At 58.3% G+C, this 94,180-nt stretch carries 102 protein-coding genes and 1 pseudogene (1 of these 103 cut by a window edge); 57 read left to right on the top strand and 46 right to left on the bottom strand.

Annotated elements, in window-relative coordinates; translation table 11 throughout:
• Positions 1-437: 437 nt before the first annotated feature.
• Together AC6I7J_RS22300 and AC6I7J_RS22295 are read left to right on the top strand one after the other, a co-directional pair.
• On the top strand, positions 438-1,814 hold the full coding sequence (locus tag AC6I7J_RS22300) for an aldehyde dehydrogenase family protein (protein ID WP_498007362.1): 1,377 nt from the start codon (positions 438-440) through the stop codon (positions 1,812-1,814).
• Positions 1,815-1,867: 53 nt separating this feature from the next.
• Positions 1,868-2,452: a nucleotidyltransferase family protein gene (locus AC6I7J_RS22295; RefSeq protein WP_241798127.1), complete on the top strand. Its 585-nt coding sequence runs from the start codon at positions 1,868-1,870 to the stop codon at positions 2,450-2,452.
• A 21-nt stretch (positions 2,453-2,473) separates the two neighbouring features.
• On the opposite strand, the gene AC6I7J_RS22290 is transcribed toward AC6I7J_RS22295, so the two are convergent.
• From AC6I7J_RS22290 to AC6I7J_RS22275, 4 genes are all read right to left on the bottom strand, one after another.
• Positions 2,474-6,043, bottom strand: a complete 3,570-nt coding sequence (locus tag AC6I7J_RS22290) for a molybdopterin cofactor-binding domain-containing protein (RefSeq protein WP_498007480.1) — start codon at positions 6,041-6,043, stop codon at positions 2,474-2,476.
• Positions 6,037-6,564, bottom strand: a complete 528-nt coding sequence (locus AC6I7J_RS22285) for a (2Fe-2S)-binding protein (RefSeq protein WP_370586261.1) — start codon at positions 6,562-6,564, stop codon at positions 6,037-6,039. Before AC6I7J_RS22285 ends, AC6I7J_RS22290 begins: the two co-directional genes overlap by 7 nt.
• A 43-nt stretch (positions 6,565-6,607) precedes the next feature.
• Entirely contained in the window at positions 6,608-7,069 is a 462-nt protein-coding gene (locus AC6I7J_RS22280; RefSeq protein WP_021508807.1) for a MarR family winged helix-turn-helix transcriptional regulator, read from the bottom strand.
• A gap of 78 nt (positions 7,070-7,147) precedes the next feature.
• Positions 7,148-8,200, bottom strand: a complete 1,053-nt coding sequence (locus AC6I7J_RS22275) for a 2,5-dihydroxypyridine 5,6-dioxygenase (protein WP_125311089.1) — start codon at positions 8,198-8,200, stop codon at positions 7,148-7,150.
• 322 nt (positions 8,201-8,522) lie between these two features.
• Here AC6I7J_RS22275 and AC6I7J_RS22270 point away from each other — a divergent pair, with 322 nt between their 5' ends.
• The 8 genes from AC6I7J_RS22270 to AC6I7J_RS22235 all read left to right on the top strand — a co-directional run bounded on the left by AC6I7J_RS22270 (position 8,523) and on the right by AC6I7J_RS22235 (position 17,088).
• Entirely contained in the window at positions 8,523-9,671 is a 1,149-nt protein-coding gene (locus tag AC6I7J_RS22270; RefSeq protein WP_058758938.1) for an FAD-dependent monooxygenase, read from the top strand.
• Positions 9,668-10,489 carry an alpha/beta fold hydrolase gene (locus AC6I7J_RS22265; RefSeq protein ID WP_021508810.1) on the top strand — a complete coding sequence of 274 codons (822 nt, stop codon included), beginning with the start codon at positions 9,668-9,670 and terminating at the stop codon, positions 10,487-10,489. Before AC6I7J_RS22270 ends, AC6I7J_RS22265 begins: the two co-directional genes overlap by 4 nt.
• The gene (locus tag AC6I7J_RS22260; RefSeq protein ID WP_338671246.1) at positions 10,486-11,238 is read left to right on the top strand and encodes a maleate cis-trans isomerase family protein; all 753 of its coding nucleotides are present in this window, start codon (positions 10,486-10,488) and stop codon (positions 11,236-11,238) included. The genes AC6I7J_RS22265 and AC6I7J_RS22260 overlap by 4 nt, the downstream gene beginning before the upstream one ends.
• 9 nt (positions 11,239-11,247) lie before the next feature.
• A complete protein-coding gene (locus tag AC6I7J_RS22255) occupies positions 11,248-11,886 on the top strand; it encodes an isochorismatase family protein (protein ID WP_215481112.1) in 639 nt (212 codons plus the stop codon).
• A gap of 108 nt (positions 11,887-11,994) precedes the next feature.
• A complete protein-coding gene (locus AC6I7J_RS22250; RefSeq protein ID WP_021508813.1) occupies positions 11,995-13,305 on the top strand; it encodes an MFS transporter in 1,311 nt (436 codons plus the stop codon).
• Between the two features lie 501 nt (positions 13,306-13,806).
• Positions 13,807-15,081: a nucleoside permease gene (locus tag AC6I7J_RS22245; RefSeq protein ID WP_498007361.1), complete on the top strand. Its 1,275-nt coding sequence runs from the start codon at positions 13,807-13,809 to the stop codon at positions 15,079-15,081.
• A gap of 17 nt (positions 15,082-15,098) precedes the next feature.
• Positions 15,099-16,121, top strand: a complete 1,023-nt coding sequence (locus AC6I7J_RS22240; RefSeq protein ID WP_199188989.1) for an ADP-ribosylglycohydrolase family protein — start codon at positions 15,099-15,101, stop codon at positions 16,119-16,121.
• Positions 16,108-17,088 carry a PfkB family carbohydrate kinase gene (locus AC6I7J_RS22235; RefSeq protein WP_498007360.1) on the top strand — a complete coding sequence of 327 codons (981 nt, stop codon included), beginning with the start codon at positions 16,108-16,110 and terminating at the stop codon, positions 17,086-17,088. The genes AC6I7J_RS22240 and AC6I7J_RS22235 overlap by 14 nt, the downstream gene beginning before the upstream one ends.
• On the opposite strand, the gene AC6I7J_RS22230 is transcribed toward AC6I7J_RS22235, so the two are convergent.
• Positions 17,075-17,815, bottom strand: coding sequence for a GntR family transcriptional regulator (locus tag AC6I7J_RS22230; RefSeq protein ID WP_222986936.1), 741 nt, complete (start codon positions 17,813-17,815; stop codon positions 17,075-17,077). The two genes, AC6I7J_RS22235 and AC6I7J_RS22230, sit on opposite strands and share 14 nt — an antisense overlap.
• Positions 17,816-17,961: 146 nt before the next feature.
• Between AC6I7J_RS22230 and AC6I7J_RS22225 the strand changes: the two genes are divergently transcribed.
• Positions 17,962-18,708 carry a metallophosphoesterase gene (locus tag AC6I7J_RS22225; protein WP_021508818.1) on the top strand — a complete coding sequence of 249 codons (747 nt, stop codon included), beginning with the start codon at positions 17,962-17,964 and terminating at the stop codon, positions 18,706-18,708.
• On the opposite strand, the gene AC6I7J_RS22220 is transcribed toward AC6I7J_RS22225, so the two are convergent.
• From AC6I7J_RS22220 to AC6I7J_RS22205, 4 genes are read right to left on the bottom strand one after another with little or no spacing between them, the layout of a single operon-like run.
• Positions 18,684-19,079, bottom strand: a complete 396-nt coding sequence (locus AC6I7J_RS22220) for a GFA family protein (protein WP_071813627.1) — start codon at positions 19,077-19,079, stop codon at positions 18,684-18,686. The genes AC6I7J_RS22225 and AC6I7J_RS22220 overlap by 25 nt on opposite strands.
• A gap of 25 nt (positions 19,080-19,104) precedes the next feature.
• On the bottom strand, positions 19,105-19,542 hold the full coding sequence (locus tag AC6I7J_RS22215; RefSeq protein ID WP_264240614.1) for an acetyltransferase: 438 nt from the start codon (positions 19,540-19,542) through the stop codon (positions 19,105-19,107).
• A 47-nt stretch (positions 19,543-19,589) separates the two neighbouring features.
• A complete protein-coding gene (locus tag AC6I7J_RS22210; protein ID WP_498007359.1) occupies positions 19,590-20,126 on the bottom strand; it encodes a GNAT family N-acetyltransferase in 537 nt (178 codons plus the stop codon).
• A gap of 29 nt (positions 20,127-20,155) precedes the next feature.
• Positions 20,156-20,596, bottom strand: coding sequence for a VOC family protein (locus AC6I7J_RS22205; protein ID WP_498007358.1), 441 nt, complete (start codon positions 20,594-20,596; stop codon positions 20,156-20,158).
• Positions 20,597-20,865: 269 nt separating this feature from the next.
• Here AC6I7J_RS22205 and gcvA point away from each other — a divergent pair, with 269 nt between their 5' ends.
• From gcvA to AC6I7J_RS22160, 9 genes are all read left to right on the top strand, one after another.
• Complete coding sequence (gcvA, locus tag AC6I7J_RS22200) at positions 20,866-21,750, top strand: transcriptional regulator GcvA (RefSeq protein WP_058781009.1); 885 nt, start codon at positions 20,866-20,868, stop codon at positions 21,748-21,750.
• Positions 21,751-21,846: 96 nt separating this feature from the next.
• Positions 21,847-22,476 (top strand): LysE family translocator, encoded by a 630-nt coding sequence (locus AC6I7J_RS22195; protein WP_058776142.1) that lies wholly within the window; start codon positions 21,847-21,849, stop codon positions 22,474-22,476.
• Between the two features lie 198 nt (positions 22,477-22,674).
• Positions 22,675-23,532, top strand: a complete 858-nt coding sequence (locus AC6I7J_RS22190) for a MurR/RpiR family transcriptional regulator (protein WP_222952227.1) — start codon at positions 22,675-22,677, stop codon at positions 23,530-23,532.
• Positions 23,533-23,659: 127 nt separating this feature from the next.
• Positions 23,660-24,988: an aspartate aminotransferase family protein gene (locus AC6I7J_RS22185; protein WP_498007357.1), complete on the top strand. Its 1,329-nt coding sequence runs from the start codon at positions 23,660-23,662 to the stop codon at positions 24,986-24,988.
• On the top strand, positions 24,985-25,539 hold the full coding sequence (locus AC6I7J_RS22180; RefSeq protein WP_176428143.1) for a carboxymuconolactone decarboxylase family protein: 555 nt from the start codon (positions 24,985-24,987) through the stop codon (positions 25,537-25,539). Before AC6I7J_RS22185 ends, AC6I7J_RS22180 begins: the two co-directional genes overlap by 4 nt.
• A 127-nt stretch (positions 25,540-25,666) precedes the next feature.
• The gene (gene glnH, locus AC6I7J_RS22175; RefSeq protein ID WP_498007479.1) at positions 25,667-26,419 is read left to right on the top strand and encodes a glutamine ABC transporter substrate-binding protein GlnH; all 753 of its coding nucleotides are present in this window, start codon (positions 25,667-25,669) and stop codon (positions 26,417-26,419) included.
• Positions 26,420-26,470: 51 nt separating this feature from the next.
• A complete protein-coding gene (glnP, locus tag AC6I7J_RS22170) occupies positions 26,471-27,127 on the top strand; it encodes a glutamine ABC transporter permease GlnP (protein ID WP_021508828.1) in 657 nt (218 codons plus the stop codon).
• 2 nt (positions 27,128-27,129) lie between these two features.
• Positions 27,130-27,852 (top strand): glutamine ABC transporter ATP-binding protein GlnQ, encoded by a 723-nt coding sequence (gene glnQ / locus AC6I7J_RS22165; protein ID WP_058759243.1) that lies wholly within the window; start codon positions 27,130-27,132, stop codon positions 27,850-27,852.
• Positions 27,853-27,871: 19 nt separating this feature from the next.
• Entirely contained in the window at positions 27,872-28,894 is a 1,023-nt protein-coding gene (locus AC6I7J_RS22160; protein WP_104187637.1) for a C45 family autoproteolytic acyltransferase/hydrolase, read from the top strand.
• A 92-nt stretch (positions 28,895-28,986) separates the two neighbouring features.
• On the opposite strand, the gene AC6I7J_RS22155 is transcribed toward AC6I7J_RS22160, so the two are convergent.
• The gene (locus AC6I7J_RS22155) at positions 28,987-29,385 is read right to left on the bottom strand and encodes a tautomerase family protein (protein ID WP_104187636.1); all 399 of its coding nucleotides are present in this window, start codon (positions 29,383-29,385) and stop codon (positions 28,987-28,989) included.
• A 5-nt stretch (positions 29,386-29,390) separates the two neighbouring features.
• Positions 29,391-29,693 carry a carboxymuconolactone decarboxylase family protein gene (locus AC6I7J_RS22150; RefSeq protein WP_021508832.1) on the bottom strand — a complete coding sequence of 101 codons (303 nt, stop codon included), beginning with the start codon at positions 29,691-29,693 and terminating at the stop codon, positions 29,391-29,393.
• Between the two features lie 87 nt (positions 29,694-29,780).
• On the opposite strand from AC6I7J_RS22150, the gene AC6I7J_RS22145 reads away from it, so the two are divergent.
• On the top strand, positions 29,781-30,701 hold the full coding sequence (locus AC6I7J_RS22145; protein WP_428846695.1) for a LysR substrate-binding domain-containing protein: 921 nt from the start codon (positions 29,781-29,783) through the stop codon (positions 30,699-30,701).
• A 25-nt stretch (positions 30,702-30,726) separates the two neighbouring features.
• Here AC6I7J_RS22145 and AC6I7J_RS22140 read toward each other — a convergent pair whose 3' ends face one another.
• The gene (locus tag AC6I7J_RS22140; protein ID WP_222986923.1) at positions 30,727-31,581 is read right to left on the bottom strand and encodes a LysR family transcriptional regulator; all 855 of its coding nucleotides are present in this window, start codon (positions 31,579-31,581) and stop codon (positions 30,727-30,729) included.
• A gap of 118 nt (positions 31,582-31,699) precedes the next feature.
• Here AC6I7J_RS22140 and AC6I7J_RS22135 point away from each other — a divergent pair, with 118 nt between their 5' ends.
• The 3 genes from AC6I7J_RS22135 to AC6I7J_RS22125 all read left to right on the top strand — a co-directional run bounded on the left by AC6I7J_RS22135 (position 31,700) and on the right by AC6I7J_RS22125 (position 33,287).
• Positions 31,700-32,446 carry an SDR family NAD(P)-dependent oxidoreductase gene (locus tag AC6I7J_RS22135; RefSeq protein WP_132463377.1) on the top strand — a complete coding sequence of 249 codons (747 nt, stop codon included), beginning with the start codon at positions 31,700-31,702 and terminating at the stop codon, positions 32,444-32,446.
• A 12-nt stretch (positions 32,447-32,458) separates the two neighbouring features.
• The gene (locus AC6I7J_RS22130) at positions 32,459-32,761 is read left to right on the top strand and encodes an EthD family reductase (protein WP_132463374.1); all 303 of its coding nucleotides are present in this window, start codon (positions 32,459-32,461) and stop codon (positions 32,759-32,761) included.
• A gap of 214 nt (positions 32,762-32,975) precedes the next feature.
• Positions 32,976-33,287, top strand: a complete 312-nt coding sequence (locus tag AC6I7J_RS22125; RefSeq protein WP_058770395.1) for a cupin — start codon at positions 32,976-32,978, stop codon at positions 33,285-33,287.
• A 19-nt stretch (positions 33,288-33,306) separates the two neighbouring features.
• On the opposite strand, the gene AC6I7J_RS22120 is transcribed toward AC6I7J_RS22125, so the two are convergent.
• Positions 33,307-33,792 (bottom strand): winged helix-turn-helix transcriptional regulator, encoded by a 486-nt coding sequence (locus tag AC6I7J_RS22120; RefSeq protein WP_498007356.1) that lies wholly within the window; start codon positions 33,790-33,792, stop codon positions 33,307-33,309.
• A gap of 127 nt (positions 33,793-33,919) precedes the next feature.
• Here AC6I7J_RS22120 and AC6I7J_RS22115 point away from each other — a divergent pair, with 127 nt between their 5' ends.
• Both AC6I7J_RS22115 and AC6I7J_RS22110 read left to right on the top strand, forming a co-directional pair.
• The gene (locus tag AC6I7J_RS22115; protein WP_498007355.1) at positions 33,920-35,131 is read left to right on the top strand and encodes an MFS transporter; all 1,212 of its coding nucleotides are present in this window, start codon (positions 33,920-33,922) and stop codon (positions 35,129-35,131) included.
• A complete protein-coding gene (locus AC6I7J_RS22110) occupies positions 35,128-36,042 on the top strand; it encodes an EamA family transporter (protein ID WP_283342393.1) in 915 nt (304 codons plus the stop codon). The genes AC6I7J_RS22115 and AC6I7J_RS22110 overlap by 4 nt, the downstream gene beginning before the upstream one ends.
• 50 nt (positions 36,043-36,092) lie before the next feature.
• Here AC6I7J_RS22110 and AC6I7J_RS22105 read toward each other — a convergent pair whose 3' ends face one another.
• Both AC6I7J_RS22105 and AC6I7J_RS22100 read right to left on the bottom strand, forming a co-directional pair.
• A complete protein-coding gene (locus tag AC6I7J_RS22105; protein ID WP_498007354.1) occupies positions 36,093-37,865 on the bottom strand; it encodes a methyl-accepting chemotaxis protein in 1,773 nt (590 codons plus the stop codon).
• A gap of 419 nt (positions 37,866-38,284) precedes the next feature.
• Entirely contained in the window at positions 38,285-39,193 is a 909-nt protein-coding gene (locus AC6I7J_RS22100; RefSeq protein WP_498007353.1) for an aromatic alcohol reductase, read from the bottom strand.
• Between the two features lie 84 nt (positions 39,194-39,277).
• Between AC6I7J_RS22100 and AC6I7J_RS22095 the strand changes: the two genes are divergently transcribed.
• A complete protein-coding gene (locus AC6I7J_RS22095; RefSeq protein ID WP_132463356.1) occupies positions 39,278-39,685 on the top strand; it encodes a winged helix-turn-helix transcriptional regulator in 408 nt (135 codons plus the stop codon).
• A gap of 82 nt (positions 39,686-39,767) precedes the next feature.
• Here AC6I7J_RS22095 and AC6I7J_RS22090 read toward each other — a convergent pair.
• Positions 39,768-40,158 (bottom strand): annotated as a pseudogene (locus AC6I7J_RS22090) (winged helix-turn-helix transcriptional regulator).
• Positions 40,159-40,203: 45 nt separating this feature from the next.
• Between AC6I7J_RS22090 and AC6I7J_RS22085 the strand changes: the two are divergent.
• The 4 genes from AC6I7J_RS22085 (at position 40,204) to AC6I7J_RS22070 (ending at position 44,055) form a co-directional block, all read left to right on the top strand.
• Complete coding sequence (locus AC6I7J_RS22085; RefSeq protein ID WP_159377590.1) at positions 40,204-41,013, top strand: SDR family NAD(P)-dependent oxidoreductase; 810 nt, start codon at positions 40,204-40,206, stop codon at positions 41,011-41,013.
• Between the two features lie 239 nt (positions 41,014-41,252).
• Positions 41,253-42,272, top strand: a complete 1,020-nt coding sequence (locus tag AC6I7J_RS22080; RefSeq protein ID WP_455934010.1) for an ABC transporter substrate-binding protein — start codon at positions 41,253-41,255, stop codon at positions 42,270-42,272.
• Positions 42,269-43,300 carry a FecCD family ABC transporter permease gene (locus AC6I7J_RS22075; protein ID WP_498007352.1) on the top strand — a complete coding sequence of 344 codons (1,032 nt, stop codon included), beginning with the start codon at positions 42,269-42,271 and terminating at the stop codon, positions 43,298-43,300. The genes AC6I7J_RS22080 and AC6I7J_RS22075 overlap by 4 nt, the downstream gene beginning before the upstream one ends.
• A complete protein-coding gene (locus AC6I7J_RS22070; protein WP_498007351.1) occupies positions 43,297-44,055 on the top strand; it encodes an ABC transporter ATP-binding protein in 759 nt (252 codons plus the stop codon). The genes AC6I7J_RS22075 and AC6I7J_RS22070 overlap by 4 nt, the downstream gene beginning before the upstream one ends.
• Positions 44,056-44,067: 12 nt before the next feature.
• Here the strand turns inward: AC6I7J_RS22070 and AC6I7J_RS22065 are convergent, their stop codons facing one another.
• Complete coding sequence (locus AC6I7J_RS22065) at positions 44,068-44,253, bottom strand: tautomerase family protein (protein ID WP_021508848.1); 186 nt, start codon at positions 44,251-44,253, stop codon at positions 44,068-44,070.
• A 200-nt stretch (positions 44,254-44,453) separates the two neighbouring features.
• Here AC6I7J_RS22065 and AC6I7J_RS22060 point away from each other — a divergent pair, with 200 nt between their 5' ends.
• The 4 genes from AC6I7J_RS22060 to AC6I7J_RS22045 are packed head-to-tail and all read left to right on the top strand — an operon-like array spanning position 44,454 to position 49,093.
• The gene (locus AC6I7J_RS22060; protein ID WP_159377593.1) at positions 44,454-45,986 is read left to right on the top strand and encodes an ABC transporter substrate-binding protein; all 1,533 of its coding nucleotides are present in this window, start codon (positions 44,454-44,456) and stop codon (positions 45,984-45,986) included.
• Positions 45,979-46,914 (top strand): ABC transporter permease, encoded by a 936-nt coding sequence (locus AC6I7J_RS22055; RefSeq protein WP_498007350.1) that lies wholly within the window; start codon positions 45,979-45,981, stop codon positions 46,912-46,914. The genes AC6I7J_RS22060 and AC6I7J_RS22055 overlap by 8 nt, the downstream gene beginning before the upstream one ends.
• 2 nt (positions 46,915-46,916) lie before the next feature.
• Positions 46,917-47,693 carry an ABC transporter permease gene (locus AC6I7J_RS22050; RefSeq protein ID WP_081317665.1) on the top strand — a complete coding sequence of 259 codons (777 nt, stop codon included), beginning with the start codon at positions 46,917-46,919 and terminating at the stop codon, positions 47,691-47,693.
• A complete protein-coding gene (locus AC6I7J_RS22045) occupies positions 47,693-49,093 on the top strand; it encodes an ABC transporter ATP-binding protein (protein WP_346818389.1) in 1,401 nt (466 codons plus the stop codon). Before AC6I7J_RS22050 ends, AC6I7J_RS22045 begins: the two co-directional genes overlap by 1 nt.
• Here AC6I7J_RS22045 and AC6I7J_RS22040 read toward each other — a convergent pair.
• Positions 49,090-49,611, bottom strand: coding sequence for a GNAT family N-acetyltransferase (locus tag AC6I7J_RS22040; protein ID WP_058776198.1), 522 nt, complete (start codon positions 49,609-49,611; stop codon positions 49,090-49,092). The genes AC6I7J_RS22045 and AC6I7J_RS22040 overlap by 4 nt on opposite strands.
• A 108-nt stretch (positions 49,612-49,719) precedes the next feature.
• Positions 49,720-50,268 carry a helix-turn-helix domain-containing protein gene (locus AC6I7J_RS22035; RefSeq protein ID WP_021508854.1) on the bottom strand — a complete coding sequence of 183 codons (549 nt, stop codon included), beginning with the start codon at positions 50,266-50,268 and terminating at the stop codon, positions 49,720-49,722.
• A gap of 102 nt (positions 50,269-50,370) precedes the next feature.
• Here AC6I7J_RS22035 and AC6I7J_RS22030 point away from each other — a divergent pair, with 102 nt between their 5' ends.
• The 4 genes from AC6I7J_RS22030 to corA all read left to right on the top strand — a co-directional run bounded on the left by AC6I7J_RS22030 (position 50,371) and on the right by corA (position 52,911).
• Positions 50,371-51,045, top strand: a complete 675-nt coding sequence (locus AC6I7J_RS22030; protein ID WP_021508855.1) for an AzlC family ABC transporter permease — start codon at positions 50,371-50,373, stop codon at positions 51,043-51,045.
• On the top strand, positions 51,035-51,355 hold the full coding sequence (locus tag AC6I7J_RS22025) for an AzlD domain-containing protein (RefSeq protein WP_021508856.1): 321 nt from the start codon (positions 51,035-51,037) through the stop codon (positions 51,353-51,355). Before AC6I7J_RS22030 ends, AC6I7J_RS22025 begins: the two co-directional genes overlap by 11 nt.
• Positions 51,356-51,428: 73 nt before the next feature.
• The gene (locus tag AC6I7J_RS22020; RefSeq protein WP_498007349.1) at positions 51,429-51,911 is read left to right on the top strand and encodes a GNAT family N-acetyltransferase; all 483 of its coding nucleotides are present in this window, start codon (positions 51,429-51,431) and stop codon (positions 51,909-51,911) included.
• 31 nt (positions 51,912-51,942) lie between these two features.
• Positions 51,943-52,911 (top strand): magnesium/cobalt transporter CorA, encoded by a 969-nt coding sequence (corA, locus tag AC6I7J_RS22015; protein ID WP_021508858.1) that lies wholly within the window; start codon positions 51,943-51,945, stop codon positions 52,909-52,911.
• Positions 52,912-52,990: 79 nt separating this feature from the next.
• Here the strand turns inward: corA and AC6I7J_RS22010 are convergent, their stop codons facing one another.
• The gene (locus tag AC6I7J_RS22010) at positions 52,991-53,725 is read right to left on the bottom strand and encodes an SDR family oxidoreductase (protein ID WP_058781030.1); all 735 of its coding nucleotides are present in this window, start codon (positions 53,723-53,725) and stop codon (positions 52,991-52,993) included.
• Positions 53,726-53,885: 160 nt separating this feature from the next.
• On the opposite strand from AC6I7J_RS22010, the gene AC6I7J_RS22005 reads away from it, so the two are divergent.
• Positions 53,886-54,818 carry an AraC family transcriptional regulator gene (locus tag AC6I7J_RS22005; RefSeq protein WP_021508860.1) on the top strand — a complete coding sequence of 311 codons (933 nt, stop codon included), beginning with the start codon at positions 53,886-53,888 and terminating at the stop codon, positions 54,816-54,818.
• A gap of 1 nt (position 54,819) precedes the next feature.
• Here AC6I7J_RS22005 and AC6I7J_RS22000 read toward each other — a convergent pair whose 3' ends face one another.
• From AC6I7J_RS22000 to AC6I7J_RS21990, 3 genes are all read right to left on the bottom strand, one after another.
• On the bottom strand, positions 54,820-54,951 hold the full coding sequence (locus AC6I7J_RS22000) for a hypothetical protein (protein ID WP_262417950.1): 132 nt from the start codon (positions 54,949-54,951) through the stop codon (positions 54,820-54,822).
• A gap of 29 nt (positions 54,952-54,980) precedes the next feature.
• The gene (locus AC6I7J_RS21995; RefSeq protein WP_256378117.1) at positions 54,981-55,112 is read right to left on the bottom strand and encodes a hypothetical protein; all 132 of its coding nucleotides are present in this window, start codon (positions 55,110-55,112) and stop codon (positions 54,981-54,983) included.
• 208 nt (positions 55,113-55,320) lie between these two features.
• Complete coding sequence (locus AC6I7J_RS21990; protein WP_498007348.1) at positions 55,321-56,025, bottom strand: SDR family oxidoreductase; 705 nt, start codon at positions 56,023-56,025, stop codon at positions 55,321-55,323.
• Between the two features lie 104 nt (positions 56,026-56,129).
• Here AC6I7J_RS21990 and AC6I7J_RS21985 point away from each other — a divergent pair, with 104 nt between their 5' ends.
• The 7 genes from AC6I7J_RS21985 to AC6I7J_RS21955 all read left to right on the top strand — a co-directional run bounded on the left by AC6I7J_RS21985 (position 56,130) and on the right by AC6I7J_RS21955 (position 62,153).
• On the top strand, positions 56,130-57,029 hold the full coding sequence (locus AC6I7J_RS21985) for a LysR substrate-binding domain-containing protein (protein ID WP_498007347.1): 900 nt from the start codon (positions 56,130-56,132) through the stop codon (positions 57,027-57,029).
• A 271-nt stretch (positions 57,030-57,300) separates the two neighbouring features.
• The gene (locus AC6I7J_RS21980) at positions 57,301-58,488 is read left to right on the top strand and encodes a M20 metallopeptidase family protein (protein ID WP_498007346.1); all 1,188 of its coding nucleotides are present in this window, start codon (positions 57,301-57,303) and stop codon (positions 58,486-58,488) included.
• A gap of 15 nt (positions 58,489-58,503) precedes the next feature.
• Complete coding sequence (locus AC6I7J_RS21975; RefSeq protein WP_241493834.1) at positions 58,504-59,352, top strand: transporter substrate-binding domain-containing protein; 849 nt, start codon at positions 58,504-58,506, stop codon at positions 59,350-59,352.
• A 12-nt stretch (positions 59,353-59,364) separates the two neighbouring features.
• Complete coding sequence (locus AC6I7J_RS21970; RefSeq protein ID WP_058758979.1) at positions 59,365-60,084, top strand: ABC transporter permease; 720 nt, start codon at positions 59,365-59,367, stop codon at positions 60,082-60,084.
• Between the two features lie 9 nt (positions 60,085-60,093).
• The gene (locus AC6I7J_RS21965) at positions 60,094-60,777 is read left to right on the top strand and encodes an ABC transporter permease (RefSeq protein ID WP_058758980.1); all 684 of its coding nucleotides are present in this window, start codon (positions 60,094-60,096) and stop codon (positions 60,775-60,777) included.
• The gene (locus tag AC6I7J_RS21960; protein WP_058758981.1) at positions 60,777-61,553 is read left to right on the top strand and encodes an ABC transporter ATP-binding protein; all 777 of its coding nucleotides are present in this window, start codon (positions 60,777-60,779) and stop codon (positions 61,551-61,553) included. Before AC6I7J_RS21965 ends, AC6I7J_RS21960 begins: the two co-directional genes overlap by 1 nt.
• Positions 61,554-61,763: 210 nt before the next feature.
• The gene (locus AC6I7J_RS21955; RefSeq protein WP_088517427.1) at positions 61,764-62,153 is read left to right on the top strand and encodes a response regulator transcription factor; all 390 of its coding nucleotides are present in this window, start codon (positions 61,764-61,766) and stop codon (positions 62,151-62,153) included.
• Here AC6I7J_RS21955 and AC6I7J_RS21950 read toward each other — a convergent pair.
• Together AC6I7J_RS21950 and AC6I7J_RS21945 are read right to left on the bottom strand one after the other, a co-directional pair.
• Complete coding sequence (locus AC6I7J_RS21950; RefSeq protein ID WP_282954469.1) at positions 62,150-62,932, bottom strand: molybdate ABC transporter permease subunit; 783 nt, start codon at positions 62,930-62,932, stop codon at positions 62,150-62,152. The genes AC6I7J_RS21955 and AC6I7J_RS21950 overlap by 4 nt on opposite strands.
• Positions 62,929-63,825 carry an extracellular solute-binding protein gene (locus tag AC6I7J_RS21945; RefSeq protein ID WP_132463956.1) on the bottom strand — a complete coding sequence of 299 codons (897 nt, stop codon included), beginning with the start codon at positions 63,823-63,825 and terminating at the stop codon, positions 62,929-62,931. The genes AC6I7J_RS21950 and AC6I7J_RS21945 overlap by 4 nt, the downstream gene beginning before the upstream one ends.
• 332 nt (positions 63,826-64,157) lie before the next feature.
• On the opposite strand from AC6I7J_RS21945, the gene AC6I7J_RS21940 reads away from it, so the two are divergent.
• Together AC6I7J_RS21940 and ahr are read left to right on the top strand one after the other, a co-directional pair.
• Complete coding sequence (locus AC6I7J_RS21940; protein WP_010616678.1) at positions 64,158-64,427, top strand: hypothetical protein; 270 nt, start codon at positions 64,158-64,160, stop codon at positions 64,425-64,427.
• Between the two features lie 123 nt (positions 64,428-64,550).
• Positions 64,551-65,567, top strand: a complete 1,017-nt coding sequence (gene ahr, locus AC6I7J_RS21935) for an NADPH-dependent aldehyde reductase Ahr (protein ID WP_021508873.1) — start codon at positions 64,551-64,553, stop codon at positions 65,565-65,567.
• Positions 65,568-65,635: 68 nt separating this feature from the next.
• Here ahr and AC6I7J_RS21930 read toward each other — a convergent pair whose 3' ends face one another.
• From AC6I7J_RS21930 to glsB, 3 genes are all read right to left on the bottom strand, one after another.
• Complete coding sequence (locus AC6I7J_RS21930) at positions 65,636-67,375, bottom strand: DUF2534 family protein (RefSeq protein WP_498007345.1); 1,740 nt, start codon at positions 67,373-67,375, stop codon at positions 65,636-65,638.
• Positions 67,376-67,440: 65 nt separating this feature from the next.
• Complete coding sequence (locus AC6I7J_RS21925; RefSeq protein WP_498007344.1) at positions 67,441-67,857, bottom strand: DUF2946 domain-containing protein; 417 nt, start codon at positions 67,855-67,857, stop codon at positions 67,441-67,443.
• A 467-nt stretch (positions 67,858-68,324) separates the two neighbouring features.
• Positions 68,325-69,248, bottom strand: coding sequence for a glutaminase B (gene glsB / locus AC6I7J_RS21920; RefSeq protein ID WP_282954467.1), 924 nt, complete (start codon positions 69,246-69,248; stop codon positions 68,325-68,327).
• A gap of 297 nt (positions 69,249-69,545) precedes the next feature.
• On the opposite strand from glsB, the gene clcA reads away from it, so the two are divergent.
• Positions 69,546-70,949, top strand: a complete 1,404-nt coding sequence (gene clcA, locus AC6I7J_RS21915) for a H(+)/Cl(-) exchange transporter ClcA (RefSeq protein ID WP_081315776.1) — start codon at positions 69,546-69,548, stop codon at positions 70,947-70,949.
• Positions 70,950-71,002: 53 nt separating this feature from the next.
• Here clcA and AC6I7J_RS21910 read toward each other — a convergent pair whose 3' ends face one another.
• Entirely contained in the window at positions 71,003-72,229 is a 1,227-nt protein-coding gene (locus AC6I7J_RS21910) for an MFS transporter (RefSeq protein WP_031279972.1), read from the bottom strand.
• A 159-nt stretch (positions 72,230-72,388) separates the two neighbouring features.
• Here AC6I7J_RS21910 and AC6I7J_RS21905 point away from each other — a divergent pair, with 159 nt between their 5' ends.
• The gene (locus AC6I7J_RS21905) at positions 72,389-72,736 is read left to right on the top strand and encodes an ArsR/SmtB family transcription factor (protein WP_104093428.1); all 348 of its coding nucleotides are present in this window, start codon (positions 72,389-72,391) and stop codon (positions 72,734-72,736) included.
• A 220-nt stretch (positions 72,737-72,956) separates the two neighbouring features.
• The gene (sfnG, locus tag AC6I7J_RS21900) at positions 72,957-74,051 is read left to right on the top strand and encodes a dimethylsulfone monooxygenase SfnG (RefSeq protein WP_498007343.1); all 1,095 of its coding nucleotides are present in this window, start codon (positions 72,957-72,959) and stop codon (positions 74,049-74,051) included.
• Positions 74,052-74,053: 2 nt separating this feature from the next.
• Here the strand turns inward: sfnG and AC6I7J_RS21895 are convergent, their stop codons facing one another.
• Positions 74,054-75,244: a CynX/NimT family MFS transporter gene (locus tag AC6I7J_RS21895; protein WP_498007342.1), complete on the bottom strand. Its 1,191-nt coding sequence runs from the start codon at positions 75,242-75,244 to the stop codon at positions 74,054-74,056.
• A gap of 308 nt (positions 75,245-75,552) precedes the next feature.
• On the opposite strand from AC6I7J_RS21895, the gene AC6I7J_RS21890 reads away from it, so the two are divergent.
• A complete protein-coding gene (locus tag AC6I7J_RS21890; RefSeq protein ID WP_022547228.1) occupies positions 75,553-76,086 on the top strand; it encodes a sterol desaturase family protein in 534 nt (177 codons plus the stop codon).
• Here the strand turns inward: AC6I7J_RS21890 and crtB are convergent.
• Genes crtB through AC6I7J_RS21865 form a run of 5 tightly spaced genes read right to left on the bottom strand, consistent with a single transcriptional unit; the run spans position 76,025 to position 81,795 of the window.
• Entirely contained in the window at positions 76,025-76,954 is a 930-nt protein-coding gene (crtB, locus tag AC6I7J_RS21885) for a 15-cis-phytoene synthase CrtB (protein WP_498007341.1), read from the bottom strand. The genes AC6I7J_RS21890 and crtB overlap by 62 nt on opposite strands.
• The gene (locus AC6I7J_RS21880) at positions 76,951-78,432 is read right to left on the bottom strand and encodes a phytoene desaturase (protein WP_058770350.1); all 1,482 of its coding nucleotides are present in this window, start codon (positions 78,430-78,432) and stop codon (positions 76,951-76,953) included. Before AC6I7J_RS21880 ends, crtB begins: the two co-directional genes overlap by 4 nt.
• The gene (gene crtY / locus AC6I7J_RS21875; RefSeq protein ID WP_498007340.1) at positions 78,432-79,598 is read right to left on the bottom strand and encodes a lycopene beta-cyclase CrtY; all 1,167 of its coding nucleotides are present in this window, start codon (positions 79,596-79,598) and stop codon (positions 78,432-78,434) included. The genes AC6I7J_RS21880 and crtY overlap by 1 nt, the downstream gene beginning before the upstream one ends.
• The gene (locus AC6I7J_RS21870; protein ID WP_498007339.1) at positions 79,598-80,875 is read right to left on the bottom strand and encodes a glycosyltransferase; all 1,278 of its coding nucleotides are present in this window, start codon (positions 80,873-80,875) and stop codon (positions 79,598-79,600) included. The genes crtY and AC6I7J_RS21870 overlap by 1 nt, the downstream gene beginning before the upstream one ends.
• A 14-nt stretch (positions 80,876-80,889) precedes the next feature.
• A complete protein-coding gene (locus AC6I7J_RS21865; RefSeq protein WP_059009302.1) occupies positions 80,890-81,795 on the bottom strand; it encodes a polyprenyl synthetase family protein in 906 nt (301 codons plus the stop codon).
• A gap of 117 nt (positions 81,796-81,912) precedes the next feature.
• Between AC6I7J_RS21865 and AC6I7J_RS21860 the strand changes: the two genes are divergently transcribed.
• Positions 81,913-83,184, top strand: a complete 1,272-nt coding sequence (locus AC6I7J_RS21860; protein ID WP_498007338.1) for an NAD(P)/FAD-dependent oxidoreductase — start codon at positions 81,913-81,915, stop codon at positions 83,182-83,184.
• Positions 83,185-83,325: 141 nt separating this feature from the next.
• Positions 83,326-83,541: a hypothetical protein gene (locus AC6I7J_RS21855; protein WP_164861080.1), complete on the top strand. Its 216-nt coding sequence runs from the start codon at positions 83,326-83,328 to the stop codon at positions 83,539-83,541.
• A 34-nt stretch (positions 83,542-83,575) separates the two neighbouring features.
• Here the strand turns inward: AC6I7J_RS21855 and AC6I7J_RS21850 are convergent, their stop codons facing one another.
• Positions 83,576-84,283, bottom strand: coding sequence for a phage antirepressor KilAC domain-containing protein (locus AC6I7J_RS21850; protein WP_021508892.1), 708 nt, complete (start codon positions 84,281-84,283; stop codon positions 83,576-83,578).
• Between the two features lie 263 nt (positions 84,284-84,546).
• Here AC6I7J_RS21850 and AC6I7J_RS21845 point away from each other — a divergent pair, with 263 nt between their 5' ends.
• Entirely contained in the window at positions 84,547-85,740 is a 1,194-nt protein-coding gene (locus AC6I7J_RS21845) for a zinc-dependent alcohol dehydrogenase (RefSeq protein WP_021508893.1), read from the top strand.
• Between the two features lie 39 nt (positions 85,741-85,779).
• Here AC6I7J_RS21845 and AC6I7J_RS21840 read toward each other — a convergent pair whose 3' ends face one another.
• The 5 genes from AC6I7J_RS21840 to AC6I7J_RS21820 all read right to left on the bottom strand — a co-directional run bounded on the left by AC6I7J_RS21840 (position 85,780) and on the right by AC6I7J_RS21820 (position 87,967).
• Positions 85,780-86,127 carry a hypothetical protein gene (locus AC6I7J_RS21840; RefSeq protein WP_021508894.1) on the bottom strand — a complete coding sequence of 116 codons (348 nt, stop codon included), beginning with the start codon at positions 86,125-86,127 and terminating at the stop codon, positions 85,780-85,782.
• 29 nt (positions 86,128-86,156) lie between these two features.
• Positions 86,157-86,330: a hypothetical protein gene (locus AC6I7J_RS21835; RefSeq protein WP_498007337.1), complete on the bottom strand. Its 174-nt coding sequence runs from the start codon at positions 86,328-86,330 to the stop codon at positions 86,157-86,159.
• Between the two features lie 105 nt (positions 86,331-86,435).
• Complete coding sequence (gene mazF, locus AC6I7J_RS21830) at positions 86,436-86,768, bottom strand: endoribonuclease MazF (protein ID WP_058770345.1); 333 nt, start codon at positions 86,766-86,768, stop codon at positions 86,436-86,438.
• Positions 86,768-87,013 (bottom strand): AbrB/MazE/SpoVT family DNA-binding domain-containing protein, encoded by a 246-nt coding sequence (locus AC6I7J_RS21825; RefSeq protein WP_058770344.1) that lies wholly within the window; start codon positions 87,011-87,013, stop codon positions 86,768-86,770. Before AC6I7J_RS21825 ends, mazF begins: the two co-directional genes overlap by 1 nt.
• A 99-nt stretch (positions 87,014-87,112) precedes the next feature.
• Complete coding sequence (locus tag AC6I7J_RS21820; protein WP_498007336.1) at positions 87,113-87,967, bottom strand: helix-turn-helix transcriptional regulator; 855 nt, start codon at positions 87,965-87,967, stop codon at positions 87,113-87,115.
• Positions 87,968-88,082: 115 nt separating this feature from the next.
• On the opposite strand from AC6I7J_RS21820, the gene AC6I7J_RS21815 reads away from it, so the two are divergent.
• Positions 88,083-89,492: an MFS transporter gene (locus tag AC6I7J_RS21815; protein WP_058758997.1), complete on the top strand. Its 1,410-nt coding sequence runs from the start codon at positions 88,083-88,085 to the stop codon at positions 89,490-89,492.
• 119 nt (positions 89,493-89,611) lie between these two features.
• On the opposite strand, the gene AC6I7J_RS21810 is transcribed toward AC6I7J_RS21815, so the two are convergent.
• The 5 genes in view from AC6I7J_RS21810 to AC6I7J_RS21790 are tightly spaced (at most 9 nt apart) and all read right to left on the bottom strand, a layout consistent with a single transcriptional unit that may run on beyond the window.
• On the bottom strand, positions 89,612-90,694 hold the full coding sequence (locus AC6I7J_RS21810) for an ABC transporter ATP-binding protein (RefSeq protein ID WP_058776100.1): 1,083 nt from the start codon (positions 90,692-90,694) through the stop codon (positions 89,612-89,614).
• 3 nt (positions 90,695-90,697) lie between these two features.
• Positions 90,698-91,648: a carbohydrate kinase family protein gene (locus AC6I7J_RS21805; RefSeq protein WP_498007478.1), complete on the bottom strand. Its 951-nt coding sequence runs from the start codon at positions 91,646-91,648 to the stop codon at positions 90,698-90,700.
• Positions 91,648-92,487, bottom strand: coding sequence for a carbohydrate ABC transporter permease (locus AC6I7J_RS21800; RefSeq protein WP_260640997.1), 840 nt, complete (start codon positions 92,485-92,487; stop codon positions 91,648-91,650). The genes AC6I7J_RS21805 and AC6I7J_RS21800 overlap by 1 nt, the downstream gene beginning before the upstream one ends.
• The gene (locus tag AC6I7J_RS21795; RefSeq protein ID WP_021508901.1) at positions 92,477-93,388 is read right to left on the bottom strand and encodes a carbohydrate ABC transporter permease; all 912 of its coding nucleotides are present in this window, start codon (positions 93,386-93,388) and stop codon (positions 92,477-92,479) included. Before AC6I7J_RS21795 ends, AC6I7J_RS21800 begins: the two co-directional genes overlap by 11 nt.
• Positions 93,389-93,397: 9 nt before the next feature.
• Positions 93,398-94,180, bottom strand: partial view of an extracellular solute-binding protein gene (locus AC6I7J_RS21790; protein WP_058776097.1) — the 3' portion only. Its footprint extends 456 nt past the window's final position; 783 of the gene's 1,239 nt are visible here — the last part of the coding sequence; its start codon lies beyond the right edge, outside the window — the gene reads right to left on this strand; the stop codon is at positions 93,398-93,400.

Raw genomic sequence — 94,180 nt, 5'->3', positions numbered from 1 at the left:
ATTACAGTGAACATTAACACTGTTTATAGTGAACATTCTACTGTCTATAGTGAATAAAGTACTGACTATAGTGGATACTTTACTGATTATAGTGAACACGATCACCTTCTCAGCCCTTGTCGGGTGCGGCCTGCCGCGATCGGGGATCTCTTAGGATCTCTTTTAGATCTCTTTATGATCTTTCTTTAAGATCTAGTCACTGTATAAGTGGATAACCCGTTGAGGCGACTGATGCTGATAAGCGTAACCTGCAGATTATTCGCTTACGTCTTTAAATCACCCTGTGAGGGTGGAAAGTGAAAATCTTCAGGCCTGCGCTGCCTCTCAATTCATTTCAGGTGAACAACTTGCTCTCATCTATTCATTTTTCATCACCTGATGGCTGGCGTAAGGTAGACCTCACTCTGATCAACCCGATTATCTGACGAAGGCATCCTATGACTGATCACGTTATTTCACGTAATCCCACCAGCGGCGAAATCATTGCCACTTATCCCCTGCAGAGTGCAGCCGAGCTGGAAACGGCTTTACAGCAAAGCGCCAGCGCCTTTGCGCAGTGGCGTAACACAGAGATGGCACAGCGCGTGAAGGTACTGCGTCAGCTGGGTGAGCAGCTGCGCCAGCGTCAGGAGCAACTGGCTACGCTCGCGACGCTGGAAATGGGTAAACCCATTGCGCAGGCGCGTGCCGAAGTCCTGAAATGCGCCAGCCTGTGTGACTGGTATGCTGAACACGGACCGTCAATGCTGGCCGATCAGCCCACGCTGGTGGAAAACCAGCAGGCCTGGCAATCGTTTCGTCCACTCGGTGTGATCCTGGCGGTGATGCCGTGGAATTTTCCTTACTGGCAGGTCCTGCGCGGCGCGGTCAGCATGCTGCTGGCGGGCAACACCTACCTGCTGAAACACGCTCCAAGCGTCATGGGCTGCGCCTGGCTGATGCAGGAACTGTTTGCCGCAACCGATTTGCCGCGTGGTGCATTCAACGTGATCAACGTCGATAACGACGGTGTCTCTGCCGCCATTAAAGATCCGCGCGTCGCGGCCATCGCCGTGACCGGAAGCGTTCGTGCTGGTGGGGCTATCGCCGCTCAGGCCGGTGCGGTACTGAAAAAAACCGTGCTGGAGTTAGGCGGCGCCGATCCTTTTATCGTGCTGGCGGATGCCGATCTGGATGCAGCAGTGGCCTCAGCGGTCACAGGACGCTACCAGAACAGCGGGCAGGTGTGTATGGCAGCCAAACGCTTCATCATTGAAGAGAGCATCGCAGAAGCGTTTGAGGCGCGTTTCAGCGCAGCCGTGCAGGCACTGAAAGTGGGCGATCCGCTGCAGGAAGAGACTTATATCGGTCCGATGGCACGCTACGATCTGCGTGATGAACTGGATCATCAGGTGCAGGAAACCCTGCAACAGGGTGCACGTCTGGTGCTGGGCGGCCACAAGATCGAGGGCGTCGGCAACTATTATGCGGCAACCATTCTTGCCGACGTCACGCCTGCAATGACCGCTTTTCGTCAGGAGATCTTTGGGCCGGTGGCGGCGATCACCGTCGCGCGCGATGCGCAACATGCACTGCAGCTGGCGAATGACAGCGAGTTTGGCCTGAGCGCTACCGTGTGGAGCGGCAATGAAGCGCTGGCGCAGGAACTGGCAGAACAGCTGGAAACCGGCGCGGTGTTTATCAACGGCAACGGCGCCTCAGATCCGCGCGTCGCTATCGGTGGCGTGAAGAAGAGTGGTTATGGCCGCGAACTCTCCAGCTTCGGCGTCCACGAGTTCTGTAACATCCAGACGGTGTGGAAAAACCGTCGCTAACCCGGCCGGGGCGCGCCATACTGTGCGCCCCAACTTCCGGAAGCAATCCTTGTATGCAGACGCCAGGCATTCTCATCCTTGCTGCCGGTCTCGGCAGCCGCTTTCGTCAGGCCGGCGGTACCGGGCATAAACTGCTGGCACCGTATCCTGACGATAATGGCGTGCCTCAGCCGCTGCTGAAGCTGACGCTGCAGCAGGCGCAGCGCAGCGGTTTGCCGCTTCTCCTTATTATCCGGCCGGAAGATCGCGCTATTCAACAGCTGGCACAGCAGTGCGGCGTCGCGACCTGCACTATTGCCAGCGCCGGTAGCGGTGAAAGCATTGCCGCTGGCGTGCGGGCCACCGCCCACTGGCATGGCTGGCTGATCGTACCGGGTGATATGGCGTGGGTGAGGGCGGAGGATCATCAATGCGTGGCGCAGGCGCTGCGCAACGGTGCGCCGCAGGTGCGGCTCAGCTGGCAAAACCAGCCGGGCCACCCGGTGGGATTTGCCGCGCACTATGGCGCGGCGCTCGCTCAACTGCAGGGCGACAGCGGTGCCCGCGCGCTGCTCGACCCGGCCATTCTCATCACTCTGCCGGCCCATCAGGGCACGATCCGCGACGCGGATCTGCCGCGATCCAGCGCAAGCCGCTAACCGGCAGCACGCCTGACTGGGTCAGTGGCTGCCGGGATTAGCGCGCACCTGCGCCACTTTTTCGCTCAGATTCTGCCACGCAGGTTGGTCAGGTGCGTAGCGCTGGCGCAGCCAGGCGGCAATATCTGCAACCTGCTTATCCGACAAGCTGGCGGCAAAGCCAGGCATATAACCGAGCGCATCGGTTGCCGGTTTGTCGATACCGTGCAATACCACCTGTAACAGATTATCCGGCGTCGCGCTGGTTATGCTGCTGCTGTTGGCCATCGATGGGCTGACGCCAAACAACTGCGGTCCGCCCTCGCTGGCGCTGTGGCAGGCCTGACAGGCGCCTTTAAACAGCCGTTCCCCCGCAGCAGTGTTCCATGCCGGTTTTGCCGCCGGCACAGCGACAGGGCGCGCTGCCTGACCATTAATGTCTGCCAGATAGCTGGCCATGGCACGCACATCGGCTTCCGGCAGGGTGGCGAGATGGCTTACCACCGGAGCCATTGGTCCGGCGGCAACGCCGTGCTGCGCATCGTAACCACTGCGCAGGTAGTTATACAGCGACTGCGCCGTCCACGGCTGCGGGGCTTTACTCAGCTGATTAAGCGCGGGCGCTTCCCAGCCGTCGACCCAGCCACCGGCGAGGAAATTGTCCCCGCGTTTTTCCGCGCCCAGCAAATTACGCGGCGAGTGGCAGGCACCGCAGTGTCCGGCTCCGTTCACCAGATAGGCACCGCGATTCCATTCGGCGCTTTTGCGGGGGTCAGGCTGGAATTCGCCGCGCCCGAGGTAGAGCGCGTTCCAGCCCGCCATCAGGAAGCGCAGGTTATAGGGGAAGCGCATCTGGTTTTCTGCTGGTGCCTGCTGTACCGCCGGCTGCGACATCAGCCAGGCGTACAGCGCCTGCATATCGCCTTCGCTCAGCTGGCGAAAGCTGGTGTAAGGAAACGCCGGATAGAGATGATGACCGTCGCGGCTGATACCCTGGCGCATGGCGCGATCGAAGGCGTTAAATGACCAGCTGCCGATGCCGGTCTGTTTATCCGGCGTGATGTTGGTGGTGTACAGCGTGCCAAACGGCGTCTCCATCTTCAGGCCGCCGGCATTGGTCGCACCGCCTTCCGTGGTATGGCATACCGCGCAGTCACCGGCGGCGGCCACCTGACGGCCACGTTCCAGCATCTCCGCCGACCAGCTTCCGGCAGCCGGGGGTGTCACGGGTGCAATCGGTGCGCGCCACGGCAGCGCGTTGATCGCCACGCCAGCGGCGAGACCGAGCAATCCTGTTACGCCACCCAGCGCCCATTTTCGGCTGCGGCGGCGGACGGCTTGGGCCGGTGCCGCCAGCTGTGGCTCCGGCTGCGGATCGGGGCCGTTCAGCGCCTGACGCAGTTTGTCAGCGGTAATGGGCAATTCGCGAAAACGGATACCGGTGGCATCAAACACCGCGTTAGCGATGGCCGCGGCGCTGGGCACCGACGCGGATTCCCCCGCGCCCAGCGGCGGTTCGTGCGGGCGCGGCACCATCATCACGTCGATATCCGGCACTTCCGGAAACGTCAGGATCGGGTAGCTGCCCCATTCCTGGCTGGCGATCAGGTTGCTTTCAATCGTCACCTGTTCTTTGAGCACCCGGCTGGTGGACTGAATGACATTGCCGTGAATCTGATGCTTTACCCCTTCCGGGTTGATCATCATGCCGGCATCATGGCCCACGGTGATGCGCGTAACGGCGATCTCGCCGCTCTGCTTATCAATCGCGACATCCGCGACCCAGGCAGCCCAGGCGGCGCCGAAGCCGGGAAATTTGCTGTGAATATAGCGTGCGTAGGCAAAACCGCGTCCGCGCAAAATGCCGGGTTCGCTGGCGGTCTGCTGAATGGCGGTGCGCGGCGTCCAGTCTGCACGTGCAGCGGTGGAGCGCATTAGCTCGGCGGCGCGATCGTCCTGAATGTAGCGCAGCCGGTACTCCACCGGATCGACGCCTGCCGCGTGGGCCAGCTCATCCATATAGGATTCATGGGCAAAGGTGTTGGGCAGGGCCGAAACGCCGCGCATCCACGAGGCGCGCACAATCGGCGCCATGTCCTCAATGGTGACGCGCAGATGGGGAAAATCGTAAGGTGGAATGGAGGTGCGATCGCCCATTTCATACGCCAGCGCCACCGGATCGACGCGGCCGGTCAGCAGCAGCGCAAGGGTGGGTGCGCCGTTGGACGGATAAGACGTAGTGAAATCATACACCTGCGGATTGCCCTGCGCGTCCAGCCCGCCGTCCACCTCCATCAGCTGTGCAGTGCCTTTCGGTTCCCACACGTGTTCCTGGGCGCGCGTCAGCTGTACCCGCACCGGCTGGCCTACTGCGCGTGACAGCAGCGCCGCATCGGCGGCCACGTCATCGGCGCAGTTGCGACCATAGCAACCGGCGGCTTCCATGCGGTTCACTTCAATGGTCTCTTCCGGCCTCTCCAGCAGCCATGCCAGATCGGCGCGCAGCAGGTGCGGATTCTGCGTACCGCTCCACACCTGCAGCGAATCAGGCTGATAGTCGGCCACCGCACAGGAAGGGCCAATCGACGCATGCAACTGATAGGGCCAGACATAGCTGCGGGTAAAACGCTGCGCGACATTCGCCAGCGCGGCATCCACTTCACCGCTGTCATGCACCACGCGCGAGGTGCGGGGATTATCACGAATAGCCTGTTCAATATCGCGCAGGTCCGGCAGGCTGTGTTCCCACGGCTTCCAGCGCACCTTTAACGCGTCCATCGCGGCGATGGCCTGCTCCTCGCGCTCGGCCACCACGCCGACAAAATCCGCGATCTGCACCACTTTCACGATGCCTTCGAGATGCGCGATCGAACTTTCGTCAATGCTGAGCAATGAGGTGCCGACAAAGCTGCCGGTGTCATAGCCCGCATACGGTGGACGAATGACCCGGCCGTGCAGCATACCGGGCACGCGCAGGTCATGCACCCACGTCAGTTCGCCGGTGGCTTTGGCGGGAATATCCACCCGCGCCGAGCTGGTACCAACCAGGCGATATTCACTGGCGGGCTTGAGTGTAACCTGATGATCAATTGGCACGATGCTGCGCTGCTGCTGCACCAGTTCGGCAAATGACAATTGCACCCCGCTGGGGTGCTGCAGGAAACCGCCGTCCAGCGTGATGCTCTCCAGCGGCAGCTGCCAGCGCGCGGCGGCCTGCTGTAACAGCCACTGGCGCGCCGTTGCAGCCGCTTTACGCAGTGGTACGGCAGAAATTTGCAACGTGGCGCTGGCGATGGTGGCACCCTGGTTGGGCACGCGCAGCGTATCGCCCAGCACCATTTGTACCTGATCCATGCGCAGATTGAGCTCTTCGGCGACGATTTGCGTCAGCGCGGTTTTCACCCCGGTGCCGAGATCGACATGGCCATTGAAGGCCCAGACGCGGCCGGAACCGTCAATAGCCAGAAACAGTGCGCGCTCTTTGGCTTTCAGCGTCGGCGTCTGGCCTTTGGGCACCAGCCCCGGCGGCGGCTGAATCTCATCGACAATCAACAGGACGTCGCTGGCTGCCAGCAACTGCTGCTGCGTGGGGACGTTAGCCGCACTCATGATGCCGCCTCCGCCTGCTGCAGGCATAAGGTGATGGCGCGCTTCACCGCGCACAGGATCTCCTGATGGGTGCCACAGCGGCATAGATTACCGCTCAGCGCCGCACGTATCTGCCGGTCATCAGGGCAGGGCTGAGCGCGCAGCAGCGCGGCGGTGGTCATGATCATGCCGTTAAGGCAGTAACCGCATTGTGCGGCCTGCGCCTCAATAAACGCCTGCTGCACCGGGTGCAGTGCGTCGCGGTTGCCCAGGCCTTCCAGCGTGGTGATAGCGCGCTGACGCACGCCATACGCCGGGATCACGCAGGCGCGCGCGGCAACGCCATCGATCAGCACGGTGCAGGCGCCGCATTCGCCCAGGCCGCAGCCATATTTGGGTCCGTTAAGCTGGAGTTGATTACGCAGCACCAGCAGCAGCGAGGTATCGCGATAGCTGCTGATGGGGTGAGTCGCACCGTTCACCTCAAGGGCGTAATGGCACGTGGATGCAGGTGAAACCGGTGTGGCAGTCTGATGTGCCAGCATTTTCATTATTAACCGCCTTAGCGAGGCGGCTAAGCGCCCCGGGTTAGGGCTGGCTCGTATCGTCCAGCATTTTCTTCAGCAGATAAATCAGCGCGACCCGTTCGGCCGGATTCAGCTGCCCGTAAGTCATTTCGGTGATGCGCATCGCGTTGTCTGTCGTGCTGTCAATCAGGCGGTGTCCTGCATCGGTCAGCATGACAATCACTTTGCGTTTGTCGGTGGGATCGGGACCCAGACTGACCAGATCGCGCGCCTTAAGACGCTCAACCACACCGCGAATGGTGGCCTGATCGACGGCGGTATAACGCACTAAATCGTTCTGTGCGCTCGGACCGCGATCGCGCAGCGCACAGAGGGTAATAAATTGCACGGCGGTGATCTGTGAATCACCGACGTGTTGCTGAAAAATCGCCGCATGGCGTTGATACACCTTGCGCAACAGATGGCCAACCTGCTCGGTATAGTCATAGCGCTGGTCTGCGCGCGGATCCTGCTGATGCGACATGCCTTTATCCTTTTTCCCGGAAACTGTCAGGCAGTGTAATGCATTGTCACTGCGCTGACAGCCGTTCCCTGCGCACGATTAACGCGCGCGTGAGGCCTCCGGTGCCACCACTTCACCTTCCGCCACCACCAGCAAATCGTCCACTTTGATGTCGCAGCGGCGCAGAGCAATGTCCATATGGCACGGCGTTTTGCGCTTACCGCCCACTTCAGTGTTCGGTCCGGTCGAAAACAGGAAGTTGCCGTAAAAGGCGCGCGCGTCCATACACATGCCGTCGTTTTTGTCGTGTAACCCCATCGCCGTCCACTGCGCGCGCGGCTGCAGCCCCCAGCCGATGTGGGAAATACCGTACACTTCCGGATCGTTGAAGTAGCGCATGTAATCGCGCAGATACTCGGCTTCAAAGCCACCGTGAATGCGGGTGACAAAACCTTTCTCGATCTCCAGCGTGATGCGTTCACGCGCGTAAGATTTAAACGGCAGCAGGATGTCGCCGACGTCCAGCACCAGCACGCCTTCAGCCTGATCTTCATTCGGCCAGGTAAACAGGAAGCCGCTCGGCCAGTGATCCCAGCGGCCTGGCTCATCCGCGTAGCCATATTCCGTTACCGTGGGGTACTGGCCGAGCGGGGCACGAAAATCACTGCCAGCCGGCGATTTCACCGTCATCATGCGCGCTTTTTCCAGCACCGCCGCCGCAGCCAGCACGCGCGACTTGTCCTCTTCGTTTGGCAACATTCGTGCCAATACTTCCGGCGGCTCGACGGCCAGCAAAATTCGTGTCCCGGTTTTCAGGATTTGTTCCTGCTCCGGCGAATGCAGCAGCATCATGGTATCGACGATCAGATCCGCCGCTTCCAGCGCGCGCTGCGCGGCAATGTTGCCGGTAAGCGCGGTATCACCACAGTAGGCGGTCATGTCGTTACCCATTGCCGTCGGGTGATTGAAGGCCGGCAGCTCAACGCAGTACACCTTCGCGCCCAATCGTAGTGCAGCATCAGTGGCTGCCTGCACGGTGCGTGCATCGGAATAGTGACTTTTCAGGATGGCGACACTCTGGCTGGCGTCGACTTTCGACAGCCGTAAAACCTGCTCGAACATCTGGCCTAACTGGCTCTGATTTACTGCCATAGCGGTTTCCTCTCAGGGTTAGATGTCAGACAATTTGCTGCGCAAAACTTCAGCTATTTATAGCGAATACGCTTTATGTGTTTGTTATAGACGTGTTGCGAAGAACAGTGCAAGCATTTCTTTTTGACATAAGAAAAGCCTATTTAACCTTATCATCAGGCTGTGATTAACATCATGTTATCGAGTTTTCACTGTAAATACGGTTGCTTTTAACAGTGTCATAACCTCAATAATTAAAGTGTATGCACTATAAATTCACTGTCGGGTTTGATCGTTTATCCGCGTGCATACCTTCAAATCAGCGTCTGTGTGAGAGGAAAATATGAGCAATATGAAACGCATCGCGGTAATCGGCGCCGGGCTGGGCGGGCTTGCCGCCGGCTCGCTGTTACAGAAAGCGGGATTTCATGTCACGGTCTACGAACAAAGCCCGGCTTTCTCCCGTCTGGGTGCCGGCATCCACATGGGGCCGAACGTGCTCAAGGTGTTTCGCCGCATGGGTATCGAACAGCAGCTGGAGGATCTGGCTTCGCATCCCGATTTCTGGTTCAGCCGCGACGGCGAGACCGGGGAGTATTTGTCACGCATTCCGCTGGGCGCTTATGCGCGCAAAGAGTACGGTGCGGCTTATGTCACGGTGCACCGGGGCGATTTGCAGGCCATGCAGATGACCAGTCTGCAGCCGGGCAGCGTCCAGTTCGGTAAGTGCCTGAGCAGCGTCGAAGACAGCGGCAGCGATGTGGTGCTGCGTTTTCAGGATGGCAGCGAAGCGCGCGCGGATATCGTGATTGGCGCGGATGGCATTAACTCAAAACTGCGTGAGCATCTGCTGGGGGTGGAAGCGCCCACTTACAGCGGCTGGGTGGCGCACCGTGCGCTAATCCGTGGCGAACAACTGCGCAAATACAACCTCAGCTTTGAAGATTGCGTGAAGTGGTGGTCTGAAGATCGTCATCTGATGGTCTATTACACCACCAAAGCGCGCGACGAATATTATTACGTCTCCGGTGTGCCGCACCCGGCGTGGGATATCAAAGGCAGCTTCGTTGACAGTAGTCAGCAGGAGATGCTGGAAACCTTTGGTCACTACCATCCGGTGGTACAGGCGCTGATCGAGTGCAGCGAATCGGTCACCAAATGGCCGCTGCTCAACCGCCAGCCGCTGCCGGTATGGAGCGAAGGGCGCATTGTGCTGCTGGGTGATGCCTGCCATCCCATGAAACCGCACATGGCGCAGGGCGCTGCGATGGCCATCGAAGATGCCGCCATGCTGTCGCGCTGCCTGACGGAAACCGGTCTTGATGATTATCGCACCGCATTCCGTCTGTATGAAGCCAACCGCAAAGAACGTGCGTCGCGCGTGCAGGCCGTCTCTAATGCCAATACTTTCCTGCGCACCCAGGAAGATCCGGCCTGGGTGTACGGCTACGACGTGTTTGCCGCGCCGCTGAAAAGCGAGGTGACCTCATGAGCCGTTTTATGCACGGCGGTCAGGTACAGGCCAACGGCATTCGCCAGCACTATCTGCGCTACGGCGGCAGCGGGCCCGCGCTGATCCTCGTACCGGGCATCACCAGCCCGGCAATCACCTGGGGTTTTGTGGCGGAAGTTTTTGCGCAGCATTTTGATACCTGGGTACTGGACGTGCGCGGTCGCGGGCTCTCCAGCAGTGGTGAAGGGCTGGATTACGGCATGGAGAGCTGCGCCGATGACATCAACGCCTTCGCGGATGCGCTGGGGCTGACGCGCTATCACCTGGTTGGCCATTCGATGGGCGCGCGCTTCATCATGCGTGCGGCGGTGAAACAGCCGGCCGGCGTGCTGTCGTTGTCGCTGATCGATCCGCCGGTTTCCGGACCGGGCCGGCGTCTCTATCCGGGTCAGTGGCCGTGGTATGAAGATTCCATTCGCGACGCGCAGCGCGGCATGGATGCTGAAGCCATGAAGCAATACTGCCCGGCCTGGAGCGATGACCAGCGTCAGCTGCGCGCCGAGTGGCTGCATACCTGCTATACGCCGGCCATCCGTCGCGCCTATGACGATTTTCACCAGCTCGATATCCATCAATATTTCCCTCAGCTGCCGGCAAAAACCCTGCTGATGGTGGCAGGCAAGGGCGGCGTCATTCAGGCGGAAGATGAAGCCGAAATCCGCGAGCTGCTGCCGACCATTGAGATCAGCCGGGTAGCCGGCGCTGGTCACATGATCCCGTGGGATGATTTTCACGGTTTCTTCAATGCCTTTGGCACCTTCCTTGGCCCCTCACTGACTCCGGAGACGCAGCCATGACGCGTTCGTATCGTATCGGCCAGATTGTGCCGAGTTCCAACATCACCATGGAAACCGAAATTCCCGCCATGCTGCAGGCGCGCCAGCTGATTCGCCCGGAGCGGTTTACCTTCCACTCCAGCCGTATGCGCATGAAGCATGTCAATAAAGATGAACTGGCGGCGATGGATAAAGAGTCCGACCGCTGTGCGCTGGAGCTGTCCGACGCGCGCGTTGACGTGCTCGGCTATGCCTGTCTGGTGGCGATCATGGCGATGGGCCCGGGCTATCATCGCCAGTCGCAGCAGCGCCTGACGCAGGTCACGCGCGACAACGAGGCGCTGGCACCGGTGATCACCAGTGCCGGCGCGCTGGTCGATGCGCTGCATATTATGGGCGCGAAGAAGATCGCGCTGGTAGCGCCCTACATGAAGCCGCTGACCGAGCTGGTGGTGGATTACATCCAGCGCGAAGGGATTGAGGTAAAGCAGTGGCGCGCGCTGGAAATTGCCGATAACCTCGCCGTCTCCCGCCACGACCCGGCCAATTTACCTGGCATCGTGGCGGACATGACGCTGACGGATGTTGATGTGGTGGTGCTGTCGGCCTGCGTGCAGATGCCATCGCTGCCGGCGGTGGCAAAAGTGGAGGCGCAGACCGGCAAGCCGGTAATTACGGCCGCCATTGCCACCACGTACGCTCTGCTGAAGGCGCTGGAGCTGGAGCCGGTGGTGCCGGGCGCGGGCGCACTGCTGTCCGGTGCGTGGTAAGGAGAAAGCATGAGCCAGAGTGTTAGTGATAACTACGCCGGTGTCTGGGGCAACCGCATCGGTTTTGGTCAGCGTCCGGCGCTGCTGATGATCGACTTTCTGCAGGGCTACACCACGCCGGGTGCCGCGCTGTTTGCCCCGGGCGTGGTGGAAGCGGTGGCCGCCGCACAGGGCCTGCTGGCGGCGGCGCGCCAGTGCGCGATTCCGGTGATCCATACGCAGATTCGCTACCACCCGCAGCATCAGCAGGACGGCGGGATCTGGGTGCAGAAAGCTCCGGTAATGCGTGACATGGTGGAAGGCAATCCGCTGGCTGAGTTTTGTCCGGCGGTGCAGCCGCTTGCCGCAGAAGTGGTGATCACCAAACAGTATGCCAGCGCGTTTTTTGGCACGTCTCTGGCATCGATGCTGGTGGCGCAGGGCATTGATACGCTGCTGATCGCCGGCTGCTCTACCAGCGGCTGCATCCGCGCCAGCGCAGTGGATGCGTTGCAATACGGTTTTCGCGCCATGGTGGTGCGCGAATGCGTGGGCGATCGCCATGATGCGCCGCATCAGGCCAATTTGTTTGATATCGACAGTAAATATGGCGACGTGGTAAGTAAAGCCGCGGCGCTGGAGTATCTCGGGAAGTTCAGCGCCCGTTAAGGGCGCGTTTCACCTGCACGGAGTGCGCACAAACAGTCCGTTTCGGCTGCGGCTGAGACGCATAACAACATCTCCCCGACGACGGGGTTATTGCGCCCGGAGAACACCATGACTGACGTTTCAACCCGTCCTGCTGCGCTGGCAGCCGAAGACACCGCTTCGATTTATCGCAAAATCACCTGGAAGCTGATTCCGTTTCTCTGCCTGTGTTATCTCGCGGCCTACCTTGATCGCATCAATATCGGCCTGGCCAAGCTACAGATGGCGAGCGATCTGGCGCTGAGCGAGACCGCGTTTGGTCTGGGTGCCGGGCTGTTTTTTGTCGGCTATATCCTGTTTGAAGTGCCGAGCAACCTGATCCTGCAGCGGGTCGGCGCAAAGATCTGGATCGCGCGCATTATGATTACCTGGGGCCTGCTCTCGACCGCCACGCTGCTGGTGCAAACGCCGACCCAGTTCTACATCATCCGCTTTTTCCTCGGCGCGGCCGAAGCCGGTTTTCTGCCTGGCGTGCTGTTCTATCTCACCAAATGGTTTCCCTCGTGGCGCCGCAGCCGCATCATTGCGCTGTTTATGATTGGCCTGCCGCTCTCCAGCCTGATTGGCGGACCGCTTTCCGGCTGGATCATGGGGCATTTTCATGAGGTTTACGGCATGCGCGGCTGGCAGTGGCTGTTTCTGCTGGAAGGCCTGCCCAGCGTGTTACTGGGTGTGCTGACGTTCTGGCTGCTGCCGAACAGCGTCGAGAGCGCCAGCTGGCTCAGCAGCAGTGAGAAGCAGGCGGTGCTACGCGAACTGGCGCGCGACGAAGGTGACGCCAAAGGGCTGAAACACAGCCTGCGCGATGGTCTGCTGAATATCCGCGTAGTGATGCTCGGCGGCATCGACTTCTCAATTCTGCTCAGCGCTTACGCCATGGGTTTCTGGATGCCGACCTTTATTAAGAATGCCGGTACCACCGATATCACCACCATTGGCTATCTGACGGCGATCCCCAGTCTGGCGGCGTTGATTGGTATGCTGGCGATTGGTGCCAGCTCAGACCGCCTGCGTGAACGCCGCTGGCACATCATTGTTCCGTTTATTATTGGCGCGGCAGCGATGGGGACCAGCACCTTCTTTGCTCATAACGTGGCGATGACCGTGCTGCTGTTCTCAATTGCGCAGGCGATGATTATCGGGGCGGTGCCGGTGTTTTTCAGTCTGCCCGCTACGTTCCTGAAAGGCACGGCAGCCGCGGCGGGTTTTGCGCTGGCCTGTTCGATCGCCAATATCGCCGGACTGGTGAGTAATTCCGTGATGGGCGTGGCGCTGGATCTCACCGGCAGCAGCAACGGCGCGCTGTGGTTCTTCGCCGTATGTCTGCTGCTCAGCTCGCTGTTGGTGGTCGCGCTGCCAGCGAAGCTGGTGAATCGGTAGAAGATACCTGCGCGTTAAAGCACTTGTTATTCCCTGGTGCGCATCAATGCGCACCCTACAAAACAGTGCGAATTCGTTGTAATTATCGCCGTAGGGTCGCCATTCATGGCGACCTGGTTACATAATCTGCATAACCAGGTGCGCATCAATGCGCACCCTACAAAACAGTGCGAATTCGTTGTAATTATCGCCGTAGGGTCGCCATTCATGGCGGCCTGGTTGCATAATCTGCATAACCAGGTGCGCACCCTACAAAACCGTGCGCATTTCGTTGCAATTATCGCCGTAGGGTCGCCATTCATGGCGACCGCCTCACAGCCGCAGAATGCAGCTCCACACCCCGCCAGACCGTCACGCCCACCCGCACCCAATCCTCCTCGCTTATCGGTTATCCATAAGGTAAAAATCTTGTGGGATAGCTCAAACTATCAGCTAAAGGTATTATAAAGGTATCTATTCTGGTGCTAGATTGGTTCTACCAACACCGGGGAGTCTATTTCGATGAAAACTACAATTCCAAAGCTGTCGTTCATGATGTTCTTAGAGTGGTTTATCTGGGGGGCATGGTTCGTGCCGCTGTGGGCGTTTCTCAGCAAAAACGGCTTTTCGCCAGTTGAGATCGCCTGGTGCTACGCCTGTACCTCCATCGCTGCCATCCTGTCACCGATTCTGGTCGGCTCGCTGGCTGACCGTTTCTTCCAGGCACAGAAAGTGTTATCGCTGCTGACCATCGCCGGCGCGATTCTGATGTTCTTTGCCGCACAGCAGACGCACTTCAGCAGCTTCTTTCCGCTGCTGCTGCTGTATGCGCTCACCTATATGCCGACCATTGCGCTGACCAACAGTATTGCGTTTTCTCACGTCGGTGACGTGGAGCGCGACTATCCGCGCATCCGCGTGATGGGCACTATCGGCTGGATCGCCTCCGGCATCGCCTGCGGTTTTCTGCCGCCGCTGCTCGGCTTTGGCGATATTTCCGCCAGCAATGTACCGTTGCTGATCACCGCGGCCAGTTCGCTGCTGCTTGGCCTGTTCGCCCTGACCCTGCCAGCCACCGAACCCAAAAGCACCGGCAAGTTCAGCCTGCGCGTGGCGCTCGGCCTCGACGCACTGCATCTGCTGAAAGATCGCAGCTTCCTCGTATTTTTCGTCTGTTCATTCCTGTTCAGTATGCCGCTGGCGTTCTACTACATCTTCGCTGAGGGATATCTGACCGAAGTCGGTCTGCCACACGCCACCGGCTGGATGACGCTCGGCCAGGTATCAGAAATCTTCTTCCTGCTGGCGCTGCCGTTCTTCATTAAACGCTTCGGCATCGGCAAAGTGCTGCTGCTCGGCCTGGTCACCGCCGCGCTGCGCTACGTGTTCTTTGTGTTCGGCGGCGATCAAAACCTGCTGACCTTCGGCCTGCTGTTTATGGGCATTCTGCTGCACGGCGTCAGCTACGACTTCTACTTCATCACCGCCTACATTTATGTGGATAAGAAAGCGCCGGTGGCGATGCGTAACGCTGCGCAGGGCCTGATCACCCTGGCCTGTCAGGGCATCGGCAGCCTGCTGGGTTACCGCCTCGGCGGCTATCTGATGCAGGAGATGTTCGCGTATGACCAGCCGTGCAACGGTCAGACCTTCAACTGGGCGGGAATGTGGATGTTTGGCAGCGTGATGATAGTCATCATCACCATCGCCTTTATCGTTCTGTTCCGCGACGGCAAAAAACGCAGTGATGAATTAACCGCTTTTGAACACTCAGCAACCGCTGACAGCCATAAATAAGAGATGTAACCATGACGATGACACACCAGGAAAAACGGATTTTGGGCGCATTTTACGGCCAGGCATTGGGCGATGCGATGGGCATGCCATCGGAACTGTGGCCCCGCAGCCGAGTGAAACAGCACTTCGGCTGGATCGATCGCTTCCTGCCCGGCCCGGCAGAAAACAATGCCGCCTGCTACTTTGGCCGGGCGGCTTTCACTGACGACACTTCAATGGCGCTGGCGCTGGCCGATGCCATTATCAGTCACGACGGCGAAATTGATGCGGAAACCATCGGCGTCAATATTCTGCGCTGGGCGGAAGCGTTTGATGCCTTTAACAAAAATGTGCTCGGACCCACCTCCAAAATCGCGCTTAACGCGCTGAAAAACGGTACGCCGGTGGCGCAGCTGGAAAACAACGGCCTGACCAACGGCGCGGCGATGCGCGTCTCGCCGCTGGGCTGTCTGCTACCAGCACGTGACCTGCCGGCTTTTATTGACGCTGTCGCGCTGGCCTCCAGCCCGACGCACAAATCCGACGTGGCGATTGCCGGTGCCACCGCGATCGCCTGGGCAATCTCCCGCGCGATTGACGGTAGCGACTGGGCAACGATTCGTGACGAACTGCCGGCGATTGCCCGCGCGGCGCAGGAGCGGCGCGTCACCACTTTCAGTGCGGCGATGGCGGCCCGCATCGAACTGGCGTTGCAGGTGGTGGCGCAGGGCAGGGGCACCGAGTCGACCATGCAGCAGATCTACGATCTGGTCGGTACCGGCACCAGCACCATTGAATCGGTACCGGCAGCGATCGCTATGGTCGAACTGGCAGCCACCGATCCCAACCGCTGCGCCATTCTGTGCGCCAATCTGGGCGGCGATACGGATACCATCGGCGCGATGGCGGTTGCCATTTGCGGCGCGCTGCACGGTATCGACGCGATCGATGCGCAGCTAAAAGCGGAGCTGGATGCCGCTAACGCGCTGGATTTCACCCATTACAGCCGTGCGTTTGTCCGTTTCCGCCAGCAGCGCGAGGCCGCCTATGCTGACGCCTGACGATCTGTCACGGCTGGCGGGCCGGTTGCCGGTGTGCGTGGTGGGGGCGGCGGTAGTGGATGTGATTGCCGATGCCTGGACGTTGCCGTATCGCGGCAGCGACATCGAACTGCATCAGCAGGGCGTGAACGTTGGCGGCTGTGCGCTTAACGTCGCCATTGCGCTGCATCGTCTCGGCATTCCTTCTATCAACGCGCTGCCGCTGGGGAACGGTATCTGGGCCAGTATCGTGCGACAAAAGCTGGCGGAATACGGTGTGCAGAGCGTACTGGAAAATGCGCACGGTGATAATGGCTGGTGTTTGGCGCTGGTCGAGCCGGATGGCGAACGCACCTTTCTTTCCGTCAGTGGCGTGGAAAACCAGTGGGGCGCCGCGCTGTTGCGCACATTGCCGCAGCCGGCGCAGCGCTGGATCTATCTCTCCGGTTATCAGCTCACCAGCAAAAGCGGCGAGGTGCTGATCGACTGGCTGGAGCAGCAGGCACTGCCGTATCAGCTGCTGGTGGATTTTGGCCCGCGGCTGGCGGACATCGGCGAGGCGCAGTTTGCGCGTATCATGGCGCTGCAGCCACTGATTACAGTGAACAGGCAGGAAGCGGAGCTGCTGTGGCATGAGCGTCTGCGCGCATCTGAACCTTTCGACGCCCATCAGCTGATGGCGCGCTGGCAGCAGCAGTTTGGCGGTGCAATGGTGTTAAGGCTGGACAGCGAAGGTGCCGGATACATCGACGCTGAGGCGCAGGGCTGGGTGCCCGCACTGGCGACTACGGTGGTCGATACTATCGGCGCGGGCGACAGCCATGCTGGCGGATTACTGGCGGGATTAGCGTCCGGCTGGTCACTGGCGGAGAGCGTTGCGCTGGGCAACGCAGTGGCGTCGTATGTGGTTTCCCGGCGCGGCGGCGACTGTGCGCCCGATCGTGCCACACTGCGCGCTTACTGGCAGCAACGCCTTACTCAGCAATAAACACGTACATATCGCTGCGGCAGTAGCTGATGCTGTACTCCAGCGGATTGCCCTGTGCGTCGAGTGCCAGCTGCTTAATCACCAGCACCGGCACATTGGCGGGCAGGGCAATTTGCTGCTGCAGGGCTTCGTCCGGCATACGCGCACTGACCCGGCTCTGGGATTTCACCGGCAGGATCTGCTGGCGATGAAAATAGTCATACAGCGAAATACCAATCTCACCGGCATCGGCGATGTAACGCGCCGGCACCCACGACTCTTCAACCGAGACCGCCTGGCGGTCGACATAGCGAATACGTTTCAGCAGATAGACATCGCTGCCCGTACTCAGCCCCAGCTTTTCGGCGATCTCTGCGCTACAGGCAATTTTGCTTTTGTTGATCCACACGGTGTCCGGCGTTTTACCGCGCAACACCGCCTGCTGCGACAATCCTTTTGGTTCTTTGAGTGAATATTCAAACTGGCTGCAAATCTGCGTGCCGTAGCCGCGGGAACGGAACACGACGCCCTCTTTTTCCAGCTCGTCCATGGCTTTACGCACGGTGATGCGTGAAATGTTAAGCGACTGGCTGAACTCGCGCTCGCCCGGCAGGATCTCCTCGTGCACCAGCGTGCCATCGCGCACTGCCTCTTTAATCGCGCTGGCAAAGCGTTTATACAGTGGCGTGCGACTCTCTGTCGCCAGCGTGGTGGTCAACCGCGCCAACAGCGCATTGTGGTCAGTCATAGCGGGCAGGGCACTCACTCGGGTCAGCGGCAGGAACCGCTATAATACTGAATTTTAATGCGGCGCGCAGCCAGCGTCGCGTGACGGTGCGGGTGCTATGCTGCCAGACGGCCCTGTTGGTTCGCTTGTGTATTTCCGGAGACATTATGTTAATCGCTCAGATTTCAGACATCCATGCCGCACCGGACAATGATCACCTGCTGCGCCTGGCGCGGGCACTGGCGTGGCTCACTCATGTGCAACCGGATGTGCTGGTGTTAACGGGCGATCTTGTTGATGGCGAGTGGCGGCAGGGTTACTGGCAGATAGCTGAGCAACTGCGCCAGCAGCATTACCCTGCATTTATATTGCCGGGCAACGCCGATGATCGACGACTCATGCAAACGACATGGCATGAAAATCACTGGGCGAAAAACACCCCGGCAGACGCGCTGCATTTTGTTCAGGATATGGGCGGATTGCGTATGCTGGGGCTGGACTCCACGGTGAATAAACAGAATTTTGGCAGCGTCGGGGATCATCTGGAATGGCTGGAAAGACAACTCAGCGATACGCATGGATTGCCAGCGCTGCTTTTTCTGCATCATCCGGTTATCGCATCGGGCATACCGACGCTGGATGAATCAATGTGTCGCGGGCTTGATAAGCTTGAGTCGATCCTCAGACGCAACCGGGCCAGAATACTGGCTATTGCAGCCGGGCATGTGCACCGGCCCGCAGCAGGCATGTTTGCAGGGGTTCCGGCTTATATTTGTGGCTCAATTTGCCCGGCGAACCCGCTGTGGTTTGGCAGCCAGCGGGTTCCTCCGGTGAATGATCTACCGGCACTGATGGTGCACCGTTTCGCCCGCGGCGTTTTGACCAGTCATCATGTTTCTTTATCCTGCTCATAATGAGGCACATCGTCGCGTTCTGTTAGCCATGGGACGCTGTGCGAGCACCAGATATAGGAAACCGGTGTCTGAGCGGGATCGTCGTCCAGCGTGGCCACACGCAGAATCACGTGGCTCTGATGAGGTCTTTCAGCCATCAGATGAGAGCCGCAGACTGAACAGAAATAACGCAACTTATCCGGGGAAGAGTTAAATGCCGTCAGAAATTCTTCTCCCTGGGTCCACCTGAAATCCTCACGCCGCACGCGCGCTGTGGAGGTATAAGCGGCGGCGTGCGCTTTCCTGCAGGTATGACAGCAGCAATGCGTAATGCTGCCCGCCAGGCGATCGCATTCGTAGCGCACACGTTTACAGAGACAACTTCCGTTCATTTTTTCTCCTGATTCCTCTGCCGGATTATTGCATCAGCTTCAGATGGAGGAGGGGAAACGGTTTTCCCTCACCATCAACGGAAGACCGTCCCGTCACCTGAAAGCCCAGATGCTGATAAAACCCGAGCGCAGCGGTATTTTGTTCGTTAACGTCCACTTTTTTCGCTGAAAGATGACGGATCGCGTAACGGACTAACCGTGCACCGATCCCTTTTTTGTGATGAGCGGGCGAGACGAAAAGCATCTCGATATTCTCATCCTGCACGCCGATGAACCCGACAATGTCATGGTTTTCATTGGTCATCTTTCTAAGAACAACGGCATCAAAATAATTTTCCAGAATAAGCTGTCTGAGCCGCAGGATATCCTGTTCATTCAGGAAATGATGCGTTGCCCTGACGGCATCCTCCCAGACCTGAATCAGTAAGTGATACTCTTCCTTGCTTACTTCGCTAATTGTCACAACGCCTCCTTAACATGCCAACGCGATGGCTTAACGCAATGCCTGCGCTAATCGCTGGCCAGCCGCGCATAAAGATATTCATCGCCCCACATCCCTTTGAAAAAAATATTCTGCCGGTAATGCGCTTCACGGCGAAAATTCAGCTTTTCCAGCAGGTTTATGGCGCGAATATTACGTGTGTCTACCACGGCAGTGAGCCGGTGTTTTACAAACTGCGTAAAAAGCAGGGTAACGATGGCACTCGTTGCTTCAAGCGCAAAACCCTGTTTCTGAAATCCGGCATCAAATGTCATGCCGAGTTCAGCTTGTCTTCCTTCGTCAAAAAAATGAATTCCGATGTCCCCTATCAGCCGGTCGTCTTCCTGGTGTGCTACGGCAAGCTGAAACCAGGTGTTATCGCTGTTGAACGGCAGCGCATCCTGCTGCGCATATAATTTCTCAGCGTCCTGCCGGGTAAATTCTTCCCAGCTTTGATAAAGAGCAACGTCTGGCAGATTGCGATAGCGCGACAGATGCGGCAAATCAGCCACTGTCAGCTTGCGCAACACCAGGCGTTGAGTATAAATCGGCAACGTGAGTGCCATATGTTCTCCGCTGCCTGCGTGCAGGCGAGTTAAAGTAAACCGGGAGCGGTGCGTATCGCTTCAAGCCCGACGCGTTGCCCGAAAGACAGCTCCAGCGTATTGCCATCAGGATCGGCAAAAAATACGTAATATCCCACCGGTTCGCCAGCCTCTTCAGGGGCTTTACGTAACACGCCTTCGGCGACGGCCATCGCTGTTTTACGATCGATCTCTTCGCGTGACGCACAGGCAATGCCTAAGTGTCCAAATTTACCAAGTGGCGTATCTGACACGTCATCCGCCTGCACCAGAACCAGCGCGAAAGGGCGGGTATGATCGCTCAGCCATGCCACCTTGCGGGCAGCCGGGACGTCAGGTTCACGGGTGTGTATCACCTTCATTCCTGCATAGCGACGGTAGAAATCCATGCTCTTCTCCAGATCCCTCACCATAAACGCAACGTGGGTAAATCCAATATCGATATCCTTCATCTGCATCCTGTCTCCATTTATTGCCTCCCTGACACGACAAAAACTCAAGCCTGATAAAGGCTAATCGCCATAAAGGGCCTGGTCGCTGCTCATTTTTCCGTGTGGAGGTGTGGTGCGTGAAACGGTACTCTCTCTGAAAATTTTAATATAACTCAACAGTTTTGGAATAAAAGCGACACAGTATCGCGTGCTATATGCCTATTAATAACGTTGACGGAGCGGAAATAAAAACGATTTAATTTCTGCCTGTTTTTTAGGAAAACTAAACGATGCGAAACAGCCTGCCTTCTCTTAACGCCCTGAAGGCGTTCGAATCCGTTGCCCGGCACCTCAGCATGACCCTTGCAGGCCAGGAGTTGCACGTCACGCCCGGCGCGATCAGCCTGCACATCAGGGAACTGGAACGGCAACTGGGCCTGCCCCTGTTTCAGCGAAATGGACGCAAGCTGGCGCTGACGGCATCCGGTCAGGGCTATTACTACTCGATTGCTTCAGCTTTCAGCCTGATACGTGAAGCCACTGAAACGCTGGTGCAGGAGACACAAAAAAATACCATCACGCTGGCCTGCACCACCGGATTTGCGACTCACTGGTTACTGCCGCGACTGGCTGATTTTGAATGTGCCTGTCCGGAGATCGATCTGCGCATCAGTGCCACTTCCCGCATCCAGTCTTTCGCCACGGATGGTATCGACCTGGCCGTACGGCATGGCAACGGTTTCTGTGAGGGTTGCGTGAGTGAGAAGCTGATCGACGACGACTACCTTGCAGTCTGCATTCCTGCTGTGGCGCAGCAGCTGGGAGAACCGCCGGCACTTGCCGCACTTGGTCGCGTCACGTTACTGCATGATATGCACCGGGAAGACTGGCAGCGCTGGCTCGCTGAAGCCGGTGTCGGGCATATTGATTCCGGTAAAGGGCCGTTGTATAGCGATGGCAGCGGGGCGTGGCTGGCGATGCTTGCCGGCATGGGCGTAGCGCTGATGCGCAGGCGATTTGTTCAGGCAAACCTGGCATCCGGTGAAGTGGTGGCCCCGTTTCCAAATACGCTGAATACCGGACACGCGTACTGGCTTATTACGCCCCACGAAGCGCTGCTGCGTTCTGCCGTGGTAAAAGTAAGAGCCTGGCTCATGCAGCAGTCCACAGAATAGAACAGCGTCCGGCATTTCTTCATATCAACAAGACATAGTAAATTTCTGAGCAAGCCGATATAACAGGTTCAGGATATTTCACCTGCAGAGGATATCATGGCGCTTTCACACGAATTAATGCTGATCTACACCACTTATTTTGTGGCAACGGCCAGCCCTGGTCCGAGTAATATGGCGATTATGGGAACGGCGATGAATAAAGGGCGCGGTGCCGCCTTAGCGCTTGCGGGCGGGGTAATTGGCGGCTCAATGCTGTGGGCGCTGCTGGCGGCCTGCGGGGTATTAACCGTGCTGGCGACGTTTGCCCAATTGCTGCTGGTGTTGAAAATCGGCGGCGGGTTATATCTGTTGTGGCTGTCATACAAAGCCGGTAAATCTGCGTTAACCCGCACTGCTGCCGATAAAACCGTTATCAGCGATCACCGTGTTGCGTATGGCGCGTTATTTCGTCAGGGAATTTTGATGCACGTCGGTAATCCGAAAGCCATTTTAACCTGGGTCGCAATCATGTCCGTCGCGCTCAAACCGGACGCTGCAGCCTCGACCTTACCGCTGATTATTCTCGGCTGTGCGGCGATTTGCGTCGCAGTATTTTGCGGCTATGCGCTGATATTTTCCACCGCAGCAATGAACGCGTTTTACCGTCGTATCCGCCGGGGATTAGATGCGCTATTAGCCTGCTGTTTTGCCATTGCCGGACTGAAACTGGTGTTGAGTCGTCAATAAAGTAAATTTTTAACCTCAGGTTCGCCCTCCATAGCAACAGGCCGCTCAGTTAAGTAAACCACCATGAGCAGCCTGATTGTTGCGGCGCGACGCATCGCGCCCTGCTTCAGGCCGTCACTCCGGTGTGATATCCGCGCCTAGAGTCTTGATCTCAAATGTGTTTAGATACCTGAACGTCAAAGCCTGTGAATCGTTGCCATGAATCTAAAGGAAACTATCGTCCGCGAGTTCAGTGAATTATCGCCAGAACTACAGCGGGCTGCCGAATTCTCACTGCAGAATGCCAATCAACTGGTGGTGCAATCCATGCGCACCTTTGCGCAGCAGGCCGGGGTGAAACCGGCAACGCTGCTGCGCCTGGCGAAACGGCTGGGCTATAACGGCTGGAGTGAACTCAAAGACGCATTCATCGATGACATCGGTCTGCGCAATGATACCTATGTCTCGAAAGCGGAAAAGCTGGTGGCTGCCGGCACGCAGCCGCATCTGTATGATGCGATGTTTCAGGCCCACCAGACCAACCTGGCCTTTACGCAGGACGAAAACCGCCAGGCAATGGAACAGGCGGTGACCTTACTCGATGCGGCTGACAATGTTTACATCTGCGGTTTCCGCGCCAGCTTTCCGATCGCCTGGTCATTATTTTATGTGTATCGGCTGTTCAATCGTCAGGTATCACTGGTGGATGGTCTGGCGAGCAACATCGAAGTTTTCACACGTGAACTGACCGCCTCAGATTGCCTGTTACTTACCAGCTTTGCCCCTTATTCACGCGAATCACTGGATGTACTGCGCGCAGCGCAGCAGGCGGGCGCAAAGATCATCACCATCACCGACTCACCGGTCTCGCCGCTGGCGCAGGCCGCTGATTGCTCGCTCCGGTTTTCACTGAACAGCCCATCGTTTTTTCCGTCAGTCGTCTCTGGCATGGGCCTGGCAGAGTGCCTGCTGGCGATGCTGGTGGCCCGTCATGGACGTGATGCGGTCAGTAAAATTGAAAACGCCGAACGCTATTTAATCGATTCTGGCGCTTACGTGCATGCCGGCAAATCCTGACAGATGATTCATTTGTATCTGTCATAAGAATATTGAATGCGATTGAATCATTATTGCGTTGACGTGATTCAAATGGATCCTGCAAGATACGTTTCAACAACGAAGCGTATTCAGGAGCAGGACCAGCATGAGCCGTATCATTCACCGCAGTCTGCGCAGCGTGCCCGCCGTGGCCACGCGCGCATACGGGGCCTACATTTTTGATGCACAGGGAAAACAGTATCTTGATGCCTGCGGTGGTGCCGCCGTTTCCTGCCTGGGCCACGCCCATCCTGACGTCCTCGCAGCCATGCATCGTCAAATCGATCAACTGGCTTATGCGCATACCAGTTTCTTTACCAGCGATACCGTTGAACAGCTCGCCGAACAGTTAACGCGCACCGCACCGGGCGATCTTAACTATGCCTATTTCGTGTCGGGCGGTTCGGAGGCGGTGGAAACCGCGCTGAAACTGGCCCGGCAATACTTTGTTGAAATCGGACAGCCCGCGCGTACCCGTTTCATCGCCCGCAAACAGAGCTACCACGGCAATACGCTGGGCGCGCTGGCGGTGGGTGGCAACGAATGGCGCCGGCGTCAGTTCGCGCCCCTGTTAATCGACGTGATTCGCGTTTCAGCCTGCAATGAGTATCGCGATCGCCGTGCCGATGAAACCCAGCAGCAGTATACCCAGCGGCTGTTGAGCGAGCTGGAGCAGGCGATTATCGATGCGGGCCCGGAAACGATTATTGGCTTCTGCGCGGAGACGGTGGTCGGTGCGACCAGCGGTGCCACGCCGCCGACGCCGGGCTATCTGCAGGGTGTACGTCGCCTGTGCGACAAGTACGGCATTTTGTTTATCGCCGATGAGGTGATGTGCGGAATGGGGCGTACCGGAACACTACACGCGTTCGAACAGGATGGCGTGGTACCTGATTTGGTTACCATCGCCAAAGGACTGGGTGGCGGTTATCAACCCATCGGCGCGGTGCTGGCCAGTGAGAAGATCGTATCTGCGCTGCAGGCCGGCAGCGGTCTGTTCCAGCATGGACACACTTATATCTGTCACGCGACAGCCGCTGCGGCGGCGTTAGCAGTTCAGCAGGTGATTGAGCGCGACCATCTGCTGGAGGCGGTTCAGCAGCAGGGCGCTTATCTGCATAAGGCGCTACGCGACGTGCTGGGGGAGTTACCGCACGTGGGTGATACGCGCGGCCGCGGCCTGTTTGCCGGTGTGGAGCTGGTGCGTGATAAAGCCACAAAAACCCCGTTCGATCCGGCGATGAAACTTCACGCAGCCATCAAGGCCAACTGTATGGCGCGCGGTTTGCTGGTCTATCCGATGGGCGGCACGCTGGACGGGCAATATGGCGACCATATTTTAATTGCCCCACCGTTTATCGTCACCCCGCAACAACTGGATTTTGTCGTGGATACGCTGAACACCGTGATACGTGAAGAGACCGGCAAATTATGATTAACCGATTACCGCCGCTGGCAGAGCAGGACTGGGATGAGCAGCAACGTCCGCTCGCGGAAGAGATTATCAACGGGCCGCGCGGTGCGCTGCTGCCCCCGTTTGAGCCGCTGCTGCGCAGCCCCGAGTTAATGGCACATGCACAGCGTATGGGGGAATATCTGCGCTATCGCAGTGCGCTGGGCCAGCGGTTATCGGAACTGGCGATTTTAATGACGGCAAGGCACTGGTCACAGCCGGTAGAGTGGGCAATCCATGCGCCGATAGCGCGCGAAAAGGGGATTTCTGCTGCAGCAGTGCAGGCCATCAATGAAAAACGTCAGCCTGCGGATTTGCAGCCTGATGAGTGGGTGATTTATCAGTTTTGCCAGCAGTTACATCAGCAACAGAAAATCAGTGATGCCACCTGGCAGCAAGCCATCGAATTATGGGGCGAGAAGGGCGTGGTGGATTTGATAGGCATTAACGGCTATTACAGTTTTCTCTCGATGATCATGAACGGCGCGCAGACGCCGGTACCCTTTACGCAGGATCACTTGCTTCCTGCATAAGTTGTCGCATTACTCCGGGCGTACCTGATGCGCCCATTATATTAACCACCTTCTTTGACCATGTCCGCCGGGTTATTTCGCTGGATGACGATCATTGCACGCTACATTACTGACGCTGAGGGTTATTATGTCTGCATTTTTAAATAAACTAAAGGTTACACTGGCATTGGTGGCCTGTTCCGCCAGTTTTATCGCTGCGGCGCAGGATAAATTAACTGTCGGGGTTGATACGGCTTTTGTTCCTTTTGAATTTAAGCAAGGTGATAAATACGTCGGCTTTGACATTGATTTATGGGATGCCATCGCGAAGAAAATGCATGTCAGCTATGAATTACACCCAATGGACTTTGGTGGCCTGATTCCGGGGCTGCAATCACGGAATCTGGATGTCGCGATGGCAGGCATTACTATTACCGATGCGCGTAAGCAGGTGGTGGATTTCAGCAACGGTTATTATGACGCCGACTTATTAATGGCTGTCAAAAGCGATGATAACAGCATTAAAAAATTCAGCGATTTAACCGGCAAGAAAGTGGGCCTGAAACAGAGCACGGCCGCAGCCAGCTTTATGAAAAGTAAATACAAGGCAAATTATGTTGAGTTTCCTAATATCGACAACGCCTATCTGGATCTGCAGGCCGGCAACCTTGATGCGGTGGTCCACGACTCGCCCAATGTGCTGTACTACGTGAAAACGGCGGGCGATGGTAAAGTCAAAGCCAGCGGTGAAAACGACACGATTCTGCCACAGCAGTATGGCTTTGCCATGCAGAAAAACAGCAGCCTGACACCTAAGATCAACGCCGCGCTGCAGGCCCTGCGCGCGGATGGCACCTACAGCAAAATCTACGTGAAATGGTTTGCTAAGCAGCCGAAATAATCCTGCCAGGCCGGAGCTCTCCGGCCTTGTTTAGCGTTTACAGGTTAAATTATGAATTTTGACAGTAAATATATTTGGGAATCTCTGCCGCTACTGCTGCAGGGTCTGCAGCTGACCTTGATTATTTCGCTGTCAGGTCTGCTGGGCGGTTTTATTATTGGCTTACTGGCGGGAACCTGCCGTGCTCTGGGTGGCAAAATTGCTAAGACGCTGTCACTTATTTTTGTCGAGCTTATTCGCGGTACGCCCATCATGGTGCAGGTAATGTTTATCTATTTTGCACTGCCGATGGTGTTGCCGATAAGAATTGATCCCGTCACCGCCGCGATCGTGACCATTGTGATTAACTCCGGTGCCTACATTGCTGAAATTACCCGGGGCGCGATCCTCTCAATTAATAAAGGCTTTAAAGAAGCGAGTCTGGCGATGGGCTTATCGCAGCGCAGTACGCTGTGGTATGTCATCATGCCTTTAGCGTTACGCCGCATGATTCCGGCTTTAGGTAACCAGTGGATTATCAGTATTAAAGATACCTCACTGTTTATTGTGATTGGCGTGGCAGAACTGACGCGTCAGGGGCAGGAGATCATTGCGGGTAATTTCCGTGCGCTGGAAGTGTGGACGGCGGTGGCCATGATTTATCTGCTGGTGACGTTATGCCTGAGCTTTTTACTGAAGCAGCTGGAAAAAAGGATCCATATTTTATGAGCATGGTTGAATTTAACGCAGTGTCGAAAAATTTCGGTGCCACGCAGGTCCTGCACAATATCAATTTAAAAATTGAGTCCGGCGAGGTGGTGGTGATTATTGGCCCTTCAGGCTCGGGTAAATCAACGCTGCTACGCTGCATCAACAAACTGGAAGAGATCTCATCCGGGACGCTGCTGGTCGCCGGAATGCACATCACCGATCCACATGCGAATGAATGTGATATCCGCCGTGAAGCCGGCATGGTGTTTCAGCAGTTTCACCTGTTCCCGCATCTGACAGCGCTGGAAAATGTGATGTTCGGTCCGATTCGCGTGCGTCATCAAACGAAAGCCGCGGCGCGAGAGCAGGCGCTGGCGCTGCTGGAGCGCGTTGGCTTGCGCGATCGCGCCAGCCATTATCCGTCTGAACTTTCAGGGGGTCAGCAGCAGCGCGTGGCGATTGCCCGGGCACTGGCCGTCAGGCCGAAAATGATGCTGTTCGATGAGCCGACCTCCGCGCTGGATCCGGAGTTACGTCATGAAGTGCTGAAAGTGATGCGCTCGCTGGCTGAAGAGGGCATGACCATGGTGATTGTGACGCATGAGATTGGCTTTGCCCGCGATGTGGCTTCGCGGCTGATCTTTATTGATGGCGGTACCATTGCCGAAGATGGGCCACCTGATATGCTGCTGACTGCCAGCCGTAATCCGCGTCTGAAAGAATTTTTGCAACATGTATCCTGAAATGAAGTGAAATAACGCTATGAAAAAACTCGACTTCCGTGGTTCGGCTTTTGTTATTGGTCAGCAACTCGGTGACTTTGGCCGTGATGCCTGGCATAACAAACTCAGGCATACCCGTCTCTGGCAAACGGTCACCGCCATGAAAGATACGCAGCAAATTCGCAGTATGCGCGCGCGGGTCCAGCACCAGTTTCCGCTGATCTGGCAGGAGCTGGAAGGGCTGGCTGAAGGATTACAGGCACCGATTGACGAGGTGTTTGCGTGGAACTGCCGGGGCGATCTGGTGCGTTCAACTTCGGATGGTTGCACCACGGTGGCGGGGAAAAGTGCCAGCGGGGAGTTGATCATTGCGCACAACGAAGATGGTTTTCCCCAGCTGCGCGATGACTGTGCGCTGGTCACCATGACCCCGGACGACGGCCTCGCGTTCACCAGCTTCGCCTATCCGGCATCACTTTGCGGTCACACTTTTGCCGTTAATGAGAAGGGCATCGTTAATACCGTCAATAACATTCGCGCACAGCATCGTCCGGATGGCATGCCGCGCCAGATCATCGCCCGCGCGTCGCTGAACGCGACCACGCTGGATGAAGCGATCGCCATACTTAGCGCCACGCCGCGCGCCGGCGCGTTTCACCATACGCTGGGGCAGCAGGGCGATAGCCGCCTGATCAGTATTGAAGCGACAGGCTCAGGCTGTTCAGTGATCCCACTGACTGCGCCTTTCGGTCACGCTAACCATCTTATTCACCCGCAGCTTGCCGCCGTCGAACAGGTGGTCACCGCCAGTTCCGGCTCGCGCCAGCAGCGTCTGGAGACATGGCTGACGACGCAACCGGCGGTAGATGGCGCGGCGGCCAGGGCGATTTTATCGGATCAGCAGGATGCAGCGTTGCCGATTTACCGCCTGTCGCCGCAGGATCCGGATGAGGAAAATACCCTCGCCACGGCTATTTTTACCCTGAGTGATGACGCGGTGACGTGGCAGATCTTCACCCGTAACCGCCAGCGCGCCGCTTTGCAATCTGCTGGTCGTCAATGAGCTGTTATTTTTAATCTCCACAGCCCATCACTGAAGCCGGACAGTGATTGCTGGCAGCGCGCTAACCCGCGCTGCCAGCAATACTGACTATGTTACTCGTGGATACGCGCTTCTTCGGACATCAGACATCCGTCGCTGAAACTCCAGTCATCGACGGTGTTAAACTGGATAATCACCATCACATCCTGCGGATCGATATCCAGCGATTGCGAGAGTTGCTGACACAATCTGCGACACAGCTTGTGCTTCTGTTCGCGGCTGCGCGGCTTGCCCGCAGTAATCATGAACTGAACAAAATTCTCTGAACGCCCGCGGCTTTTATAGTGGCGATCAAACACCCTTAGCCGTGCCGGCAGTTCTTCAAATACCTGAAAGCGGTCGCCGGGTGGAACGGCAAATTCGTCCTCCAGACTCTGTTGCAGGATGTCGGAAATCTGCGTTAATTGCGCGTCGCTGTAACCCTGACGCAGTATGATGCGGGTAAAAGGCATGAGGGTTACGCCTCTTCCAGACAGCTTAGCGCTGACACCGCCGCCGGCCAGCCGGCATAAAAGGCCAGATGGGTGAACACTTCGACGATCTCTTCTCGTGCCAGGCCATTTTGTTGCGCGAATTCGATATGCCACGGCAGCTGTTGCACTCGCCCCAGCGCCGTCAGTGCGGCCAGCGTAATCAGGCTGCGTTCGCGCGGCGTAAGCGCGTCTCGTTGCCAGATGTCATCGAAAAGAACCTGCTGACTGAGTTCCGCCAGCTTTGGCGCGATGCGCGCCAGCGTTTTACTATCGAGTGTTTTTGCCATGATGTTTCTCCGTATTGACTCAGCCGCGATTGTGGCGAAACATAACCATCCTGAAAATCAAATAAAACACCGTCATTCATCCCATAAATCAGGACGATTATGCAAAAGTTAGCTCAGACGCTGGATCTGGATGCGCTGCGCAGTTTTGTCACCGGCATGGAGTGTGGCAGTTTTGCGCAGGCCGCCGTGCGGCTCTGTCGATCCACTTCGGCGGTCAGCGCCCAGCTGAAAAAGCTGGAGCAGCAATGTGGCAGCAAGCTGGTGGTGAAAAGCGGGCGTCATCTGGCGTTAACCCGTGAGGGGGAAGTGATGATGGGTTATGCCCGCCGTCTGCTGGCATTGAACGACGAAGCACTGTGCACCTTCAGCGGTGCAGGGCTGCAGGGGGAAGTGCGCCTGGGCATGCAGGAAGATTTTGGTGACACCCTGATGCCCGGTATTCTGGGCGAATTTACACGTCACCATCCCGGGCTGCAGATCGTCGCCCGCGTGGCGCGTAATCAGGAGCTGCTTGCAGCGCTGGACAGCGATGCTCTTGATATGGCGCTGCTGTGGCAGGCACAACCGCTGCAGCGTAAAGGCGTGTTGATCGGCCAGTTCCCGCTGGAGTGGATCGCCCACCCCGACTGCGACGTCAGCGCGATGATAAGCCAGGGCGAACCGCTGCCGCTGGTGATGTTTGATAATCCCTGCCTGATGCGCTCGCGCGCCATCGACAGTCTGGACCGGGCGGGCATTGCATGGCGAATCGTGTTTGTCAGCCATAGCCTGAGCGGCATCTGGGCGGCGGTGCGGGCCGGTCTGGGGATCACCGTGCGCACGCGGGTCGGCATGCCCGCTAACCTGGTGAGCGCCGGCAATGTTTTGCCGCCGCTGGGCGCGCTGGGTGTTACGCTGGAACAAAAAAGTGGCAGCCAGACTGAACCGAATGCGCAAAACCTGCTGGCCAGACTGATGGAAAATGCGCTGCGCAGCCTAGAGCCGTTACCGGGTCTGAGGCCCGCCTGAATTGCTGCGCTAATCCCTGCGACCGTTACTTCGCAATCAGCAGCGCATCGGCAATATCCAGCATGGCGCGCAGGCGATCCATGTGCCGCAGATCCTGATGATAGCCTACCCAGATATCGCGCGAAGGCGGCGGCTGCGGGGTAGGAATCCGCTGCAGTCCGGCGGTGGCATCGCCCAGCGGCTGGGGTAACACCGCCACGCCCATGCCGCGCTGGCACATCTGCGCCTGCACTGCCCGGCTGGTGCTGGTAAAAGCCCGCCGTGACTGCGGAAATTGATCGAGCAGCCAGACGACGTCCGGAAAATGCGCTTGCGCGGTATTCATCAGGATCAGCCCCACAGAGGCGGGATCGTGTTGCAATGCGCGGGCATTTTCAGGCGTGCCGTATAACGCATAGGGCATGCTCATCAGGCGCCGCTGGACGATATCCGGCTCGGTAAAAGGCACAATGCGAAAAGCCACGTCGGCGTCGCGCCGCGACAGATTGAGCAAACGGTAGCTGGCGATAATTTCCGGCACGATAGCGGGATGGCGCTGTGTCAGCTCGCTCAGCACCGGTGCCAGCACGGCGGTGGCAAACCACTCGGCACAGGAGATGCGTAAAATACCTTCCAGTCGCGGGTGATTGCCCGCCAGTCGTCTCTCCATCGCCAGCGCAGCATTTTCCATACTTTCCGCCAGGCCCAGCACGGCGTCACCGGCATCAGTTAACACCAGGCCATCCGGCGTGCGGCGAAACAGCGCCTGATGGGCCTGCGCTTCCAGCACCTTAATGCGACGACCCACGGTCGGATGGCTAACGCCGAGCCGGCGCGCGGCCTCGCCATAGGATCCGCTGCGCATCACCGCCAGAAAGATCCGTACATCGCTCCATTCCATTGCGCTCGCCCCGTTCAAAAATGAACGTCGAATATACAAAAATGGCAGTTCTCAAACAACTTTGTAGATATCACCATAACGGCATCATCCAGACTGAACTGATTGAGGATTGCAGAACATGAAGAAGCTTCAGGACAAAGTTGCCCTCGTAACCGGCGCATCTAAAGGCATTGGTGCGGCGATTGCCCGCCAGCTGGCCGCCGACGGCGCAAAGATCGTCGTCAACTATGCCGCGGATAAAAACGGGGCGGATAAGGTGGTCGCCGCTATTGAGGCCGTCGGTGGCACGGCGGTGGCGCTGGCAGCGGATGTCACCGATCAGCCGCAGGTTGAGGCGCTCATTCAATCTACCCTCGCGCAGTTTGGCCGGCTGGACATTGTGGTGAACAATGCCGGTGTGTATCAGTTTGCGAAGATCGAAGAGAGCAGCGAAGCGCTGTATCGCAAGCAGTTTGACATCAATGTGCTCGGGCCGCTGCTGGTGACAGGCGCCGCCGTGCCACATCTGGGCGAGGGCAGCAGCATTATCAATATCAGCTCATTTGTGACGCGGGTATTTCTGGCGGAGAGCGCTATCTACAGCGGCAGCAAAGGCGCGATTGATGCCATTACCGGCGTGCTGGCGCGCGAACTCGGTCCGCGCGGCATCCGCGTCAACGCGGTCAATCCGGGGTTAATCGAAACCGAAGGCACGCACAGCACCGGCGCGATGGGATCGGAGTTTCAGCGCTGGAACGAAAGCCAGACGCCGCTTGGCCGTATTGGCCAGGTGCAGGATATTGCGCCGATTGTGGCTTATCTCGCTTCTGACGATGCCGGATGGGTGACGGGCGAGGTGATGATGGCGTCAGGCGGCATGCGTTAACGGGAGAAAAGGATGCATCAGATGATGGTGGTGTGCGTCGGCGATGAAACCCATCGCTTTGACCGCGACTATTATACCCACACGCACCTGCCGCTGGCGCTGGTGTGCTGGCAGGATTATGGACTCATTTCGGCGGAAGCGTTCTATCCCGCTTCAGACCGCAGCGGCTGGCTCTCCATAGGTGTTTACACGTTTGCCTGTCAGCAGGATGTCAACCGGGCGCTGGAGTCCGAACAAACCAAAAGAGTCATGGCAGATGTGGTGCATTTTACCGACGCCACCACGGTGATTCGCAGCCATTTCATTCCCTTCTGAACGGCAGCAACGCCGCCGCGCAGTTATGCCCTCCGGTCACCGGTTTAATAGTCTGCTTAATGAACGCATTGTGCGTTAAGCAGGCATCCCGGCAGCAACAACGGGACGCGCTGGTGCCAAATCAGGACAAACCAATCCTTTAATCTGGTACGCGTCGCTGCCTTTTGCTATTTCATGTGTGAGCTATCACCGCAGCAGCACACAGGATGCAAACATGAATTTTTACAGCAGCAGAGAATTTACGGGTTCCAAAGCCTGGGAGTCTCAGCATATTGCCAGCTTCGATAACATCAGCGTTAAACTGCACTGGACCGATCAACCCTACAAATGGCATATCAATGACGGACAAGAGGTGTTTGCCGTTATGGATGGTTGCGTTGACATGTTCTACAAAGAAAACGGTGAAGTGAGAACCCAACGATTAACCGCCGGTGATATTTTTTATGCCAGCGAAGGCACTGAACACGTCGCACATCCACAGGGCGTAGCCCGGGTGCTGGTGATTGAACAAGCGGGATCGGTTTGATGCGACGCCTCAACCCCAGTTATTTCACGCTCGACGAAGCCTGATCAGCGCGATTACCGGCTATGACGCGCCGGCGATGGCAGTCGGCGGGATCGAGCCGTTCTCCCCGGGCAGAATACACGGCCAGTTCAGGTAACGGTTCGCCGTTGGCGTTATCCAGCAAAACCGAGTGTGTCTCGCCTTTTTCAAATAGATAACGCTCTCCCCACTGGCGCATCGCCACGACGATTGGGAAGACGGCTCGTCCCCGTTCGGTCAGCAAATATTCCTTATAGGCGCTGCCATCTGACGCCGGACAACTCTCAAGCACACCGATCTCAACCAGCAGTTTCAGCCGTGACGCCAGGATATTTTTTGCCAGCCCAAGGTTTTTCTGGAAATCACTGAAGCGGCGCACATCATCAAACGCTTCACGGATGATCATCAGACACCAGCGTTCGCCAATCACCTCCACGGTCCGGGCGACCGGACATTCGCTGGTTCTGAGCGCTTCCTGTTTGGCCATCTTCTCTCTCACTCTGCTGATTTACTGACGGCAGCTTAGCCTCCAGCAAAACAAGTTGCAAAAAAAAACCACCGCTGCTACTTATAGAATGAATCGGTTTCAAAAAAAAACCACATAAGGATGCAACATGACTTGCACCAGTGATACCCCTGCAACCTCTGAGGCGCCTCTATCGCCGGCGACGACCTCAGTGCTGTCGCCTCACATCATTTTTCTGTTCTCACTGACCTGCGCGCTGGCTGTCGGTAATGTCTATTCTGCCCAGCCATTGCTGGAATCCATCTCCGCAACGCTGCAGGTTTCGCCCGGCACCATCGGCCTGGTCATCACGGCAACGCAGGCGGGTTATGCCATAGGATTGTTTTTGCTGGTGCCGCTCGGCGATCGCTTTGATCGCAAAAAGCTGGTGGTCATGCACCTGCTGCTGTCGGTGCTGGCCCTGATCGCGGCGGCGTTAGCAGAGAGTTTGCTGGCGCTGCTGGTGGCGATGCTGCTGGTGGGTTTGATGGCGGTGGTGACGCAAACCGTGGTGGCGTGGGCAGCTATCCTTTCGGCACCGGCTCAGCGTGGCAAGGTGGTAGGCAGCGTCACCAGTGGCATCGTCATGGGCATACTGCTGGCGCGCCTGGTCTCTGGCATCATCGCCGATATCGCCGGCTGGCGGGCGGTGTATATGACCTCAGCCGCGCTGATGCTGCTGATTACCGTGCTGCTGGTAAAAGTGATACCTGCTGCCGGTCCGCAGAACACAGCCACTTCCGTGGCCGGGCTGCTGGGGTCTGTCCCGCGTCTTTTTGTCACCGAGCCTTTGCTGCGTCAGCGTGGCGCGCTGGCTCTGCTGATTTTTGCCGCGTTCAGCATGTTGTGGAGTTCCATGGTTTTGCCGCTCACGGCCATGTCGCTTTCCCATACGCAAACAGGGCTGTTTGGTCTGGCTGGAATAGCCGGAGCGCTGGCGGCTTCCAGAAGTGGCGCCTGGGCTGACAGGGGAACCGGGCAGCGCGCCAGCGGATGCGCACTGGTTTTATTAACGCTCTCGTGGCTCCCGATCGCCTTCGCGCAGGCCTCATTATTGTTGCTGGTTATTGGTGTGATCATGCTGGATTTCGCCGTGCAGACGGTGCATGTCATCAACCAGAGCAGGCTGATTGCCGGCAAACCCGCTATCACCAGCCGGCTTATCGGTGCCTATATGTGTTTTTATGCGGCAGGCAGCGCGCTGGGCGCTATTGCTGCCACCCAACTCTATGCGCACTGGGGATGGTATGCCGTGTGCGGCGGCGGGGCACTGGTCAGTGCCTGCGCACTTATTCTCTGGTATGGAACACGTCAATCATGAAATTATCACACCTGCTGCTGGCCATCGGTATTACCGCCATCTGGGGCATTAATTTTTCGGTGATTAAATTAGGGCTGCACGCCATCGATCCATTTATTCTGGCAGGGCTGCGTTTTACGCTGTGTGCCATCCCGGCGCTCTTCTTTATTAAAAAACCTGACGTCCCGTGGCGCTACCTTATTGGTTACGGCTTGGTATTCGGCATTGGCTTGTGGGGCCTGGTCAATCTGGGGATAAAAACCGGGCTGTCGGCGGGGATCGCCTCGCTGGTGCTGCAGTTCAGCGCCTTTTTCACTCTGCTGCTCGGCAGTTATGTGTTTAAAGAACAGCTCAGCCGCTATCAGATCGCTGGCTTTGTGCTGGCATGCAGCGGATTGATGAGCATTGTGTTTATTACCGACGGCTCGGTGACGTTTGCCGGGTTGCTGCTGGTGCTGGCAGGCGCCATAGCCTGGAGTATTGCCAATATCATCATGAAAAAAGCCGGCACGAAGCAGGTATTCGCGTTTCTGGTCTGGTCGAGCGCCTTTTCGCCGCTTCCGCTTTTTCTGCTGGACGGATTAATTAATGGCAGCGCGGGCTATAGCGCATTAATCAGCCATATGGATACCCGTGCGATATTGTCCATTCTGTTTCAGGTCTATCCCAATACGTTATTAGGCTACTGGATCTGGAATTCATTGCTCAAACTGTATCCTGTCTCCACCGTCGCGCCATTATCGCTGCTGGTGCCGGTATTCGGCATTCTCGGTTCGATGATGATATTTGGTGAAGCTATTTCTCCGATGAAAATCGTGGCGCTGGTTCTGATTATTACCGGGCTGGCGGTTGGGTTGTATGGACAACGCATCAAACGTTATTTCATCCGCAGTCGGATTCGCTGTGATCAGCAGCCCGCTGATGAGCCGTGATCCGACAAGAGCGGGCATCCCGCCCGCTCTCTCTGTCAGTGAAAATCCGCTTACTGCACCACGAAACGCGCGACTGAGCCTTCCAGTGTCGACGCCTGATCGCGCAGTGCGCTGGCGGCGGCCGATGATTCCTGCACCAGCGCGGCGTTCTGCTGCGTCACGCTGTCCATCTGAACGATAGCGACGCCGACCTGCGAAATGCCGCGATTCTGCTCATCGGATGCCTGCGCGATTTCGGCGAGGATGCTGGTTACGTTGCCAACGGAATGTACAATTTCATCCATGGTTTTACCGGCCTGACCTACCAGCTGTGAACCACTGCTGATACGCGCCACCGATTCGCCAATCAGGGTTTCGATCTCTTTGGCCGCCTGAGCGCTGCGCTGCGCCAGACTGCGCACCTCACTGGCGACCACGGCAAAGCCGCGTCCCTGCTCACCGGCGCGCGCTGCTTCTACTGCTGCGTTTAACGCCAGGATATTGGTCTGGAAAGCAATGCTGTTGATGACGGTGGTGATTTCGGCGATTTTGCCGGAGCTGGCGCTGATCTGGTCCATGGTTTCAACCACGCCTTTGACCAGCGAGCCGCCCTGATTGGCCTTCTCTGAAGTGGCACGCGCCAGTTCGCTGGAGTGATGAATGTTTTCCACGTTCTGCTTCACGGTAGCGGTTAACTGCTCCATGCTGGCTGCCGTCTGCTCCAGCGCGGCCGCCTGCTCCTCGGTGCGGGCGGAAAGATCGTTATTGCCTGCGGCAATTTCTGCGGAAGCGTGGCTGACCTGCATCACGCCGCTGCGAATGTTACCAATGATGCCGCGCAGATCGTTGCTCATCTCACCGACCGCCTGCATCAGCTCGCCCAGTTCGTCCTTACGCGAAGTTTGCAGCTGTACGCTCAAATCTCCCTGCGCAATCTGCCGCGCGACGTTCAGTGTTACCGCTAAAGGACGGGTAATCTGCCGGGTGATAAACACCGCAATCAGAATGCTGATTACCACAGCCGCCGCCAGGATCAGCGACATCCACAGGATTGCCCGGGCGATATCCTGGTGCGTGGCGGCCAGCTGCTGGGTAAATAATTGATTACTGGTATTAGTCAGATGCAGGCCCGCGATGGCAAGCTGGCGGGTCGCTTCCACTTCTTCTTCCGCGGAGGCGTTGTAGTCCTGCACGCTGTCGCGTCTGGCCGCCAGCGTTACGGCAATTTTATCCAGCGCGTTGCTGTCATCAGCGCTCAGGCGTGGTCGAGCCTGGTCAATGAGTTGAATCGTTTCAGCTATAAAGCCTGACAAAGCCAGACGGTTTTCTTCACTGTTGTCCAGTGCCATCAGCTTTACACGAATACTGATACCATTCAGATATTTAGCGATTTCATTGAGCGCGGTTTCCGTATCCTGCTGTGTGCTGACGTAGTTTCTGGCCAGCGCGGCAACCGCCGTGGTTTCGTCACTGAAGCGCAGCGCCTGCAGAATGCTCTGGCGCTTATGCACTTCGTTCACCGTTTCTGCACGATGCTGACGATAAAGGTTCATCGCAGCCGGCAGAGAGGCAATCAGCGCGGTCTGCGCGCTATCCCATCGCCAGGTTTTCAGCTGGTTGATACTGCCCTCAATCGCCTGCAGTCGCGATTCGTTGTCGGCAATGAATTTTTCATCGTGGGTTTTTACGTATTGCAGGCGGGCATCTTTAGCCTGCGCAAACTGATCGTTGATGCCTTTCAACTGGCTGAGTTTTTCCGCACGTTCCGCGATGTCGTGCAGGTTTTTGATGCCACAGGAAGCTACAGCAATGCTGAGGGTAAGCAGCACACCAAACCCGAGCATGAGTTTTCTGCTGACTCTGATATCTTCCAAAAAAACACGTATTTTTTTCATTAAGGTGAATCTCCCTGGTTGTTGTTGTCCACGCTTTTGCCTGATGGCAATGGCGTTATCGGCAGGGAGATGATTAATTTCAATTAAAATAATTAAAAAACATATAATCACCTAAATTTATTAGATGAGCTATGCTTGGGGAAGGGCTGCAACGGTAGGGCAGGCGTGGAGCTCGGGTTTTCTGTTTTAGACTGGTACTGATTTTGGCGGATAGCGGTGCGGGGGAAAGTATTGACGCAACCTGCCGGTTTGTCAAAGCGCCGGGATTTCAGGCGAAGGGCCCGATAGCCCTCAGGCCAGGCGTTGCGCCTGAGGACATTCCGCTACGCCTGAAATTCTCAGGACTCCGCTGGCTGGTTCGTCAGCCACTAAGCGGCGCTGGTGGTGGCAATGTGTTCGCGGTAATTAAACGTTTCCTGTTTAGGCCATGCCACACCGTCCGGACGGGCAAAGGCCAGCCGGTAGGCCGCGCCAGTGTCATGGGGATGACGCTCTGCATCTTCCCGTAGCCTTTCCCGGCTAAGTAATACTCGCCTGACCGCGCTTTGCCAGTGAGATTGCATCAGGTCAGCCAGCTCTGCGTAAGTCAGCGTATCGCCAGCGATATAAACAATGTCGTTCTGAAAAGCGGGCTGATGAAAGAAGATATCGGCTGTCAGCTGCCCGATGTCGTCTGGCGTGGTGAGTGTCAGGGCATAGTTCCAGTCACCGAGGGCATAAACCGTTTTATTCCCGGCATCGATCACGCCAAAATCGGGTTCAAACAGATAGCTGGTAAAAATACCGGTCGAAACAATTACCCAGTCAGTGTTGCTTTGGGCGCGCAGCAGGTGGCGCACTTCAAGCTGCTCATCCCATACCGGTTGCCCACTCTCTTTGCCGATAACGTCATAATCCACGCCAAACTGCCAGGGAAAATAGCGGGCGACACCCGCCTTCAGCACGGCCTGAGTAATTCTGAGCTGCGTTCCCGGCCCGCCGACAAAACCACTGCAATTAATGATGGCATCATAAGTGCGAAATAATGCTGAGAGTTCGCTCAGGCTATTTTTCTGCAGGTCGCCTTCCGCCACAGTGATATTTAGCTTTTGCAGCGCATCCAGCCGGGTTTTAAGTGGGCCGGACGTGGCATGCGCAGCCTCGCTTCTGAGTAATACACTTATTTTAATCAGAGGATGTTGCTGCACTTTTTTAGCCATGGCGTTTAACACCGCCATGCCTAATTCTCCTGCGCCGAGGATAAGAATATTTTCGACATGTTGATCAACGGGTAGCATGCTTGTCTCCTTAGGTTATATCCGTCATCCTGACAGCGGACAAACCCTGATTCAATCAGGTACACCCGTGATACCGGAGGAGAGATGGAACCCAATCGCGAAGCCCTGCTGCAGTTTTCCAGACAATTTTGTGAGGCGTTGAGTCACGATGATGAAACATTAAAGCGTGAAATTCTTTCACACGCCGGCAATCGCTGGTCGCTGGGTATATTGCATATTCTGGCCACCCATGGACCGTTGCGCCATGCAGAAATTGGTCGTTTACTACATGGTGTCACGCAACGAATGCTGACGCGCACACTGCGTACGCTTGAGCGTGACGGTCTTATTTCCCGTTGTGATTATCAGGAAAAAGTACCGCGTGTCGTTTATACGGCCACGGACGCGGGCGAAGAAATGATGATGAAAATGATGCCGCTCTGGGCGTGGATTATTTCGTCGGCCGACTATTTTAAGCAAAGCAGAATTACGTTTGATACTCCTCATCAGTAATGGCATTAAATTGCGCGATGACGACCTTGCTGAGGATGCGTGATTATTTCCCTGCTGCCAATAGTGCAATTTTTTTGCACTATTAATCCTGTCCCGGTTTTGGCAGGTTGTCTCGTGAGAATTCACGCATTGAGAGCAGCACGGGCATCAGATTATGGCCTGCATGCGTGAGTGCGTATTCAACACGCGGGGGCTGTTCACCAAAATCAGTGCGGGTTATCAGCCCATCACGTTCAAGCTTGCGCAAATGTTGAGTCAGTACTTTATGCGATATCTCCGGCATACTCTTCATGAATTGCGAGTGACGCATCACAGGCTCCGCAAATAATCTGAATAAAATCTGCAGTGTCCATCTGCCGGAAATAATAGTTAAACATTGCGTGACATAAGCGACCAGAACCTTCTGGTCCGAGACAACGTGTTTTCTCATCATCGCCTACAGGCACTTTCAGGTGCGTAATTGATTCATTCATCAGTTTATTTTCCAATAGATTTTTCACGTATTCTGGAGAACAGTAATGGATCTGAAACTCGACGGCAAAAGTGCTCTGATAACGGGTAGCACCAAAGGTATTGGAGAAGCGGTAGCCAGAGGGCTTGCCGCTGAAGGCACCCGCGTTATTATACATGGCCGGGATCCGGCTAAAGCTGAAAATATCGCCAGCGATATCATAAAGCAAGGTGGACAAGCGTACGCAGTAACGGGAGATTTAACCCGTGAGGCAGATATTCAACTGCTTTATCAGCAAGTGTGTTCGCTTGTACAATCCATTGATATTGTTGTTAATAATGCGGGTGGCTCCGGCCCCACAGAGGACTGGACGTCTTCTTTGCCAGAAACCTGGGCGGCTGGGTATGATAAAAATGTCCTTTCAGCCTTACGTGTCATTAATCTTTTTCTTCCTGGGATGCGTGAACAAAAATGGGGCAGAATCATTAATATTTCGAGCCTGGCAGCGTTGATGCCTCCCGCCAGGCGTCCGGATTATGCTGCTGCTAAAGCAGGGATTATTGCCATGACCTCATCGCTGGCAAAAGCGGTCGCACACGATGGTGTAACCGTAAATACTCTCTCACCGGGTACTATTCATAGTGCAAGCCTCGAAAAAGCATTTCGTCAAACGGCCAAAGATGCAGGGTTTTCAGCTGACGCGCCCTGGGAAGATATTGAACAGGCCGTATTGCCCCTGTATGCCAATGTGCCCATGGCGCGCGTTGGGACGCTCAAAGAAATAGCGGACGCCATCACCTTTCTGGCCAGCCCGTTGTCGGGTTACATAACGGGTTCAAATTTAAGGCTTGATGGCGGTATGTGGCCCGGACTTTAAAGCCAGCCGCACAACATCCTGAATAAAATCTCTGTTTCAGCTAGTACTTCATTCGATGACATCATCACAGCCGATTTAATTATCAGAACTGGGCGGGCTGCTGTTGCAGCCCTGCTTATACCCTAACGTCATCCTCTTCATGATGCGCGCAGTTCCGGTCGGTATGCCCAATCCTGTTTATTGACAGTCCACGCCTGGTCATGCATATTGTTATGTTATAACGTAACAATGAAAGTACCATGATGAAAAACTCGCTCTCCCTGCTTATTGCGGCGCTGCTGTCGCTTCCTGTATTCAATGCTAATGCCAGTAACTATCCGCTCACCGTTGATAACTGCGGTGTCAAAGAGACCTTCGCTCATCCGCCTGCGCGCGTCGTCACCGTTGGCCAGCATGAAACGGAACTGCTGCTGGCGCTCGGTCTGGCAGATAAAATTGCCGCAACCTCGGTGTGGTTTGGCGCGCTGCCCGCCGATTTGCAAGGGCAGGGCAGCCAGCTTAAACGGCTGGCCGATAACGCCCCAGGCTTTGAAGCGGTGGTGGCGCAGCGCCCGGAGCTGGTGCTGGCGCAGTACAGCTGGCACGTCGGGCCGCAGGGTGAAGTCGCCACGCGTGAACAGTTTGAACAGCTCGGCATCCGAACCTGGATTTCGCCTGCCGACTGCATCGGCAAAGCCGTCACCACCACGTCCAATAGCGACGGTGCACGCACAACACCGTATGGGATCGAGGTGATCTTTGCGGAAATCAGCGCGCTGGCGCGCATTTTTGATGTGCCGGCGCGTGGCGAAGCGCTCAAACAGCAACTGGCCGCTCGTATAGCACAGGTTCAGCAACAGCTGCACAAATCGCCGTCAGCGCCTCTGAAGGTGGTTTACTGGTTTTCCAGCCCGCGCCTGAAAGGCGATCCCTGGGTCGCCGGCAATAAAGGGGCGCCGGGCTGGATCAGCCAGACGCTCGGTCTGACTAACATTATCGATTCAGACGAAGAGTGGCCGGCGGTCACGTGGGAGCACATTGTCTCCGCGCAGCCGGACATCATCGTTATTGCCAGCATGGCGCGGCGGCTCTATCCCGCCGATGACGTCGCGGTTAAAAAACACTTTCTGCAAAGCGATCCGGTGACGCGTGAAATGCCAGCGGTGAAAAACGGCCACATCGTGGTGGTACCGGCCATGTCACTGAATCCCTCGTTGCGCAACGTAGAGGCCGTGGAGCTGATCGGTCAGCAGATCGCTGCTTTCGCACCTGCCCGATGAGCGCTCACGCTGTCTGTTACTGGCGCACCGGCCTGCTGATTGCTGCGGGCGCGCTCAGCCTGCCGGTGATGATGACGCTGGCCGCGGCGACCGGCGATGTCGCGATCAGCTTTACCCTGACCGCGCAGGCCATCACCAATGGTCTTGGCATTACGCATTACGACCTGCCGGCGTTGGAAGCCGGCATCGTCTGGCAATACCGCATGAGTCGCGCGCTGATGGCGGCGAGCAGCGGCGGCGGGCTGGCACTGTGTGGGCTGGTGTTGCAGTCGTTGCTGCGCAATTCGCTGGCCGACCCTTATCTGCTGGGGATTTCCGCCGGTGCATCAACCGGCGCGGTGTGCGTGATGCTGCTTGGCATCGGCGGCGGCGCCATCACCACCGGTGCCGGCGCGTTTGGCGGTGCCTGTCTTGCATTTATGCTGATTGTTCTGCTCTCCGGCGGCATGCGGGAAAACACCGCGCGCATCATTCTGGCCGGTATTGCCGGGACGCAATTATTTAATGCGCTGACCGCTTACATTGTCAGCACGGCGGCCAATGCTGAGCAGTCGCGCGGCGTGATGTTCTGGCTGCTCGGCAGCCTGAGCGGCGTGCGCTGGGCAGATGCATTACTGTGTTTTGCCGTAACCCTCGCCGGTCTGCTGACTGTGCTCTACCATGCGCGCGCGCTGGATACCTTCTCGTTTGGCGCGGAAGTTTCCGCGACGCTGGGCACGCAGGTTTCAGCGGTGCGCATCGTATTACTGCTGACCACTGCGTTAGTGACGGCGGTGATCGTCAGCGCGATTGGTGCGGTCGGTTTTGTCGGGCTGGTGATCCCGCATATCACCCGCATGATTGCCGGGCAGCGTCATCTGGTGACGATTCCCCTCGCATTCCTGGGCGGCTGCCATTTCATGGTGATTGCCGACCTGGTATCGCGCACGTTAATCACCCATCAGGTGCTGCCGATAGGCGTGGTGACAGCGTTAGTCGGCGCCCCGGTGTTCGCCCTGATTCTGTATCGCAACCGGGAGAAATCATGAAGTATGTCGCGGTGGATAAACTGAGCGTGACGCTACAGGCGCGCAGCGTGTTATCTGACATCAGTTTTGCGGCGCAGCGGGGACAAACGGTCGGGTTGCTCGGCCCCAATGGCTCGGGCAAATCGACGCTCATCCGTGCGCTGGCGGGCGTTCAGCCCTGTGCTTATGACGGGCTGGAGATGGGCGGCACGCGGCTGAACCAACTCAGCCGGCGGCAGCGTGCCCGTACGCTGGCCTTCGTGCCGCAGCATGCCGAAATGGAAGCTGAGATGTGCGTCAGCGACATCGTGCGTCTGGGACGGGCGCCGCATCGCAACGCGTTCAGCCCATGGCGGATGGCAGATGAAACGGCGGTGCAGCACGCGCTGTCGCTGATGAAACTGGATGCGCTGGCCGGGCGGTCGTGGCAGCGCCTGTCCGGTGGCGAACGCCAGCGCTGCCAGATCGCGCGTGCGCTTGCGCAGCAGCCGGATATTCTGTTGCTGGATGAGCCGATTAACCATCTGGATATTCAGTTTCAGCTTGAGCTAATGCGGCTGATTGCCGCACTGCCGGTCACGGTGATTGTGGCCCTGCACGACCTGAATCTGGCGGCAAAATTTTGCCAGCATCTGGTGGTGCTGCAGCAAGGGCAAGTGGTGGCGAGCGGTGAGCCCGCCGCCGTGCTGACGCCTGCCCTGATTCAGCGGACGTGGCAGGTCGAGGCCATCGTCAACCGCAGCGAGCGCGGCACCATGAATATTCAGTACGCCTGAACCGGGCTGATCTTAACGTTCGTCGAACGGCACGCCGCCCTTGGATTTATGATGCTTCGGCGTTTCGATAATCGACACGGTGACCACATCAGCATCGATCTCAAACGAATCCACCACCGCCTGGGTGATGGCTTTGAGTAACTTTTTCTTCTGCTCAACGCTACGGCCTTCCGCAGCATAAACGACAATCTCTGGCATAACGGCGTTTCCTCACGGGTTAGAGTTCTTCTCAAGCATACCTCAGCCACGCTGCCGCGCGCAGCGTTAACCTGTCGCGACGGTTAAAAGGCAACAAGCGCCTGACGAATTCCCTGCAATCACCGTGTGTTAAAGTGTGAATTGTTATGTTATAACGTAATTGATTCGATGATAGTGTAACGGTTTATTCGGAAAATTTAATGAAATCAATGCAAAATTTGCTGATCGCTGCGGCGCTCGGCCTGGCTTCCTGCGCCGTTGTGGCGGCGAGCACCCCCGAAAAACCGGTGCGGATTGCCGCACCGTTTGAAATTAAAGGCAGCGATCCGGCGCTCTCCGGCGACATTCTGTTGCGCATGGATGTGGTTGAAACGCTGGTAGAAGTGAACGAACGCGGTGAGCCGGTGGCGGCGCTGGCGCAGCGCTGGCAGGTCTCTGACGATGGGCTGCGCTGGCAGTTCCAGCTGCGCGACGGCGTGCATTTTCACGATGGCTCGCTGCTGGATGCGGTTGCCGTGGTGAAATCACTCAACACCGCACGCGGCAAAGCGGGCTTACTGGACAAAACGCCAATCGCCGACATCAGCGGGGCAGGGCAGCTTGTCACCATCACGCTGCGTGAACCCTTCACGCCGCTGCTGTCGGTCCTGGCGGAAAGCCGCTCGCAAATCCTCGCACTGGCCAGCTGGGATGCGCAGGGCAACATCACGCGCATTATTGGCAGCGGGCCGTTTACGCTCACTTCCTTCCAGCCGCCGCAGTCGCTGACGGTGGCGCGCTTCGCGGATTACTGGGGCGAGAAACCGGCGATTGCCGCCGCCAGCTATCTGGCGACCGGCCGCGCGGAAACCCGTGCGCTGCTGGCAGAAAGCGGTGATGCAGATTACGTGTTTAACCTTGATGCCGCCAGCCGGCAGCGGCTGGCACGCAAAGCGTCGCTGCACATCCCGGCGATTCCGGTGCCGCGCACGTTGATGCTGAAGCTTAATCTGGCCGATCCGCTGCTGGCGGAACTGCCGGTGCGTGAGGCGATCAGCATGGCGATCGATCGCAACGCGCTGGCGCAGGCGGTGCTGCGTTATCCGGGCGCAGCCAGCCAGCTGTTTCCCCCTAACATGGCAGAGTGGCACAACCCGGCACTCACGCCGCTGCACTATCAGCCGCAGCAGGCTGCTCAGTTATTACAGTCGGCCGGCTGGCAACGCGGCGCGGATGGCGTACTGACACGCAACGGCCAGCGCTTCAGCCTGACGCTGCTGACCTATCCCGATCGCCCTGAGCTGCCGCTGATGGCGATGGTGATTCAGCAGCAGCTGCGTCAGGTCGGCATAGACGTGCGAATCAACGCGACCAACGCCAGCGAGATCCCGGCGCAGCACCACAACAACCGTCTGCAGCTGGCGCTGTTTGCGCGTAATTTTGCCCTGACGCCCGATCCGACCGGAACGCTGCTGCAGGATTATGGCACCCACGGCGGTGACTGGGGGGCGATGAACTGGCATGCGGCAGGCTTCGACGCGGCGCTCCACACGCTGACGCAATCCACCGATGGCGCAGCCCGCGCCGGGGCGCGCAGCGTCATCACCCGCGCGCTGCAACAGGAACTGCCGGTGATTCCGCTGGCCTGGTATCAGCAGTCGGCGGCGGTTAACAGCCAGCTGCAGGGCGTCAAACTCGATCCGTTTGAACGCCACTTCGGCCTGCGCCAGATGCACTGGGGGAGCCATGATTAAACAACTCAGCTGGCGCATGGCGCAGGCGCTGTTCGTGGTGCTGGCGGTAGGATTACTGACCTGGCTGCTGGTGCAGGCGCTGCCGGGCGACATGGCGTGGCGTATCGCCTCGGGGCGCTATGGTTACGATCGCGTCGATGCCGACGCGGTGGCGCGGGTACAGCAGGAGCTGAACGGCGCGCTTAACGGCGGCAGTGCGTTGATGCACTGGCTCTTCGATCTGCTGCAGTTTAACTTTGGCCGCTCGCTGGTTTCCGGTGAGCCGGTGATGGATGAGCTGCGCTGGCAGCTGGGCCAGACGCTGGCGCTGGCGGGCGTCTCGCTGCTGCTGGCGTTACTACTGACGCTGCCGCTCGGCATCTGGGCCGGTTGCCACGCCAACGGCCGGCTTGACCGTGCGCTGTTCTGGCTGACCGCCTTGCTGAAATCGGTGCCGCATTTTGCACTCGGCATGTTGCTGATCCTGCTGTTCGCGCTGCAACTCGACTGGCTGCCGAGCGCCGGTCACGGCGAGCTGCGCCATTTCCTGTTGCCGGCACTGACGCTGGCCCTGTCGCTGACGGCCGTCGGCGTGCGCGTGGTGCGCGAAGCCACCTGGCAGGTGGTGTCGTCCGGCTACTATCGCTGGGGAGCGCAAAAAGGACTGGCACCCGCGCGCCTGCTGCTGCGTCACGGCCTGCGTAATCTGAGCGCGCCGGTGCTGACGTGGTTTGGCATGCAGTTTGTCTGGCTGGTGGAAGGCGTGGTGGTGGTGGAAACCCTGTTTGCGTGGCCGGGAATCGGTCACGCTCTGGTGCACGCCATTTTTGCGCGTGACGTGCCGGTAATTCAGGCCAGCGCCATGACGCTCGGCCTGCTGTTTGTCCTGCTGAACATGCTGGTGGATGCCGGTTGTCATCTGCTCGATCCCCGGGGGGCGCGCACATGAAGATGACGTTTTCACGCTGGGTGGGTCTGGTACTGCTGGTGGCGCTGCTGGCTTACGCGTTTGTGCTGCCGCTGATTCAGCACGGCGATCCGCTACAGCAGGATTTGCTGCAGATGTTACAGACGCCGAACCGCAGCCATTTGCTTGGTTTCGACCATCTCGGTCGCGATATGTTAACGCGCCTCAGCGCCGCGCTGCGTCTGTCACTCGGGCTGGCAGCCCTGTGCGTGATCAGTGCGCTGATAGCGGGCGTGTTCACCGGTGTGCTCAGTGCGCTGTACGGTGGCTGGCCTGAGCGATTGCTGAGCATCGTCGGCGATATGTGCCTCGCGCTGCCGGGATTGCTGCTGGTATTGCTGCTGGCCGCCATTGCGCCAGACGCGCCGCAGATGCTGTGGCTGGGCATTTCGCTGGTGCTGTGGGTGGAATTTTTCCGCGTCACGCGTGCCACGCTGCGGCCAATTGTGCAGGCGCCCGGTATGCAGGCCAGCAAACTGCTCGGGTTCTCTGCCTGGTATCGTTTTCGTCATCATCTGTGGCCTGCGCTGGCACCGGTACTGCTGACGCTGACCTTGTTCTCTTTCAGCAGCGCCATCATGGCGGTGTCGGCGCTCGGTTTTATCAGCGTTGGCGTGCGTCCGCCCACGCCGGAGCTGGGCCTGATGATGACCGAACTGCTGCCGTTTGCGTGGGAAGCGCCGTGGCTACTGATGCAGCCGGTAGCCGCACTGTTTTTACTGTTGATCAGCCTCAATCTGCTGATGAAAAAGGAGCGATGATGAAGGGATTACAGATCACCGGGCTGAGCGTTGCCACAGCGACTGAAACACTGGTTGAGCCGGTGGATGTGCGGCTACAACCTGGTCGGCCGCTGACGCTGCTCGGCGAAACCGGATCGGGGAAAAGTCTGCTGGCGCAGGCGATCATGGGGATATTGCCGCCATCGCTGCAGGCCAGCGGTGAGTTGATGATCAACGGCAGACGCTTTCAGCTGCCGCAGGATACGGCGCAGCTGCGTCGGTTGTGGGGCAATACGCTGGCTTCGCTGCCGCAGGAGCCGTGGTTGTCGCTCGATCCGACCATGGCGATTCAGCAACAGGTGGCGGAAGGGCATCGCTTCGTGCGCGGTTTGCCGCCCGCCGCCAGCGCTGCAGCGGCGCAGCAGGATCTGCAGCAGCTTGGCCTGGCCGCGGCGGCACGGCGTTATCCGTGGCAGCTTTCCGGCGGCATGGCACAGCGCGCCGCGTTTGCGGCAGCCCGTGCCGGTGGCGCGCAGATTCTGATTGCCGATGAGCCGACCAAAGGGCTGGATGTGGCGCGCCGCGATGAAGTCAGCCAGCTGTTACAGCGCGAAGTGGCCGATGGCGGCATGCTGTTGACCATCACCCACGACATCGCCCTGGCACGCCAGCTGGGCGGCGACGTGCTGGTAATACATAAAGGCAGCGTGATTGAACAGGGCCCGGCGCAGCAGGTGTTGCAGTCACCGCAGCAGCCTTACACGCGCGCGCTGCTGGCTGCCGATCCGGCCGTCTGGCCCGCCCGACAACAAACGGTGATCGGTGCCAGGCCGGTGATCAGCGCCCAGGACATTGTGCTGGCGCGCGGGGGCAAAAGGCTGGGTGTGCCACGCGATTTCACGCTGCACGCCGGTGAAATCGTTGGCCTGCACGGTGCCAGCGGCAGCGGCAAAAGCAGCTTCGGCGACGTGCTGTTAGGGTTGCTCGCGCCGCAGCAGGGCCGCGTAACGCACCACGCTGATGCGGATGCGCTGAAATATCAGAAAATCTATCAGGATCCTTCCGCGCTGTTTCCGCCGCAGCGCACGCTGGGGCAAAGCATCAACGATGTGCTGCGGCGTCACGCTCTCCCGCCGGCACAGCGCGATGCGCTCATGGCGCGGCTGGCCTTGCATCCCGCGTTGCTGACGCGGCGACCAGAGGCGCTCTCCGGCGGCGAACTGCAGCGCTTCGCGCTGCTGCGGGTGATGCTGCTGCGGCCGGTATTTCTGTTTGCCGATGAGCCGACGTCACGCCTCGATCCGCTGGTGCAGCAGCAAACATGGCAGTTGATCGCGGAACTGGCGCGTGAGCAGCAGTGCGCGGTGCTGCTGGTGAGTCATGATCGCGATCTGCTGGAGAAAGGCACGCATCGGGTGATCGCCATGGAAGCGGCTTAGCGATCGGGCGGCTGGCTGTCACCGGGCCCGAGACTCCGTTGCATTACCACGGTGTCCAGCCAGCGGCCATGTTTGTAACCCACCGATTTCATCACGCCGGTGTGCTCAAAACCGAGCGCCCGGTGTACTCCCAGCGAGCCCTGGTTGGCGCTGTCACCGATAATCGCGATAATCTGGCGAAAGCCAGCGGCTTCGGCCAGCGCCACCGCTTTTTGCAGCAGCGCTTTACCGATACCGCGTCCGGTTTGCTGCGGGTCGAGATAGATAGAGTCTTCCAGCGTGAAGCGGTAGGCGTAACGCGGACGATACGGCGCCAGATAGCAGTAACCCAGCACCTGATCCTGCTCCTCAGCCACCAGCCAGTAACCGCCGCGCTCATGCACGTCATTAATGCGCCGCAGCATTTCACTCTCCGCCGGCGGTTCCGTTTCGAAGGTTGCGGTGCCGTGCAGCACGTGCCAGGCGTAAATCTTCTGTATCGCCGCCGCGTGATGCGGCTGCGCGGGAATAATGTCCATATGTTCCTGCTATTCTGCCAATGATGCTGACAGCATGCCACCGCGCTGCAGCGCAATCATCCGCATTAGTCATAGGAAATTGTGATATTCAGGCGCAGCGAAATTTCTTTAATTCTGCTCTGACAACTGTACTGCCATGGTGTCGGCTTCGAGCGCCTCAAAGATGTGCGGTTCATCGGCGGGATAACAAATATAATCGCCCGGGAACAGTTCGACCGGCGATTCCATCAGGCCAACCCGCGCGCGACCGCGTGCCAGGATGATGTGTTCGACGGAACCCGGTGGATGCGGTTTTGACGCGCGCGGTGCGCCGGGCTGGCTGGTAATCAAATACAGATCGCGGCGGCCGCCCGGCGGACAGCTGGCCAGTAGCGCGGCCTGAAAGTCTGCTAACTCTGCTGACACCACCATGCCTTCGCCACGCCGAATCACCTGCATCTTTTTCACTTCCGGCTCCATCAGCCGTGCAAACGGAATATTCAGCGCCACACACAGTGACCATAACGTCTCAATGCTGGGGTTACCGTTGCCTGCCTCCAGCTGCGACAGCGTTGACTTGGCGATGCCAGCGCGGCGCGCCACTTCCGTCAGCGAAAGTCCGGCACGCTGGCGTTCGCGCACCAGTCCGGCGGCAATGATAGCAATGGGCGGGGTCACAATTACTCCTGTTCTTTATATCGAACGATTTGTTCATCTTGTAAAACACGTACGGCGCGTTCATTATAACGGCTTTCTTGTTCGTTATGAGATCAAATTGTGATGCGTCTGGGTGCCGTACCGCTTGATCGCGGCGTATTGAAAGCGATCTTCCTTGTTTGTCTGGCCGACGGCATCGTTGGCCTTTCCTATGGTTCTCTTGCCGCTGCCGACGGTTTTCCGCTCTGGGTGCCGATTGCGCTCTCGACGCTGGTGCTGGCGGGGGCGTCCGAGTTTTTATTTATCGGCATCGTGGCGGGCGGCGGCAGTCCGCTAACAGCTGCCGCTGCCGGTTTACTGGTCAACGCACGTCATCTGCCGTTTGGCATTGCGGTGAAAGACCTGGTCGGGCAGGGCGGACGCAGCCTGCTGGGCTGCCATATCATGAATGACGAGAGCGTGGTGTTCGGTATTTCACAGCCGAAGCTGGCGCAGCGTCGGGCGGCTTACTGGATTTGCGGACTGGGTATTTTTGCCATCTGGCCGCTTACGGTGATTGCCGGTGCGGTGATTGGACGCTTTATTCCTGATGTGTCGGCGATTGGCCTGGACGCGGTGTTTCCGGCCATCCTGATCGCGCTGATTTTCCCAGCGCTGCGCCAGCGTCGCACGCGCATTCCGGCCACCCTCGGTGCACTGTTGTCCGTGCTGGCAACGCCTTTTGTGCCAGCCGGTATGCCAGTGCTGTTTTCTTTACTCGGTTTGCTGAGCTGGCGGGAGCGCAAAGATGCAAAATAGTTTAGTGATTGCCGGCATCGCGCTGCTGGCTGCAGGGACGTATGCGATTCGCTTTGCCGGTTACCGGCTGGGCAGCCGGATGCACATGTCGGAACGTGTGCGCAACATGCTGTCCGACGCGGCAACGGTCTTGCTGCTGGCTGTCGCTGTCACCACCGCGCTGTTTGAGGGCACCGATTTCGCCGGCGTTGCACGACTGACCGGCGTGTTGTTCGCGGTGTTTCTCGCCTGGCGTCGCGCGCCATTGATACTGGTAATCATCGGTGCGGCGGTGATGACGGCGCTGCTGCGCTATTTTGGCGTGCCGTAAGCGGCGGCGTTATCTTTTCATCACGTTTTTTTGCTACTGTGGCAAGTCCGCAGTTAGCTCAACAGGAGTAAAGATGACGCCGCGACTAGCCCACATTGATGAAACACCGGCGCTATGGCGAATCCGTAATCTGGCCATTCGGCATGGCTGTCGTGAGGTTTACTCCGCTGAGATCATTGCCGCATGGACGCCGGACGAATTACCGCATGCTTACTACGATGCCGTAAAAAATAATCCTTTTTATGTGATTGATGATGCAAAGCACGGTGTGGCTGCGACCGGCTTTCTCGATCTGCAAAGCGGCAGCGTTGAAGCGATTTTTACTTTGCCAGCCTGCCACGGTAAAGGCTATGCCAGTGCGATTATGCACGCCATTATTGCTGAAGCACGCCGTCGCGCGTTCAGCCACCTGACGCTGGCTGCGACACCGAATGCCAGTGGTTTTTATTTACGTCACGGTTTCAGCACGCTGCGCGAGGCGCTTTATCCCTCTACGCTGGCCGGTGCGGATTTAGCGTGTATCGAAATGCAGCTCAGGCTTTGCAGCTATGATTAGGGATAGTGAGTACAACAAGGACAACGCGAAAATGGTGATTAACTGCGTGGTGTACCGCCACGGCAAACGCGAAGAGCATGTCGAAGTCGATCAAATCAGCGAAGTGCTGAAAGAGGAAAAATCGTTCGTCTGGCTTGGCCTGTATCAACCCGATCCGGCGTTCATGCAAACGCTGCAGGAAGAGTTTAGCCTGCATGAGCTGGCGATTGAGGATGCGCTGGTGGCGCATCAGCGGCCCAAGATTGAGCAGTACGGCGAATCGGTATTTATCGTGGTGAAAACCGCACACATGGAAGATCGCCAGCGCATCAGCTTTGGCGAAACCCACTTTTTCCTCGGCAAAAATTTTCTGATTACCGTGCGTCACGGTTCGGTTGAGGGCTATAAAGCGATCCGCGCTAAAGCCGAGAAAAATCATGCCATGCTGTGCCAGGGACCCGGCTATGCGCTCTACTGCATCCTCGATTTTATCGTCGACAACTACAGCAAAATCACCGAATCGCTGAGTGAACGTATTGCTGACCTGGAAGACGGCATGTTCACCACCCGCTTTGACAGCGTCACGCTGGAGAATGTCTACCACTTGCGGCGTCAGCTGCTGTCGTTGCGCAATGCGGCGATGCCGGTGACAGAGATCTGCCCGCAGCTGGTGCGCTTCCATGAAGATATCATCCCGAAAAATCTGCGCGCCTATCTGCGCGACGTGCAGGATCACGCGCACCACGTCATGATTGATGCCGAAGACATGCGCGAAACGCTGGCCAGCGCCATGCAGGTGAATCTGGCGCTGGTCTCGGTACAGCAGAGTGAGGTGAATAAAAAGCTGGCCGGTTGGGGGGCAATACTGATTGTGCCGACTATCATCTTCAGTATGTACGGTATGAACTTCTCAGACATGCCAGAGCTGCACAGCCACTTTGGCTATCCGGCGGCGCTGGCGGTCACGCTGGTGATCTGTTTCGTTATGTGGTGGCGGCTGAAAAAAGCGGGCTGGCTGTAAGCGTGATGGCCTGCGCGCGCTGTCACCAGACGCGCAGGCCAGGGCGATTTCAGCCTGAAATCGCCAGGCCCAATTCGCCTTAATGTGCGCTGGCAGTAGGGCGCACCGTGATCTCATTGACATCAACTTCGCCAGGCTGATTAATGGCCCAGCTCACCGCCTGCGCAATGGCTTCGGGTTTTAACGCAATCTGACGATAGCTCTGCATGGCCACGCGTGCGGTCTCGTCAGTGATGGTGTCCGCCAGTTCCGATTCCACCACGCCGGGATTAATGACCGTCACACGCAGCTGGCGCGATTCCTGACGCAGGCCATCCGAGATGGCGCGAACCGCGAATTTTGTGGCGCAGTACACCGCTGCCGTCGGCGATACCGCCAGCGCACCAATCGAGGCGATATTGATGATATGGCCGCTTTGCTGCGATTCCATGAGCGGCAGCACGGCAGCGATGCCGTACAGTACGCCACGCACGTTGACATCGAGCATACGATCCCATTCATCCACCTTCAGCGAACTGAGCGGCGACAGCGGCATAACGCCGGCATTGTTGATCATCACATCAACCCGACCATATTTATCGCGGGCAAAATCGGCCAGCTGCTGCGTATCGGCACGCTGCGTCACGTCGGTGGCCAGATAATCCAGTTGCGCGCCGCTGGCACGCAGTTCATCACACAGTATTGCCAGCCGATCGGTACGGCGCGCGCCCAGCACCAGTTTATGCCCCTGACTGGCCAGCAGACGCGCTATCGCTTCGCCGATGCCGCTGCTGGCGCCGGTCAGAATAATCACTTTCGCATTGGAATGAGCCATGATGGTTTCCTCGTGTTGGTTGACGAGGCTATTGTGGAAAACGCCGGCTAAAGCGAACAGACCGGATTGTGGCGTATCATTGCCTGATTATCTCGTCACGGTTGTGAGCAGGGAAGAAACCTGGCTATGCTTTGCCTGAACCTCTCACCGGAAACCCGTTATGTCGCAAACCGTACAACAGCAGACCTGCGCGCTGCTGCGCCAGCTGGCACCGCAGGAAGGTTATACTGCTTCACTGCTCGACAGCGTGCGCTTTATGCGTGCCGACCGGCAGTGGGCGCGCACGCCGGTTCTTTATGAGCCGAGCATCATCATTATCTGTCAGGGCTCGAAGCGGGCGTTTCTTGCCGACAAAATGTATCGCTACGACGCACAGCACTATCTGGTGTTGTCGGTGCCGCTGCCGTTCTCCGCTGAGACTGAAGCGACCTCGGCTGAACCGTTGCTGGGACTGGCTATCCGTCTGGATGCGGCCACGCTGGCGCGACTGGTGACGCAGGTCGCAGCGGCAGACATTCCGCTGGCGGAGACACCAGCCAGCATTATTTCGACGCCGGTAAATGAGACGCTGGCGGACAGCACGCTGCGCCTGTTGCAGGCGCTGAGCGATCCGCTGGAAGCGCAGGTTTTAGGCCCGGCACGGGTAGAAGAGATTTGCTTTCGTGTGCTGCTGGGTGAGCAGGGCGGTGCGGTGCGCGCAGCGCTGACCTATCAGGGGCATTTTGGCCGCATCGCGCGGGCGTTGCAGCGCATTCATGCTGACTGGCAGCAGCCGCTGGATGTGCCGCATCTGGCCAGCGAAGCGGGCATGAGCGTTCCGCGCTTCCATCTGCATTTCAAAAGCGTGACACAGACCTCGCCGATTCAGTATCTCAAGTCGCTGCGGCTGCATCAGGCGCGTTTGATGATGATTCGCGATAATCTCACTGCCGCCGGTGCCGCCGCACGCGTCGGTTACGAAAGTGATTCACAGTTCAACCGGGAGTTTAAGCGGATGTTTGGTCGCACCCCGGCTGACGAGGCGCGGGTGATGAAACGCGCATTTGCGCTGCTGCCGCCGGAACAGTTATCCGCGCGGCTACAGGCACATTAGTTCAGTACGCAATGACGATTGCCGCCACCACGCCAATCCAGAACAGCAGGCTGGCAGCCAGTGCCAGCTGGCACAGTAACCGGCGGGAAAAACTCAGCAGCGCACTGAGGCGCGGCGATAATGTTAATACCATAATCATCCCTCACAACAGCCAGCAACCGATCAGCGCAGCCCCATCACGGCAACCACCAGCAGAATCCAGAAAAATGCACAGCCTGTTAGCAGGAAACGCCAGATCAGATGGCGTTCGGGAGTCAGCAGCGTGTGCAGACGCATACGAAGAAGCAGTGGCATAGCGACCTCAAATCAGAAAGTTTTACCGGGAATATCCGACAGCTGAGAACAGAAAATTCTGTCAGCGAATAAGAACATTCTGACGTGTTATAAGGCCGCGAAACGACAAGACCAGTCTTGAAAACAGGCTGAGAAATTCCTTAGCAGGCAGGCGGTAGCCACAGCGGGCATCAGGTGCCGCTGTGACCATCAGGCACAGCAAAGCCGGTTACACGCTGCGCGTGACGCCGCCGTCCACGCGAATATTCTGCCCGGTGATATAAGCCGCGCCGGGCGAAGCAAGAAACGCAATGGTAGCCGCCACTTCTGCAGCCGTGCCGTAGCGCTGCATGGGCACGCTGTCGCGCCGTTCATCCGTTTTCGGCAGGCTATCAATCCAGCCTGGCAGGACGTTATTGATACGAATATTCTCAGCTGCGTAGGTGTCGGCAAAGATTTTACTGAAAGAAGCCAGACCGGCACGGAACACGGCCGAGGTCGGGAACATGTCGGTGGGTTCAAACGTCCATGCCGATGAGATATTGATGATACTGCCGCCACCCTGCTGCTGCATGATCGGCGTGACCAGACGTACAGCGCGCACTACGTTGAGGAAGTAGGTTTCCATTCCCTGCTGCCACGCATCATCGCTTAATTCAAGGATCGGCGCGCGCGGACCGTGGCCGGCACTGTTAACCAGCACGTCAATACGTCCCCAGCGCGCCAGAGTGGCATCAATCAGTTGCTGCAAATCGTCCACTGACTGATTGGAACCGGTAATGCCGAGCCCGCCCAGACGATTCGCCAGTGCCTCGCCTTTGCCGGAGGAGGAAAGAATCGCAACCCTGAAACCCTCGCTGGCCAGCTTCTCCGCTGCCGCTGCGCCCATACCGCTGCCACCTGCGACAATCACCGCAATTTTTTCTACTGTCATGTGAGTAACCTCATCAATTAAATATCCTGTCATGCCAGTATAATGGTCGGGAGATGCCGCAGAGAGTCAGCTCAGCTGGCAATTGACGATAGGAAAACTACAGGATGAATCAGGGCTTTCAGGCATTACCGTCGCTGAATGCGCTACGGGTATTTGAAGCCGTGACGCGGCACCTTAATTTTCGCCTCACCGCTGAAGAGCTCGGTGTGACACAGGGTGCGGTTGCGCAGCATATTCGCGGTCTGGAGGCCAGCCTGGGCCTGAAACTGTTCGATCGGTTGCCGCGTTCGCTGGCGCTGACCGCTGCCGGTGCAGGCTATGCGGTGCACATTCGACAGGCGTTCGAGCTGATTGATGAGGCGACGCGCACGCTGCGCCCGGAGCCGGATCGCCTGACGCTGAGCGTAACACCGACCTTTGCCAGCCGCTGGATGCTGCCGCGTTTACCGGCATTTACCGCGGCCTGGCCGGATATCGACCTGCGCGTGCTGGCCTCTGAACGGCTAGTGCAGTTTCACCATGAAGGCGTCGATCTGGCGGTGCGCTATGGCCGGCCGCCGTTTGGTAGCGGGCTGGAGGCCACGCTGCTGTTTAGCCAGACGGTGCTGGCGGTGGTCAGCCCGGCGCTGCTGGCACAACACGGTGATGCAGCGCAGCCAGAAAATTGCCTGCGCTATCCGCTGCTGCACGATGGCCATCACCTGTGGCCGGCATTCCTGACGTTTATGTTTCCCGGCCAGTCGCTGCAGCATCAGCATCATCTGCGCTTTAACCAGACCGCGCTGGCGCTGGAAGCGGCGCTGAGTGGTCAGGGTATCGCACTGACCAGCCCACATTTTGTGCAGAACGATCTGGCCAGCGGTCGGCTGGTTCCCGCCTGGCAGCGTGAGATGCCCGTTGATGCCGGCTGGTATCTGGTGGCTCCGCGTCGTCCGCGTGAGCAGGCAACGGTGAGTGCGGTGCGTGCGTGGCTACTCAGTCAGGCGGAGCAGAGCAAAGATTGATGGCTGAGCAACGCGATGCTTTTATGTTCAATAACAAAATCAGTAAAACTGATGATCGTCTGCGAATTATGAATGTTATAACTGACTGAGCATGCATTTTATAAGGTTTATCCTGCACAGGCAGGGTTTTAGGAAAATATCACGCAAATTCAGCAATTAAGGGAAGGAATTGTGCGTTGCAATCTGCTGAGGGCTGTGAATAAATAAAACGCTGAATTTCATAAAAATGCCATAACGGCCAGGCGATAGCCTGCATAACCGTATTACCACCATGACCGATCATAAAATTCTTTTAGCCAGGGATATCAGCGCCAGAAGTGAAAGCATGCAGGCGCACCTCATCGCCATCCGGCGCGATATTCACGCACATCCGGAACTTGGTTTCGACACCGTCCGCACCGCAGCCATCGTGGAGCAGGAGTTGCTGCGCCTCGGGCTGACGCCGCAAACCGGCGTGGGCCGCACCGGCGTGATGGTGGACATTACCGGCGCGCAGCCGGGCAGGACCGTGCTGCTGCGTGCCGATATGGATGCGCTGCCGATTCATGAGCAAACCGGCCTGCCGTTTAGCAGCATCTGGCCGGGTAAAATGCACGCCTGCGGCCACGATATCCACACGGCTACGCTGCTCGGCGTTGCAGCGATCCTCACGGACCTGCGCAGCCAGCTGCGCGGCACGGTGCGGCTGATTTTTCAGCCGGCGGAAGAGACGCCAGAGAGCGGCGCGCAAGCCATGATTGCTGCCGGCGCAGCGCACGGCATTGATGTGGCGATCACGCTGCACAATAAGCCAGAGCTGGCCGCAGGAGAAATCGCCCTGACGCGCGGTGCCAGCACCGCATCCAGCGATGAATTCGACCTGGTGATTCACGGCAAATCCACTCACGCCGCCCGGCCGCACATGGGTACCGATCCGATCATTGCCGCCGCCAGCCTGGTAACGCAGCTGCAGACCATTGTGTCGCGCGAGCTCGATCCGGCGAACTCTGCTGTGCTGACGATTGGCCATATCCACGGCGGCACCACCCATAACATCATCTCCGACAGCTGCCTGATTCAGGGCACCATCCGCGCTAAATCACCGCAGGCGCGCGCTCACATGGAAGACGCTTTCCGCCGCATCTGTGCCGGTGTCGCGCTGTCGCTCAATACGCGGATTGAAGTCAATTATCAGCGAGGCGTACCGCCGCTGATGAATGATGATGCGCTGATTGATGCACTGGAGCCGATTCTGTCGCATCAGTTCGGCAAGCCGGTAGTGGCAAAACCCAGCAGCAGCTTTGGCGCTGAAGATTTCTCGCTGTTTACCGAGCGTGTGCCGGGCTGTCAGATCCATATCGGCTCTGGCGCGCCGGGGCGCGACGACCATCTGCACAACTCCGACTATCAGCCGGACGAACGCAGCATTCACGCTGGCACACAGGCTCTGGCCCGTATAGCGATCGACTTACTCTCCTGATAATAATGAGGTTTTATGATGATGCGTAAAGGGCTGTTCTCCGCCTCCGCGGGCATGTTGCTGCTGGCTGCTGCCGCTGTGGTTCAGGCCAAAGATTTTGGCACGTTAAAATTCGCTACCGAAGCGGCCTATCCGCCGTTTAACCAGTCCACGCCGAGCGGCAAAATTGTCGGCTACGAGCCCGATATGGTGGCCGAACTGGCGAAACGCGCGGGGTTCAAATATGAAATCGTCGCGCAAAAGTGGTCCGGACTGATCCCCGGCCTCGCTGATGGCAAATATGATGCAGTGGTCGATGCCGTCACCGTGACGCCAAAACGTCAAGAAGTGGTGGATTTTACCCATCAGTACACCGTGAGCGTTTCGGGCTTCGTCACGCTGAAGGGCAGCGCAGTGGATACCCTGCCGGGCAACGGTGAAGTGGTACAGGCGACCGATGAAGCCGGTATGAACAAAGCCATCGACGCGCTGAAGGCGAAGTTCAAAGGCAAAACTATTGCGGTGCAGGTCGCTACCATTCAGGCCGATTTTCTCAACAAATACCTCGGTGATGTCGCGACTATCCGTACCTATCAGGCCGGCCCGGAAACCTTCGCCGATCTGCTCAATGGCCGGGTTGATGCGGTCATGGCATCGCGCACCAATCTCAATGCTTATGTGAAAAAACACGCGGATACGGTAAACAGCACCGGTTACGGCTTTGTGGGTGGTGTACTGGGCCAGGGTTCGGCGATTGCCATTCGTAAAAACAATCCGGAGCTGAAAGCCGCGCTGGATCAGGCGCTGGTGTCGATGATCAAAGACGGCACGCTGAAGCAACTGTCTGAGAAATGGTTCGGCGAGAACGTCGCGCCTGCGGAATAATGCTGAGCGCTTATGACTATTGACTGGCAACTGTTAGGTTTTGGTGACGAAGGCTGGGGCGGCGTGCTGCTGGACGCCGCCACCGTCACGGTAACGGTCTCGCTGTGTGCGTGGCTGCTGGGCGCGATGCTCGGCAGCCTGCTGTGCTGGATGCAGATTGGTGGCGGCCGCTGGCAGCAGCGTGTTGCCAGCGGCTACATCACGCTGTTTCGCGGCGTGCCGGAGCTGCTGGTGATCTACCTGTTCTACTTTGGTGGCCGACAGGTGGTCGGGTTTATCGGTGAAGCTATCGGCCTGCAGGGACCGTTTGACGTTAACGGCTTCGTTGCCGGCGCGATCGCCATCGGGCTGATTTCCGGTGCTTATCAGAGCAGCGTATTCCGCGGCGCGTTTTACGCGATTCCCGCCGGCACGCTGGAAGCCGCTACGGTCACCGGTATGGGCCGTTTTATGCTGTTCCGCCGCATGATTGTGCCGCAGGCACTGCGCACCGCGCTGCCGGGCATGGGTAATCAGTGGCAATCGGTGATTAAGGAGTCGGCGCTGGTATCGGTGACCGGGCTGGTGGAAACCATGAACCAGATTTCCACCGCGTCGAATTCCACTCAGATGCCGTTTTTCTTCTACAGCGTAGGCGCGGTGATTTATCTGATTATCACCACCTGTTCAGATTTCTTCTTCCGCTATGTGGAAAAAGTGGCCATGCGCGGGCAACAACGCGCGCGGTTGTAAGGAGCCACGATGGATTTCACCTTTTTACAGCACACGCTGGCGGCGCTGCTGCGCGGACTGCCGCTGACGCTCAACCTGGCGGTATTGTCCCTGCTGGGCGGCGGGATACTGGCGCTGCTGCTGAATCTGCTGCGTCAGCATCGCCTCGGCAGCTACGTTACGCGTTTTTATGTCTGGCTGTTCCGCGGTACGCCGCTGCTGATTCAAATCTTCATGATTTACTATGGCCTCGGCAGTCTGCCGGCGGTGCGCGAAAGCGTGCTGTGGCCGCTGCTGCGTGAGCCTTACTGGTGCGGGTTAATTGCGCTGATTCTCAACGACGCGGCCTATACCGCCGAGATCCTGCGCGGCGGACTGAATGCGGTTAGCGTGCAGTCACTGGAAGCGGCGAAAGTGTGCGGCATGTCGCGCTTCACCACGCTGCGGCGCATCACGCTGCCGCTGGCGGTGCGTCAGGCGCTGCCGGCCTACAGCAATGAGATCATCTCGATGATCAAATCCACGTCGCTGGTGAGCACCATCAGCCTGATGGAGATGACCGGCATCGCCGATTCCATCGTGTCAGAAACCTTCCGCGCGCTGGAGGTGTTTATCAGCGCGGCGATTATCTATCTGCTGCTGACCGTGCTGGTGAGCAAAGCGGTGGCGCTGCTGGAGCGCCGTTTGTCCCCTTATCACGCTGGAGCACGTTAATGAACAAACCCACTATTGCCCTGAGCCATCTCAGAAAAAGTTATAGCGGGCATGAAGTGCTGCATGACATCAGCCTGACGGCGCAGGATGGCGACGTCATTTCGCTGATCGGCGCCAGCGGCTCCGGTAAAAGTACGCTGCTGCGCTGCATCCCGTTTCTTGAAGTGCCACAGGCCGGTGAGATTGCCGTGGGCGATGAAGTGGTCACCCTCGATAACGCGGACGAAAAGCTGAGCCGTGAACAGCGCCGCCGCATTAAGCTGATGCGCATGCAGCTCGGCTTTGTGTTTCAGGGCTTCAATCTGTGGCCGCACAAAACCGTGCTGCAGAACATCATTGAGGCACCGATCCATGTACAGAAGCGCAGCCATCAGGAGGCCGTTGCCGAGGCCGAAGCGCTGCTGCAAAAAGTCGGGTTATACGAAAAGCGCAACGCATGGCCGTCGCAGCTTTCCGGTGGCCAGCAGCAGCGCGTGGCGATTGCCCGGGCGCTGGCGCAGCAGCCGAAAGCGATACTGTTTGATGAACCCACTTCCGCACTCGACCCGGAGCTGGTGGGCGAAGTGCTGCGCGTCATCCGCAGCCTGGCGGAAGAGGGGCGCACCATGATTATCGTCACCCATGAAATGGGGTTTGCGCGCGATGTATCAAACAAAGCGGTGTTTCTGCATCAGGGCAAAATCGAAGAGTCCGGATCGCCGCAGCAGGTGTTTAGCGAACCGATCTCGGCGCGCTGTCGCGCTTTTGTCAGCAGCCACCTGCAGCGCAACAGCTAACCAGATTTGTGCCAATGGTGTTCTAAGCCAAATTATGGAAAAATCGCCCTCCCTCAACGGAGGGCTTTTTTATCGGCGCAGGGAAGGTGCACGTCGTCGCGCACTTCACGTCCATCGATAACCAGCTACCGTCAGGTCTGGCTGCTGTTGCGTTACCGCGCGACAGAGAGGGCCGAAATTTTCCTCATTTTTCTACAGGCGGAGTACGTAATGGGCGCGAAGGTGTGGTTAGTGGATGATGATGTATCCGTGCGTGAGTCGCTGGGATTTCTGCTGCGAACCGTGGACTATGAGGTCGCCGACTTTGCCGACCTGGCATCGTTCGAAACCGCCGCCGCCGGTCAGCAAGCCGTATGCGGCTGTCTGCTGCTTGATGTGCGACAGCCAGAGAGTAGCGGCCTGAGCTGGCTGGCCCGGCAGGGTGCACGCCATCCGCTGCTGCCGGTGATCATCATGACCGGGCATGACACGCTGGAGGCCTGCCGGCGCTTGTTTGCTCAGGGCGCCTTTGCCTTTTTCACCCGGCCGCTGGAGATTGAATCGCTGCTGGAGACGGTCCGGCTGGCGATGCGTGAGAGTGAGCAGCGCGCCAGCCTCTAATGATGCCGCGCCGTGTTGCCGGAAAGCGCGCGCCGGGAAGCCAGCGCGCACAGCAGCGGCACCGGCAGGGTAAACAGCAGTAACAGCCACAACAGCACATACACTGCATCCACGCCGTCGTTTTGCAGATTGTTGTACAGCTGCGCCGGCATTCCGTGGGGAAACCAGGCGAAAATCATCACAATGCCGAATTCGCCCATCGCCCGCACCCACGCCAGTGCCGTAGCCGACGCCAGGCCCGGTGCGGCCAGGGGCAGCGCCAGCCGCCAGAAGCGCGGCCATGGCGCGGCACCCAGCGTCCGGCCCGCTTCAAGGATCTCCGGCGGCACCGCGATAAACGCCGAGCGTGCGCTGGTGACAAAGTAGGGCAGCGCGCCATACCACTGCGCCAGAATAAAGGCGGCGGGATTGTTCACCAGCGTCCAGCCAAGCTTGCTCAGCAGCTGGCCAGGCAAACTGTACGGACCGTACGCGCTGACCAGCAGGATTCCCATCGCCAGCGGCGGCGTCAGCAGCGGAATCATCACCAGCGTTTCCACCAGCCAGCGTATTTTTCCCCGCGCCTGCGACAGCCACCAGGCCAGCGGTAAGCCGGTCAGAAAAATCAGCACCAGCGCGATCGCTCCCAGACTGAGCGAAGTGGTAATCGCCGCGCCGTCACCCCACGCCAGCCGCAGATGTTGCCAGTGTGTGACGCCCATCAGGGTGATAAACGGCACGGCCAGCAGCACCAGGGCGGGCAGCGACAGCCACAGCGCGCCAGCATGGCGGATTTTCATGGCGTATAAAGCCCATCGCCCTTCGGTGCGGCGTAGCCTTGCTGTTTAAACAGCGCCTGTCCTGACGGACTCAGCATGAAATCTACAAAGGCTTTGCCAGCGGCCGTACCGTGCGGCGCATTCCTGAGCACCGCCGCGTAGTAGACCAGTGGCTGGGTGTGCAGCACTTTATCTTTACCCTGGCTGTCTTTGACGCTAAAGCTGACCGTGTTGTACCACTTAGTCGCCATCGCCGGATTGCTGAGGTTGATTTCATCGGGCAGCGCGATGTAAGGCAGATGGGCAGAGATCACTTCGCTTTCATAGCCCGCAGCTGCATCCACCTGACCGCTCTCGAGCCGCGTCAGCAAGCCACCTTCCAGATGGGTTTGTGCGGGATTCTGGTAACCGCCGAGAATGTGGTCAGCGATGCCGGGCTGCCGGTAATACTTCTGCGCCAGTAGCAGGGTGAAAATGATGTTCTGGCCTTTAGGATCGTTTACCGGATCGGTCCGACCAAATTTCAGTCCCGGCGCTGCCAGCAGCTGAAGCCAGCGGCCATCATTGCCTTTGGCTGCGGCAAACTGCGGCGCAAACGGCCCCTTCGGGTTATAGGCGATCACCATGCTGGTGCTGGCTACCGGTACTGCGTTGTCGATCAGTCCGGCGTCTTTCAGGATCTGCATCGGACCGGGAGTAATAGACACGAACACGTCAGCAGTGATTTTTTTGCTCGCCAGCAGGCGCGCCATGCCGTAAGCCCCCTGGCCCTGACCTTCATACTTACCGTCATGCTGTTGTGCAAATGCCGGGCCCAGTGCCTGATCCATCACTTTTCCCATCGAGCCGGCATACGTCACGCGGATATCCATAGCGGCCTGCGCCGGTAAACTCAATCCGCCGGCGGCAGTCATTAACAGTAGGGTAAGCGTCTTCACGCGGAGATTCCTTATCGCTATATAAATGAGTAAATAGCGATTATCGGAATTCTCCGTTTTAGCGCAAGGTAAAATCTGTTGCGAAATCCTGCGGTCGCGCGCCAGTGCCGGGTTTTAGTGCCATTGCAACGCGCGCTGAGAGAAAAAATTCATTTACCGATCCGTGAGCTACCGCAAACACAGGCGGCCAGCCGTCTGCTGGTTAAATAAGCGGCTATAGTTATCCCAGTTGGATTATTTTGCATGCCGCTGGGCGTGCACCTTTTCCTCATTTGCCTGGAGCCCGTTACTACGTCACGAGGTTTAACGTGTTTGCCGATCTTTCCTGGAAAATTATTCATCAGGTCATCAACCAAACCATCGCTGAGATGGTGGATGAACAGCAAACGCTGGACGTGCTGAGCCTGCGCAGGCGCTTAAGGGAAATGGCGGAGAACGAAACTAACGAGGAGATGGTGCTGTGTTACTGGCAGGCCAGCAAAGTGCTGACGCGTTTGCCGCCCACCGTCACCGCCAGCCAGCTGATAGAAGAGGCGCGCCATGCGTTCCGCAGTCCGCCCAGTCACGATTCGCTTTAACGCGAAATGCTCTTCTTTCTCCGTTGCGCTTAACAGACTCTAATTGGCTGAAATTTAATCATAATCAGGCAATATGCTCTGCTAGACTTCCCGGGTTAACAACGCTGAAAACAGAGGACAGTAATGAAAATCAAAAGTTATGCCGCACACAACGCCGGTGATGCGCTGGTACCGTACGAGTACGAAACCGGTCCGCTGGCGGCGGAAGAAGTGCTGGTTGAGGTCGATTACTGCGGTGTGTGCCATTCTGATTTGTCGATGATTGATAACGAGTGGGGCATTTCCTCTTATCCGGTCATTGCCGGTCACGAAGTGATTGGTCGCATCAGCGCACTCGGCGATGCGGCGCAGGACAAAGGATTGAAGGTCGGGCAGCGCGTGGGTATCGGCTGGACCGCGAAAAGCTGCCAGCACTGTGATGCCTGCATCAATGGCGAGCAGGTCAACTGTGAGAACGGTTCAGTGCCAACCATCATGAACAAAGGCGGTTTCGCCAGCCATCTGCGCGCCGACTGGCAGTGGGTGATTCCGCTGCCGGAATCCATGGACATCACCTCTGCCGGTCCGCTGCTGTGCGGTGGGATTACCGTGTTTAAACCGCTGCTGATGCACCATGTAACGGCCACCAGCCGCGTCGGCGTTATCGGTATTGGCGGCCTCGGCCATATGGCGATCAAACTGCTGCGCGCCATGGGTGCTGAAGTTACGGCGTTCAGCTCGAATGCCAGCAAAACCGAATCCATCAAAGCCATGGGCGCCGATCGTGTGGTCAACAGCCGCGATCCGCAGGCGCTGAACGCGCTGGCCGGGCAATTTGATTTGATTATCAGCACCGTAGCCGTCGATCTGGACTGGCAGCCGTACTTCCAGGCGCTGGCTCCGCACGGTAAGTTCCACACCGTGGGCGCGGTGATGAAGCCATTTGAAGTGCCGGCGTTCAGTCTGATTCTGGGCGATCGCGCGGTAACGGGTTCTTCTACCGGTTCACCGGGCCAGCTGCGTAAGCTGATGCGTCTGGCGTCACGCGCCGATGTGGCACCGCAGGTGGAAGAGTTCCCGATGTCAAAAATCAATGAAGCGCTGGATCACGTACGCGCCGGTAAAGCTAATTACCGCGTGGTGCTGAAGGCCGATTTCTGAGGCGGATAACACGCTGACATTTGTCAGACAAAACGGCGGATGGGGGATCGTCCGCCGTTTTTTACGCCTTATCCCTGCGAATCATCCTTTTCGCCGAGGAAGAAATACCACAGCGGAATCGACATCAGCGCGGTGAACACCGCGGTGTAAAGCGCGATCATAAAGCCCTGCGTCAGATACATGGTCAGCGTCCAGTGGCTGAACGGGATGCCGTATTGATCGATCACGCCGCCGATAATCGCATTGCTCATCACCGTACCGACAATCAGCGCCAGAATAAACAGCCCACGCAGGTAGTAACGCATCTCCTTGCGTTTCACCGTGAAGCGCGCCCGCACGATACCGAGCGGCGACTGCTGCGCGGCGAGAATTTCCGCTTCGCTCATCGGCGCACGTTGTTGTCTGCGCCAGCGCAGTACGTCCACCAGCACGAAGGCCAGCAGGCTGACGCCCATCACCGGCAGGGCATAACCGAGCGCCAGCGCCAGCATCAGGCAGACCCCTTTGGCATAGTGCGGCAGCGCCAGCCAGCTTGCGCTCAGGGTTTGCGCCGGGCTGGCCTGATCGAGAGCCGGGCGGCGCAGCCACCACATGCGATAACCCAGCACAATCATGCTGCATAAACCCAGGCCAAACAGCGCCAGCAACAGCTGATTAGGCCAGCCAAACAGCACGCCCATGTGCGCATCGACACCCCAGCGCGTCAGTTTTGCCACCAGCGGGAAGCGATCAAACCAGACGTGATCGACAATCGCGAAGCTTTGCGGATTCACGGACACCGCATCCACCTGCGTGGGCCAGCTGCGATCAATCTCACTCACCGTCCAGGTTTTGCCCTCGCTTTTCGGCTGGCGCAGCTCCACTTTAGCCGCGCGGATGCCATCCTGACGTGCCGCCGCCAGCACGCGATCCCAGTCAGCGTCGGCGGCATTTGCCGGCAGTGACTTCGCCGGCTGCGCCGCCGGTTTCGCCATCGACGACATCGGCATGCTGGTCATGTCCATGTCCGGCATACTGCGGTGATCGGCGTGAGGATCCGCCGGCGCGGCGGGCGCATCACCGCTGAGCGACGTATTCACCTGTGGCGTCAGCCAGTTAAGCTCGGTGCGCATCTTATCGATATTGCTACCTGCCCATTGTGACCAGGTGAGGCCGGTAACGGAGAAGAACAGCAGCCCGAGAAGCAGCGTCAGCCCCAGCGTGATGTGCCAGTGCCGGGTGAAGGCAAACCCCTTTCGCACGGTTTTCAGCCGGCGTTTTGGCCGCGTGCCCAGCCACAGCAGCACGCCGCCCAGCGCGGCCACCCACAGCCAGCTCGCCGCCAGTTCGCTGTAGTTGCGACCAAAGTCACCGAGTAACAGGCTGCTGTGCAGCAGATCGAGCGTGGTGCGCAGCGGCAACACGCCACTGGTGCCGTATACCGTCATGTCGCCGGTTACTTTGAGGCTGTAGGGATCGATAAATACCGCGCGCGACTGCGACGGACCGAGTGTGGCATCGCTGAACTGTACGCGCGTGGTATCGCGCGCGGCGGGCGCAGGTCGAACCGCATAAATGTGCTGATTTTCGCCCGCATAGGCGCGTGCCGCGGCGATCTGCGCCGAGAGCGGTTGCGCATTGCCCTGCGGCTGTGCGGTGAGCGCATCGGCGTAGATCAGATTTTCCAGCTGCGGCGTCAGCACATACAGCGTGCCGCTGAGCGCCGCCACGAAGATGAACGGCGCGACAAACAGGCCAATATAAAAATGTAAGCGGCGTAGCAGATTAAGCACCGCGCCGCGCGGTGCTGCAGAGTGAACAGCAGACAAAGCCGTCTTCCTTCCGATAAGAGAATGTCAGGGCACAGCGCAGGCGTTGTACCGATTAATGAGATTCAGCAGGAAAGAAAAGCCGGTGGCGCGCGCGGACGATGGGTACCGCTGAAGCGGCGCGGCCGGGGTGCCACCAGCGGCGGCAGCGGTGGGGCGCGCGAGATCACCAGCATCAGCCAGATGAACGGGATAAACACCCACATCATCAGCGGAACATGCACCAGCAAATCACAATAGCCGCAGGCAATTTCGCCGTCGTCCATGTTGTGATGCATCATGCCCGGCATCGCCATCTCCATCGGCATATCGTGATGGTGCATTGGCATGGCAGATGAAGGGCTGTGCGACGCCACGGGGTCAATGCGCGTTTGCCGCTCCAGCAGCGTTTTCGACACAATCGGCGCGACGAACAGCAGCAGCACCGCCACAATGGCGACGCAGGCGGTCAGGCGCTGGCGAAAGTGATAGGAAAACGTCATGGCAAATACTGAGTGCTTCAACAAATGAGGCCGAAGTGTAACGCGATTGCCGCACAAGGGTTAATAAAAGTGAGGCCGGGAGCGACAAAATTCGCACCTTTTGAAAAGGGTCACTTAACGTGGTGCGTCTTTTAACTTAATTGCAACCTGATGAGTACATTAGAGAAACACTATTTCTCATTGCTGAAGGATGAGTGGAGTCTGATGGCAAGAACTGTCATTGCTCAGAATTTGTGGTCGCCATTAATGGCGACCCTACAAGGTATTTGCACTATTTACACAGGGTGCGCATCGATCCGCACCGATATAAACAGGTCACTTGCAACTTTATTGCACGCCATCGATCGCAATCAGCAAGAAATTACACGATTTCCGTAGGGTGCGCATTTATGCGCACCGATATAAACGGGCGGCTCATTGTTTAACTCTTTTCATTTACAGGGAAGACTCTCAGTATGAGCCGGGCCTTAAAATATCGATCTCCCCAGCCGCTCCGTGAGTTTCTCCAGCATGGCGGTGCCGGCCAGCGAGTTACCGGAATGATCCAGCGCCGGTGACCAGACGGCAATACTCATCTCACCGGGAATCACTGCGACAATCCCGCCGCCGACGCCGGATTTAGCCGGCATGCCCACGCGCCAGGCAAACTCTCCGGCGCCGTCGTACATGCCGCTGGTCATCATCAATGCGTTCACCTGCCGCGCCTGGCGTGCAGAGATCACCGTCCACTCATCATCCAGCGTGCGACCGTGATTGGCGAGATAGAGAAACGTGCGCGCCAGTTCGCTGCAGCTCATCGCTAGCGAGCAGTAGTGAAAGTAGGTTTCCATTACTTTACTGACGTCATTATGAAAGTTGCCAAACGACTTCATCAGCCAGGCAATGGCGGCGTTACGCGCCGAGTGCTCATATTCAGAGCGCGCGACCGCACGGTCATACTGAATGTCCGGCTGCTGTGCCAGACGACGCACAAACTCCAGCATGCGCTGGCGTGGCGCGGTGAGTCGGCTTTCCAGCAAATCGCACATTACCAGCGCGCCGGCGTTAATGAATGGATTGCGCGGCTTTCCCTGTTCCAGTTCAAGCTGCACCAGAGAATTGAATGCCTGGCCGGATGGCTCTTTGCCCACGCGCTGCCAGATCTCGGCGTCCTCGTACAGCGTCAGCGCGACGGTAAGCGACAGGACTTTGGAGATGGACTGGATTGAAAAACGCGTGCCCGCATCGCCGGCCTGATAGCTGCGTCCATCGGCGGTGGCAATGGCGATGCCCAGTTGATCGGCATCCACGCCGGCCAGCGCCGGGATATAATCTGCCACTTTCCCCTGACGGGTGAGGGGGCGTACGTCCGTGACAATCTCTTCAAGCAATGCATTACTGAGTTCCGACACCTTGTGGCTCCGGGGTGACTAATCCTGGCGCGATCATGGTGATTTGCCGTCGGCGCGTCAATCCACCGCGCAAAATTCTGTGAGCATGCTGCAGCAAGCCTGCACCGCGTAGCGGATTTTCTGCCCGGTTTGTTGCGCCCGATCGCAACCCAGCCTGGCGCCTACGCCACATCGCGCGGCCTGAGGTAAAATTATGTTGCGAATGATTGAGTTACCGATCAGGTAATTTTGGTTATGCTAAGCCCAAACTCTTTCCGGCGCTGCCAATGCGCTCAACAGTTGTAATTGAGGATGACGATGTCTGCCTTACCTGATGCCACCGAGCCTGCCAACGCGATGCGCGCCGGGCGCTTTATGCTGCTGCAAAAACTGCTGCGACGCGATAAAACCCCGCTGGCATTGCTGCTGCTGGCCGCGCTGGTCGGTATCCTTACCGGGCTGGTGGGTGTGGCTTTCGATCGCGCGGTCAATTTTATTCTCCACCTGCGGATCGGCTGGCTGACAGAGCGTGCGGATAACCTGGCCATGGCGTTGCTGAGCGCGTTTTTTATTTCGGCGCTGCTGGGCGGCATCGGCTATTTTCTGGTGCGCCGCTTCGCGCCAGAGGCGGGAGGCTCGGGCATTCCGGAAATCGAGGGCGCGCTGGAAGAGCTGCGCCCGGTGCGCTGGTGGCGCGTGCTGCCGGTTAAATTTATCGGCGGCATGGGCGCGCTGGGCTCTGGCATGGTGCTGGGACGCGAAGGACCCACGGTGCAGATTGGCGGCAACATCGGTGGTATGTGCCTCGATCTGTTTCGCGTGCGCGATTCTGAATCACGCCATACGCTGCTGGCGACCGGTGCCGCGGCGGGGCTTTCGGCGGCGTTCAACGCGCCGCTGGCCGGCATTTTGTTCATTATCGAAGAGATGCGCCCGCAGTTTCGCTATAGCCTGATATCGATAAAAGCGGTGTTTGTTGGCGTGATCATGTCGAGCATTGTCTTTCGCGTGCTCAACGGTAACGAAGCCATCATTAATATCGGTCAGCTGCGTGACGCGCCCACTGAGACACTGTGGCTCTATCTGGTGCTGGGTGTGCTGTTTGGCGGCTGCGGCGTGGCGTTCAACCGGCTGATATTTCTCGCACAGGACCAGTTTCAGCGCCTGCATCTCGGACGTACCGGGCGCTGGGTGCTGTTCGGTAGCCTGCTGGCCGGACTGTGCGGCGTGCTGGGTTTACTGCTGCCGCAGGCGGTGAGCGGCGGAACGACGCTGATTCCGGATTTCGCTACCGGACACTATGGCGCGCTGGCGCTGTTTGCTCTCTTCGCGCTGCGCACGCTGGTCACCATTTGCTGCTTCTCTTCAGGCGCGCCGGGCGGTATTTTTGCGCCCATGCTGACGCTGGGCACGCTGCTGGGCACCTGCTTTGGTCAGTTGAGCGCCGACTGGTTCCCGCATTATCAGCTGGAAGCCGCCACCTTTGCCGTCGCCGGGATGGGCGCGCTGTTCGCCGCCTCGGTGCGCGCGCCGCTTACCGGCATCGTGCTGGTGCTGGAAATGACCAATAACTATCAACTGATTCTGCCGATGATCATCACCTGCCTGGGCGCAACGCTGGCGGCGCAGTTCTTTGGTGGCAAACCGCTTTATTCCTCAATCCTGGCGCGCACCCTGGCCAAAGCACAGCTCACTAACCGCGCCAGCGCCCGGACGGAATAGGTATTATCCCGGCTTATCGAAGCGCGACTAAAGCCGGGTGGAAAGATATCACCTCACGCCCGGCTTTTAACCCATCTGATGCGCTGGCTGAGGCTCCAGAGCATCAGTGCGGCGAGGGCAATGCTGCCGAGCACGGCGAAAGCGACCTGATAAGACCAGGCGGCGGCGATGCTGCCGGTCAGTGCCGGGCTGCATGCCGCGCCCACGCCCTGCATCAGCATGACGAAACTCTGGCCGGCATTGGTGTGTCCGCTGCCGTCAAGCACGCTGACGATGTAGCCCGGTACTGCCACGCCCAGCAGCCCGGCGGCCAGACCATCAAGAATCTGTACCGGTACCATCGCATAGGTGCCATCGAACAGGGAGGCGATGCCGGCACGCACCGGCAGCACCACCAGCGCGAGGGTGATCAGCAGCGGGAAACCGAGGCGGCTGGCGTTTCGGGCGGCGAATAACGCCACGGGAATCATCACGCATTGCGAAATCACCACGGTTGCAGCGGTATAAACACCGGGGCTGAGCTGTCCGCTGTGCGTTGCCGCCGCGCGAATGCCCAGCATCGGTAACAGCGCGGCGTTGCCGAGGTGAAACAGCAGCAGCGTCAGTCCGGTAATCAGCAGCACCGGATTGCGTAGCAGGGCAGAGAAACCCGGAAGCTCTGCGGCCTGCTGTCCGGCACCGCCGCGCGCCGCGCGGTCATCGATCGCGTTACGCTGAATGGCGGCCACGGCAAAACATGCGCACAGTGCCATCGCGGTCATCAGGATAAAAACCGCATCGGTGCCCCACAGCCAGACGGCAAACCCGGCAAACAGCGCGGCAGTCATATTGCCACCATGATTGAACGCCTCGTTCTTACCCATCTGCTGGCTGAACCCCTGAGAGCCGGTCAGGCCGAGGGTCACGCCGGTCAGTAATGGGGCAATAAGCGCGGCCGCGAGGCCGGTAACCACCTGCGAGCCCACTACCACTCCACCGTATGGAAACCACCACAGCATCAGGGTGGCCAGCGTAATGAGCAGTGAGGCCAGAATCAGCAGCCCTTTTTTATGGTGCGTGGCATCGGTTGCCAGACCCGCCGGCAGCGTAGCCAGCAGACCGGCTAAACCGCCGGCAGTCATCGCCCAGCCAATATCATCCGCTCTCCAGCCATGCTCAGTAAGAAAGATCCCCAGGAAAGGGCCCAGTCCATCCCGCACGTCGGCCATGAAAAAATTGACCAGACACAACGCCTGGAGGGACCGCAAAGCAGCGGGATGCGCTATCGGATTTGCATTCATGTTGTGATGAAGAAAGAGTGGAAGATGGTGACAAGCATAGAGCAGCAATGTGACATCGTAAATTAGCGCAGCGCGATTGGCGCACCGCTCGTACTGCGCTATACATCGCCCGCCGACTCACGGATAATTTGCTGTCTTACGCCTTTACAGAGATAAGCAATGCTGGAAAATCATCCGTCGCGTGACGCCATCAGGCTGGAGAATGTGCTGGCCGCGCTGGGCAATCCGATGCGCATGGCGGTCGTCGCGCTGCTGGCACAGGGGGAGGAGCGCAGCTGCGGTTCGCTGCTGCAAGGCGTATCCAAATCAACCTTAACCCACCACTGGCGGGTACTGCGTGACAGCGGCGTAATCTGGCAAAAACCCTCTGGCCGCGAGAATCTGCTGTCACTGCGACGCGACGATCTGGACGCGCGCTTTCCTGGTCTGCTTGATGCGCTGCTCAGCGCCGCCGTTGACGATGCCGCCACCCGAAGCGCGCTGCAGGCTTTTCAGCACGCGGAGTAGCGCCCTTTTCGCCGGAGCGGCTGCAATTGCAACAGCCTGGCGACAGCGGCTGCTGCATCCGCAACAGTCATTCCTCATCCTCTCCTTCAATTAGCCCGCAAATCAGGCGCTTAATCTCTGCCAGGAACTGGCACGCTCACTGCATAGCCTCTTATAGCCAAAAGCATTAATGAAGATAATTTTCCATTAATCCAGCTATAAGAAGTCTCAGGAGAAACCTATGTCACAGGTAAAACCGCTGCAGTTTGCTTACTGGGTGCCTAATGTTTCAGGGGGTTTAGTTATCAGTCAGATCGAGCAGCGCACGCGCTGGGACGCGGAGTACAACCGTGAACTGGCGAAAATCGCTGAACGCGCTGGCTTCGATTATGCCCTGACGCAGATTCGCTTCACCGCTGGCTATGGCGCTGATAATCAGCACGAATCAGTCACCTTCTCTCAGGATCTGCTGAGCCACACCACAAAACTCAAAGTGATTGCCGCGCTGCTGCCGGGGCCGTGGAACCCGACGCTGGCGGCGAAGCAGATCGCTACCATCAGCCATCTGTACGGTCCGCGCATCGCGGTGAACATTGTCAGCGGCTGGTTTCGCGGCGAGTTCAAAGCGATTGGTGAACCCTGGCTCGATCACGAAGAGCGCTATCTGCGTTCGGAAGAGTTTATTCGCTGCCTGCGCGGCATCTGGCGTGAAAGCAGCTTCAGCTTCGCCGGAGATTTTTATTCCTTCCGCGACTACGCGCTCAAGCCTAAACCACTCGATCCGCTACCGGAAATTTTTCAGGGCGGCAGCTCGCGCGCCGCGCGGGATATGGCGTCACGGGTGTCTGACTGGTACTTCACCAACGGCAATACGCCACAGAGCGTACGCCAGCAGGTAGACGATATCCGCGCCAAAGCCGCCGTCAATCAGCACGCCGTTAAAATCGGCCTGAATGGTTTTGTCATCGCCCGCGAGAGCGAACAGGAAGCCCAGGCGGTGCTGCAGGAGATCATCGCCAAAGCCAATCCGGATGCGGTGAAAGGCTTCCAGCATGAGGTGAAAAATGCCGGCAGCGCGTCGCCGGAAGGCGAGGGCAACTGGGCCAAATCCTCCTTTGAGGATCTGGTGCAATACAACGACGGTTTCAAAACCAATCTGATTGGCACGCCGCAGCAAATTGCTGAGCGCATCATGGAGCAGAAACGCGCTGGCGTGGATTTACTGCTGCTGGCGTTTCTGCATTTCCATGAAGAGGTGGAGTTCTTTGGGCGGGAAGTTATCCCACGCGTGCGCGAACTGGAACGACAGGAGGCGCTTAACGCCGTCACGGTCTGAGGTCAGATAGCGCGGTCGCGTCCGGCCAGCAGCGCCATCGCCATTTGCAGCGCGCTTACCGCCAACAGCATCAGCAGCGGGAGCTGCCAGCTGCCGCTGACATCATGCAGCATGCCGAAGCACAGCGGCCCCAGCGCTGCCAGCCCGTACCCCACGCACTGCGCCATGCCGGAAAGTTTCGAGGCCTGGCGATGGTCCCGGGTGCGTAAATTAAACAGTGACAGGCTGATCAGCAGCGAGGCGCCCGCACCGAGGCCTGCCAGAATCAGCCACAACAGCGACCATGCGGGTGCCAGCAGCAGGCCGGTCACCGCGATGAAAATCGACAGCGAGGCCAGTAGCCCGATCAGACGCTGATCGCGCAACTGCTTCAGCGCCCGCATACAGGCCAGATTGGAGGCGATCGCCACAATTTGATAGATGAACAACATGCCGCCCGCCTGGAGTTGACTGATGCCATTATCCTGTGCGAACGGGGTAAACCAGCCAATCAGGGTATAAAACAGTAACGACTGGCTGGCCATGAACAGCGACACCTGCCAGCCGATCGCAGAACGCCACGGCGAACGCGTTACGGTGACCTCTGTCGCGCGCTGCTCATGCGTCGCGGGATTTTTCAGCTGCGGCAGCCATGCCAGCAGCGCGACCAGCGCCGGAATCAGCCAGACCGCCAGCGACAGACGCCAGCCGGCGCTGCTCAATTCGGCCAGCGGCACGGCCACGCCGGAAGCAATGCTGGCGGTGATGCCCATGGTCATGGCATACAGCCCGATATAACGCGCGGTGTGCGCGGTGTAATCCCGCTTAATCAGCGGCGGCAGCAGAACGTTGGCTGCCGCGATCCCGCTGCTGAGAATCAGCGTCCCCAGCCACAGTGCCGTTTCGCTGCCGCTGATTCGCAGCAGTGAACCCAGGACGATCAGGAGTAACGCCCCCCACAGACTGCGCTCCAGGCCAAAGCGATTGCCAAACCAGGCGGCTGGCGGTGCCAGCGTGGCAAACATCAGCAGCGGTAAAAAGTTAATCACGCCGGCAGCGCTGGCGCTCAGGCCAAATGTCAGGCGAATATTTTCCAGTACCGGCCCGGTGGCGGTGATGGGCGTGCGTAAGTTGGCGGCGGTCAGTAACAGCAGCAGCAGGAAAAAGCCGGAACGACGCAGGGCAGAATCAGTAGATAAAGCGGTATGGGACATGTTTGCGCACCATAGAAATGAGGCAGAAAGTCTCTGCATATGGTGCGTTGATTGACGTTAACGCGTACGCAGCAGCCTTGACCGCTGAACCGCTGGCTATACTAACCAGCTGTTAAATCGATGTAAAGCAGACCCACCCGGCCGCCATGCAGGATAACCTTCTTGCCGCTTTGCTTGTCTGACGGTGATAGCACGCGTCCGTGAGCTGGCTGGTATTTACGCTGCCGGTGCGTTTTTTTGCCGGGGACTTGCGCCTTTCGCTATCCACGTCCACCTTTATACTTTCACTCTTCGCAAATGGACCAATGATGCTCTGGTTATGGAATGCGCTTATCCTGCTGGCTACCGTGATACTGATGGAGATCGTCGCGGCGCTGTCGCATAAATACATTATGCATGGCTGGGGATGGGGCTGGCATTTGTCGCATCATGAACCGCATGAGAGCAAATTTGAGCTCAACGACCTGTATGCCGTGGTGTTTGCGCTGCTTTCGATTGGCCTGATTTGGCTGGGTGTCAACGGTGTCTGGCCGCTGCAATGGATTGGCGCTGGCATGACGACCTATGGCGCGCTCTATTTTATGGTGCATGACGGTCTGGTCCATCAGCGCTGGCCGTTCCGCTATATTCCACGCAAAGGCTATCTGAAGCGATTGTATATGGCGCACCGCATGCATCATGCGGTGCGGGGACGGGAAGGCTGCGTTTCCTTTGGCTTTCTTTACGCCCCGCCGCTGCACAAGCTGCAGGCGACGCTGCGCCAGCGCCATGGGCGTCGTGTCAACGCGGACGCTGCCACAGACCGGCAGGACGCGCCTGGGGATGAGCAAGGCGCGAAGTAAGCGCGACGCCGGCACCTTTCACCAGCAGCGCCAGCTTTTCGCCTTTACTGGTGCGCTGGCGCGCATCCCACGCCCGGGCACCGGCGTGCTGCACTTTTACGCCAATTTCCCGGTAAACGCCGCGCGCGGTGGCGATCGCCCACGCCGAACGGAGCGGCAGTCCGGGCAGCCCGCTGCGCGCTGACTGATAGTACGGCTCGGCCTCGTGCACCAGACGCGCCGCCAGCGGGGCCAGCGCTGCGCGATGTTGCGGATCGGCAAGCTGGGCGGCGCTCAGTCCGGCCTCATCCAGCCAGCTTTGTGGCAGATAGCAACGGCCATTCTCCGCGTCCTCAACGATATCCCGTGCGATATTGGTCAGCTGAAACGCCAGACCCAAATCACAGGCGTGATCGAGTACGCGCTCATCACGTACGCCCATCACGCGCGCCATCATTAACCCCACCACGCCGGCCACGTGATAGCAGTAACGCAGCGTGTCCCCGAAACACGCGTAACGTTCTTCACGCGCATCCATCGCAAATCCTTCCAGATGATCAAACGCCAGCTGCTGGGGAAGCTGATGCGTCAGCGCCACTTCCTGAAAGGCACGAAACGCTGGTTCATCCATGTGGGCACCGCTGTAGGCGCGGCGGGTTTCGATTTGCAGGTGGCGCATCCGTGCCTGGGCATCCGCCACCGCGTGCTGTGTGCCGCCTTCTCCCAGCGTCTGACCATCTATCACATCGTCACAATGACGACACCATGCGTACAGCATCAGCGTACTGCGGCGCGTTGGAGGATCAAACAGCCGGGTAGCGCTGGCGAAACTTTTGGAGCCCAGCGCCATGGTTTGCGTGACCTGCTCAATCAGCGGCGGTTGGTTCATCCGGTCAGATCCTCCACCATCAGCTGGGCGGTCGCTTTCGCGGAGCCAATCACGCCTGGCACACCGGCACCGGGATGCGTGCCAGCCCCCACCAGATAAAGGTTAGTGATGTCGGCATCGCGGTTATGCGGCCGGAACCAGGCGCTTTGCGTCAAAATGGGTTCGAGCGAAAACGCTGAGCCCTGATGCGCGTGCAGCGTGTCGCGAAAATCAAACGGCGTAAACATACGGTGTGTCACTAACTGCTGTCGCAGACCCGGCATATAGTGCTCCTCCAGATAAGCAAAAATGCGATCGCGCAAGCGCGGTCCTTCCTGTTGCCAGTCAATTGCGGCGGTACCGAGATGCGGCACCGGCGCCAGCACGTAAAAACTGCCGCAGCCTGCCGGTGCCAGCGACGGATCGCTGGAGCAGGGCGCGTGCAGATACAGCGAGAAATCTTCCGCCAGCTGGCTGCTATTGAAGATCTCATCGATCAATTCACGATAGCGCGGACCAAAGCACACCGTGTGGTGCGCCAGCTGCGGGTGTGCATGATTAAGACCAAAATAAAGTACAAACAGCGAGTTACTCATCCGCTTGCGCTTCAGCGTCGCCGCGCGTTTACGCGCTGCAGGATGCTGGCTTAACAGGCGATCGTAGGTATGCACCACGTCAGCATTTGACGCAACGGCGGCGGCGGCAAAACGGCGCCCATCCTTCAGCTGTACACCGCTGATGCGGTTACCCTCGGTCTCCAGCTGGCTGACTTCGGCGTTGAGCAGCAGTTCACCGCCCAAATCGCGAAACAGCCGCGCCATGCCATCAACCAGCGCGCCGGTACCGCCGCGCGGAAACCACACGCCCCATTCGCGCTCCAGTGCGTGAATTAAGGTATAGATCGAAGACGTTGCAAAAGGATTACCGCCGACCAGCAACGAGTGAAAGGAAAAAGCCTGGCGCAGATGATCGTCCTGAATAAATTTCGCCACCATGCTGTAGACACTGCGCCAGGCCTGCAGCCGACCCAGCTGTGGCCCGGCACGCAGCATGTCGCGGAAATGCAGAAAAGGCACAGTGCCAAGTTTCAGATAGCCCTCACGAAACACATCCTGTGAATAGGCCAGAAACTGGCGGTAACCGGCGACATCCTGTGGGTTAAAAGTAGCAATCTGCTGCTCCAGCTGCGCCTGATTGTTGTCGTAGTCCAGCTGCCTGCCGTCTTCCCAGCACAGGCGATAAAACGGCGTTACCGGCATCAGGTCGACATAATCACTGAGTTGCTTGCCTGCCAGCGTAAACAGCGCCTCGATAGCGCTGGGATCGGTAATCACCGTCGGACCGGCATCAAAGGTAAAACCCTGATCCTGATACACATAGGCGCGCCCGCCAGGCTTATCGCGCTGCTCCAGCAGCGTGACCGGCACGCCGGCCGCTTGCAGACGAATCGCCAGCGCCAGGCCACCGAAGCCTGCGCCAATCACATAGGTGCGTTTCATTATTTCTTCCCTGGTAACGGAGAGGTTATCATCAATGCGCGCAGCGCTTCGCCGAGAGGGACCGGCGGTTTGCCGCACAGAATGCGTGCTTTATCGCTGAGGCGCAGTTGCCCGGCGTAAAAGCGGCTAATCAATCCGGCGTCAAGCCGGTAAAAACGCTGCATCACGCGCCAGCGCTGTTCAGGCCGTCCGGCAAGAAACAGCATGCGATTTAACAGACGGAAAAAGCGCTGCTCGCGCCAGTGCTGACGGGCAAAGGATTCGATGCAGTGGCTCAGCGTATGGGCATCGGCGGGCAGCGTGCTGGCAATCATCTCCGCCAGCGCCACCGCGGCGGGCAGCGAGTAACCGGTAGTGGCGTGAAATAGTCCGGCGCGCAGCCCGCTGCACGGTTGTCCGTGCTGCTGTTGCCAGAACTGATCGATATCGCCGCTGAGCGTGATCGGCAGCGAACCGTGCTCCTCGCGCATCAGCTGGCGCAAATTCCAGCCGCGCTGGTGGGCATAATCCGTAATGTGCCGGCGCGCCTGTGCGGCATCCAGCGTGGCATGGTTGATGTAATGGGTATCTTCAATCAGTAAACGGCTGGCGCTGAGCGGCAGGGTGTAAACAAAGCGATAACCCTGCTGCTGATCGACGCTGGCGTCCATCAATATTGGCTGCTGCAGGCCATGCGGCGCGGCCAGCTGCCACTCCTGACCGACAAATGCCTGATAGCCGAGCTGCAGATGCGGTGTCGGCTGCAGCCCGCGTCCGTCAATCACCGCCTGCGCCTGTAACATCCCGCCATCCGCCAGTCTGACTCCGGTGGGCGAGACGTCGCTGACCGGCGCTGCGGTGCGTAGCGCGGTACCGAGCACCTGCTGTAAGTGCCGGGCAAAATCCTCCGAGCCAATGGAGCAATATTCACCATCCAGCTGGCGACGCAGGGTGGGGAAGCGTACCTGATAACCGGGCCAGCGCGCCGAAAGCAGCGGCTCGAGCCAGCGAAACTGCGCTTCGCTGACGTCTTCGCGATGGAACGACCAGGTATGATTGCCGGCCGGCTGCGCCTGGCTCTCCAGCAGCAAAATTTTAAGTGCGGGCTGCAGCTGGCGTAAACGCAGCGCAATCAGCCCGTTAGCCAGGCCGGCACCGACCAGAATGACATCATAAGGTGCGCGCATCAGGTGGCCTCCGCCAGCACGATTTGCTGCTGACACAGCGCCTGCTCGACAATATCCGCCGCGCGCGTACAGCCACCGGCCCGCTGCAGCTGCGCCTGAATGGCTGACATGCGCAGACGATAGCGATCGTCACTCAGCAACTGTTGCAGGTGGTGCTCCAGCTGCGCGACGCGGCTGAAACGTGAGGCGCGCCGGCCGACGCCGTGCCACTCAATACGTGCCGCCACGCCGGGCTGATCGAAGGCGATCGGCAGCGCCAGCATCGGCGTGCCGCATTCCAGCGCTTCCAGCGCACTGTTCAGACCGGCGTGAGTGATAAACAGTTGCGCATGCTGCAGCGCCGCCCGCTGATCCACAAAATCGGTCACCCACGCAGCACCGGCCAGTCTGAGCTGATGTGCCTGGCTGGCAGTCAACCCGCCGCAGTGTGCCACCACCAGCGACAGCTGCTGATTGCGGCAGGCCTGGGCCAGATGCAGAAACAGGCGAAAACGATGCCCCTGTAGCGTGCCCAGCGAGGCATATACCACTGGCTGGCGCAGCGCTGGCCAGGGTGCGGCGAGCGCGCCGGTAGCGACTGGAGTCCGCAGCGGGCCCACGCTGTGATAGCAGGCTGGCAGTTGCTGGCGTGGAAAATCAAAAGCGGGCACCAGTTGACTGATTTGCGCCAGCGGCGACAGACACTGATGTAAGCCATGGCGCTCGGGCAGGCCGAAGGCGCGCGCATGACGAGCGATCACAGCGCCATGACGACGCATGATGCGGTCGTAGATGTCGCTGCTGGCCTGATAGCGCTGCAGCGCTTTCTCATCCTGAGCAAAGCGAAAGGGCATTACCGCCAGCGGAATGGCCGCTTCACGATTGACCGGCAGCGCGCAGGCCACCGACACGAATGGCAGCTGTAACGCCTCTGCCACCAGACCGCCAGCCGCTTCCATTTGGTCGGCAATCACGCCATCGACCTGCAGGCGTTTCAGCACCGCGGGCAGTTCGCGGCACAGCATATCGGTGGTGCTGGCCAGATCGTGAATCACGCGAAACAGCGACAGCCCGCCCGGTGCGGCCAGCCGCCTGAGTTCGCTGGAGAGCGATCCGGCAGGATGCGTGCGCTCGCCGACGGCCACAAAGGCAATACGCTCGTCGCTCAGCAAGGTGCGTGCATCGCTTTGCTGAATAAAGGTGATGCGGTGTCCGCGCGCCAGCAGCGTTTGCGCCAGCGCCTGCAATGCGTGAAAGTGGCTGTAGAGCGGTGGTGCAATAACGGCAAAATGCCCCATAGGTATGACCGGCTTCAGTTAAACATCGCCAGCTGTTGATTAAACAGGGCGTGCATATATTGACGGGTGGCGACACCGCGATGGCAGGCGCAGGCAAGGTGTGCATCGGCGCTGCTTAAATGGTCGCGCAGACGACGTTCAGCCCCTTCCGGACCCAGCATCTGCACCAGAGTGGATTTGCCCTGATCCTGATGACAGTCCTTGCCAGTGTGTTTAGAGCCATCTGCCAGGTCGTCCAGTAACTGGAATGCCTGACCTAAATCCTGCGCAAAATAGCTTAAACGCTGACGCACCTGCACTGACGCATCGGCCGCAATCGCCGCCATCTGCAGCGTGGCGCGAAACAGGACGCTGGTTTTCAGTTCGTTGGTCAGGGTGATGGCTTCCGGACTGCGGCTGTGTGCGCCGTCATGCAGATCCTGGAACTGACCCTGAACCAGTCCCTGCAGGCCCACGGCAGAGGAGAGCTCGGCAATGGCTTCGGCTTTGTGCGTTGCCGGCAGACCCGGCGCGAGTGCAATCACCTCAAAGGCGCGGCTGAGTAGCGCGACCGCTGCCAGGATCGCCACGTTTTCCCCATATTCACAGTGGATTGCCGGGCGCCCACGTCGCATCCGGGCGTTATCCATTGATGGAATGTCGTCAAGGATCAGTGAGGCGGCGTGCACCATTTCGACTGCACAGGCAAGATCAAGGATGCCGTGCTGCGCCACGTCACAGCCCATATCGCGTGCTGCCAGCAGCAGCAAGAGCGGACGAATACGTTTGCCCGGTGCCAGCGTGCCGGCACGCATGGCAGCCCGAACGCGATCGGCCTGCTGCCCGGCAGGCAATAAATGTTCAAGATGAGCCTGCAATGCGTGATGCAACTGAAGGAGATCGCTTTCCTGGCTTGCTGTGGTATCGACATGGGCGGTCATAGCGGCTTTCCATGGTTAGTTAAATTCTTGTGCTTTTTCAATTAACCGTAGACCCGGTAAGGGGAGTGCGCCAGCGAGCGAAGCGACTTTAACGCACCGTCACGCTTTTTTTATTTATTGAATAATCTGAGAAGTAATTCCTATGACCCTCAGGCCAGTTTTCGCTGCGGTGACTGCTATGATGACGGGCAATCAGAGGAGACAGCTATGACGACGCAAAAAGTGGCGGTAATCGGTGCGGGTGTGATCGGCCTCGCCGTGGCGTGGGCGCTGGCGCGGCAGGGCGCGCAGGTGACCCTCTTTGACCGGCAACACATGGGCGCGGGCACCAGCAGCACCACATTTGCCTGGGTAAACTCCAACGGCAAACAGCCTGCCAGCTACCACCGCCTCAATGCGCTGGCGATGGAGGAGCATATCCGGCTGCAGCTGACGCAGACCAATGGCGTGCGCTGGCTGGAACCTTGTGGCACCTGGGAGTGGGCCGGCGCGGGTGAAGCCGAACAGCAACTGCAGCAGCGTGCCACCGCCTTGCAGGCCGCTGGCTATGCGGCACGGCAAAGGACGCTGGCCGAGCTGCAGCAGGAAATTCCTGAACTGCGCGCGTCTGCGGTGCACGGCAGCATCTGGCATTTTCCAACGGAATCGGTGCTCTATCCGGCGCTGTATCTGGCACGGCTGTGGTCAGAGGCGCAGGCGCACGGCGCGGTACTGCATCAGCATCAGGCGATTCAGCACATCAGTGAAAATGCGGAAGGCGTGACGGTGCAGCTGGAGCAGGGTGAGCAGTGGCAGGGTGATCGTCTGGTGCTGGCGACCGGACGCTGGGCCAATCAGCTGCTGCATACGCTTGGACTGGAACTGGCGCTGATTGACACCAGCAAGCCTGATGCGGTGGCCTGCAGCTTTCTGGCGCGCACCGCACCGCAGCCGTTATCGCTTGGCACCAACCTGATTTCTCCGCAGCTGAACGTGCGGCCGGACGGCGGCGGGCGGTTACTGTTACAGGCGCTGGATCTCGATCATCTGGCCGATCCGGGCGCGCCGCCGTCGACTCATGGCGCCATCGCCGATCAGTTTCGTGAGCGCTACCGTGCGCTGTTTGCCACGGCCGGTGCGTTGCAGATCGAGCAGATTGTCGTCGGGCAGCGGGCGCGTCCGGCTGATGGTTTGCCGGCACTGGGCTTTGTCACCCCGCATCAGCGCGTGTATGTCGCGGTGACGCACAGCGGCATCACGTTATCACCGCTGATTGGCCGGCTGGTGGCGGAAGAACTGATCGGCGACAGTCCCAGCGATCTGCTGAAAGAGTTCCGGCCACAACGGCTGATCGGCAAAACCGCCAGCGCGTTTGCACCGATTCAGCGAAACTTTCCGGCGGCACAGTGAGCGAAGCGATGGCGCAGACCACAGGGTAGCGGGTTGATTAATTTTTAACCTGAATTAAGGCGTAGGCTGATCGCGATCAAAAAAACATCTGCCGGGCTGCTCAACCATGGAAGGCGAAACATAAGCCAGATGGAGGTGAGTATGCGTACCACCCTGATGACGCTGCCGCAGATGGCGCAATACCTTGATATCCCCTGTAACACGCTGGCGCGTGCTATGTGTAATCGTGGCACGCTGGAAAAATTGCCGCTGCCGGCGGCGGTTGATGACAGCCTGCCGCTCTCCTCTCGCTGCTGGTCACGCGAAGAGGTCAGGCAGTTTCGCCATCGGCTCCAGCGCCGCCGCCATCAGCGCTAAGCGAATCCAGCCGGTCGTCCTGACCGGCTGAATATCAGGCAGCGACACCATTCGGCCGTGCAGCGACATGACCGGCCCACAGGCTGGCAACCCACTTCACACCTTTCGCGGTAAACCGTGCCTGCGAAAAAGCATGCTGGTTTTCACCCATTCCGCTGCGCAGCGCAAAATAGCCAGCCTGCAGATGGTGCTGCTGTGGCGTCAGCGCACCTTTGTCACGGTACATAATGTTGCGCTCAAGCAGAAACTGCCGAAACTCCGGCTCTTTCACTTTGAGCATTTTGCACAGCTGGCGAAAACCCAGCGACTCATGCACATCAACAAAGCGATCAAAGAATTCTGCCTTTGGGGCCGTCAGCGCCAGTTGCTGTTCCGCCGCACGGCGTTGCTCAAACTGTTCTGCCCAGGCACGGGCCGCTTCCGCCGGATTGGTGAAATCGGGCAGATGGGTGAATTTTTCCCGCTCCTGCCAGCGGTCCAGCAGTTCGGCGGTAAAGCCAGGGGAAAGACGAGCAACCGCCAGCAGCGAGTCACGTTTATTTAGCTGAAACTCCTGACGTGTCTCACCTTCATGCTCGTAATGATTCACCGTGACAGGCTGGGAAAGGCGCTGCGCGGTTTCCAGGCTTTTAATCAGGCGCTTCACTTCGCCATGCGTGATGCCGGTTATTCTGGCAATTTCACGGCTGCTCATCAGCAGGGTTGCGTTGAGAGCAGCAAGACTTTCCGTTGAGATCATCATCAGTATCACCTCTTACAAACGTGGAACAGTCCATCAGACTGCTGGATAAGTATACAATATACTGTTTGCATATCCAGTATTATTTTTAGCCGTTACTGTAAGAAATGCCTCTCTGCGAGATATCGCACAAAGCGCAACTGCGCCGGACCCCGCTCTGCACCCGATACCGATACGCTTGCCTATTCGACTATTGCTACCAGGCTTAAGCGATTCAGGTTAAATAAAGACAGCCTTTCGTTACGCTTATTTATGAGGAGCCGATTATGAAAGCGTTAACTTATCATGGCCCACATCGGGTGCGCGTTGAAACTGTTCCTGACCCGATTTTAGAGCAGCCGGACGACATTATTTTACGCGTCACCGCGACGGCAATTTGCGGCTCCGACTTACATCTTTATCGCGGGAAAATTCCCGGTACCGATCACGGTGATATATTTGGTCACGAATTTATGGGTGAAGTGGTCGAAGCGGGGAGTGAGGTTACCAACGTAAAAATTGGCGATCGCGTTGTGGTGCCCTTTGTTATTGCCTGTGGCGACTGTTTCTTTTGTCATCTGCATCAGTATGCAGCCTGTGAAAATACCAATAGCGGGCGCGGTGCTATTTTAAACAAGAAAAATATTACCCCTCCTGCAGCGTTATTTGGCTACAGCAAACTGTACGGTGGCGTGCCGGGCGGCCAGGCGGAATATGTACGGGTGCCAAAAGCCAATGTCGGGCCATTTAAAGTGCCGCTGGCGCTACCGGATGAGAAAGTGCTGTTTCTCTCCGATATCCTGCCCACCGCCTGGCAGGCAGTGCAAAATGCCGGGCTGGATAAAGGCTCCAGCGTCGCCATTTTTGGCGCCGGCCCGGTCGGGTTACTGAGCGCCGCCTGCGCGCGCCTGGCAGGGGCGGAAGAGATCTTTATGATTGACCACAACGCTTATCGACTGGAATTTGCCCGCCAGCGTTATGGGGTTACGCCGATCAATTTTGATGAAATCGACGATCCTGCTGGCTGGATCATTGATCATACCCAGGGCCACCGGGGCGTTGATGCGGTAATCGATGCGGTAGGTTTTGAAGCCAAGGGCAGCCTGACGGAAACGGTGATGAGTAATCTGAAGCTGGAGGGCAGCAGCGGGAAGGCGCTGCGGCAGTGTATTGCGGCGGTACGCCGTGGCGGTGTGGTCAGCGTGCCGGGCGTGTATGCCGGCTTTATCCACGGCTTCCTGTTTGGCGATGCATTCGATAAAGGACTGACGTTTAAAATGGGCCAGACGCATGTGCAGGCCTATTTACCGCGCCTGCTGTCGCTGATTGAGCAAGGGCTGCTGACGCCGGAAGAGATTGTGACGCACCATATGCCGCTGGAAGAGGCCGCGCGCGGCTATGAAATCTTTGAAAAACGCAAAGAGGATTGCCGCAAAGTGATTCTGGTGCCCGGTATGGCCAGTACCACGCCAGCGGCCTGAGTGCTGACAGGCTGCCTGACGGCAGCCTGCTTCAGTGGCTTAACGCACGATATCTTCATCGCGGTCGTTGAGCTCGGGTAGTGCAATTTGCCGTGAGGGCGCGTTATCCAGCCGATCGCCATAGTCAGCACTGACATCGGGCAGGCTGGTAAACTGGCCATCGACGAACAAAAAGCTAAGGTGTTTTTCCACCTCGGCCAGTAATTCGTCCACTTCCTGCTCCGTTTCTCCCCCGGCATCTTTACCGTCCAGCTGCCAGCGATAACGATCGCCCACTCTTTCCGCACCGCCAATATCAACGATGTGGCCATCGATATTTTCCACCAGTAAACGCTGACGGGAAAAATAGAGTAAATAGGGCATCCGATCGCGATTGTTTTCTGACATAACATAACTCCTTCATGACGTTACCACGGTTAGCGCAGAAAATAATAGCGAAACGCAAATACTGACCAATATACCGCGTTCAGACCTAAATAAGCCCAGCACCCCCAATAAGCCACAGGCTCGCGACGGGTGCGCAGTTTAGGTAAGAAAGCCAGTAAATAACCGGCTGCAGCAATAAGCGAAACGAAATAAAGTAGTTTCATGCGCTCTCCTGAATTTATTATCGTCTGATAAGCATAGTCAGGATAAATAAGGTTGGGGATAGCGCAGGACATTCTTATCGGTGGCGATGGCAAAGATAACGGACGTCAGCCAATCAGCGCTTTAGCTTTAGCGCGAATCTCACTCAGTTCCTCGGCGGTCACATGGCTTTTTTTCACCACTTTTCTGGCGCGCCAGTCGATGGAGGTGACCTGATCGGCCAGCGCCACACTATCACGGCTACCGGTAAGGGAAACTTCAAAAGGATAGCCTTTGACCTGGGTGGTACATGGGACGCACAACAACATGCCAACCTTGTTGTTATAGGCAAAGGGACTCAGCACAACCGCAGGACGATGGCCGCCCTGTTCATGGCCAAGGGTGGGATCAAAATCCAGCCAGATGAGATCGCCTGCATCGGGAACAAAACGTGACACCATCAGATTCTTTCCTTGCCCACTGAAGGTCCAAAATCAATTTTATCATGGACGTTATCGTCGGTGATCTCGTCCAGCAGAGCGTCCAGTGAATACACCTTTTCCCTGAGCGGCACAAGGATCAGTTTGCCATCTTCAACGCTGAGTTCCAGTTTATCGTCCACGCTGAGCGACGCGGATTGCATCACGCTGGACGGGATGCGAATCGAGGGACTGTTGCCCCATTTCTTTAAGGTGACGGTCGTCATAACAGGCCTCCGAAGAATGTGTATACATTGTATAGCCGTGATGATGTTGATACAACGTATAAACACTTTCAGCCTGACATGTTAAGAAAGCGGCAGGATTCAGCGCGCCGTTAACTGTTGCAGCGCCGCTGCGCTGGCGGCATCATCCGGCACATACACCAGCAGGCGGTCACCGTTGCGTGACGCCGACCACCAGTTGTTCTGGCGCAGGATCATTTCGCCTACTTCGGCACGGTAAAAGCGTTTTACGCGGTTTTCCACCTTGCCTAGTTCGTAGCGCTGCCAGGTGTGCGCGAACTCATCGGAACTGTTCAGCAATCGCGCCAGAAAGCTTTCCCAGTGCGGATCGCCCAGATGCTCGCCCATCTGACCGCGAAACATCGCCACCATCTGTGGCATTACTTCGTCCCAGTCGGTCATCACGTTACGCCAGCCGGCATGGTTGAACGCCAGCCAGATACAGTTGCGATCTTCCGGCGCGATCTGGGCTAAATCGACGCCCATCAGCGCACACCACGCCTGGTTATAGCCGAGAATATCGAAGCGCGGCGTTTCGATGATCGCCGGCAGCTGAATGGCATCCAGCATTTGCTGATTATGTCCGGCGAGTTTGCAGCAGGCAGCAGCGACGCGCGTCGATGGCAGAGTGTTTCCGGCCAGCGAGAAAAGATGCTGCGTCTCAACATCATTGCATTGCAGGGCGCTGGCGATGGCCGTCAGCGTTTTGGTGGAGGCTTTGATATCGCGCCCCTGTTCCAGCCAGGTGTACCAGGTGACGCCGACATCCGCCAGCTGCGCTACCTCTTCACGGCGTAAACCCGGCGTGCGGCGCTGACGCATACGCGGTAAACCGAGGCGGTTAGGATCCAGGCTCTCGCGGCGCGTACGTAAAAAGGTACCGAGTAATTTACGGTTGTTCAGCTCAGCGGGGGTAAGGGTTTGCGCGGTGCTCATCAGCAGCTCTCCAGACGAGACGGGTAGAATTTATACCATGATAATCAAGAACTGGTACCCGTTTAACGGTTAGGTGATGCTATGCCGTAGTGAAACTAAAAACAAGGTTAACGCTATGCAGACATCGCAACTTCAACGTGCAGGACTGGTGGTCCTGCTGGCCGGGCAGCTATTGCCGATGATCGACTTTTCCATAGTCAACGTCGCGCTGGATGCGATGGCGCAATCGCTGCGTGCCTCGCCGATCGCGCTGGCGCTGATCGTGGCGGTGTACGGTATCGCTTTTGCTATTTGTCTGGCGATGGGCGGACGCCTGGGCGATAACTTTGGCCGCCGTCGTGTGTTCCTTGCCGGCGTCTGGATCTTTGGCATTGCGTCATTATTGTGCGGCATCGCTAACAGCGTCGGCATGCTGATGTTTGCCCGCGCGCTGCAGGGCGTAGGCGCCGCTTTTATGGTGCCGCAGATTCTCGCCACGCTGCACGTTACGCTGCAGGGCAGGGCGCATGCGCGGGCCATTGGCCTGTACGGCGGTATCGGCGGGCTGGCTTTTATTATTGGCCAGGTGCTGGGCGGTTTTTTGATCAAAGCCGATATTGGCGGCTACGGCTGGCGCAGCGTGTTTCTCATCAACCTGCCGATCTGCCTGTTCGTCCTGCTAACCGCGCGCCGCTTCGTGCCGGAAACGCATAACCTCAAGCGGGTGCCGGTGGATGTGAGCGGTACGCTGCTGCTGGCCGGCGCGATCGGCTGTCTGATGCTGGCCCTCGCGCTGGGGCCGCTACTGCACTGGTCGTGGCCGTGCCTGTTACTACTGGCGCTGTTTCCGTTGTTTCTGCATCGGCTGCGTCATAGCGCGCTGCGACTGGAAGCCGCTGGCGGATCGCCGCTGCTGCCGCCCTCGCTGTTGCGTCTTTCCAGCGTGCGTTTTGGTCTGACGCTGGCGGTGCTGTTCTTCTCCTGCTGGAGCGGCTTTATGTTTGCGGTGGCGCTGACACTGCAATCCGGCATCGGCATGACCGCTTTCCAGTCCGGCAACGCATTTATTGCCCTGGGTGCGGCCTATTTTATCGGCTCAATGCGTACTACCCGCATGGTTGAGCGCTATGGTAAACGTGCCACGTTACTGTCTGGCTGTGCGATTCAGATGGTCGGGCTGGTGGCGCTGATCGCGACGCTGCAGCTTAAGTGGCCGCAGGTGGGCATTGCTACGTTGATTCCGGCTACCGCGCTGATTGGCTTTGGCCAGTCGTTTATTGTCAGCACCTTCTACCGGATTGGCATGAGCGGGGTGCCGCATCATCAGGCCGGCGCAGGCAGTGCGGTGCTGTCTACCGTGCAGCAATCGGCGCTGGGACTGGGACCGATGCTGCTCGGCGGCGTGTTCACCCAGATCAATCAGCATGGTAACCATCTGGCAGCCATCAGCGGTACGCTGGCGGTGGAGTTGCTGATGATGGCACTGCTGGTGGTGCTGACCAGCGTCAACCGCCGGACGTTCCAGCCGGTGACGGCTGAAGGCTGACGCCGGAGGGAAAAAGTCAGCCCGTCTGGTCACCGTAAACCCTGATCCTGCAAGGTAATAACAGGTTTTTGGGCCGGGTGCGCATTGATGCGCCCCGGCACCTGAAAACCGCGCCGCGCTTACTTTTCCGCCAGGCGTAAACCACTTTCGGCATCGAACAGATGAATTTTTTGCGGATTGAAACCGATGCGCAGCGTCGCACCACTGCCGGCCGCATGCCGTCCGGCCATCTGCATGTGCAGCGCATGACCGTGCCAGTCAAGGTGCAGCAGAGTTGATTCCCCGGTAATCTCCACCACGTTCACCCTCGCAGGCGCGCCGTCCTGCACTTCGCACAAATCGTGCGGGCGCACCCCCAGCGTCACGGCAGCGCCTTCACGTTCCCGCGCCACCGCCTGCCACTGCGCGGGCAGCGGCTGCCACCAGTCCTGACACTGCACGCCCGGCACGCCGTCATGCGTCAGCAATTGTGCCGGCAACAGGTTCATGGGCGGCGAACCAATAAAACGCGCCACAAAGGTATCTGCCGGACGATCGTAGATCGCCAGCGGTGCGCCCTGTTGCACGATGCGTCCCTCTTTCATCACCACAATCTGGTCGGCCAGCGTCATCGCTTCTACCTGATCGTGCGTGACATACACCATGGTGGTTTTGAAACGCTGATGCAGTGACTTGATCTCGGCGCGCAGCTCCATACGCAGCTGGGCATCAAGGTTAGAGAGCGGTTCGTCAAACAGAAACACCTGCGGATTACGCACCATGGCGCGGCCCATCGCCACGCGCTGACGCTGCCCACCCGATAGCGCGCGCGGGTAGCGCTGCAGCAGCTTATCTATGCCAAGAATCGCGGCGATGCGCGCGATTTTCTGCTGCTGCTCATCGCGGCGTACCTTTTTCACCTGCATATGAAACGCCAGGTTTTCGGCCACCGTCAGATGCGGATAAAGCGCATAACTCTGAAACACCATCGCAATGTCGCGATCGGCGGGATCGCGATCGTTAATCTGCACTTTATCCATCAGAATCGCGCCGTCGGAGAGACTCTCCAGTCCGGCGAGCAGGCGCAGCAGCGTCGACTTGCCGCAGCCGGACGGGCCAACCAGCACGGTAAAGCTGCCGTCGGGAATGGTCAGGTCGAGCGGATGCAGCACCGACTGTTTACCGTAGCGCTTGGCCACTTTAACGAGTTCAACACCGGCCATAATTTAAAACTCCTGTGCGCATAGTTGCAGTTGTTGCCAGTCGGGATAGCGACGTGGCTGCGTGCTGATTGCCAGTGAGGCCACCGCAATGCCCCATTGCAGCGCGGTGGCAAGATCCTGCTGATGCAGCAGCGCGGTAAGAAAACCGGCGTTAAAGCTGTCGCCGGCACCGATGGTGTCGACCACCGCGACTGCGCGACCAGGCTGTTGCAGGCTGTGCTGACGTTGCCAGCAGCCTGCGCCCTGCGCACCGCATTTCACCACGCAGCCGCCGCGCCCGCTGAGCCGTTGCGCCAGCAGGTGCGCGCCGGTGTGCAGATCATCTGCCCCACTCAGCCCGACCGTTTCGACTTCATTGAGCAGCAGCCAGTCGCACTGCGGCAGCCAGCGGGCGATCTGCGCGCGTACCTCATCGCTCCAGCCCTGAGGCGGCCAGCCGGTATCGACGGCAGTGATAAACCCGCGCTGCTGCAGTTCGGCCAGCAACTGCGGATAGTCGTCATACAGTTGCAGGCAGAGAAACGTGCCGCACAACAGCACGATATCGCCGCTGCTGGCTTGCGCCGGGAGCTGGCTCAACACGTCCTGCGCGCTGAGCCGCACAATGTGACCGAGATTGCTGAGGAACGATCGCTCGTGATCGGAGTGCGTGACGCCAACGGTGAGCGAGGTTTCGCAGGCGTAGCGTGTCCAGTGCGCCGCGCTGTGCGGAAAATGGCTCGCCAGCCATGCGCTGAGGCCGTCATCGCCCTGATTAGCGACGGCGCGATGGCGCACCTGCATCGCTTCCAGCGCCAGCGCGCAGTTGCCCGCCGAACCGCCCGGACGCAGCTCACTGTGCTGCAGCATCACTTCGGTGCCACGCTGCGGCCAGCTGTCCAGCGTACCCATGATGACATCGACATTGATATTGCCCACCACGTAGAGCGTGGCGCGGGCTTCCTTATTGCTCATCATCCTTTGCTCCCGCCACTGGCAAGGCCGCTGACCAGCGTTTTTTGCAGCCAGATAGCGATAAAGAGAGGAGGAACCGACGCCAGAATGCCGACGGCGGCAATCAGCCCATCATCGGTGGCGCGGCCTGCGGTAAAGCCGGCAATGGTGACCGGCAGGGTTTGCGCGGCGATGTTACTGGTGAACAGCAGGGCGTAGAAAAATTCATCCCACGCCAGCAGCCAGCCAAACAGCGCCGCCGCGCCCAGCACCGGCTTCGCCAGCGGCAGCGTAATGCGCAGCAGCACCTGCCAGACGCGCAGGCCATCAAGACGCGCGGCCTGTTCGATATCCTGCGGCAGGGCATCAAACTGGTTTTTCAGCATCCAGGTGAGAAACGGCAAAATCAGCGAGCAGTACACGATGATCAAACCGGGTCGGGTGTTGAGCAGATCGAACTGCTGCAGCAGAAAGTAGAGCGGCAGCACAAACGCCACCGGCGGCACCATATAGATGGCCAGAGACGCGAACAGCCAGCCGTCGCGACCGCGATAGCGCGAGAAGCTGAACGCCGCCGGAATCGCCAGCAGCAGACACACCAGCGTCGCGCCGGTCGCCACCAGCAGGCTGTTACCCAGCGCATGCAGAAACAGCGCGCCGGGCTGGCCGGGTTCCAGCGAGATCAGTCTGCCGTAGCGGCTGAAATCCCACTGGCGCGGCAGCCACTCCAGCGGCACGCGTGTCAGATCGCTGGTGGCGCTGACGCTCATCAGAAACAGCCAGCCCATCGGTGCCACGACGGAGATCGCCACCAGCAGCGCCGCCGCGTATTTAGCGCAGGTACGCAGTTTAACCTTCATAGGCACTTCCCCGACGGCGCTGCCGCCACAGTAATAGCATGTAAAGGGTGATCAGCACCGCGCACAGCAGCGTCATTAACATGGCATAAGCCGCACCGCTGCCGGCGCGCAGGTAGCTGAAGGATTCCTGATAGACGTAAAAGCTCAGCGTTTTGGTGCTGTCGACCGGACCGCCGCGCGTCATCACATAGATGATGTCGAAGATTTTAAAGGCGTCGATAGTGCGTAACACCAGCGCGACGCTGAGCGATCCGACAATCGCCGGAAAGGTGATGGCACGAAAACGCCGCCATGCCGATGCGCCATCCAGCCGCGCCGCTTCGTAGAGATCCTCCGGCACCGACTGCAGCGCCGCCAGCACCAGCAGTGTCACCAGCGGATAGTTTTTCCAGATGTCGGCAAACATTACCGCGTTGAGCGCGGAAGCCGGCGATCCCAGCCAGCTGCGGTAGCCATCGATAATACCGAGTTGCGTCAGCAGGGCGTTGATACTGCCGTAGTCCGGATTGAAATTGAGGCGCCACATCATGGCGTTCACAATGGTTGGCAGCGCCCACGGCAGAATCACCAGCACGCGCAGCACGTTACGTCCGGCGAATTTCTGGTTGAGCAGCAGCGCAACCAGCACGCCGATGACGCCTTCAATCGCTACCGACACCACGGTGAAGTAGAGCGTGCGCCACAGCGAGGTTTGAAAATCCGCATCGGTAATGGCGTAGAGATAGTTCTCCAGGCCAATCCATTGCGGCGCTTCACCGCCGCTGCCAATCAGCGCGGCATCGGTAAAACTCAGCCAGATAGTGCGCAGCAGCGGCCAGGCGGTGAGCAACAGCATCACCAGTAGCATGGGTGCCAGCAGCACCCACGCCTGCCGTTGTTCGCGTTGACGCAAACTCAGCATACTGACCCCTTAACGCAGACGCGCCGCACTTTTGTCTACCGCCTGCATGGCTGCTTCCGGTGTCGCGCTGCCGACCAGAACCTGTTGCAGCTGCTGCTGCAGGGTGTTGGAGAGACGTGAGTAATCAGCGGTTTCCGGACGCGACAGCATGACATTCAGCGATTTGTCGGCAGCAGCGATCAGGCTCTCCTGATTCTTACTGACCGCGGGATCCTGATAGGAGCTTTTCCAGATCGGCAGACTGAGCGTGGCGTATTTATTCTGTACCGGCTGCGAAGTCATGTAACTGATGTACTGCCACGCCTGCTCCGGATGGCTGCTGCCTTTGGCAATGCCCAGACCCATCGAACCGTTGACCGCGCCGAAACGATTGGGCGCATCGCCGGGTGCGGGCATGATGCCAACCTGGCCGGCGACTTTACTCTGTTTGGCATCGTTGGCCATGTTGTACATGTAGGTCCAGTTGAGCGCGAAAGCCGCATCGCCGTTGGAAAAGGCTTTGCGCACGTCCTCTTCCAGATATTCGCGCGAAGCCGGGTTGGTCAGGCCCTCATCGAGCGAGCTTTTCATCAGCTTCACCGCCTGCAGCGAGGCTGGCGTAGAGAAATCGAGCTTGCCGTTGTTATAGAATTTGCCGCCGAAGCCGGAGACCAGCGTGGTGTAGTCACACACCAGCGCTTCCGCCTGTGACCAGCTCCATACCAGCGGATATTTAACGATATTTTTCTGCTTAATGATGCGCGCATCATCCAGCACCTGCTGCCAGGTTTGCGGCAGATCTTTAATGCCGGC

This window comes from Type-C symbiont of Plautia stali (assembly GCF_059730935.1).
The sequence above is the reverse complement of the archived record's forward strand: the minus strand, read 5'-3'. Positions and strand labels throughout refer to the sequence as shown.

Excerpts from the sequence above, each read along its gene's own strand:
- AC6I7J_RS22005 (WP_021508860.1), top strand. The coding sequence starts at position 53,886 with ATGTCGCAAACCGTACAACAGCAGACCTGCGCGCTGCTGCGCCAGCTG.
- AC6I7J_RS22235 (WP_498007360.1), top strand. The coding sequence starts at position 16,108 with ATGCTGACGCCTGACGATCTGTCACGGCTGGCGGGCCGGTTGCCGGTG.
- AC6I7J_RS22150 (WP_021508832.1), bottom strand. The coding sequence starts at position 29,693 with ATGGCAAAAACACTCGATAGTAAAACGCTGGCGCGCATCGCGCCAAAG.
- AC6I7J_RS22040 (WP_058776198.1), bottom strand. The coding sequence starts at position 49,611 with ATGGACATTATTCCCGCGCAGCCGCATCACGCGGCGGCGATACAGAAG.
- AC6I7J_RS21820 (WP_498007336.1), bottom strand. The coding sequence starts at position 87,967 with ATGAGCACCGCGCAAACCCTTACCCCCGCTGAGCTGAACAACCGTAAA.
- AC6I7J_RS21965 (WP_058758980.1), top strand. The coding sequence starts at position 60,094 with ATGGATTTCACCTTTTTACAGCACACGCTGGCGGCGCTGCTGCGCGGA.
- AC6I7J_RS21925 (WP_498007344.1), bottom strand. The coding sequence starts at position 67,857 with ATGACGTTTTCCTATCACTTTCGCCAGCGCCTGACCGCCTGCGTCGCC.
- AC6I7J_RS22030 (WP_021508855.1), top strand. The coding sequence starts at position 50,371 with ATGCGTCTGGGTGCCGTACCGCTTGATCGCGGCGTATTGAAAGCGATC.
- AC6I7J_RS22300 (WP_498007362.1), top strand. The coding sequence starts at position 438 with ATGACTGATCACGTTATTTCACGTAATCCCACCAGCGGCGAAATCATT.
- ahr (WP_021508873.1), top strand. The coding sequence starts at position 64,551 with ATGAAAATCAAAAGTTATGCCGCACACAACGCCGGTGATGCGCTGGTA.
- AC6I7J_RS22275 (WP_125311089.1), bottom strand. The coding sequence starts at position 8,200 with ATGGCAGTAAATCAGAGCCAGTTAGGCCAGATGTTCGAGCAGGTTTTA.
- AC6I7J_RS22195 (WP_058776142.1), top strand. The coding sequence starts at position 21,847 with ATGGCGCTTTCACACGAATTAATGCTGATCTACACCACTTATTTTGTG.
- AC6I7J_RS21835 (WP_498007337.1), bottom strand. The coding sequence starts at position 86,330 with ATGAAACTACTTTATTTCGTTTCGCTTATTGCTGCAGCCGGTTATTTA.
- AC6I7J_RS22075 (WP_498007352.1), top strand. The coding sequence starts at position 42,269 with ATGAGCGCTCACGCTGTCTGTTACTGGCGCACCGGCCTGCTGATTGCT.
- AC6I7J_RS21795 (WP_021508901.1), bottom strand. The coding sequence starts at position 93,388 with ATGCTGAGTTTGCGTCAACGCGAACAACGGCAGGCGTGGGTGCTGCTG.
- AC6I7J_RS21825 (WP_058770344.1), bottom strand. The coding sequence starts at position 87,013 with ATGACGACCGTCACCTTAAAGAAATGGGGCAACAGTCCCTCGATTCGC.
- AC6I7J_RS22295 (WP_241798127.1), top strand. The coding sequence starts at position 1,868 with ATGCAGACGCCAGGCATTCTCATCCTTGCTGCCGGTCTCGGCAGCCGC.
- AC6I7J_RS21975 (WP_241493834.1), top strand. The coding sequence starts at position 58,504 with ATGATGATGCGTAAAGGGCTGTTCTCCGCCTCCGCGGGCATGTTGCTG.
- glnP (WP_021508828.1), top strand. The coding sequence starts at position 26,471 with ATGAATTTTGACAGTAAATATATTTGGGAATCTCTGCCGCTACTGCTG.
- AC6I7J_RS21950 (WP_282954469.1), bottom strand. The coding sequence starts at position 62,932 with ATGAAAATCCGCCATGCTGGCGCGCTGTGGCTGTCGCTGCCCGCCCTG.
- AC6I7J_RS21870 (WP_498007339.1), bottom strand. The coding sequence starts at position 80,875 with ATGGGGCATTTTGCCGTTATTGCACCACCGCTCTACAGCCACTTTCAC.
- AC6I7J_RS21895 (WP_498007342.1), bottom strand. The coding sequence starts at position 75,244 with ATGTCCCATACCGCTTTATCTACTGATTCTGCCCTGCGTCGTTCCGGC.
- AC6I7J_RS22115 (WP_498007355.1), top strand. The coding sequence starts at position 33,920 with ATGACTTGCACCAGTGATACCCCTGCAACCTCTGAGGCGCCTCTATCG.
- AC6I7J_RS21805 (WP_498007478.1), bottom strand. The coding sequence starts at position 91,648 with ATGAGCAATAAGGAAGCCCGCGCCACGCTCTACGTGGTGGGCAATATC.
- AC6I7J_RS21840 (WP_021508894.1), bottom strand. The coding sequence starts at position 86,127 with ATGTCAGAAAACAATCGCGATCGGATGCCCTATTTACTCTATTTTTCC.
- AC6I7J_RS21905 (WP_104093428.1), top strand. The coding sequence starts at position 72,389 with ATGCTGGAAAATCATCCGTCGCGTGACGCCATCAGGCTGGAGAATGTG.
- AC6I7J_RS22280 (WP_021508807.1), bottom strand. The coding sequence starts at position 7,069 with ATGTCGCATCAGCAGGATCCGCGCGCAGACCAGCGCTATGACTATACC.
- AC6I7J_RS22285 (WP_370586261.1), bottom strand. The coding sequence starts at position 6,564 with ATGCTGGCACATCAGACTGCCACACCGGTTTCACCTGCATCCACGTGC.
- AC6I7J_RS22220 (WP_071813627.1), bottom strand. The coding sequence starts at position 19,079 with ATGAACGGAAGTTGTCTCTGTAAACGTGTGCGCTACGAATGCGATCGC.
- AC6I7J_RS22270 (WP_058758938.1), top strand. The coding sequence starts at position 8,523 with ATGAGCAATATGAAACGCATCGCGGTAATCGGCGCCGGGCTGGGCGGG.
- AC6I7J_RS22245 (WP_498007361.1), top strand. The coding sequence starts at position 13,807 with ATGAAAACTACAATTCCAAAGCTGTCGTTCATGATGTTCTTAGAGTGG.
- AC6I7J_RS21845 (WP_021508893.1), top strand. The coding sequence starts at position 84,547 with ATGAAAGCGTTAACTTATCATGGCCCACATCGGGTGCGCGTTGAAACT.
- AC6I7J_RS22180 (WP_176428143.1), top strand. The coding sequence starts at position 24,985 with ATGATTAACCGATTACCGCCGCTGGCAGAGCAGGACTGGGATGAGCAG.
- AC6I7J_RS22225 (WP_021508818.1), top strand. The coding sequence starts at position 17,962 with ATGTTAATCGCTCAGATTTCAGACATCCATGCCGCACCGGACAATGAT.
- AC6I7J_RS21995 (WP_256378117.1), bottom strand. The coding sequence starts at position 55,112 with ATGCCACTGCTTCTTCGTATGCGTCTGCACACGCTGCTGACTCCCGAA.
- AC6I7J_RS22080 (WP_455934010.1), top strand. The coding sequence starts at position 41,253 with ATGATGAAAAACTCGCTCTCCCTGCTTATTGCGGCGCTGCTGTCGCTT.
- gcvA (WP_058781009.1), top strand. The coding sequence starts at position 20,866 with ATGCGAAACAGCCTGCCTTCTCTTAACGCCCTGAAGGCGTTCGAATCC.
- clcA (WP_081315776.1), top strand. The coding sequence starts at position 69,546 with ATGTCTGCCTTACCTGATGCCACCGAGCCTGCCAACGCGATGCGCGCC.
- AC6I7J_RS22130 (WP_132463374.1), top strand. The coding sequence starts at position 32,459 with ATGCATCAGATGATGGTGGTGTGCGTCGGCGATGAAACCCATCGCTTT.
- AC6I7J_RS22000 (WP_262417950.1), bottom strand. The coding sequence starts at position 54,951 with ATGGTATTAACATTATCGCCGCGCCTCAGTGCGCTGCTGAGTTTTTCC.
- AC6I7J_RS22010 (WP_058781030.1), bottom strand. The coding sequence starts at position 53,725 with ATGGCTCATTCCAATGCGAAAGTGATTATTCTGACCGGCGCCAGCAGC.
- AC6I7J_RS21910 (WP_031279972.1), bottom strand. The coding sequence starts at position 72,229 with ATGAATGCAAATCCGATAGCGCATCCCGCTGCTTTGCGGTCCCTCCAG.
- AC6I7J_RS22060 (WP_159377593.1), top strand. The coding sequence starts at position 44,454 with ATGAAATCAATGCAAAATTTGCTGATCGCTGCGGCGCTCGGCCTGGCT.
- glnH (WP_498007479.1), top strand. The coding sequence starts at position 25,667 with ATGTCTGCATTTTTAAATAAACTAAAGGTTACACTGGCATTGGTGGCC.
- AC6I7J_RS22155 (WP_104187636.1), bottom strand. The coding sequence starts at position 29,385 with ATGCCTTTTACCCGCATCATACTGCGTCAGGGTTACAGCGACGCGCAA.
- AC6I7J_RS21960 (WP_058758981.1), top strand. The coding sequence starts at position 60,777 with ATGAACAAACCCACTATTGCCCTGAGCCATCTCAGAAAAAGTTATAGC.
- AC6I7J_RS22070 (WP_498007351.1), top strand. The coding sequence starts at position 43,297 with ATGAAGTATGTCGCGGTGGATAAACTGAGCGTGACGCTACAGGCGCGC.
- AC6I7J_RS22125 (WP_058770395.1), top strand. The coding sequence starts at position 32,976 with ATGAATTTTTACAGCAGCAGAGAATTTACGGGTTCCAAAGCCTGGGAG.
- AC6I7J_RS22085 (WP_159377590.1), top strand. The coding sequence starts at position 40,204 with ATGGATCTGAAACTCGACGGCAAAAGTGCTCTGATAACGGGTAGCACC.
- AC6I7J_RS21880 (WP_058770350.1), bottom strand. The coding sequence starts at position 78,432 with ATGAAACGCACCTATGTGATTGGCGCAGGCTTCGGTGGCCTGGCGCTG.
- AC6I7J_RS22205 (WP_498007358.1), bottom strand. The coding sequence starts at position 20,596 with ATGAAGGATATCGATATTGGATTTACCCACGTTGCGTTTATGGTGAGG.
- AC6I7J_RS21815 (WP_058758997.1), top strand. The coding sequence starts at position 88,083 with ATGCAGACATCGCAACTTCAACGTGCAGGACTGGTGGTCCTGCTGGCC.
- corA (WP_021508858.1), top strand. The coding sequence starts at position 51,943 with ATGGTGATTAACTGCGTGGTGTACCGCCACGGCAAACGCGAAGAGCAT.
- AC6I7J_RS21990 (WP_498007348.1), bottom strand. The coding sequence starts at position 56,025 with ATGACAGTAGAAAAAATTGCGGTGATTGTCGCAGGTGGCAGCGGTATG.
- AC6I7J_RS22110 (WP_283342393.1), top strand. The coding sequence starts at position 35,128 with ATGAAATTATCACACCTGCTGCTGGCCATCGGTATTACCGCCATCTGG.
- mazF (WP_058770345.1), bottom strand. The coding sequence starts at position 86,768 with ATGGTGTCACGTTTTGTTCCCGATGCAGGCGATCTCATCTGGCTGGAT.
- AC6I7J_RS22045 (WP_346818389.1), top strand. The coding sequence starts at position 47,693 with ATGAAGGGATTACAGATCACCGGGCTGAGCGTTGCCACAGCGACTGAA.
- AC6I7J_RS21980 (WP_498007346.1), top strand. The coding sequence starts at position 57,301 with ATGACCGATCATAAAATTCTTTTAGCCAGGGATATCAGCGCCAGAAGT.
- AC6I7J_RS21855 (WP_164861080.1), top strand. The coding sequence starts at position 83,326 with ATGCGTACCACCCTGATGACGCTGCCGCAGATGGCGCAATACCTTGAT.
- AC6I7J_RS22050 (WP_081317665.1), top strand. The coding sequence starts at position 46,917 with ATGACGTTTTCACGCTGGGTGGGTCTGGTACTGCTGGTGGCGCTGCTG.
- AC6I7J_RS22250 (WP_021508813.1), top strand. The coding sequence starts at position 11,995 with ATGACTGACGTTTCAACCCGTCCTGCTGCGCTGGCAGCCGAAGACACC.
- AC6I7J_RS22025 (WP_021508856.1), top strand. The coding sequence starts at position 51,035 with ATGCAAAATAGTTTAGTGATTGCCGGCATCGCGCTGCTGGCTGCAGGG.
- glnQ (WP_058759243.1), top strand. The coding sequence starts at position 27,130 with ATGGTTGAATTTAACGCAGTGTCGAAAAATTTCGGTGCCACGCAGGTC.
- AC6I7J_RS22135 (WP_132463377.1), top strand. The coding sequence starts at position 31,700 with ATGAAGAAGCTTCAGGACAAAGTTGCCCTCGTAACCGGCGCATCTAAA.
- AC6I7J_RS22265 (WP_021508810.1), top strand. The coding sequence starts at position 9,668 with ATGAGCCGTTTTATGCACGGCGGTCAGGTACAGGCCAACGGCATTCGC.
- AC6I7J_RS21865 (WP_059009302.1), bottom strand. The coding sequence starts at position 81,795 with ATGACCGCCCATGTCGATACCACAGCAAGCCAGGAAAGCGATCTCCTT.
- AC6I7J_RS21970 (WP_058758979.1), top strand. The coding sequence starts at position 59,365 with ATGACTATTGACTGGCAACTGTTAGGTTTTGGTGACGAAGGCTGGGGC.
- AC6I7J_RS22260 (WP_338671246.1), top strand. The coding sequence starts at position 10,486 with ATGACGCGTTCGTATCGTATCGGCCAGATTGTGCCGAGTTCCAACATC.
- AC6I7J_RS22020 (WP_498007349.1), top strand. The coding sequence starts at position 51,429 with ATGACGCCGCGACTAGCCCACATTGATGAAACACCGGCGCTATGGCGA.
- sfnG (WP_498007343.1), top strand. The coding sequence starts at position 72,957 with ATGTCACAGGTAAAACCGCTGCAGTTTGCTTACTGGGTGCCTAATGTT.
- AC6I7J_RS21850 (WP_021508892.1), bottom strand. The coding sequence starts at position 84,283 with ATGATGATCTCAACGGAAAGTCTTGCTGCTCTCAACGCAACCCTGCTG.
- AC6I7J_RS22100 (WP_498007353.1), bottom strand. The coding sequence starts at position 39,193 with ATGCTACCCGTTGATCAACATGTCGAAAATATTCTTATCCTCGGCGCA.
- AC6I7J_RS22240 (WP_199188989.1), top strand. The coding sequence starts at position 15,099 with ATGACACACCAGGAAAAACGGATTTTGGGCGCATTTTACGGCCAGGCA.
- AC6I7J_RS22230 (WP_222986936.1), bottom strand. The coding sequence starts at position 17,815 with ATGACTGACCACAATGCGCTGTTGGCGCGGTTGACCACCACGCTGGCG.
- crtY (WP_498007340.1), bottom strand. The coding sequence starts at position 79,598 with ATGCGCGCACCTTATGATGTCATTCTGGTCGGTGCCGGCCTGGCTAAC.
- AC6I7J_RS21955 (WP_088517427.1), top strand. The coding sequence starts at position 61,764 with ATGGGCGCGAAGGTGTGGTTAGTGGATGATGATGTATCCGTGCGTGAG.
- AC6I7J_RS22055 (WP_498007350.1), top strand. The coding sequence starts at position 45,979 with ATGATTAAACAACTCAGCTGGCGCATGGCGCAGGCGCTGTTCGTGGTG.
- AC6I7J_RS21800 (WP_260640997.1), bottom strand. The coding sequence starts at position 92,487 with ATGAAGGTTAAACTGCGTACCTGCGCTAAATACGCGGCGGCGCTGCTG.
- AC6I7J_RS21890 (WP_022547228.1), top strand. The coding sequence starts at position 75,553 with ATGCTCTGGTTATGGAATGCGCTTATCCTGCTGGCTACCGTGATACTG.
- AC6I7J_RS21945 (WP_132463956.1), bottom strand. The coding sequence starts at position 63,825 with ATGACTGCCGCCGGCGGATTGAGTTTACCGGCGCAGGCCGCTATGGAT.
- AC6I7J_RS22255 (WP_215481112.1), top strand. The coding sequence starts at position 11,248 with ATGAGCCAGAGTGTTAGTGATAACTACGCCGGTGTCTGGGGCAACCGC.
- crtB (WP_498007341.1), bottom strand. The coding sequence starts at position 76,954 with ATGAACCAACCGCCGCTGATTGAGCAGGTCACGCAAACCATGGCGCTG.
- AC6I7J_RS22065 (WP_021508848.1), bottom strand. The coding sequence starts at position 44,253 with ATGCCAGAGATTGTCGTTTATGCTGCGGAAGGCCGTAGCGTTGAGCAG.
- AC6I7J_RS22160 (WP_104187637.1), top strand. The coding sequence starts at position 27,872 with ATGAAAAAACTCGACTTCCGTGGTTCGGCTTTTGTTATTGGTCAGCAA.
- AC6I7J_RS22210 (WP_498007359.1), bottom strand. The coding sequence starts at position 20,126 with ATGGCACTCACGTTGCCGATTTATACTCAACGCCTGGTGTTGCGCAAG.
- AC6I7J_RS22105 (WP_498007354.1), bottom strand. The coding sequence starts at position 37,865 with ATGCTCGGGTTTGGTGTGCTGCTTACCCTCAGCATTGCTGTAGCTTCC.
- AC6I7J_RS21985 (WP_498007347.1), top strand. The coding sequence starts at position 56,130 with ATGAATCAGGGCTTTCAGGCATTACCGTCGCTGAATGCGCTACGGGTA.
- AC6I7J_RS22120 (WP_498007356.1), bottom strand. The coding sequence starts at position 33,792 with ATGGCCAAACAGGAAGCGCTCAGAACCAGCGAATGTCCGGTCGCCCGG.
- AC6I7J_RS21810 (WP_058776100.1), bottom strand. The coding sequence starts at position 90,694 with ATGGCCGGTGTTGAACTCGTTAAAGTGGCCAAGCGCTACGGTAAACAG.
- AC6I7J_RS22190 (WP_222952227.1), top strand. The coding sequence starts at position 22,675 with ATGAATCTAAAGGAAACTATCGTCCGCGAGTTCAGTGAATTATCGCCA.
- AC6I7J_RS22140 (WP_222986923.1), bottom strand. The coding sequence starts at position 31,581 with ATGGAATGGAGCGATGTACGGATCTTTCTGGCGGTGATGCGCAGCGGA.
- AC6I7J_RS22185 (WP_498007357.1), top strand. The coding sequence starts at position 23,660 with ATGAGCCGTATCATTCACCGCAGTCTGCGCAGCGTGCCCGCCGTGGCC.
- AC6I7J_RS22095 (WP_132463356.1), top strand. The coding sequence starts at position 39,278 with ATGGAACCCAATCGCGAAGCCCTGCTGCAGTTTTCCAGACAATTTTGT.